The sequence below is a fragment of the Streptomyces sp. NPDC046831 genome, from assembly GCF_040645305.1.
Classification (GTDB): Bacteria; Actinomycetota; Actinomycetes; order Streptomycetales; family Streptomycetaceae; genus Streptomyces.
Genome location: NZ_JBEYXZ010000028.1, coordinates 1 through 96,114 on the forward strand (window position 1 = coordinate 1; position 96,114 = coordinate 96,114).

Below are 96,114 nucleotides of genomic sequence, written 5' to 3' on the forward strand. Positions count from 1 at the left end.
TGGTGAGCCTCCAGAGCGACGCCGCCTTGGCCGTCCAGCCACAGGACGGGCAGCACCACCGCTTCGAGGTAGCGACGGAACCACTCGGCGGCCACGGTGGCCAGGGGCTGGGCGGCGCGGGTGGCGAGGCCACGCAGCGCCTTGGCCAGGGCGGAGTCGAGGCGGTTCTCGAGCGGCTGCTCGGCGACCAGCCCGGCGACGCAGTGCACACGGTCGTCCGGGCCGAACGGCTGGCGGCGCACCACCGTATCCAGGCCGGTGGGGTCGGACAGGCCGGGGGCGTCCAGGCCGATCCACGCCGGGTCGCGGACGATGTCGAAGCAGGGGTGCGCGGCCCGCCAGTCGGCGGCGAGGCCCGCCTCCAGCAGCCGGTGCACCTCCAGGCCGCGGTGCAGCTCCTTGCGGAGGTTCTCCCGACGGGAGTTGGTGATGCGCAGGCCGAGGGAGAGCTTGAGCATCCAGGGGCTGCCGGGGCGGAGCACGGTGCGGACCGAGGAGGTCGGGTGCCACAGCTCGCCGCGCACGCCGAGGTCGTGCAGCAGGCCCTCCTCCAGCAGCGCCATGACGACCGGGCGCACGGCGAGGTCGCCGGCCTGCCAGGGGTGCACGGGCAGGGCGGCGGTCCCCGGTGGCAGAGCGGCCGGATCACCGAGCAGGTCCGCGGTGATCTCCTCCGCGGTGAAGGGCTCGGCGGAGTCGGAGGCGAGCAGACTCCGGTCGACGGCGTACCAGTGCAGGCGGAAAGCCCCGTGCGTCTCAGGGGAGTACGCCATGCTCTGAGCAGGCGCGAGACCGTCGCGGCCCTTCGGCGCTGGATGCTGCGGGTGACCGAGCAGCAGGGACTGCTCGGCGCGCAGGAACGGCACGAGGTGCTCCGGGCCAGCCGTGGTGCGGCGGTACGACAGGATCTCCGCCGTGCGGGCGACGGAGTCGGCTACCTGGGCGACCAGGGTGGCGAGGTGCCCGCCCTCGCCGCGGCCGGTGCTCGCGCCGATCAGGGCCGCCACGGTGACTGCGTCCACGGAGGTGAGCGGCCCGTCGGCCTCGGGTGTGCCGCCGGTACCGAGGCCGACCGGCCCGAAGCGGTGCCAGCCGCACGGTGACCAGTACCGCACGGGTGCCGTCACCTGGGCGGCCCCGCCCAGCACCGGCACGCGCAGGACTCCGTCAGGGCCGGGTGCTGCGCCGGTCTCGCGTGCCCAGCAGCGCAGCAGGTTCTCGGTGGCGGCGTGCTCGGCGGCGATGGCGGCGTCCGGATGGAGCAGCGGATCGGTGCCGGACCGGTAGGGCGCGCCGAGCCGGATTCCGGTGAGGGCGGTGCTCATGGCTGTTGGCTGCTCCTTCGGACGCTGGGGCGGCGGCCCTGACAGGCACATGGCTACCGGCGTCCGACCGGTGACACAAGATCTGTTACTCCTGACGGCCGACCACCTCACTCGCAGGGGTGGCCAGGCGAGAGGAGCCGGTTTGCTGCTGGACAAGCTCCGCCGTGCTCTGGCCAGCCGGTTCCGCCTGCCGCGAGAGGTGACCGATCCGCGGCTGCCTAGTGGGCCCCGCCATGAAGAAGATCATCACCATCTCGCTCACGACCACGGCCGCCCTCGCCCTGGCTGCTCCCGCTCACGTCGATGGCAGCGGCGGCGTGAACCCGTCCAGCAACTGGAACTTCAGCGCTTCCGCTGTCTGCGAGCAGGAGTTGGCCATGGTGCCGGTGGCCGGGCCCCTCCTCGCAGGCGTTGCCTGCGAGGTCGGAAACGTGCTGTCACAGGGGCTGTAGTCGTAGCGATCCCCACTGCTGCCGCTCAGCCCAGGTCGTCGAGTCCAGACCCTGGCCCACGCCATGCTGTGGACGAACTCCTAGGGAGAGGCTCGGGTTCCCGGACCAGGTCCAGCGCCCCCGGCGGCCCTGCCCGCACTGCCGATTTCACCTCGGCATCGGGCACTCCACAGCGGCTCGTTGTGGAGACCCAGTCGGCAGCAGCGCCGGAGTGATGGACCATGTCACCCGACTGGCCGGTGTCAGCGGTCACGACCGTCACTGTCATGTGCAGACTCGCAATGACACCCCCGCATGCTGCCCTCACCCCCGTTCTCCGTCCTGAGCCGGGTCAACGCCTCCGCATCCACGTCAGACAGGGACGTACATGAGCGTCTTCGCCACCATGGAATCCGCGGTTCGCAGCTACAGCCGGGCCTGGCCCACCGTCTTCACCACCGCCCGCGGTGCCGAACTGCGTGACGTGAACGGCCGGACTTACCTCGACTTCTTCGCGGGCGCCGGCGCCCTCAACTACGGTCATAGTCCGCCCGAGCTGAAGTCGGCTCTGCTGGAGTATCTGAGCGGCGACGGAGTCATCCATGGTCTCGACATGCACACCGCCGCCAAGGGTGCCTTTCTGGAGCGTCTGCGTGACCTCGTACTTGCCCCGCGTGGTCTGGAGCACCGCGTCCAGTTCCCCGGACCGGGCGGCACCAACGCCGTCGAGGCGGCGCTCAAGCTGGCCCGCAAGGTCACCGGGCGGCAGACCGTCGGCTACTTCGAGCGCGGCTTTCACGGTATGACCCTCGGTGCGCTCGCCGTGACCTCCAACCCGGCCAAGCGCGCCGGAGCCGGCGTCCCGCTGTCGCACACCGTGCCGATGCCCTTCGATGATCCCGCCGACGACACCGAGCGGGCCGTCACACGGCTGGTCCGGGCCCTGGAGACCGCGGCTGCCGACAGTCCGCTCGCCGCCGTGGTGGTGGAAACAGTGCAGGGCGAGGGCGGGGTCAACCCCGCCCGTCCGGCCTGGCTCCAGATCCTCGCCTCGTGGGCCCGGGCGCACGGCACTTTGGTGGTGGCCGACGAGATCCAGATGGGTTGCGGGCGCACCGGCCCCTTCTTCTCCTTCGAGGCGTCGGGAATCGTCCCCGACATCATCTGCCTGTCCAAGTCGGTCAGCGGTTACGGGATGCCCATGGCCCTCACCCTCATGCGCCCCGAACACGACGTGTGGAGTCCCGGCGAGCACAACGGCACCTTCAGGGGCTACAACCCGGCGTTCGTCACCGCCACCCGGGCACTGGAGGTCTTCTGGGCCGACGGCGCGCTCCAGGCCCGGACCGCTGTGCTGGGCGAACAGGTGCGCCGCTCCCTCACTGAGACGGCTCGCCGCCATGGGCTCGCCGCCCCACGCGGACGGGGCCTGGCCTGGGGGCTTCCCCTCGATCGCCCAGGGGCGGCCCGAGAGGTCTGCGACGCGGCGTACCGGGCGGGACTGCTCCTGGAGACCGCGGGCCTCGAGGAGGAGGTGGTCAAGCTGCTGCCGCCGCTCACGGTTACGGACGGGCAGTTGGAGCGGGGACTCGCGATACTCAACGAGGCCGTCGCCGAGGTCCGGGTTTCGACGGCCTGACCAGAGTCCGCTCGGCGCCCCTGCACCTTTGGGGGCCGGGACTCGGACCGGGCCGACCGCCCCGGATGCACGCGGTCCGCTGGGGCGCGCGAGGCCACGACACGCGCCGGGCGCCGCCCCCCGACAACAGGGAAACCCCAGTTGGGACGTCGGCTGGTCCCGATCCGTCGAGTCTGTTCGGCTCCTCATCACCGTGCTACGCAGCAATCACCCGCAAGTGATCTTGCCAACCCCTACACCCTTGTGACTTATTGAATTCGAGCGATAACCGTCCGTAGCGGGCGGTTCGGTTCGGGTGAAGGGATGACGATGAGCACTACCCAAGGGGTAGACGCGGGTCGTGATGGTTCAGCCCCTCCGATCAAGTTGGTCGCGGGAACAGGCGCAGCGGGATTCGCGGGGGACAACGAGAGTGCGGTCTCGGCTCAGTTGAACCGCCCGTACGGGATCGCGGTGGACAGAACTGGCACCATCTACTTTGCCGACCACGGCAATCACCGGGTTCGGAAGATCACGACGGATGGGAAGATCAGCACGGTCGCGGGGACCGGGAGCGCGGGTTTTAAGGGGGACGGCGGCCCAGCCGTCGCGGCGCAGCTGAACGGCCCGCGTGAGGTGGCGGTGGACGGGGCCGGCGCCGTCTACATCGCTGATTCCAACAACCACCGGATCCGCAAGGTCACGGCCGACGGGAAGATCAGCACGGTCGCCGGCACGGGAGCCGCGGGTTTCAGGGGGGATGGTGGTCCCGCCACCGCCGCCCAGCTGAACCTCCCCTTGGGGGTCGCCGTGGACAGCACAGGCGCCCTCCACATCGCCGAGTACTACAACCACCGGGTCCGGAAGGTCGCGCCGGACGGGGTGATCAGCACGGTCGCGGGGACCGGGGCCGCGGGCTTCCGGGGTGACGGCGGTCCGGCGGTGTCGGCCCAGTTGAATGGCCTGCACGGGGTGGTGGTCGACGGTGCGGGCAATCTCTACATCGCCGACCTGGGCAACCACCGGATCCGGAAGGTCACGGCCGACGGGAACATCAGCACGGTCGCCGGCACGGGCGTCGCGGGTTTCAGCGGCGATGACGGCCCAGCCGTCTCGGCCAAGTTGAACAACCCGGTAGGGGTGGCGGTGGACAGCGCCGGCACGCTCTATGTCTGCGACTACGGCAACCATCGGGTACGGAAGGTCGCGGCGGACGGCGTGATCAGCACGGTCGCCGGCACGGGTGCCGCGGGCTACGGCGGTGAGGGCGGCCCAGCCGCAGCGGCCCAGATGAACGGCCCGCGCAAGGTGGCGGTGGACTGCGTCGACACCCTGTACATCACCGACCACCTCAACAACCGTATCCGGAAGGTCACGTCGCCGAAAATGGCCGGGCTGCCCGAGTCGGGCACGGTGGTCTCCTGGGCCAACGTCCGCAGCAGGCTGCGGATGGGAGTCCACCAGGAGTCGGCCAAGGACGGGGCCGAGATCCACCAGCTGCTCGCCTCGTCCAGGGACCACCAGCGGTGGCGGCTCATCGCCTCGGCCCAGGATGACGGTGAGGTCCTGTACCGGATCGAGAACGTGCGCAGCGGCAAGGTGCTGGAGGTCGCCGAAGCGCAGGAGAGGGCAGGGGCGGTGGTCGCGCAGCGTGCCTACGAGGGCGGCGACGCGCACCACCAGCACTGGAGGCTGATCCCGGTCAGCTCGGGAAACGGCTCCCCGCGGGTGTACGAGATCGCCAACCGGCACAGTGGTCTGCTGCTGCGGGTCGACACCAACGCCCGCACGGTCATCAGGCAGTACGGGTCGGACGGTGACCACCAGGGCCGTCAGTGGCAGTTGCTCCCCGTGTAGCGCACGAGAGGGGGCAGGGGCGCTGCCGCCCCTGCCCCCTCTCGCAGCCCGGCCCTACTCGGAACGGGACGGCTTCTCCGCGGAAGCCTTGGGCGCCTTCGGAGCGTCCGGGGCCTTCGGGGCGTCCGGGGTCTTGGGCGGCTTGGTGAAGTCGCTCTTCTTCGGCCTGCTCTCCAGGTCCTCGTCCTTCTGGAGGTCCCCGTGCTCCTTCACCGTCGCACTCGCCTCCTGCATGCCCGCGGAGGCCGCCTTGGTGACCGATCCCGGGTCCTGGGCGTACTGCGACTGCGCGCCGGCGGACGCCTGGGTCGTCTGGATGAAGGAGCCGAGGAAGCCCAGGACGGCCCGCGCTTCGGGCGACGTCTCCTGCACGACCTTCGAGCGCGAGGAGGCGCCGTGGATCGCGTTGTTGAACAGGCTCGTACTCGTGTCGTCATACGTGTCGTCGTCGGAGTCCTCGAAGTCGACACCCTCACCCGGCTGGGGCTTCGTGCTGTCGGTGGTCACGGAGAAGAGCCCGGCGCCCTTGCCCGCGGAGTTGAAGATGTTGTCGAACACCATGATCGTCACCTCTGGTCGTCGTCGTGGCGGCGGTGCCGCGCGGTCAGGGCTGCTTGTAGAGCGTCTGCTGGCCGACGGCCAGGCTCTCGACGTCGAGCATGGTGTGGTGGACGTCCAGGGCGGAGACGACCTCGGCCAGTCCCTTCATGCGGAAGCCACCCGGCGTCAGGTCGATGTCGTTGATGTCGCGGGCGACCACCCCGCTGAGGCCGGGATAGGTGCCGGGCTGCGGGGGAGACAGCACCGCCACCGGCACGGCGTACTGCACCGCGATCAGACCGGAGAAGGTCACCGGAATCTCGTAGGTGTACTGCTTGCGGGTACGCCGCTGCGTGACGATCGTCTGCACGCGGGAGTTCGCCGGCACCTTGCCGGAGATCTGCGACTTCGACGCCCAGCTGGTGTTCAGGGAACCCCCGACGGTGGCCGCGATTCCCAGGGCCAACTGGGCGTTGAGCGACGCATTGCCGGTGGCGCTGCCCGAGGTCGTGAACCCCACCGAGTTGGTCATCCCGTTCGACGAGGAGTTCGTCGCCGAGCTGCTCGCGGACGTCTCGCTGGTATTGGCGTTGTCGACCCCGACGCTGTCCTTGCTGTTCTTGTTGGTCACCGTGTTCGAGTTCCTGTTCGCCGTACCGTTCTGGCACGACGCCTGCAGCTGCGACTGAAGATCCAGGCGGAGCTGGTTCTGCAACTGCAACTGGAGCGAGGCGCCGATACTGCCGCCGAAAGTGAGCTTGGCATCCCCGTGGAGCGACCACGTCACCCCGTTCGAGACGGTGAAGTCGACCGAGTCCGTGAAGCTCATCTCCGACTGGCTGCGGTTGACATAGGAGCGCGTGGAGAACGTGTCGGCCGGAGGCTGACCGATGTCACCCCGCACCTCGATCAGCGGCTCGCCGAGGTTCATATAGGCGAGCCAGCCGAGCTGGAACGCGGTCCCAGTGAAGCTGCCGAAACTCGACTTGTTCACGGAGAACCCGACCGGCTTGTGCTTCACGCCTGAGGGGTCGACGTAGACCAGGTTGGGGTGGTTCATGATCGACTGCCAGGACTGCTCGATGTTGAGTTCCCGCAGGTTCTTCTTCGTCAGCGGCTGACGCTTGGCCTCTACCAGGCTGTATGCGGTGGAAGGCATCTACCCGTCCTCGACTAATTCCGGCCGAATCGCGATGGCTGAAAAGGTAGGTGAATAATGGACAGAATTGTGCCCATGTCTTCGGTAGTCGAAATTAGCATGCCGCATAATGGGCCGGAAAGGTGTGTCTGTGCATAGCACTCATTCGAGTGATCAAGTTTCTCTACTTTCCCTCTATTGTGGGGAAATCGATCTCGGATTCGCTCTCCTTCACTCGATCGATGACTTTCCAGAGGCCCCTTCGTGCCCGTAGCGTGAACTCGACCGTTGTCGCATTCGAGATTGCCGTCGCGGTCGTCCATTTGTTACCCCATCCGCATTCTGGTCGAGTGTGATCGGGCATGCGGTAATGCGGCGTGATGGGTCGCTGTATCAAGCGTCCGAGGCGTTGTCCTCCACATAGAAGCAGGTGAGGTTTCCGCGATGTACACCCAAGAACGCGCGACGATGTCCAATCTGGTGGTCGGCGGCCCGGTGGCGGTGAACAGCTACGACAACGCGATCGTGGCGGCACTGGTCGAGAACCGGCCGGTCATGCTCGTCCATGCCTTCAATGGCGGCTACCTGCGGCCTGTCGAGCTGAAGGAGGAGAGCCATGACAAGGGGGTCAAGCTGTCCACCGCGCTCGACCCGGCCACCAAGGAGGCCAAGGGTCACCTCTGGTACGTCACCCCGGCTGGCTTCTTCGGGCAGCGGCCGCTCTACGTCATCGAGAGCGCCGCGGGACAGGTGTCACCGAAACCCGCCGCCGCGGGGGCGGTCGACGCCGGCCGTGGTGACGACGGGGTGCCCAAGCCGCAGCGCAGGCGCATCACCGTCCACCAGGAGGCACCCAAGAGCACGGCCGACGGCGTCCAGGTCGGCCTGCCCGACAAGGTCGGCGACAAGTGGCGCGGGAAGAACGGCGCACCCGAGGACACGCAACTGTGGATCGTCACGGTGACGCCCTGGGGCGGGATCACCTTCGTGCCGATCACCCACCCCGACACCATCCTGGGGTTCAAGGACCACGCGGTGGCGGCCGACAGCGAGGTACGCGTCACCTACAACTGGGGTGGGGACTTCACCGGGACGGTGATCAACACCTTCTATCCGCGGCTGCCCAGCGAGTGGGACGTCCCTTACCACCACGTCTTCACGTGATCGTCTACCGCCGCACCCCACCGTTCCGAGCCGAAGCCCGTACCGCCTGGAAGAGGCACCAGCATGCCCCTGCCCATGGAAGAACTGAAGTTTCAGATCGTCAACGCTGCTACCGGGAAGACCCTTGGCGCCGAGGCCGGCTCCGGCGCGGGCGGAGCCCTCGTCGTCCGCGACCTCTCCGACGGCGACCGGCTCGCCGAGCAGTGGCAATTCAAGCCCGTGCCGACCGGACCAGGCGGGCAACCTGAAGACGACCCCGTGTATGTCATCCGCAACGTGGTCAGCAGCAAGGTGCTCGACAACCCCGCCGCCGCAGACCGCGGGGTGCGCCAGGCGAATGCCGCCGGGGGCAAGAAGGGGCAGCAGTGGCGTGTCGTCCCCGTCGACGGCGGAGCGGGCCTCTACTTCATCGAGACCGTGACCGACGACACCGTGCTCGACCTGGCCGACCCTGGCGCGGACGGCACCCGGGTGGTCCTGCGCGCGTACGACGAGAACGCGGCGAGCCAGCGCTGGCGGTTCGTGACCACCGAACCCGAGCGCACCAGCGACCTCGTGCTGGGCTGGGCACACCTGAGTCACTGGAACGGCCGTCGGTCCTGGCGCCTGGCTCGCTCGACCGCGATGCGCCCGGCACCCGGCGCGGCGCCCTCCTTCAGCGACCTGCTGCTGGTCCTCGAACGCTTCGGCAGCGACCAGAACGCCGGCGGCTGGGGGAGCGCCGGGGCCGGCCCTGCGCCCAACGGGCAACCGGGCGGCTGGGCCGGGCTCGGCGCGCGCTTCCTCGCCGACACCACCGGGGCGGGCCGGGCGGACATCGTGGGCATCAAACCCGCAAAGGGCGCTATTACGGCGTCCAGCAGGGGCGACGGTACGTTCGACGACGACGAACGCGTCCTGCACCAGCCCCCGCCCTCCCCGAACCCGGCCGACCTGTGGACCCTCGCCGACATGACGGGCGACGGCACCCCTGATGCCGTCACGCTGTGCGCCGACGGTGTCCGTGTGTCCACTCGGGACAGCGGCGGGACGTTCAGGCCGGCGGGCGGCACCCCGGCCGTCAAGGGGTTCGGCCACGACCAGCAGGCCGGCGGATGGCTCGCCGACAAGCACCCCCGGTTCCTCGTCGACACCACCGGCGACGGCAGGCGCGACATCGTCGGCTGTCACGACGACGGCGTGTGGATCTCCCTCCAGGACGAGGAAGGGAAGTTCGCGCCACTCCCCGACGAACCGGTCCTCCGCGCGTTCGGCCACGGCGAGAAGGCGGGCGGGTGGCTCGTCGACAAGCATCCCCGCTTCCTCGTCGACACCACGGGCGACGGGCGCACCGACATGGTCGGCTGCCACGAGGACGGCGTCTGGATCTCCCTCCAGGACGAGGACGGCACCTTCGCCGAACCGCTCTACGTACTGGACGACTTCGGGACCGACCAGGGCTGGACCTCGGTCGAGGAACACCCCCGGTTCCTCATCCGCACCATCGGTGACGGGAAGACGGACATCATCGGGTTCGGCCCCCAAGGCGTCGTCGTCGCACGGGGACGCGGCGACGGCACGTTCGAACCCTCGCAACTCGTCCTGAACGACTTCGGGCAAGCCCAGGGATGGACGGGCCGCAAGCACCTCCGCTTCCTCGCCGACGTCACCGGCGACGGCAACCCGGACATCGTCGGCTTCGGCGACGAAGGAGTCTGGGTGTCGCACAACCGCGGTGACGGCCGGTTCGACCAGGCCCAACTCGTCTGCCGCGGCTTCGGATACAACGACGACGCAGGCGCCTGGCGAGTCGACCGCCACCCCCGCTTCCTCGCCGACATCACCGGCGACGGACGCGTCGACATCGTCGGCTTCGGCGGCCCGGGCGTCTACGTGGCCCGCAACCTCTTCCGCCGATTCAGGACCCGATAGCCGTCCAAGGGTCTGCACAGCTGTACGGTGCCGCGCGAGTGGACCGTCGCACGGCGCCGTACGGCTCATCGCCCAACGGGTGGGCACCCGAGGGCCGGCGGCCGGCGCTCAAAACCGTGGTGGCCACGGCTCTCATCAAGGACTAGGGCCTTCAGGGGCCCTCCTCCTGGCCGACATCTTTCCATGAGCATCCTGCGGAGTGCCGCGAACTTAAAGCAAAGGCAGCCGGGTTCCGCCCGAGCCGCTGAAGGCGGCGGCTGTCGCGCTGCCCCCGTACTTCGGCGGGCCGGACGCTTTCGTGGAGCGGGCGTTCAGTAGGTGGGGCCGTAGGGGCTCCAGTGCCCGAGGAAGGGTTTCAGGTCCTCGCCCCGTAGGTTGGGAATGTCGGGCAGCCGGGGTGATGTGTTCAATGGATCGAGGCGCTCCACGGTGGCCGCTGCCCAGCTGATCCACGCTTCGGCTTCGGTTCGGGTCTGCCCCGGCGGCATGGCCTCGACTCGTGCGCGCACCGCGCTCACGTACTCGGTCAGTCGCGTGGCGCGGCGCCATGCCGCTTCCTGGGCTTCGAGGTGCCGGACGCGGTACGCCTCCGCGTACCGGATGCGGGCTTGTTCGATGGCGGCTTCCCAGCGAATCCGCTTCAAGCGTGCCGCTTCGGCCTCGTCCTGGCGTCTGCGTTCGGCGGCTTCGCCGCGCAGCGTGACCTCCTGTGCGATCTCGGCGAGCTGCTCCTCAAGGGGACGGCCGGGGGTGTCGGCCCATTCGCTCGCCCGGTGTGGCTGGCCGCCGCTGAGGATGAAGCGGAGGCGTTCGGACGGGGTGTAGTCGAAGCGGGGGATCCTGACCCAGGAGTGCTTCTTGGCTTCGGCGAGTTCCTTATCGGTTGCGACGTGCTCGGCCCGGTCTTGCTCCTGGAGGACGAGAAACCCCACGGTCTGGCCCTGTGCGGTGACGGTGAAGTGGGGATGTGCCCTGCGGCGGCGATGAGGTGGGGGTGCAACGCCGGTTTGCCCGGCCGAGCAGGCATGTCCTTCGGCCTCGGCGGCGGTGATCAGTGCCTGGATGAGGCGGAGAGCGCGTCCTTGGACGGGCTTGGTCGGGAGGTGATCGGCACCGCGGAGTTCCCGGCCACCGCGGCCGGCTACCGAGACCTGCTGGGGTGGGCCAGGGCGTCGGGTACGGTGCGGCGGACCGGAGTGGAAGGGACCGGTTCCTTCAGGGCGGCCCTGTCCCGCTACCTGCTGGCCCAGGGCGTGGACGTTTTCGATGTGAACCGGTTCGACCGGGCCGACCGCCGTCGGCGCGGCAAGTCGGATCCGCTCGACGCCGGGAACGCGGCCCGGTCGGTGCTGAGCGGGCGGGCGCGTGCCCAGGCCAAGACGGGCGACGGGCCGGTGGAGATCGCCCGCATGTACAAGCTGGCCAAGGACTCGGCGGTCAAGGCCCGCACCCAGGCGATCAACCAGCTCAAAGCCGTCCTCATCCGTGCCGATCCGCAGCTGAGGGAGGAACTGGCCGGCCTGGGCAACGCAGAGCTCATCCGCACCTGCGCAGAGCTCGTCGACGACAGCCTGAACCATGAGACCGGCGAGGGGGGCGGTGCTCCACGCCACCCACGTGACCCTGGGACTCCTGGCCCGGCGCATCAGGCAGCTCAGCGAAGAGATCCAGGAACTGCACGGCCGCCTGACCCGGCTGGTGGAACGCCACGCTCCGCAACTGCTCGAGGTAGTGGGCATCGGTCCGGACACCGCCGTCACTTTGCTGATCACGATCGGGGACAACCCGGAACGCCTGGGCAGTGAGGCGTCCTTCGCTGCGCTGTGCGGGGTCAGCCCGGTCGAGCGTTCCTCGGGCAGTCGGCAGTACCGTCGCCTCAACCGGGGCGGCGACCGGCAGGCGAACGCGGCTCTGCACCGGATCGTGCAGCCCCGCCTGCGCGTCGACCCGCGTACCCAGGAGTACTACGAACGCCGCAGCAAAGAGGGCAAGACCCGGCGCGAGATAGTCCGCAGCCTCAAGCGCTATGCGGCCCGGGAGGTCTTCAACCTGGTCAGACCTGTGCAGCCGCAACCCTCGTTATAGGGGCAGTCGTGAGACGTGAGAGGGTCTGGGGCGTGAGTGAGACACCGTCGCACACCCTGCAATACCGCTTTGACGGGCCAGAGGAGGCCCCGGTCCTGATCCTGGGGCCCTCACTGGGTACCACCTGGCACATGTGGGACCGGCAGGTGCCGGAGCTGGCCCAGCAGTGGCGGGTCTTCCGGTTCGACCTGCCGGGGCACGGCGGTTCGCCCGCCCATCCGGCCGCCTCGGTGTCCGACCTCGCGGCCCGGCTGCTGGCCACCCTCGACGCGCTCGGCGTGCAGCGCTTCGGCTACGCGGGATGCGCCCTCGGCGGCGCGGTCGGCGTCGAGCTGGCGCTGCGCAGGCCCGAGCGTCTCGCCTCCCTGGCGCTCATCGCCGCCTCGCCCCGGTTCGGCACGGCCGACGAGTTCCGCCAGCGCGGGGTGATCGTCCGCACCAACGGACTCGACCCCATCGCCCGCACGTCGCCGGACCGCTGGTTCACCTCCGGCTTCGCCGCCGCCCAGCCCGCCATCACCGAGTGGGCCGTGCAGATGGTGCGCACCACCGACCCCGGCTGCTACATCGCCGCCTGCGAGGCGCTCGCCTCCTTCGACGTCCGCGCCGAACTCGGCCGGGTGGGCGTGCCCACCTTGGTCCTCGTCGGCTCGGAGGACCAGGTCACCGGCCCCGCCGAGGCCCGCACCCTGGTCGCCGGCATCCCGGACGCCCGCCTCGCCGTCGTCCCCGGCGCCTCCCACCTGGTGCCGGTGGAGCAGCCCGCCGCCGTCACCGACCTGCTGCTGCGGCACTTCTCCACCGCCTGGCAGCCCGCGTTCGACACCACCAGCGGGCAGCTGACGGTCGTCGCGCCCCCGGCCAGGCCGGTCCCGGCCGTGCCCGTGCAGGCCGCGCCCATCGCCGAGATCGCCCCCGCCGTGACGGAGCCCCCGGCGGGACGGCCGGACGCGTACGACACGGGCATCAAGGTGCGCCGCGAGGTGCTCGGCGACGCGCACGTCGACCGGGCGCTGGACGAGGCCGACGAGTTCTCCGGCGACTTCCAGGACTTCGTCACCCGCTACACCTGGGGCGAGATCTGGGACCGACCCGGCCTCGACCGGCGCACCCGCAGCTGCGTCACCCTCACCGCGCTGGTCGCGGGCGGGCACCTGGAGGAACTGGCCGCCCACACCCGCGCCGCGCTGCGCAACGGCCTCACCCCGGCCGAGATCAAAGAGGTGCTGCTGCAGGCCGCGGTGTACTGCGGGGTGCCCGCGGCGAACCGCGCCTTCAAGGTGGCGCAGCAGGTCGTCCGCGAGGAGACGACCCCGGCCGGCTGACGGTCGGCCGGGTGGCCGGAGCACCACCGTCGTGCGGTGACGCCGTCCCGCGCCGAGGGGCAGGATGGGACCATGAGGTTCACGAAGAAGTCGCACTCCTGCGTCCGCCTGGAGAAGGACGGCCGGACGCTCGTCGTCGATCCCGGAGGCTTCAGCGAGGAGGACGCCGCGGCCGGCGCCGACGCGATCCTCCTCACGCACGAGCATCCCGACCACTTCGACGAGGGGCGGGTGCGCGCCGCGCTGGAGGCCGACCCGGGCGCGGAGGTCTGGACGCTGAGGTCCGTCGCCGACCAGATCTCCGCCGCCTTCCCGGGCCGCGTGCACACCGTCGGCCACGGTGACACCTTCACCGCGGCCGGCTTCGACGTCGAGGTCCACGGCGAGCTGCACGCGGTGATCCACCCGGACATCCCGCGCATCACCAACGTCGGCTACCTGATCGACGGCGGCAGGGTCTTCCACCCCGGGGACGCCCTCACCGTGCCCGGCCGGCCGGTCGAGACGCTGATGCTCCCGGTGCACGCACCGTGGAACAAGATCGCCGAGGTCATCGACTACGTGCGCGAGGTGAAGCCGCAGCGCGCCTACGACATCCACGACGCCCTGCTCACCGAGCCGGCCCGCCCGATCTACGACCGCCAGATCGGCGCCCTGGGCGGTGCGGAACACCTGCGGCTGGCGCCGGGCGCGTCGGCGGAGGTCTGAGCCGCCCGCAGGCCCGCGTACCGGGCGGGCGGCACCGTTGTCGGACCCGCCCGGTAGGTTGTGGGACATGCGCATCGCCACCTGGAACGTGAACTCGATCACCGCCCGTCTGCCGAGGCTGCTGGCCTGGCTGGAGAGCACCGGTACGGACGTGCTGTGCCTCCAGGAGGCCAAGGTCGCCGAGGACCAGTTCCCGTTCGATCCGCTGCGCGAGCTGGGCTACGAGGCCGCGGTGCACGCCACCGGCCGGTGGAACGGCGTGGCGGTGCTCTCCCGCGTGGGCCTGGAGGACGTGGTCAAGGGCCTGCCGGGCGATCCGGGCTACGACGGCGTGCAGGAGCCGCGCGCCCTCTCCGCGACCTGCGGCCCGGTCCGCGTGTGGTCGGTGTACGTGCCCAACGGGCGCGAGGTGGGCCACCCCCACTACGCCTACAAGCTCCAGTGGTTCGAGGCGCTGAAGGCGGCCGTGGCGGGCGACGCGGCGGGCGGCCGCCCGTTCGCGATCCTCGGCGACTACAACGTGGCGCCGACGGACGACGATGTCTACGACGTGGCCGCCTTCCAGGGCAGCACGCACGTCACCCCCGCCGAGCGCGCCGCCCTGGCCGACCTGCGCGAGGCCGGCCTCACGGACGTGGTGCCGCGGCCCCTGAAGTACGACCACCCGTACACGTACTGGGACTACCGCCAGCTCTGCTTCCCCAAGAACCGCGGCATGCGCATCGACCTGGTCTACGGCAACGAGCCGTTCGCGAAGGCCGTCACCGACGCCTACGTGGACCGCGAGGAGCGCAAGGGGAAGGGCGCCTCGGACCACGCCCCGGTCGTGGTCGACCTGGACGTCTAGGAGCTGCCCGGCGGATCGAGCCAAAGGAGTCCGGTGGCACCCCGGACAGCCCTTGGGGGCGCGCGGCGCGCGACGGACCCGCACGGCGGTCACGGCGCCGCCGTGCGCACCGGTGCGCGACGGCCGTCCGAGTGACACCCTGGGGGCATGAACATCCCCTTCCTGGGCAACAGGCGCAAGAAGCGCCGAGGCGGTTCCGGTGTCGCGGTGTTCCCCGGGGGCGCGGACGGCGGCGAGGGCATCGCCGCCCTGCTCGCCGAATGCGAACTCCTGCGCTCCCAGGCGGCCCAGGAGGACGTCCGGCTCGACGACTCCGCGGCCTCGCTGGAGGAGCTGGACCAGCTCGTGCCTCGCTGGCGCGACGACGAGGAGACCCTGCCCTGGCTCGGCAACGACGCCGGTCTCTACCTCGGCACGGTCATCGTCCGTACGGTTCCCGGCGCGTCCTGGGAGATCCTGCCCGACGGCCGGCCCGTCGTCCGGCTGACGTCCGGCCGCGAGGTCGACGTCGTGGCCGCCGGACAGGACTGGGCCGCCAGCGGTGCTCCCGAACTCTCCCAGCTGTACGCGGAGGTGGCGGAGTCCTGACGCGGCGCCAGGCGCTCCGTACTGACGCCGGGCTCCGCGGCAGGCCGCGGCCCCGGCCGCTTCGACGCGTCGGCCGCCTGGCCTGATACCACGTCAACGGCCTTCGCCGCGCGATGCCCCGGGCCCGTGGATGCCGGCGGCGGGCCTGGACTACGATGTGCCGTTCATCCTCGTGGTGACACCTCCGCCCGGCCGCCCGGCCGCGGAGGAACCGGGAACGCTGCTGCGGGAAGGAGGGGATCCTCCGACGGTCCCCGGACCGTAGGGGCAGCGGTTCACCAGGGCCAGGCCCGCCCGGCGGCAGCCGGAGATCACTGCTCGCGCAGGGGGGCGGACACGCACTGATTGTCCGCAGGCGAGGGGAAGGTCAGCTGCGCGCCGGTCGGGTTGCGCCCGGCGCGGGGAGCGGCCGGCCAGGGGCCGGCTCATTGACTCGGCTCCGCGCCGTCGTGCCGGGCCACCGGCGCGCACCGGCACCCCGCCTCAGCTGTTCGTGGCCCGGTGCGAGGTAGGTGTCCGCTCCGGCACCGGCAGGGGCGCCCGCGCCGCCCGGGTCACGTCCCCGACGAGCTCGACCACGTCCGGGCCGTACGCCTGGGAGTTGACCACCCGCAGCAGCAGCACGAACGAGTCGGTGCCGTACTTGCGGGCCAGCCGCTCGTGATGGCGGGCGAGATAGCGGGTCGCGGCCTGGTTGGTGATGGCGCGCTGGCCGCAGAAGAGGAACACCGGTCGCGCCGCGCGGCTCTCCCCGGCGACGAGCCGGGCCAGGACGACGTACTCGCTGCGGCCCTGCTCCATCCGGTAGTGCTCGCCGCCGATCTGGTAGGCGCCGCGGTCCGGCCCCGGCTCGGCCTCGACGTTCACCCGGACGCCGGGCAGCAGGGAGTGAAGGTGCGCGGCCATTCGGCGGTTCGAGGCGGGCCCGCCCAGGCAGAACTCGGTGCGCTCCCCGAACCCCTGCTGCGCCGCGTCGTGCGCGACGACCTGGGCGTGGGCGTTGCAGTCCTTGATGAGCGCCGACAGCTCCAGCAGGGCGAACACGTCGTGGCGCGTGACCGTCAACTCCGGGCCGCCCGCGTCCCGGTTGACCACCAGCAGCGACTCGGAGTTGTCCGGCAGCCCGAAGAAGGCCTGCTTGCGGCGGAGCCTGCGCCGCCACAGCGTGGTGCGGGCGAGCCAGCCCAGCGCGGCGCTCACGCCGGCCGCTATCACACCCAGGACGATGTTGCGCACGTCGTCAGTCATGGCCGCGCATGCTAGCGGGTCCCACGCTGCGCCGTTCGATACGCTCCTGACGGGGCCATGGCAATCGATTAGGCTGCCGGGACGGTCCTGGCCAGTGAGCCCGCGGGGGCGCCGAAGCCGAGGGACCGAGCGCGCGCAGGCCCGACGGGCCGGGCACGGGCGTTCGGCACCGGCTGCGCGGCCCCGCCGGCGAACCGAGCCACGCAAGCAGCCTGGAGGTGCGGATGCGTCGCCCTGTCCCACGGAGTCTGGCGGTCCTGGCGGTCTCGGCCGCCGTGGTGTCGGTCGGAGCGGCGGCTCCACCCACCCCGCAGTCCGCACCGCCCGCCAAGGTCCCGGTCGCCGTCGGCTGGGGCGGCGCGGTCGCCAGCGTCGACCCGGACGCCTCGGCCGCCGGCATCGAGGTACTGCGCCAGGGCGGCAACGCCGTCGACGCGGCCGTCGCCACCGCGGCGGCGCTCGGCGTCACCGAGCCCTACTCCGCCGGCATCGGCGGAGGCGGCTACTTCGTCTACTACGACGCCCGTACGCGCACGGTGCACACCATCGACGGCCGCGAGACGGCACCGCTGACCGCCGACGCGCGGCTGTTCACGGAGAACGGCAAGCCGCTCGCGTTCGCCGACGCCGTCAGCAGCGGTCTGAGCGTCGGCACCCCCGGCACGCCCGCCACCTGGCAGACGGCACTGGACGAGTGGGGCTCCAAGCGGCTCGGCACGGTCCTGAAGCCGGCCGAACGCCTCGCCCGGAACGGCTTCACGGTCGACGAGACGTTCCGCTCGCAGACCGCCTCCAACGAGACGCGGTTCCGGTACTTCCCCGACACGGCCGGGCTGTTCCTGCCCGGCGGGCGGCTCCCCGTGGTCGGCTCCACGTTCAAGAACCCCGACCTCGCCCGCACCTACGCCGAGCTGGCCCGAAAGGGCGTCGGCGCGATCTACCACGGCGACCTCGGCCGGGACATCGTCAACACGGTCAACCACCCGCCGGTCGACCCGGCTTCGGGGTGGAAGGCCCGGCCGGGCGAGCTGTCCGTCCGCGACCTCGCCGCCTACCGCGCCAAGTACCGGGCGCCCACGCGGACCTCCTACCGCGGCCTGAACGTCTACTCCATCGCGCCCTCCTCCTCCGGCGGCACGACCGTCGGCGAGGCGCTCAACATCCTGGAGCGGACGAACCTGTCGAAGGCCGGCGAGGCCCAGTACCTGCACCGCTTCATCGAGGCCAGCCGCATCGCCTTCGCGGACCGCGGACGCTGGGTCGGCGACCCCGCCTTCGAGAACGTGCCGACGAAGGAGCTGCTGTCCCAGCGGTTCGCCGACTCGCGCGCCTGCCTCATCAAGGACGACGCGGTCCTCACCAGCCCCGTCGCCCCCGGTGACCCGCGCCACCCGGCCGCCTGCGCCGCCGGCGGCACGGCCGCCCCGACCACGTACGAGGGCGAGAACACCACGCACCTCACGGTCGCCGACCGGTGGGGCAACGTCGTCTCCTACACCCTCACCATCGAGCAGACCGGCGGCAGCGGCATCACCGTGCCCGGCCGCGGATTCCTGCTGAACAACGAGCTGACGGACTTCTCCTTCGCCCCGGCCAGCCCGGCCGTGCACGACCCGAACCTGCCGGGCCCGGGCAAGCGGCCGCGCTCGTCGATTTCGCCGACGATCGTGCTCGACGCGCACAACCGTCCGGTGGTGGCGCTCGGTTCACCCGGCGGCGCGACCATCATCACCACCGTCCTGCAGGCCTTGACCGGCTTCCTCGACCGGGGCCTGCCGCTGGTCGACGCGATCGCCGCGCCCCGCGCCAGCCAGCGCAACGCGGCCCAGACGGAACTCGAACCGGCGCTGTACGACAGCGGCCTGAGGAAGCAGCTGGAGGCGATCGGGCACTCCTTCAAGCTCAACCCGGAGATCGGCGCCGCCACCGGCGTGCAGCGCCTGCCCGACGGCAGGTGGCTGGCCGCCGCCGAGAAGGCACGGCGCGGCGGCGGTTCGGCGATGGTGGTACGCGCGACGCGGTAGCGGTCACCCGCGGATCACCCAGCGGGTGACCCCAGCGGATCGGCGGCGGCCGTTTGCGGCCGCCGCCGGCTTCTGCCGCGGGACCGGCGCAAGGGTTCATCGCCTTTGACGCCGAGGCGGTCATCATCGCGGAGCGCGACGGCCGGATGGTTGGCACGGGGCTCAGTCCGGCGTGAGGGGTGGGCTCGCATGTTGGGGTCGAGTGCGTGCCAACGGCATCGGCCGGCCCTTGCCGCGGCCCGCGGGACCTTGATCTGCCGGCCGGTGGGCTTCGATCGCTGATCCGCTGGTCCGTCGAAAGATGGGCCGGTCCGCTGGTTCGGTGAGCCGTCTGCCGTCTGCCGTCTGCCGTCTGCCGTCTGCCGTCTGCCGGCCGTCGTCAGTGGCTCGACGCCGAGGACACCGCTGCCCGGGCCGTGCGCTCCACGAGGGCTTTGCCGTCCTCCATGGACGCGTTGCCGTCCGAGAGGACCGCGACCAGGTAGCGGTGTCCGCCCGCCGTGACCTGGCCCACGCTGTTGACGTCCCACAGGTCGGTCGTGCTGCGCTGCAGCCATCCGTTCTTCAGCGCCCAACCGGAGTCCGCGGCAGCCGAGACGCCCCAGGACTGGTCGCTCGCGATGCGGGTCATCAGCGTCCGGACATAGGCCCGGGACGTCTCGTTCAGCGCGGTGGAGCCGGTGGTCGCCGCCGGACCGGTCCCGAAGACCGCGCGGAGCAGCCGGATCTGGTCGCTCGCCGTCGTCTGCGTGAGCCCCCACTTCGGACCCGGGCCGCCGTTCGTCGAGGTCAGCCCCAGCCGCTCGTTCGCCTTCTTCAGCCCCGGCGCCTGCCCGATCTGCCGCCACAGCGCGTTCGCCGACGCGTTGTCGCTGCGCTCGATCATGGCCTCGGCACGGGTGCGCTCCTGCGCGGTGAGGTCCCGTCCGGCGTCCTGTGCCTGCAGCAGCACGGCCGCCAGGATGTCGACCTTGACGATGCTCGCGGTGTCGTACGGGGTGTCCTCACCGCGCACCGTGGGCTGCCGGTCCGACCCGTCGAGGTCGAACACCGCGGCCGTCACCCGTGCCTCGTGCTGCGGCTGTGCCGCCGTCGGGGAGGCGGCCGGAGTCCCGGCCTTCGCAGGCGGAACGGCCGCGGCGTCGGCGGGACCGGCGCCGAGCGCGCTGCCGGAGAGGACGGCCGCCACCGACGCCAGGAGCACACCGGCGCGAGCGGCGGTGCGCTGTTCCCGGCGCCGTCCCGCGGTCTTCGGGCGCGGCAGGAGGAGTGATCGGTACGGCATGGTCGAGCAGGCCTCAGCAGTTCCTGGGGGAGGGGTGCACAGACCTGCAAAAGTAAGCAAACCGGCCGATGTGTGAAGTGACCGGCGCCACTGCGGCGGGCTTTCCGGCCCGATTGTGGGCAGGGCCACAGGGCGGCAGGTGACCGCGGCCACATGGACGCGGCGGGCTGACGCCCGGTCCGGTCGGACGCGCGCTGTCGTTCAGGGGGCGGGGGACCCGGCCGCGGGGACCGTCCGGGGCCGTTCGCGGCGCGTGCCGGGACCCGGGCGCTCGCGCACCCGCCGCCTGATCCGCGGCCTGCGGCTGCAATGTGCCGGTGCCGGTGCCGGTGCCGATGCCGATGCTGATAGCGGTGCCAGTGCCGGAGCCGGTGCCCCCCGGGGGCTCGCGCCCCCGGCCAGGTGGCCGTGGGTGGCTCGCGCCCCCCGGCGAGGTGTTCGCGCGGCCGGGTAAGCCTGAGGGGTCCGGCCACAGCGGCCGAACCCCTCGGCCGTACTCGCTCAGGTCCCGGATCGTCCGCCCCCGGCGGAGGCGGTTCCCCACCCCCGGCGGACGCGGCAGCCCGAGGAACGCGGCAGACCGGGCCGGCTCCCGCAGAGCGCGACGGCGGCCGTCGGGCGCCGCGCCGACGACCCCTGCCGCGCGGCAGCGTCCGCCAGCGGGCCGTCAGGAGAGGCCGGCGGGCGCCGGCTCCTCGGTGCGGAACGTGAGCCGGTCGTCGTCGACATCGACGGTGACCCGGCTGCCCTCGGTGACGCTGCCGTCGAGGAGCAGCCGCGACAGGCTGTTGTCGACCTCCCGCTGAATGGTGCGGCGCAGCGGGCGGGCGCCGTACTCGGGCTGGTAGCCGCGCTGGGCGAGCCAGTCGACGGCCGCGTCGGTGAACTCGACGGTGACGCCCTGCGCGTGCAGCAGGCGGCGGGTCTTCTCCAGCAGCAGGTCGGTGATCTCCCGGAGCTGTTCGGCGGTCAGCTGGCGGAAGACGACGATCTCGTCGATGCGGTTGAGGAACTCCGGCCGGAAGTGCTCGCGCAGCGGCCGCAGGATCTGCTCGCGCCGCGCCTCCTCGTCCGACTCCGCGCCGCCCGGGCCGAAGCCGATGCCGGCGCCGCGCCGCGTGATGGCCTCGGAGCCCAGGTTGCTGGTCATGACGATCACCGTGTTGGTGAAGTCCACCGTGCGGCCCTGGGAGTCGGTGAGCCGTCCGTCGTCGAGGACCTGGAGCAGGATGTTGAACACGTCCGGGTGCGCCTTCTCCACCTCGTCGAGGAGCAGCAGCGAGTACGGGTGCCTGCGCACCACCTCGGTGAGCTGCCCGGCCTCCTCGTGGCCGACGTACCCGGGCGGGGCGCCGACCAGGCGGCTGACGGTGTGCCGCTCCTGGTACTCGCTCATGTCGAGGCGCACCATGCGGTCCTCGCTGCCGAACAGCGCGTCGGCGAGCGTCCGGGCCAGCTCGGTCTTGCCGACGCCGGTCGGGCCGAGGAACAGGAAGCTGCCGATGGGCCGGTCCGGGCTGGCGAGTCCGGCGCGGGAGCGCAGCACCGCCTCGGCGACGGCGGTGACCGCCTCCTCCTGCCCGATGACCCGCCGGTGCAGATGCTCCGCCAGGCCGAGCAGGCGCTCCTTCTCCTCCTGGGTGAGGCTGCTGACGGGGATGCCGGTCAGGCGCGAGACCACCTCGGCGATGGCCTCGGCGGTGACCTCCAGGTTCTGCCCCTCGTCGGCCTCCCCGCCGTGGCTGGAGGCGGCGATCTGCTGCTTCAGCTCGGTGATGCGGTCCCGCAGCTGCGTGGCCGTCTCGTACTGCTCGTCCGTGACCGCCTGGTCCTTGTCGAGGGTGAGCCGTTCGACCTCGCGCTCCATGGCCCGTACGTCCGTGCCCTTGGTCCGCGCCCGCAGACGCACCCGGGCGCCGGCCTGGTCGATCAGGTCGATCGCCTTGTCCGGCAGGCGGCGGTCGGTCAGGTACCGGTCGGACAGCTCCACGGCGGCGATCAGCGCCTCGTCGGTGTAGCGCACCTGGTGGTGGGCCTCGTAGCGGTCGCGCAGCCCGCGCAGGATCTCCAGCGCGTCCGCGACGGACGGCTCGGGCACCAGGATCGGCTGGAACCGGCGGGCCAGCGCCGCGTCCTTCTCGATCCTGCGGTACTCCTCCAGGGTGGTCGCGCCGACGATGTGCAGCTCGCCGCGCGCCAGGGCGGGCTTGAGGATGTTGCCCGCGTCCATGGCGCCGCCCTCGGCGCCCGAGCCGGCGCCGACGACGGTGTGCAGCTCGTCGATGAAGACGATCAGACGGTCGGAGTTGGTCCGGATCTCGGTGACGATGTTGTTCAGCCGCTCCTCGAAGTCGCCCCGGTAGCGGGTGCCCGCGACCACGCCCGGCAGGTCCAGGGCCACCACGCGGCGGTCGCTGAGGATGTCGGGCACGTCGCCGTCGGCGATCCGCTGCGCGAGCCCCTCCACGATGGCGGTCTTGCCGACGCCCGCGTCACCGATCAGGACCGGGTTGTTCTTCCCGCGGCGGGAGAGCACCTCGATGGTCTGCTCGATCTCCTCGTCGCGACCGATCACCGGGTCGATGCGGCCCTCGCGGGCCAGGTCGGTGAGGTCGCGGCCGTACTTGTCGAGGGTGGGCGTGGTGGTGGTCCGCTTGCGTTCGGGGGCGGGGAGTTGCCGCGCCGCCTCCGGCGCCTCGGGCGGCAGGCCGCCGCCGGCGGCGGACCGTGCCGCGTTCAGAATGTGCCCGGCGGCGGAGTCGGGGTTGGCGGCCAGCGCGCTCAGCACGTGCTCGGGCCCGATGTACCCGGCGCCGCTGGCGCGGGCCATGTCGTGCGCGTCGAGCAGCGCGCGCTTGACGGCCGGGGTGAGCGAGAGGGAGGTCGGGGGCGGGGTCTCGCCCGGCGGGTGCTGGACGGGGCCCGACCGCCGGTCGATCTCCGTCGCCAGTGAGTCCGGGTCGGCGCCGGACCGGCTGAGCAGGCTCCGGGTGGGTTCGGCGGTGAGCGCGGCCCGCAGCAGGTGCTCGGTGTCCAGGTCCCGGCTGCCGTGCTCGGCGGCGTACTGAGCCGCACCCTGGACCATCTCGCGGGCGGGCTGACTGAGCAGGCGCCCGATGTCGATCTGCCGGGGGCCGGGGCGCGGTCCGCCGAAGAAGCGGGCGAGGAATTCGCCGAAGGGGTCGCCCTCCGGACCGATGAAACCGCTGGTCATCGCTTTCCGCTCCTTCGCTGACGACGTGCCGGGGCCGGGTAACCCGGCGAAGGGCGTTCATGCCACGATGGCACGTTCTTCTGCGGCGGGCATGTCCGGGACGGACGCCGCGCGAGGTCCGTCGGCCCGCGCCGGCCGGGTCCTGCGGAGGCGGTCGTCCGCGCGGTGCCCGGCCCTCGTCCCCGGTCGCCCGTCCCGTCCCGGGGGCAGGACGGGCGGCACGCGGGGGCCTGTGCGCCCGGGCGAGTGCGTCCACCTTCCCGCCGACCCGCCGAGCAGGGTCGCCGCGCGCGTCAGCACGTCCGCCGCGTACGGCGAGTGGTTCAGTCCGTGGCGGGGACGCTCACCGCGTGGTGAGGACGCGAGGGCCCGCCGCCGTGATCGCGACCGTGTGCTCGACGTGGGCCGCTCGGGAGCCGTCGTCCGTGCGCAGGGTCCAGCCGTCCAGGTCCGCGTGGTAGCCGTCCGTACCGCCCCCGATCACCATCGGCTCGATCGCCAGGACCATGCCGTGACGCAGGGGGAGACCGGCGCGTCCGCCCGTGGGTCCCGCGCCCGGCGACGCGGGCGGTGCGGGTTCCCGGGCGGTGCGGGCTCGTGCCCGGCGACGCGGGCGGTGCCGGTTCGCGCGCGACGGCCCGGGCGGTGCCGGTCGGCGTGCGGCGACGCGGGCGGTGCGGGTTCCCGGGCGGTGCGGGCTCGTGCCCGGCGACGCGGGCGGTGCCGGTCGGCGTGCGGCGACGCGGGCGGTGCGGGTTCCCGGGCGGTGCGGGCTCGCGCCCGGCGACGCGGGCGGTGCCGGGGGCCGGTCGGCCGGTGCGAGGTCACGGTGAGGTCGTCGTGCCGGAGCGTGTGGGACCGCCCGGCCGGGGCACCGTCGGCGCGGACGGTGCCGAGCGCGGGGCGCCCCGGCCGGCCTCCGGGCGCAGGTCCGTGGGGCGGCTCGCCGCCCAGGCCGCCAGACCGGGGTTGTCCAGCCCGCCGACCCACAGGTCGGCGAGGGCGGCGGCCTCGGGTCCGGGCCGCGGACCCACCCCGACGACCCGCAGTCCCGCGCCGGCGGCGGCTCTCAGCCCGTTGACCGAGTCCTCCACGGCCAGTGCGTCGCCGGGCTTCACGCCGAGGCGCCGCACGGCCTCCGCGTAGGTGTCGGGGTGCGGCTTGGGGCGGACCGGCCCGCCGGGCACGACGAGGTGCCGGAAGTGGTGCCGCAGGCCCACGGACTCCAGGCAGAACTCCACCACGTCCGCGGGGCAGTTGCTGGCCACGGCCAGCGGCGCGACCCGGCTGAGCTCCGCCACCAGGTCCCGCGCGCCGCGCATGGCCACGGGACGGCGGGCGGCGAGGGCGCGGAAGGTCTCCAGGAGGTGCCGTGTCATCTCCTCGGCGCCGTCCGGACGACCGGCGAGCCGGGCCATCAGGGCGCCGCACTCCGTGTAGTGCAGGCCCTTCGCGTGCTCGGCGAACTCCTCGTCGGGAGCGCAGCCGGCGTCGCGCAGGACGATGAAACGGGCTTCCTGCCAGTGCTGTTCGGAGTCCACGAGCGTGCCGTCGCAGTCGAAGACGACGCCTTCCGGCGTCCAGTCGAGGTCGAACATGTGATGTGTCGTCATGAGCTGTTGCCGTTCTGGGGCAGGACGGAACTGCCGGAAGGCGGCACGATCCGCCGGTCAGGAGCGTCGGTGCGCCTGCGAAAAAAGCCTTCACTCGCCGATCGCTTGAATTCGCAGGCGGTCAAGGCCGGTTGACGAATGCGGCGGCCACGCGCAGTGGACTGCGGTGGTCCCGCCGCCATTCGGAACCGGAAACGTAATGAACGTTACGCTCCCTTTCGGGCGTCGTGAATGTTTGCCACCGCAATACGCACGTGTGGGTGACGTTTCACGGGTAGCGCAGAACCCCTTCGGCCGTCGTTCCGCCGTCCTGCCGGAATGCGAAAACGCCGGTGCGGTCCCGGACGGAACAGTGAACGACGGCGGGTGGCGTGTGTTCCGTGAATCTCAGGGCCGACAGGCGGCAGGAGACCGGCCGGACCAGACGTCCTCCGCTGCGCAGCGCGATTGCCTGCCGTGCCGCCTCCAGCAGGGCCATGCCCGGAACGTGGTCCGTGCCGTGGTCGAAGAGGAAGGGGTGGCGGGGGTCGGCGGGGGCGACCAGCAGGTCGTCGCCCGCCACGGTCACGACGAGGTCCGCCTCCGACGCGAGCCCCAGGAGCGCGGGTTCCGGCCGCGCGCCGGCAGCGGCCGGCGCGGGCCCGGCGGCGGCCGGCACGGACGCGGTGGCCGCCGACCGGACCTCCTCGTACCGTGCGGCGTCCAGGAAGCGCGCCCCGCCCGACGCTCGCGCGAAGGTCGTCCTGCCGGTGAGGAAGGCGGCCCGCAGGCGCAGCCCGGTCACCGGACCCCCGTTCCGGCCGGTGCGCAGGTCGCCGACGGACACCAGGCAGGTGATCTCGCCGGCGCCGTGCGGCGCCCGGGGCTCGGCGCCGGGGTCGAGGGTGAAGGACAGGTCGCTGATCAGGAAGCGGGCCGTGCCCGGTACGCCGAGGTGGCGCAGCGGGATGTAGATGCCGAGCTGCCGCAGGGTCTCCGCGATCATCCAGGGGCTGTGCCGTTCGTCGCGCCCGCGGGGGAACGTGGGATGCGAGCGCGTCCACGCGGCGGCGGCGCAGAACGCGAGCGGGCCGTACCGGCGGACGTCGGTCAGCAGGACCTCGGCCACCGAGACCCGGTGCACCAGTTCGCGCTCCACCGTCCTGGAGCGGCTCAGCGACGAAAGGAGGGCGTCGTCCACACCGCGGCCGAATCGGGGTAACGAGGTGTTCGAGTCCCGCGTGCGCTGCCCGGAGTCCATGGAAAAAGGCTAATAAGACTATTGCGGGTCTCGCATGCGCGGTCCTCCCGGTCGCGCGGCAAAGGCCGCTACATTCCTCCTTTGCGACCACCTAGGGACAAGGACGAACGCGTGCAGGAACGTGCGGAGGAAACCCGCAGGGCCGTTTTGCAGGCGGCAGCTCATCTGTTCTACGAACGGGGATATGGGGCCACCAGTATCGCGGACATCAGCGAACGGTCCGGCCGCACCAGTGGCGCCGTCTACTTCCACTACACCAGCAAGGAACAGCTCGCCCTCGCCGTGGTGAACGCCCATTTCGCGGCCTGGCCCGCCCTGGTCGAGCAGCACGAGGCGACGGCCGCGCCGGCCCTGGAGAAACTGGTGCGGCTGAGCTTCGCCGTCGCCCGCGCGTTCCGCGACGACGTCCTCGTCCGCGCGGGCGCGCGGCTGTGGTCCGAGCGGCGCGCCATCGACGTGGACATGCCTCCGCCGTTCGTGGACTGGATCGCCACGGTCCAACGCATGCTCGCCCAGGCGGGCACCGAAGGGGACCTCGCCGCCTCGGCGGACCCGGGTCGCGACGCCGCCACCGTGGTGGCCGCCTTCTTCGGGCTGCACACGCTCTCCGACGTCCTCGACGGCCGCCTGCTGATCGAGGACCGCCTGACCCACCTGTGGCTGCTGCTGCTCCCCGCCCTCCAGGCCGACCCGGCGCCCCAGGCCCTCCTGGCCCGGGCGGTCGCCCCGCTGCCGGCCCCGTCCTGACGGCTGGGGCGTCCGCGCACTGCCGCGGACGCGCCGGCGCGCCCCGGACGGCCCCGTCCACCGGCCCGCCGCTCACCCACCGGAGTGCGAAACGAGATCGACTCGGCGCTTCGCTGACGATGGTCTTGGCAAGGCCGTCACGGAGGCTTACGTTCGACCCTCTACGGCCTGCTCTACGGGTGTAGAGGCTCTGACGTCCCGTCGAAGGAGCAGCTCATGGCCAGCATCGTCCGCGCTGCCCTGGTCCAGGCCACCTGGACCGGCGACACCGCGTCCATGATCGCCAAGCACGAGGAGCACGCCCGTGAGGCGGCCCGGCAGGGCGCGCGGATCATCGGGTTCCAGGAGGTCTTCAACGCCCCCTACTTCTGCCAGGTCCAGGAACCGGAGCACTACCGCTGGGCCGAGCCGGTCCCCGACGGGCCGACGGTGCGCCGCATGCGGGACCTCGCCCGCGAGACCGGCATGGTGGTCGTCGCCCCGGTCTTCGAGGTCGAACAGCCGGGCTTCCACTACAACACCGCCGCCGTGATCGACGCCGACGGCTCCTACCTCGGCAAGTACCGCAAGCACCACATCCCGCAGGTGAGGGGCTTCTGGGAGAAGTACTACTTCAGGCCCGGCAACCTCGGCTGGCCCGTCTTCGACACCGCCGTCGGCCGGGTCGGCGTGTACATCTGCTACGACCGGCACTTCCCGGAGGGCTGGCGCCAGCTCGGCCTGAACGGCGCGCAGCTCGTCTACAACCCGTCCGCCACCCACCGCGGCCTGTCCGCGCACCTGTGGCGGCTGGAACAGCCCGCCGCCGCCGTCGCCAACGAGTACTTCGTCGCCGCGATCAACCGCGTCGGCCAGGAACTCTACGGCGACAACGACTTCTACGGCACGAGCTACTTCGTCGACCCGCGCGGGCAGTTCGTCGGGGACGTCGCCGGCGACACCAAGGAGGAACTCGTCGTCCGCGACCTCGACTTCGACCTGATCGACCAGGTGCGGCAGCAGTGGGCCTTCTACCGCGACCGCCGCCCCGACGCCTACGAAGGGCTGGTGCAGCCATGAGCGACCTGTACGCCCGCCACCGGGCCGTCCTGCCCGACTGGCTCGCCCTCTACTACGACGACCCGCTGGAGATCACCCACGGCGAGGGCCGGTACGTCTGGGACGCCGACGGCCGACGCTACCTGGACTTCTTCGGCGGCATCCTGACGACGATGACCGCGCACGCCCTGCCCGAGGTGACCAAGGCGGTGAGCGAGCAGGTGGGGCGGATCATCCACTCCTCCACGCTCTACCTCAACCGGCCGATGGTCGAACTCGCCGAGCGCGTCGCCCAGCTCAGCGGCATCCCGGACGCCCGCGTCTTCTTCACCACCTCGGGCACCGAGGCCAACGACACCGCGCTGCTGCTCGCCACGACGTACCGGCGCAGCAACACGGTCCTGGCCATGCGCAACAGCTACCACGGCCGTTCCTTCAGCGCCGTCGGCGTCACCGGCAACCGCGGCTGGTCCCCGACCTCGCTGTCCCCGCTGCAGACGCTGTACGTCCACGGCGGCGTGCGCACCCGCGGCCCGTTCGCGCACCTCGGCGACGACGAGTTCATCGCGGCCTGCGTCGACGACCTCAAGGACCTGCTCGGCCACACCCGGGCGCCCGCCGCGCTGATCGCCGAGCCCGTCCAGGGCGTCGGCGGCTTCACCTCACCGCCCGACGGCCTGTACGCGGCCTTCCGGGAGGTGCTGCGGGAGCACGGCGTCCTGTGGATCGCCGACGAGGTCCAGACCGGCTGGGGCCGTACCGGCGACCACTTCTGGGGCTGGCAGGCGCACGGCCGCAGCGGCCCGCCCGACATGCTCACCTTCGCCAAGGGCATCGGCAACGGCATGTCCATCGGCGGCGTCGTCGCCCGGGCCGACATCATGAACTGCCTGGACGCCAACAGCATCTCCACGTTCGGCGGCACCCAGATCACCATGGCGGCCGGCCTCGCCAACCTCACCTACCTCCTGGAGCACGACCTCCAGGGCAACGCCCGCCGCGTCGGCGGCCTGCTCATCGAGCGGCTGCGGTCCGTCGCCGCACAGCTGCCCGGCGTGCGGGAGGTCCGCGGACGCGGACTGATGATCGGCGTCGAACTGGTCGAACCGGGCACCGACGAGGCCGATCCGCGGGCGGCCGCGACGGTGCTGGAGGCCGCCCGCGACGGCGGGCTGCTCATCGGCAAGGGCGGCGGCCACCACACCAGCGCCCTGCGCGTCGCACCGCCGCTCAGCCTCACCGTCGCGGAGGCCGAGGAAGGCGCCGCGATCCTCGAACGCGCGCTGCGCAGCGCCTGGTAGCAGCACCGGCCCGAGCAAGGGAACACCGCCATGGCCACCGCCTCGGAGCCACGGAAACCGCTGTCCCCCGCCCGGCCCGCCGAGCGGCCCGGGCCCGGCCCGCCGCAGCCGCCCCGGGGGCCCGCCCGGCCACCGGAGCCCGCCTCCGGCCGGGCGGCCCAGACCCCCGCGGAACCGCCGGGGCCGGTGCTGTCCGTGCGGCAGGTCCTCACCCTGGAGCGGGTGCGCGCCGGCGAACCCGAGGTGGTCGCCGGCGCGAGCCGGCTCGACCGGCCCGTGCGCTGGGTGCACGTCGCCGAGGCCGCCGACGTCGGCGTGATGCTCAGCGGCGGCGAGATGGTGCTCACCACCGGCGTGCTCCTCGCCGGCGACGAGGACAAGCAGACCGAGTACATCCGCTCCCTGCACCGCGCGGAGGCCGCCGCCGTCGTCCTCGGACTCGGCCGCGCCTTCCCCGCCGCGCCCGACGCGATGCGCCGCGCCGCCGAGCGCTGTGGGCTGCCCCTGGTCGTCCTGCACCGCCCCTTCCCCTTCGCCCAGCTGACCGAGGAGGTCCAGTCCCGCCTGGTGCGGCGCAACTTCGCCGCCGTCAGCCTGTCCGAGGAGGTCCGCACGGCGCTCACCGGACTCATCACCGCGGGCGCTCCCCTGCAGCGCCTGCTCGACGAGGTGGCCCGGCGCAGCGCCTGCCCCGTCGTCCTCACCAACCTCGCCCACCGCGTCCTCGCCACGGCGGGGGAGCGGTCCGCGGTGGACGACGTGCTGCGCGACTGGGAGCGCATCGCCCGGCAGGCATGGGGGCACCACCCAGGCCTTTCAGGCACTGGGGGAGGCAGCGAGGGCGCCGGCTGGATCCGCGCCGAGCTGGGCGGGCGCGGGGAGCGGTGGGGCCGGATCGTGCTGTGCGGGCACCGCGGCGACACCGCCACCGGGCGGCTGCTCGTGGACCGCGCCGCCGAGGCCGTCGTCCTGCACCGGATGCTCGGCGGACCCGCCGCGACCTGGGAGGAGCAGTCCGCGCGCGGCCTGCTGACCGACCTGGAGAGCGGCGTCGTCCCGGCCCGGCAGCTGCTGCCCCGGGCCCGCGCCGCCGGACTCCCCGTCAACCGGCGGACGTTCGTGCCGCTGGCCGTCCGCGACGGCGGCCCCGCCGAACTCGACCGGCTGCTGCGGCTCGTCGGACTGCCCGGACTGGTCGCCGGGTTCGCCGACGGCACCACCGCCGTCCTGCTCAGCCTCGCCCGGGACCAGGACGCCGACGCGCTCACCGCGCACCTCGCCCAGCGGCTGCGCACCGAGTCCGGCGACGCCCGCACGGTCGTCGCCGCCGCGGCACCCCGCACCGCCTGGGACGACGTGCCCGCCGGACTGCGCGAGGCACGGCACGTCGCGCACGCCGTCGGCGACTCCACGGCCGCCCGCGACCTCCCCGCCGTCGTCCGCCTCGGCGACGTCCACCTGCGCGGCCTGATCCGCCTGCTGCGGGACGACCCGCACGTGCAGTCCTTCGCCGAGCGGGAACTGGACGGCCTGCTGGGCCCGGCCGGCGACGACCTGCTGGCCGTGCTGCGGACGTACCTCGCCACCGGCCGCAACAAGTCCCGCACCGCACGGCTCCACCACGTCTCCCGGCCCGCGCTGTACCGCCGGCTGGAGGCCATACAGGCACGGCTCGGGGTGGACCTCGACGACTTCGAGCAGGCCGCGTCCGTGCACATCGCCCTGCTCGCGCACGATGCGCAACAGGAGTGAAACCTGCGACGACCTGGGACGACGGCGGTGAAACATGGGACAGGACCAGGGTGACACGGTGGCACGCCGCACCCCCGCAGACGTGACACGGTGCACCTCACGGCGCGCTCGCCCAGTTCCTACGCTCGCCGCACACCGAGCCAGTGGAGGTCCCGATGAGCAGAGTGATCCGTGCCGCCCTCTTCCAGACCGCCTGGACCGGCGACAAGGAGTCGATGACCGAGGTCCACGAGCGGGCGGCCCGCGACGCCGCCGCGCAGGGCGCCCAGGTGCTCTGCTTCCAGGAGCTGTTCTACGGGCCGTACTTCTGCCAGGTCCAGGACCCGGCGTTCTACGCGTACGCGGAGCAGATCCCCGAAGGACCCGTCGTACGCCGCTTCCAGGCCCTGGCCAGGGAACTGGGCCTCGTCCTCGTCCTGCCGATGTACGAGGAGGAGCAGCCCGGCGTCCTCTACAACACCGCCGCCGTGATCGACGCCGACGGCTCCTACCTCGGCAAGTACCGCAAGACCCACATCCCCCAGGTGAGGGGCTTCTGGGAGAAGTTCTACTTCCGCCCCGGCAACAGCGGCTGGCCCGTCTTCGACACCGCCGCCGGCCGGATCGGCGTGTACATCTGCTACGACCGCCACTTCCCGGAGGGCTGGCGCGCCCTCGGCCTGGCCGGCGCGGAGATCGTGTTCAACCCGTCGGCCACCTCGCGCGGCCTGTCCGGCTACCTGTGGCAGCTGGAGCAGCCGGCGGCCGCCGTCGCCAACGAGTACTTCGTCGGGGCGATCAACCGGGTCGGCGTCGAGGAACTGGGCGACAACGACTTCTACGGCACGTCGTACTTCGTCGACCCCGAGGCGCAGTTCGTCGGCGAGGTGGCGAGCGACAAGGAGACCGAACTCGTCGTGCGCGACCTGGACACGGCGAAGCTGCGCGAGGTCCGCGACCGCTGGCAGTTCTACCGCGACCGCGCGCCGGGCGCCTACTCCCCGCTGACCGCGCCCTGACCGCCGCGCCCCGCCGCGGGCCCGGCCGGCCGGGCCCGCGGCACCGGGCCCCCGGAACCGGCACACCGCCGGCGCCCGCCCGCGGCAGCCGCGGGCTTCCCCCAGAGCACCCACGACCGGAAGGAGAGGGAGCATGAGCCGTACCGTCATCCGTGGCGGCCTCGTCGTCACCGCCTCCGAGGAGATCCACGCCGACGTCCTGATCGAGGACGGCCGCATCGCCGCCCTCGCCGCCTCCGGCACCCCGGCCGCCGACGCGTTCACGGCCGAGCGCACCCTCGACGCGACCGGGAAGTACGTGATCCCGGGCGGCGTCGACGGGCACACCCACATGGAGATGCCCTTCGGCGGCACCTACGCCTCCGACACCTTCGAGACCGGCACCCGGGCCGCGGCCTGGGGCGGGACGACGACGATCGTCGACTTCGCCGTCCAGAGCGTCGGCGGCGCCCTGCGCGAGGGCCTGGACGCCTGGCACGCCAAGGCCGAGGGCAACTGCGCCGTCGACTACGGCTTCCACATGATCGTCTCCGATGTGAACCAGGAGACGCTGAAGGAGATGGACCTGCTGGTGGAGGAGGGGGTGACCTCCTTCAAGCAGTTCATGGCCTACCCCGGCGTCTTCTACAGCGACGACGGCCAGATCCTGCGCGCCATGCAGCGCGCCGCCGGAAACGGCGGCCTGATCATGATGCACGCGGAGAACGGCATCGCGATCGACGTGCTGGTCGAGCAGGCCCTGGCCCGCGGCGAGACCGACCCGCGCCACCACGGCGAGGTGCGCAAGGCCCTGCTGGAGGCCGAGGCCACCCACCGCGCCATCAGGCTGGCGCAGGTCGCGGGCGCGCCCCTGTACGTCGTCCACGTCTCGGCGCGGGAGGCGGTCGCCGAACTGGCCCGGGCCCGCGCCGACGGGGTCAGCGTCTTCGGCGAGACCTGCCCCCAGTACCTCTTCCTGTCCACCGACAACCTCGCCGAGCCGGACTTCGAGGGCGCCAAGTACGTGTGCTCGACGCCGCTGCGGCCCAGGGAGCACCAGGCCGCCCTGTGGCAGGGCCTGCGCCGCAACGACCTGCAGGTGGTCTCCACCGACCACTGCCCGTTCTGCTTCGCCGGCCAGAAGGAGCTGGGCCGCGGCGACTTCTCGAAGATCCCCAACGGCATGCCCGGCGTGGAGCACCGCATGGACCTGCTCCACCAGGCCGTCGTCGACGGGCGGATCTCCCGCCGCCGCTGGATCGAGATCGCCTGCGCCACCCCGGCGCGCATGTTCGGCCTGTACCCGAAGAAGGGCACCATCGCCCCCGGCGCCGACGCCGACGTCGTCGTCTACGACCCGCACGCCGAGCAGGTCATCTCCGCCGCCGAGCACCACATGAACGTGGACTACTCGGCGTACGAGGGCACGCGCGTCACCGGCCGCGTCGAGACGGTCCTCTCGCGCGGCGAATGGGTCGTCACCGAGCGGGAGTTCACCGGACGCGCCGGTCACGGCGTCTACACCCCGCGCTCCACCTGCCAGTACCTCGACTAGGAGTGGCGCCATGGACTTTGGACTCGTCCTGCAGACCGACCCGCCGGCCTCCCGCGTCGTCGGCCTCATGCAACGGGCCGAGCGCAACGGCTTCACGCACGGCTGGACCTTCGACTCCGCCGTGCTGTGGCAGGAGCCGTTCGTGATCTACAGCCAGATCCTCGCCGCCACCGAAAAGCTGACGGTCGGCCCGATGGTCACCAACCCGGGGACCCGCACCTGGGAGGTCACCGCCTCCACCTTCGCCACCCTCAACGACATGTTCGGCAACCGCACCGTCTGCGGCATCGGCCGCGGCGACTCCGCCATGCGCGTCGCCGGCCGCAAACCCGTCACCCTCGCCCGGATCAGCGAGGCCATGCGGGTGATCCGGGCGCTGGCCCGGGGCGAGGAGGCCGACCTCGGCGGCGGCACGGTGGTCAGGTTCCCATGGATCAAGCCGGGCGCCGAACTGCCGGTGTGGATGGCCGCCTACGGGCCCAGGGCCCTGAGGACGGCGGGGGAGCAGGCGGACGGCTTCATCCTCCAGCTCGCCGACCTCTACCTCACCGAGTACATGGTCAAGACGGTGAAGGACGCGGCGGCCGCGGCCGGGCGCGACCCGTCCGACGTCACGGTCTGCGTCGCCGCCCCCGCCTACGTCACCGCCGACGACTCGCCCGGGGCGCTGGCCCACGCCCGCGAGCAGTGCCGGTGGTTCGGCGGGATGGTCGGCAACCACGTCGCCGACCTGGTCGCCCGCTACGGCGAGCATTCGGCCGCCGTCCCCGACGAGCTCACCGACTACATCAAGGCCCGCCAGGGCTACGACTACGCCCACCACGGACGCAGCGGCAACCCCGACACCGCGTTCGTGCCGGACCGGATCGTCGACCGGTTCTGCCTCATCGGTCCCGTCGAAGCGCACGTCGAGAAGCTGAAGGCGCTGCGCGAGCTGGGCGTCGACCAGTTCGCCGTGTACGACATGCACGACGCGCAGGAGGCCGTGATCGACGCCTACGGCCAGAAGGTCATCCCCGCCCTGCGCTCCTGACCCGCCGGCCCCGCCGGCTCCCGTCCCCGCACCCCCTGTCCCCCCTCCCCGCTCCCCCGGGGAGGGGCCGGGCGCCCGCACCGCCCGGCGTCGACCCACCTCATCGATTGGGCTGCCCATGACCGACACCGCACCCACCGCCATACCGCCCACCGCCCAGGTCGCCCTCCCCGACGGGCGCGTGGAACTCGCCCCCGGCAGCGAGCCGCCGAGCGGCCCCTACGCCAACGAGGACCTGCTGCCCGTCCCCGCCGCCCGGCGCACCTGGACCACGTACAACTTCTGCGCCCTGTGGGTCGGCATGGCCCACAACACCGCCTCCTGGACCCTGGCCTCCGGCCTCATCGCCGTCGGCATGGACTGGAAGCAGGCGGTGTTCACCATCGCCCTGGCCAACGTGATCGTGCTGGTGCCGATGCTGCTCACCGGGCACGCCGGACCGAAGTACGGCATCCCCTTCCCGGTCTTCGCCCGCGCCTCCTTCGGCGTCCGCGGCGCCAACCTGCCCGCCGTCGTACGGGCGCTGGTGGCCTGCGGCTGGTTCGGCATCCAGACCTGGATCGGCGGCGAGGCGATCTACTTCCTCGCCGGCAAGCTGATCGGGGACGGCTGGGCGAACGCGGCGACGGTCGGCGGTCACGCCTGGACCATGTGGCTGTCGTTCGCCATCTTCTGGGCGATCCAGGTGGCCGTCATCCACCGGGGCATGGAGACCATCCGCCGCTTCGAGAACTGGGCGGCTCCCTTCGTGCTGGTCGGCGCCTTCGTGATGCTGTGGTGGATGAGCGCCCGGGCCGGCGGCCTCGGTCCGCTCTTCGGCCAGCCGTCGAAACTGGGCTGGGGAGCGGACTTCTGGAAGCTGTTCGCGCCCTCCCTCATGGGCATGATCGGCTTCTGGTCCACGCTCTCCCTGAACATCCCCGACTTCACCCGCTACGGCAGGAGCCAGAAGGCGCAGACGTTCGGCCAGAGCCTCGGCCTGCCGACGACCATGACGCTGTTCGCGTTCCTGTCGGTGCTGGTGACCTCCGGCTCCCAGGCGGTGTACGGCGAGCCCGTCTGGGACCCGGTGCGGCTGGCGGCGAAGACCGACAGCGTGGTCGGCCTGCTCTACGCCCTGGTCACCGTGCTGGTGGCCACCCTGTCGGTCAACATCGCGGCCAACCTCGTCTCCCCGGCCTTCGACTTCTCCAACGTCGCCCCCCGGCGGGTCAGTTTCCGGGCCGGCGCGCTCGCCACCGCCGTGCTCGCCGTGCTGATCTGCCCGTGGAAGCTGTACTCCGACCCGCAGGGCTACATCTTCACCTGGCTCGGCCTGGTCGGCGGCCTGCTCGGCACCGTGGCCGGCATCCTCGTCGCCGACTACTGGATCCTGCGCCGGTCCGCCCTGGACCTGGCCGACCTGTACCGGCCGGGCGGGCGCTACTGGTACCGCGGCGGCTGGAACTGGCGGGCCGTCGTCGCCTTCGCCGTGGGCGGTGTCCTCGCCGTCGGCGGCGCGGACCTGCATCCGCTCTTCGACGGCCGGCCCGTCCCGGCCCTGTCCGCCCTCGCCGACTACGGCTGGGCGGTGGGCCTCGGCACCTCGATGCTGCTGTACCTGGCCCTCATGCTCACCCGGCGGCCGCGCGCTGCCGTCTGACGCGCCGTCGGGGCGGTCCGGGCCCCTACCGGCCGTCCCGCAGCGCCGCCACCGCTTCCTTGGCGGCCTTGATGGCGCCGGTGTTGATCTCCGCCGTGTCGGGCGCCTTCTTGGTCTCGAAGTCGCTGCCGTTGTAGGTCACGACCACCAGGGCGTTTGCGGCCCGGGCCAGCACCACGCCCTCCCGCGTCTGCTGCTTGTCCTCGGTGGTGAGGTTCACGACGGAGTACGCCGCGTCGCCGAGCCCGGGGACCGCGCCGCCGCCGCTCTTGTCCTTCGTCCGCTCCTCGTACGACGTGCGCGCCGCCGCGTCCGAGCCCATGACCTCGAACGACACGTCCAGCCAGCGGTAGTCGAAGCCGTCCAGGGCGTTCCAGGAGCAGGTGCGGCGCTTCTGCGTGTCCGTCGAGGGGATCTCCTTGCCCGCCGTCTTCGCGCCCGGCACGAGCGACTCGACCGTCTTCGCGGCCACGGCGGTGCACGGCGCGGGGGCCGACGCGTACGTCCTGGACTCCGCCGTGCTCGACGGGGCGGGGGCCGGCCGGGTGCCGCCGGCCTGCTGCGGGGCGGGGGGGCGCCCCTCGGCCCGGGGCGCCGCCGGGCCGGAGGTCAGCGCCCAGCCCGCGCAGGCGAGCACGACGACCGGGGACAGACGCGCGGTGAGCGCGAGCGGCAGGGGAAAATCACGCACGGCGCACTTCTCGTGGGGGACGGACGGTGCGGAGGAGTCCGCACTGCGGACGGGACGACAGTGTCACACGACTGCCGGTGGCGCGGAAGGCCGAACTCGCTGCGTACCCGGGCGGTCACACTGGGCGCGCCGCCCGGGCGTGGTGGGTGGCGCGCGGCCCGGGCGTGGTGGGTGGTGAGAGGACCGGGCGTGGGGCGGTGGTGAGAGGACCGGGCGCGGCGGGCGACGCATGGCCCGGGCACGGCGGGCGGTGAGAGGACCGGGCGGTGGCCGGTGTGCCGCGGGAGGCGCCCCGTCCCGCCGACGACCCGTCAGGTCCGAGCGGGCGGTGGGCCGGTCAGGGAACCCGCGCCGTCCACTCCTCGGAGGTGTACTTCGTCCGCACCAGTTCCTCCGCGCGGGCCATCTCTTCCGCCGTGACCTCGCCAGTGATCAGCCCGTAGCGGTTGCGGAAGGAGGCGACCATGTTCTCGATGACCTGCTCCCGCGTGAGGCCCGTCTGCCGGCGGAGCGGGTCGACGCGCTTCTTGGCGCTCTTGATCCCCTTGTCGGACATCTTCTCCTTGCCGATGCGGAGCACGTCGAGCATCTTGTCGGCGTCGATGTCGTAGGACATCGTCACGTGGTGGAGGACGGCTCCAGGACCGCCATCAGGGCCCACCATGCGTTTCTGGGCCGCACCGGCAATCTTGCCGGCCTCGGTGGCGATGTCGTTCAGGGGCTGGTACCACGCCTTGATGCCCATGTCGCCGAGGGCGCCGAGCACCCAGTCGTCGAGGTAGGTGTAGCTGTCTGCGAAGGAGAGGCCCGAGACCAGGGACTCCGGTACGGACAGGGAGTACGTGATCGTACTCATGGGCTCCACGAACATGGCCCCACCACCGGAGATTCGGCGAACCACGGTGATCCCGTGCTTCGCGGCCCCCTCGGGGTCCACCTCGTTCCGCAGGGACTGGAAGCTGCCGATCACCACGGAAGGGGACGCCCACTCCCATACCCGTAGGGTCGGGGCTCGCCGCCCGGCGGCCACCTCGGCGGTGATCACCTCGTCCAACGCCATGTGGAGGGCCGGTGCCTGCGGCTCCATGTGCACCAGCTGCCAGTCGTAGTCGCTCCACTCGGTCGCGTGGGCCAGAGCGCGCCGGACGGCGATGCCGACGCCCTCCGCCGTCAGCCCGAGCATCACGGTCGACTCAGGCAGCGCCGCCGTGATCCGGGCGGCCAGCCCCGCAGCGTCCGTCGATGAGGGGGACCCCTCAAGGGCTGTGTTGATCGAGAAGATCGCTTCGTCCGGCTCCAGGAAGAAGTCCCCGGCGACTCGCACGTTGCGCAGGACGCCTTCCTCGACATCCAGATCTACGACGACCAGCTTGCCGCCGGGCACCTTGTACTCGCCATGCACGGCTTCGTTTCCTTCCAGTGCGCTGTACGTGCCCTGAGCTTGTTGCTCCGAAATTCGGGCAGATGCGTACATCTGACGGATTGCACCTTAATACTCGCCTGCAGCGAGCGATGCATGGCCTCAAGAGCACTGGACGGGGAAGGGATGCCGACAGGTTGTCCCGGCTGTCTTCTTGCCAGGAACAGAACCCGGCGTACAGCCTGACCGTCTTGCCGCTCCGCATTTTTTCGCAGCTCAGATGCCTTGTTGACTGACTAAACAAACTGTCGGGGCCGAATCCGGGGGTTTCGTCGCAGGGGCCGGCGTGACTTCGGAAGGCATGACCATCGAGAGGCTCTCCGGCGGAGGGGATCGCAGGCGTGGGTGACCACCCGGTGGCACTCGCAGGGAGCGCAACGGCACAGGTGCTGCGTGCATACGGTGCGGCCGGGGCTCGGCGTCGTCACATTCGCCGCGTCCCTCAACGCGGCCGGGAAGGCTGCCGGGCAGGGCGGCTGATCCGCTGTCGACCGTATGTGCCCAGGGCATCGATGTGTCGACAGCGCCCAGGGTGGCGCCGGCCCCGGGCGGTCCGGCATCCGGGCGCTGCTTGACGAGCGCCACGATGTACTGCTCAATTAGTCGCATGAATGCCCAGCAGCGCTTGGTCTCGCGCGATCACATCGACTTCGGTCGGGTGTGGTCCGCCGCGTGTTGCGCCTGACTCGGCAGCGGGCCGTCTGACCGGCCCTCAACTCCCTCGGTGACCCCGTCGCGGCCCCCTCGACGGGCACGACTCGGACGGGCAGTGGGAGCTGGCCGCGAGCCACGCCGACGTCGTACTCCTGGACGCCGATCAGCCCTCCACGGCCTCGCTCGCCCGCGGGGCGCTGCTGCGCCGGGCGGCGGATGCCGGACGTGACCCGGAGGCGCTGCGGGCGCTGGTACGCCGCGGTCGATCTCGGGGGCGGCACCGGGCCCGGAGCCCTCCCGCCCGCCGACCTGCGCTTCACCGGCGCCGCCGCGGACCTCGCCGGTCTGCTCGCCGACTGGTACGAGGCCACCGGTGTCGACGGCTTCCACCTCCTCCCGACCTCGCCCCCGCCGATCTGTCCGCCGTGGTCCACGACCTCGTACCGGCGCTGCGCGAACGCGGCCTGTTCCGCGCCCACTACACCGGCCGCACTCTCCGCGACCACCTCGGCCTGCCCGTCTCGCCGGCCGATACGACCGAGACACGGAGCCGGACCGATGACGCACGACGAACACCACAACGACCAAGCTCCGCAGGCAGGTTCACCTCGCCGCTCACTCCCCGGCGTCAACAACACCACCGGTCATCCGCACGTCCGCGAAGGAGTACGCGTGAACCCGTTCAGAACCCGTCATCCCGTCCGTCCCGTCCTGGTGGCGCTGGGTTCGGCCATCCTGCTGGCCGCCTCCGTCACCGTCCCGTCCGCCGCGGCTGCCGTGGTGGAGGAACAGCCGCGTTCATCCGTCGCGCTCGACTGGTACGACACGACGGCGGCCACCATCGCGGCGGACGCCGCCCCTACGCAGATCACGAACAGCCGGACCTGGGCCGTCAGTTGGCTCGCGGCGGCCCGAGCCACCCGCGTGGTGCCGTCCGGCGTCGACCGGGGCGACTTCCAGGACGCGGCCCTGGCGTCCGCCGTACACGACGCTCTGGTGGCGCTGGTCCCCTCCCGCACTCAGGAACTGGACGCCGCTCTGCGCACGACGCTTCAGGGCGTTCCCGACGGACCGGCCGAGTCGAAAGGCGTGGCGGCCGGCGCCCGCCAGGCGCGGCTGGTGCTCGCCGCCCGCGAGGGTGACGGCCTCGACCCGGCCTCGGTCAACGCTCCGTTCGCCGTCCCACCGGCGGCTCCTGGAGTGTGGCAACCGACCCCGCCCGCCTACGCCCCGGCCGCTCAGTACGGCAACCGGCTCGCCCGGCCCTTCCTGCTGGACAGCCCCGACCAGTACCGGCTGCCCGCACCGCCCGCCCCGGACTCCGCGCGTTACCGCGCCGATCTGGCCGAAGTCCGTGCCTACGGGGCCGTGGACAGCACTGTACGCACTCAGAAGCAGACAGAGACCGCCACCTTCTGGCTCGGTTCCTCACTGACGCTGTACACCGAGCCACTGCGGGTGGCCCTCGCCCGGTCACCGCATTCCAGCGCCGGACGGGCCAGACTGGTGGCCCTGTTCCACGTCGCCCTGGTGGACACGCAGATCGCCACCTCCGACAGCAAGTACGCCTATCTGCGGTGGCGCCCGGTCACGGCCATCCGTACCGGTTCGATCGACCCCGACCCCGCATGGACGCCGCTGCACACCACGCCGGCCCATCCCGACTACCCCAGCGGCCACAACACGTACTCGGGCGCCGCGGAAGCGGTCCTCTCGGCGCTCGTCGGGCCCCGCACGGCGCCCTTCCAGCTGACCAGCCCCACCGCCCCCGGAGTGACCCGCACCTACGCGTCCTGGAGCCGACTGTCCCAGGAGAACGTGGACGCCCGCGTGTACTCCGGCATCCACACCCGCTCGGCCGACGAGGCCGGTCTCGTCCTCGGCGAGCGGGTCGCGACGCACGCCCTGCGCAACGCCGCGCGCCTGTTCGGCACGCTGTGAGCGGCACCGGCACCAGGTGCGGCCGCCCACGGAGTGCCCCTAGCCGTCACCGGGCTCGGCGTCGTAGCGGTCGGCTGTTGCGAGCACCCGCACTCGGCCTGAGCCCGGGCTCGGAGGGACCCACCGCCTTGCTGTCGAGCCTGCTCACGTCCACGCTCGGTGCGTCGGCGGCAGCTCTCGGCGCTCGGGCGGGCGAATCCGCTCACCGGCCATGGCGATCAGCCGCCCGCGGTGGCGGATGCTGCCGCCGGCAACGCCTCGGCGATCCGCCTGTACGAGTCCATCGGCTTCACCCTGCGACGCCGCTCGCACACCCGGTTCGGCAGCCCGGGAACATCGCGCGAAGCCAGGGCGTTGTGACTCACGACGAGATGTACGAGGCGCCGACGCACATGACCCTGAGGACGGAGGTGGCGGACGTGACGCCCACAGTCCACGCCGCCCACCTCCACTCCCGGCCCCACATAGACCTACAGCGCGTAGCCGGCGCGCTCTGTTGTGCCTGACCCGTTCCTTCACCGCCGTTGCCTCCTCCTGTCTGAGGGGGACCGGTGTTCTCGTCACGGACTTCCAGGAAGGCACCCACCCGTGTCCTCAACACCTTCTTCTTTCCTGCACCTTGCCGTCGCGCTGGACGGCACCGGCTGGCACCCCTCCTCCTGGCGCGAGCCGGTGGCCCGCCCGCGCGACCTGTTCACTGCCGGATACTGGGCCGATCTGGTCGCCGAGGCCGAGCGCGGTCTGCTCGATTTCGTGACCATCGAGGACGGCCTCGGCCCTCAGTCCTCTCACTTCCTGGACCCGGACGAGCGCACCGATCAGGTCCGCGGACGCCTCGACGCCGTCCTCATCGCCTCCCGCATCGCACCGTTGACCCGGCATATAGGTCTGGTGCCGACGGTGGTCTCCACGCACACGGAGCCGTTCCACATCTCCAAGGCGATCGCCACCCTCGACTACGTCAGCGCCGGCCGCGCCGGCCTGCGCGTGCAGATCACCGCCCGCCCGAACGAGGCCGCGCACTTCGGCCGCCGCACCGTCCCGCGCATCGAGGCCTACGACCACCCGGACACCCGGGAGCTGGTGGCCGACCTCTTCGAAGAGGCCGCCGACTACGTGGAGGTGGTGCGCCGCCTGTGGGACAGCTGGGAGGACGACGCCGAGATCCGGGACGCGGTCACCGGCCGCTTCATCGACCGCGACAAGCTGCACTACATCGACTTCGAGGGCAGGCACTTCAGCGTCAGAGGCCCTGGCATCACGCCCCGCCCGCCGCAGGGCCAGCCGATCGTCAGCGCCCTCGCCCACGACACCGTCCCGTACCGGCTGGTGGCCCGCGCCGCCGACATCGGGTACGTCACCCCGCACGACGCCGACGAGGCCCGCGCCATCGTCGCCCGGATCCGCGCCGAGCAGAACGCCGTGGGGCGAGCCACCGAACCCCTCCATGTCTTCGGCGACCTGGTCGTCTTCCTCGACGACGACCCGGCCGCCGCGACCGCCCGCCGGGAACGGCTCGACGCACTCGCGGGACAGCCGTACACGAGTGATGCCCACATCTTCACCGGCACGCCCTCCGAACTCGCCGATCTGCTCCAGGACCTGCACAGCGCCGGGCTGACCGGTTTCCGGCTGCGTCCCGCCGTCGCCGGCCACGACCTCCCGGCGATCACCCGGGGGCTGGTCCCCGAACTGCAGCGCCGGGGCGCCTTCCGCCGCGCCTATGAGGCCGGCACCCTGCGCGGCCTGCTGGGCCTGGCCCGCCCCGCCAACCGCTACGCCGCTGCCTGAGCCGGAAGGATCCCCGACCGATGACCAAGCCTTTGAAGCAGATCCATCTGGCCGCCCACTTCCCGGGCGTCAACAACACCACCGTGTGGAGCGACCCGAAGGCCGGCAGCCACATCGAGTTCAGCTCCTTCGTCCACTTCGCGCGGACCGCCGAACGAGCCAAGTTCGACTTTCTGTTCCTCGCCGAGGGACTCCGGCTGCGCGAACAGGGCGGGCAGATCTACGACCTGGACGTCGTCGGCCGCCCCGACACCTTCACCGTGCTCGCCGCGCTCGCCGCAGTCACCGAGCACCTCGGCCTGACCGGCACCATCAACTCCACCTTCAACGAGCCCTACGAGGTCGCCCGCCAGTTCGCCAGCCTCGACCACCTCTCCGGCGGCCGCTCCGCCTGGAACGTCGTCACCTCCTGGGACGCCTTCACCGGCGAGAACTTCCGCCGCGGCGGCTTCCTGCCGCAGGAGGAGCGCTACTCCCGCGCCAAGGAGTTCCTCGCCACGGCGAACGAGCTCTTCGACTCCTGGCACGGCGACGAGATCCTCGCCGACCAGGAAACCGGCACCTTCCTGCGGGACGCCAAGGCCGGAGCCTTCGTCCACGCCGGGCAGCACTTCGACATCCACGGGCAGTTCAACGTGCCGCGGTCCCCGCAGGGCCGCCCGGTGATCTTCCAGGCCGGCGACTCCGAGGAGGGCCGCGAGTTCGCCGCCTCCGAAGCCGACGCGATCTTCAGCCGACACGCCACCCTCGAAGCGGGCCAGGCCTTCTACACCGACGTCAAGAAGCGCCTCGCCAAGTACGGCCGCCACCACGACCAGCTGCTGGTCCTGCCCGCCGCCACCTTCACCCTCGCCGACACCGACGCCGAGGCGGAGGAACTGGCCAAGCTGGTGCGCCGCCAGCAGGTCAGCGGCGCCACCGCCCTCAAGCATCTGGAGTTCGTCTGGAACCGGGACCTGTCCGCCTACGACCCGGACGGGCCGCTCCCCGACATCGACCCGGACGTCAGCGACCGGCACATCTCCCAGGGCCGTGCCCAGGTCCGCATGTACCGCGACCCGCTGGCCACCGCCCGCCAGTGGCGCGAGCTCGCCGCCGCGAACAACTGGTCCATCCGCGACCTGGTCATCGAGACCGGCAACCGGCAGAACTTCATCGGCTCGGCCGAGACGATCGCCCGCACCATCAACGAGTTCGTGCAGGCCGACGCAAGTGACGGCTTCATCCTCGTCCCGCACATCACCCCGACCGGCCTCGACGAGTTCGCCGACAAGGTCGTCCCGCTCCTGCAGGAACAAGGCGTGTTCCGCACGGAGTACGAGGGCCCGACCCTGCGCCACCACCTCGGCCTGGCCCTCCCCCACTCCCGGCTTCGCACGAGCGGGGGGACCCCCATCGACGACATCCGCGACGAACGGGCGGCGTCGTGAAGTTCCTCGCCGTCACCCTGATCGTGCACCGGCCGGATCCGATCACCGGGGTGCAGAAGCCGACCCATGACCGCTTCCGCGAGGTCCTCGACAACGCCCTGCTCGCCGAGGAACTGGGCCGCCACGACCCGGCGAAGATCGCGGTCGGTGCCGGCACGGCCGGGCTCCTCGTGACCCGCACCTCCCAGGAAGCGCTCAAGGTGTACCGGCCGATCTTCGAGTCGACGCCGGCGTTCCAGAAGCAGTTCGGCCTGCCGGTGGTCTTCGAGACAGTGGAGGACTTCGTTGAGCGCAGCTCCGCCCTGATCGGCAGCCCGCAGCAGATCATCGACAAGGTGCGGGAGGAGCCCGCCCATGCCTGACAATCCCCTCGGCGTCCTCGACCTGGTGCCGATACCGTCCGGCTCGACGGCCGCCGACGCCCTGCGCAACTCCATCGACCTGGCACAGCACGCCGAGCGCTTCGGGTACGCCCGGTACTGGTTCGCCGAGCACCACCTCAACCCGGGCGTCGCGGGCACGTCCCCCGCGGTCGTCCTCGCGCTGACCGCCTCCGCCACCTCCACGATCCGGCTCGGCTCCGGCGCCGTACAGCTCGGCCACCGCACCGCGCTGAGCACGGTCGAGGAGTTCGGCCTGATCGACGCCCTGCATCCCGGCCGCTTCGACCTCGGCCTGGGCCGCTCGGGCGGTCGCCCGCCGGGACAACCGGCCGCAGCCCCTGCGACCGTCACCCCCGTCGTGGACGGCCGGGCCCCGAACGGCCTCCTGATCCCGCCCCGCTTCTCCTTCGAACGCCTCCTCGGCTCACCCCGCATCGCCTTGCAGCGCAAGCTGCTCCTGCTTCCTGGCGCCGAGTCACAGGACTACGCCGAGCAGATCGACGACATCCTCGCCCTGCTGGCCGGCACCTACCGGACCCCGGAGGGCGTCGAGGCACACGTGGTGCCGGGCGAGGGCGCCGAGGTCGAGGTGTGGATCCTGGGCAGCAGCGGCGGCCAGAGCGCCGAGGTCGCGGGCGCGCGGGGGCTGCGGTTCGCCGCGAACTACCACGTCAGCCCCGCCACCGTGCTGGAGGCCGTGGAAGGCTACCGGGCCTTCTTCCAGCCCTCCGACTTCCTCGGCAAGCCGTACGTCAGCGTCTCGGCCGACGTGGTCGTGGCGGAGGACGAGGAGACGGCCCACGAGCTCGCCACCGGCTACGCGGCCTGGGTCCGCAGCATCCGCACCGCCGAGGGCGCCCTCGAGTACCCGACGCCGGAGCAGGCCCGGGCCTTCGAGTGGAGTGAGGAGGACCGGGAGCTGGTGCGGGACCGCGTGGACACGCAGTTCGTCGGCTCACCCGGACAGGTGGCCGACCGCCTGGTGCAGCTTCAAGAGGCCACCGGTGCTGACGAGTTGCTCATCACGACCATCACCCACGACCACGCCGACCGGGTGAGGTCGTACGAACTGCTTGCGCAGGAGTGGAGCCGGAGGTGAGCGGGGGGAGGCCCGGCATGCGGGAGACCGCCGCCGGGCGCCCTGCGCGCGGCCCGGGCGGAGGCGAACCGTCTCCTGGAGGGCTTCGATCCGGATACCGTGCGGTCGGTCCAGGCCGGGCTCGCCCGCAGCGAGTCCGAGGGGCAGCAGCGGATGCGCGCCCTGCACGGCGGCGGCCGCGACCGCATGGCTTGTGAGGGCCTTGTCAGCACGACCCACGTCGCTGCCCGCGCTCCGGAGCTGTCGTCTGTGTCGCAGCGGTTCGCTCACAGTGCCCGGGCCGCGTAGGCCCTGACGTCCGCGTCCGTGTCCGTCGTCGCCGTGGCCAGAGCCGCTCGGGCGTCCTCGGTGGCACGGTGCCGGGTCAGTGCTGCCACGGCGGCTTTGCGGACGTCGGCGTTGGGGTCGGCGAGGGCCTTGGCGAGGGCGGGTACGGCGAGGCCGGGGGCCGCGAGGGAGAGGGCGGTGGCCGCGCCGGCCCGCACTTGCCAGGCCGGGTCGGACAGGGCCGCGTCCGCGCGTGCGGCCAGGGGCGCCGGGCAGCCGGTCGTGCCCAGTGCTTCGTAGGCGGCCGCACGCACCAGGGCGTCGGGATCGTCGATGAGCTCGGTGAGGGCCGAGAGGACCATGTCGGGTCCGGGGCCGCCCGACGTGGTGTCGTCGAGCTGTCCCGCGGTCACGGTGGCCAGGGCCTTGGCGATGGTGACGCGGACCTCGCGGGACGGGTCGGCGGTCGCCGCGCGGGCCAGCTCACCGGCGGCGTCGACCGACACGAGTGCTCGTACGCCCGCGATACGCACGGCGATGTCCGCGTCCGAAAGAGAGCCCGCGAACAGCCCGGTGTCACCCAGGCGCAGGGCACGCAGGACGTCGAGTGCGGCGGCACGCGCGACGGGGTCGGCTTCGGACAGGGCGGCGACGAGGCCGTCGCGCAGGGCTGGTTCAGGGGCCAGCGTCTCGACCAGTTCGCGCAGTGAGGCCGCCGCGGCAGCGCGGACGCCGGCGTCGGGGTCGGCGAGCGTGGCGGCCAGTGCCGGTCCGGTGCCCGGCGGCACCGTCTCCGTCAGCACGGTGACGGCCGTTCGGCGAACGGTGGGTTCGGGGTCGGTCAGGTAAGGGGCGAGGGCGGAGAGCCGGGGCTCGTCCTCCGCGAGGGAGAGCAGTTCGAGCAGGCGCGGTGTGGCCGGCGTGTCCGTGTCGGAACCGGGGCGGGCGGTCGTATCGGGCAGGGCGGGCTCCTGCCGTATCGCCACCGGCGCCGCTTCCCGGGCCCCAGCGGTCGCCACCTGTTCCGGGTGGACCTCGCCGAGGCGGCGGGAGGGCCCGCCGACCGCGGTGAGGCCGTCGACCGGGACCAGATAGGGAGCCACGGGACGCGCCGTGAACTCCATCGCGCCGGTAGGGGACTTGCGCAGGTCGAGGTGGTGGAACCAGGACGCGTCGTCACGGTGGGGGTGGTCGAGGCGGTCGTGGTAGAGGCCCCAGCGGGACTCCGTGCGGGCCAGGGAGGCCCGCGCGGCCATCTCCGCGCAGTCGCGGATGAAGCTCACCTCCGCGCAGCGCATCAGCTCGTGCGGGGTGCGGGCGCCCATCGTGGCGATGTCGTCGTGCATCCGCTCGAACGCCTCCAGGGCCAGCGACAGCCGGGCGCCGGACTTCGGCGGTGCCACGTAGTCGTTCACGAAGCGGCGCAGCTTGTACTCGACCTGGGGCTGCGGCGGGCCGTCGGGGTTACGCAGCGGGCGGTAGATCAGCTGATGCGCCTCCTGGAGCTGGTCGAGGGGCAACTCCCCTTCGTACGGCGTGTACTGGGACGCGTCCGCGCCCGCCAGGTCCCCGAAGACGAACGCGCCGATCATGTAGTTGTGCGGGACACAGGCCAGGTCCCCGGCGGCGTACAGGCGGGGGACGGTCGTACGGGCATGGTCGTCGACCCGTACTCCCGAGGCCGAGTGGCCGCCGCACAGGCCGATTTCCGAGATGTGCATCTCGACGTCGTGGGTGCGGTAGTCGTGGCCGCGGCCGGAGTGGAAGGTGCCTCGGGTCGGGCGCTCGGTGGAGTGAAGGATCGACTCCAGGGCCGAGATCGACTCCTCCGGGAGGTGGCTCAGCTTCAGGTAGACCGGGCCGCGGTCGCTCGCGACCTCCTCCGCGAACTCCGCCATCATCTGGCCCGACCAGTAGTCGGAGTCGACGAAGCGTTCGCCGTGCCGGTTGACCTGGTAGCCGCCGAAGGGATTGGCGACATACGCGCAGGCGGGACCGTTGTAGTCCTTGATCAGCGGGTTGATCTGGAAGCACTCGATGCCGGTCAGCTCGGCGCCCGCGTGATACGCCATCGCGTAGCCGTCACCCGCGTTCGTCGGATTCTCGTACGTGCCGTACAGGTACCCGGAGGCAGGCAGGCCGAGGCGGCCGCACGCGCCGGTCGCCAGGATCACCGCGCCCGCGCGGACGGTGACGAAGGCGCCCGTGCGGGTGTGAAAGCCCACCGCGCCCACGGCATGCCCTTCCGCTGTGAGTACGCGCACCGGCATCACCCGGTTCTCGATCCGGATCCGCTCGCGCATCTCGCGCCGCCGCAGTTGCCGGTACAGGACCTTCTTGACGTCCTTGCCCTCCGGCATCGGCAGCACGTACGAGCCGGAGCGGTGGACCTGACGGACCGCGTACTCGCCGTGCTCGTCCTTCTCGAACTTCACGCCGTACGACTCCAGCCGCTGGACCATGGCGAAGCCGCGGGTTGCGGTCTGGCGGACGGTGGTCTGGTCGACGATGCCGTCGTTGGCGCGGGTGATCTCGGCGACGTAGTCGTCAGGTTCGGCGCGGCCCGGGATGACCGCGTTGTTGACGCCGTCCATGCCCATGGCGAGCGCGCCCGAGTGGCGGACGTGGGCCTTCTCCAGGAGCAGGACGTCCGCGCCGTGCTCGGCGGCGGTCAGGGCCGCCATGGTGCCGGCGGTGCCGCCGCCGATGACGAGGACGTCGCAGGTCAGTTCCTCGGCGTCGGTGAGGGCCGGGATCTGCAGGGGGGTGTCCACCAGTGTGCCTTTCAGGAACCGAGTGACGTGAGGACTTCGCGCCGCAGGGCGATACGCGCCGGATCGTCGTGGGCGGCGCGCTCGCGCGGGCGCGGTATGTCCCGTACGGCGATGAGGCGGCCCGCGCCCAGCAGGGCCACGCGGTCGCCGAGGAAGAGGGCCTCGTCCACGTCGTGGGTGACGAAGACGACGGTGGCGCCCGTGCCGCGCAGCACCTCCACCAGCAGGTCCTGCATGCCGGCGCGGGTCTGGGCGTCGAGGGCGCCGAACGGTTCGTCCATGAGGACGGCACGGGGCGCACCCGCGAGGGCCCGGGCCAGTTGGGCGCGCTGACGCTGGCCACCGGAGACGCGGTGCGGCAGGTGCCGGGACTGTTCCGTCAGCCCGACGCGGGTGAGCCATGCCTCGGCCTGTGTACGGCGTTCGGCGCGGGCCAAGCCCTTGATGGCAAGGGGAAGTTCGACGTTCGCGTGCAGGGTGCGCCAGGGAAGCAGGGCGTCCTCCTGGAACACGAGGGCGCGTTCGGCGGACGGGGCGGTCAGGGGGCGTCCGTCCTGTGTGATCCCTCCGGAGAGCAGGGGCAGAAGTCCGGCCAGGGTGCGCAGAAGGGTCGACTTGCCACAGCCGGAGGAGCCGACGACGGTCAGGATCTCTCCGGGGGCCACATCAAGGTCGACCTTGTCCAGCACGGGCGCGCCGGGGCGTCCGAGAGCGGCGTCGTGCAGGGCGAGGCGGGTGCCGGTGCGGGACGGTGAACGGACGTCAGACGAGCTGGTCATGAGACACGTCCTCCTTGGGCCGGGGGCCGACCCGTGCGGGGGAGGGGGCTTCGCGCGTCCGCCGCGGGAGGCGCGCGCCGGGGACGTAGGAGGTGCGCGGCAGCCATCGGGTCAGGCGGCGGCCCAGGAGCTCGACGGCTGTGGAGGTGAGCCAGCCGAGGACGCCGATGGTGACCATGCCGACGAAGACGCCGGGGTAGTCGACGATCGTGTAGTCCTGCCAGGTGCGGTAGCCGACGCCGTACTGGCCGGAGATCATCTCGGCGGAGATCACGCAGATCCACGAGACGCCGATGCCGACCGACAGGCCGCCGAAGACGCCGGGCAGGGCGCCCGGCAGGACGACCGAGCCGAGGATGCGCCACCGGCCGCCGCCCATCGTCAGCACGGCCTCCTCCCACACGGGCGTCAGCGCACGGACGGCGTGCCGGGTGGAGACCAGGACCGGAAAGAAGGCGGCGGTGAAGGTGATGAAGACGATGCCCTGTTCGTTGGAGGGGAAGAGGAGGATCGCGACGGGGACCAGAGCGATCGCCGGGATCGGGCGGACCACCTCCAGCAGTGGGCCCAGCAGGTCCTCGGCCAGTCGGGAGCGTGCCACGAGCACGCCCCCTGCCACACCCAGCACCGCCGCCAGCAGGAAGCCGGTGAGGATGCGGGTCAGGCTGTCGGTGAGGTCCGTCCAGTAGTCGGCCCCGGCGAGGCGGTCGGCGAAGGCGCGGGCGACGTCGGTGACCGTGGGGAACTGCGAGAAGCGCAGCCACAGGTCGACGTCCAGGCTGGTCAGGAGCTGCCACAGGCCGAGGGCGGCGGCCAGGGCGGCTGCTCGCAGTGCGTACCGGGAGGCTCGTGGTGCGGGCCCGCTCACGAGGCACGCTCCAGGGCGTCGGCGTAAGTGATGACACGCGCCCCGTCGTGCCGGTCGACGTACGCCTGCGCGGTCGCCGGGGCGACGAACGGCAGCAGCTTCTCGCCGTCGGTCACCCACACCGCCTTGTCGGCGAACCAGAGGGTGCCGGTGTTGGCGTCGGGGACGTAGGCGGCGCGGATGCCATCGGGGTGGACGGCCACGTAAGTCAGAAGCTCCGCCGGGGACTTGAAGGTCCTGGTCTCCTGGGCGGCCTTCGGCCACACCTCGCTCGCGGCGGCGGGCGGCGTGGCCGCGAGCTGCTTCCCGTACGAGGCCCCGAGCGCCTTCTTCACGTACTGGTCGTCGACGAACGCGTCCACGTCCACGTCGCCGGTCAGCTTCGCCGCCTTCAGCACCGACACGTCCTGCTTCAGCGCGGAGACGAGCTGCGGCTTGACCGCCGGGTCGAAGGTGGAGATGCCGTGGGCGCCGTTGTAGAGGTACACGACCTCGGCGGGCAGACCGGTGGCCCTCGCGACCCTCTCGGCGGCGGCGACGGGGTGGGTGTTGAGGTAGTCGGTGGCCTGTGCCTGGGCCTTCAGGAAGGCCTCCAGGACGGCCGGTCGGTCCTTGGCGAAGTCCTCGCGGGCGGCGACCCCGTGGAAGGTGGGCAGGTTCAGCTGGGCGCCGTCGTACAGGGCCTTCGCCTTGCCCTGGTAGGTGAGCAGGCCGGGCCAGGCGACGAACTGCGACAGCGCGTCCGCGCTGCCCGCGGCCAGAGCCGAAGCGCCCACCGCGGGCTGCTGGTTGAGCTTCTCGATGCCGTCGTTCGGGTCGATGCCGGCGCGTTGCAGGGCCCGTACGAGAGTGCCGTCGGCGGCGGAGCCGACGCTCGTGGAGACCTTCTTTCCCTTCAGGTCCTTCAGGGAGGTGAGTCCCGAGCCGGGTGCGGTGACGATGGTGTTGAGGCCGCCGCGCAGGTTGTAGCCGGTGACCGAGACCAGATGGGTGGGGCGGTTCAGCTGCTTGCCGCGGGCCGCGTTGATGAGCAGCGGGAAGTCGCCCATCGAGCCGATGTCGATCTTCCCGGCGGTCATCTGGGCGGTGATGGGGGCGCCGGTGGCGTAGTCCTGCCAGACGACCTTGTAGGTGCGGCCGTCGCCGAGCGAGGTCAGCTGCTTCTCGAAGTAACCGAGGGAGCGGAGCAGGGTGCCGGCTGTGACCGTGTTGATGGTCTTGGACTGGTAGCCGACGGTGACGGTGACCGTGGAGCCGTCGCCGGCCTCGGCGTCACCGCCGCAGGCGCTGAGCGGGAGCAGAAGGACAACTGCGGATACTGCGACTGCCGTGCGTTTCATGGTGGTTCGGCCTTTCACCGGAGCAGGTCAAGGGGATCAGCGGAGCAAATAGGGCATGTTGACCGTGACGGCTCCGGTGGGACAGCGGGCCGCGCACGGACCGCAGTACCAGCACTCGTCGACGTGCATGTACGCCTTGCCGCTGTCGGTGTCGATGGCGAGGGAGTCCAACGGGCACATGTCCACGCAGAGCGTGCAGCCGTCGATGCACTTCGACTCGTCGATGGTCACGGGCACGTCGGCCCGCTGGGGCACCAAGGGCATGGCTGTCTCCAGAATGGTGCTTCAGTGAGGTGGTGTCAGAGGGAGCGGTACAGCAGGCCGCTCATGGTGATGCGGTCGCCGCGGAAGCGGATGAACTCCAGGTCTACGGGGCGCCCGTCGGCGAGGTGCGTGAGGCGTTCCAGCATCAGGACGGCCGCACCGCGCGGGGCCTGAAGCACGGCGGCGGAATGGGCGTCCGCGTTGACCGCCTCCAGCGTGATGCCGGCGTGTCCGAGGCGCTGGCCGGTGAGAGACTCCAGGAGGCGGAAGACGTCGGTGTTCTCCAGGTCGCAGCCGAGCAGGGCCGTGCCGATGTCCAGGGGGATGTAGCTGAGGTCCAGGGACAGGGGGAGGCCGTTCAGGCGGCGCAGGCGTTCGATGTAGAGGACGTCGGCGCCGGGTGGGACGCGGAGGCGCTCGGCGACCGGGGCGGGGGCCGGGACCGGGCCCATGGTGCGGACCTCGTTGGTGACGCGGCCGTGCTCGTGCAGGGTCTCCGCGAGGCCCATCAACCGGTCGAGTCCATGGGGGTACTTCTGGGCGACGACCACCGTGCCGACGCCGGGGAGGCGCTCCACCAGGCCCTCGGCGCGCAGGAGGTCGAGGGCCTGACGGACGGTGTTGCGGGAGGCTCGGTAGTCGGTGGCGAGAGTCGACTCGTGCGGGAGGGTGCCGCCCGGGAAGCCCCCGGTGAGGAGGAGGTGACGCAGGAGGTCGGCGAGCTGGCGTGCCTGGTCCGCGCGCAGCCGACGCCGTGTGCGCTGGGCGGCGACGGTGGGCGCGCCCTGGCCGGCGTGGTCTCGGATGCGGTCGGTGGGTGGCATGTTCGGGACCATACCGATCCGGTAGGGATAGTGGTGTTGCGGAAGTGTTGCGCCACCTGAAGCATCGCCGGATGCGTCGCTGACCTGGGCTTTCGGTGGACGGAAGGGAAGATCTGCCAGGGTCCGCCGGCACCGAACGGGAAGGGCCTACGCCCGTCCTGTCCACTGGGCCAGCCGGGCGCGCAGCCGGCTCAGGCGGTCGATCTCGGCGTCGATGGCCGCCAGCCTCCGCTCGACCACGCCGGAGGCGGGGGACGTCGCGTCGGCGTTCGCGCACCGCCGCCCCGGATCCTCGACCATGAGCTGGATCCGGTCGGCGATGCCGCGCAGGTCGGGGCGTGGACGCCCGGCCTCCGGCGGTGCGCGGCGCCCCACCCTGGACACCGGCGGCCACCACACACCGGCACCCTCACGGCCGCGGACCTGGCCTCCTGGTCGGCGACCTACGAGGCCCCGGCGACGTACGACTGGAACGGCTGGACCGTGCGCAAGGCCGGCCCCTGGAGCCAGGGCCCGGCGTTCCTTCAGCAGCTCGCCCTCCTCCCGCCCGGGCTGCCCGCCTACGGGTCCGCCGACACCGAGCCGCAGGCGCCGTGCCGGGAACACGCCGTGCGGGGCGGCGGTGCTGGGCGGCAGCCCTGCCGACGGGGTGGGAACGGCGCCGGGTGGCGTGCCGTGCTGGGCGGTGGGCGGGCACCACCGTGCCGGGTCGGGCCCGGCCGTGCCCGCGCCGGGCAGGGCCGACGGGCGGGCACCGGGCCGGGCCGGGCGGCGTGGCGGGGCGGGGCCCGGGAGCCGCTGCTGGGCCCGGCGCCGGACGGGCCTCGCAGAGGCTCGTGCCCGCTCCGGGTGTTCACCCCGATTCCACCTGGAGCACACCGGCCGGGCGGGCGGTGTCAGTGGCGCGTGCTCTCATGGAGGGCATGAACGAAGAGACGGAAACCATCGACGAGTTTCTCGCGCGCCACTCGGCCGACGTGGAGGAGGCGGTCCGCAAGGCCGCCGCGGCCGAGATCATGCCCCGCTTCCGCCGGCTCGCGGAGCACGAGGTCGACCGCAAGTCCGGCCCGCACGACCTGGTGACGGACGCCGACCGGCTGGCCGAGCGGTACCTCACCGACACCCTCGGCGCCCTGCTGCCCGGCTCCGTCGTCGTGGGCGAGGAGGCGGTGCACGCCAACCCGGCGACGTACGAGGCGATACGGGGCGACGCCCCCGTCTGGATCGTCGACCCCGTGGACGGCACACGGCAGTTCGTGCACGGCGACCCCGGCTTCTGCACCCTGGTCGCCCTCGCCCGGCGCGGGGTCCTGCTGGCCTCCTGGACGTACGCCCCGGCACACGACCGGCTCGCCACGGCCGTACGGGGAGCGGGCGCGTACCTGGACGGCGAACGGCTGCGCAGCGGCGCGCCGGAGCCGGGCCGCCCGCTGAAGGTGGCCACGTCCCACCCGGACTACACGACGGAGGACCAGAAGGACGCGCTGCTCGGTCTGTGGACGGACGGCGCGGCCCCCCGTGCGTGCGGCTCGGCCGGACTGGAGTACCTCGCCGTCGCCCGCGGTGAGTTGGACGCCACGGCCTTCTCCTGGGAGGCGGCCTGGGACCACGCCGCGGGACTGCTGCTCGTCGAGGAGGCGGGCGGCGCCCACCTGACCCTGGCGGGCAGCCCGTTCCGCGTCACGGGCGGCAACAGCCTGCCCTTCACGGCGGCCCGCGACGCGGCGACGGCGCAGCGGGTGCTGGACCTGCTGACGGCGTAGCCCGCGGCAGCCGAGACGGCGTCGCCCGTACGCCGGGGCTGCGAGTCCCCGTGCGCCGGGGCCGCGTATCCCCGTGGCCCGGGGGCCACGCGTCCCCGTGGACGCACGGGGGCCGCGCATCCGCGTGTGCGCGCATGGGGGCCGTGTATCCCCGTACACCGGGGCCAGGCGTCCCCGTGGGCGGACTGGGGCCGGGCATCCGCGTGAGCGTGCGCTGAGGCTGCGCATCCCGCACCGGGACCGCGTCCCGGGCCCTGCCGGCCGGCCTCCTCCGCGCCTCCTGCCGGCACCCCTCGCCACCCGGCGTCCCCGCGCCCTCGGCGACCGGCGGACCGTGCCGGCGGCCGGGTTCGGCCCGCGAGGCGATCCGTTCGTCCGCGCGGCATATCCTGATCGCGAATGGCCATCGGCTGACGAAGGGGTCCCAAGGTGCCGTCGATGCTCGATGCGGTCGTGGTGGGTGCGGGGCCGAACGGGCTGACCGCCGCCGTGGAACTCGCCCGCCGCGGGTTCTCCGTGGCCGTGTTCGAGGCGTGCGGCACCGTCGGCGGCGGCGCCCGCACCGAAGAGCTCACCCTGCCCGGCTTCCGGCACGACCCGTGCTCCGCCGCCCACCCCCTCGGCGTCAACTCACCCGCGTTCCGCGCCCTGCCGCTGGAGCGCTACGGCCTTGAGTGGCTGCACCCCGAGCTGCCCATGGCGCATCCGTTCCCCGACGGCACGGCCGCCGTCCTGGCCCGGTCGGTCGCGCGGACCGCCGCCTCGTTCGGGCCGCGCGACGCCGGGACGTACCGCCGGCTCGTCGAGCCGTTCCTGCCGCGGTGGGACACCCTCGTCCGCGACTTCATGTCCCTGCCCCTCAGCGCCCTCCCGCGCGACCCGGTCACGCTCGCCCGCTTCGGTCTGGCCGGCCTGCCCCCGTCCACCTGGCTGATGCGCCGCTTCCGCGACGACCGGGCCAGGACCCTCGTCGCCGGCCTGGTCGCCCACGTCATGGCCCCGCTGAACGGCTTCGCCACCGGCGCGATCGCCCTGGTCTTCGCCCTGGCCGCGCACGCCCGCGGCTGGCCCGTCGCCCGCGGCGGCTCGCAGTCGATCTCCGACGCCCTGGCCGCGTACCTGAAGGACCTGGGCGGCGCCGTCCACACCGACTACGAGGTCAAGCGCCTCGACGACCTGCCGCCCGCGCGGGCCTACGTGTTCGACACCTCGCCCACCGCCCTGGCCCGCATCGCCGGCCTCGGCGGCTACTACGAGGGCTACCGGTACGGCCCCGGCGTCTTCAAGATCGACTACGCCCTGGACGGCCCCGTGCCGTGGACGGCGCCGGAGGCCCGCGTCGCCGGCACCGTGCAGATCGGGGCGGACAGCGCCGAGATCGGCGCCGCGCTGCACGCCGCGTCCCGCGAGGGACGCGCGCCCGACAGGCCGTTCCTCATCACCGTCCAGCCCGGTGTCGTCGACCCCGGCCGCGCCCCGGCCGGACAGCAGGTGTTCTGGGCGTACGGCCACGTGCCCAACGGCTGGACCGGGGATCTCACCGACGCCGTCGAACGCCAACTGGAGCGCTTCGCCCCGGGCTTCCGCGACCGGGTGCTCGCCCGCGCCGTCGCCGGGCCGCCCCGGATCGCCGCCCGCAACGCCAACTACGTCGGCGGCGACATCGCCTCCGGTGCGGTCGCCGGGCTCCAGCTCCTGCTGCGCCCGAAGCCGACCCTGTTCCCCTACAGCACCCCGCACCCGGCCGTCTACATCTGCTCGTCGGCCACCCCGCCGGGGCCCGGCGTGCACGGCATGTCGGGTCACAACGCGGCGAAGGCCGTCTGGAGAAGACTGAGGCAGACATGACCACGATCACGCTCGTCCAGGGCGACATCACCCGGCAGGCCGCCGACGCCATCGTCAACGCCGCGAACTCCTCCCTGCTCGGCGGCGGGGGCGTCGACGGCGCGATCCACCGACGCGGCGGCCCCGCGATCCTGGAGGAGTGCCGCATGCTGCGGGCCTCCCGGTACGGCGGGGGTCTGCCCACCGGGCACGCGGTGGCGACGACCGCGGGCCTGCTGGAGGCCCGCTGGGTGATTCACACGGTCGGCCCGGTCCACAGCGCCACCGAGGACCGCTCCGCCCTGCTGGCCTCCTGCTACCGCGAGTCGCTGCGCGTCGCCGACGAGCTGGGCGCCCGCACCGTCGCGTTCCCGGCCATCTCCACGGGCGTCTACGGGTGGCCCATGGACGACGGCGCCCGCATCGCCGTCGAGACCGTCCGGCAGGCCGCCACCGCGGTGACGGAGGTGCGCTTCGTGCTGTTCGACGAACGGGGCTACGCCGCCTTCGCGACGCACGCCGGCCCGTTCGCCGACGGCCTCGGCTGAACCCACCGGCGACACCCGCCTCCGGGCCCGCACGGTAGGCGTCGGCTCGCTGCGGGCGTGGGGCCGTGCGACCCGCCCCGGCTCGCTGCGGGCGTGGGGCCGCGCGGCAGGCCCCGGCTCACTCCGGGCGACGCGCCACTGCGACCCGCCTCGGCTCGCTGCGGGCGTGGGGCCGTGCGGTAGGCCCCGGCTCGCTGCGGGCGACGCGCCATCGCGACCCGCCGTCGCGACGTGCCACCGCGACGTGCCACCGGACGCGGACGGAAGCGGCGCAACGGCGCCGGGGAGACCGGGCGGGCCGGCGACGCCCCGGCGCCCACCGCACCGACCGCCCCTCGGCACCGCGGACCGTTCGCCGCTCGGCGCGGCGGGCCCGCCTGGCGGGCGGAGACGTCCCCGGAGGCCGTCGGACGGCGGCGGTGATCCGCGACCCCGCAGGGCAGGCGACGTCCCTGTCGGATTCCCGCCAGCCACGGCCGCCCCGGTCGCCGATGCTGGAGTCATGCAGAACGGGATGCACACCGACCGGGAGCGCTGTGTCCGCGCGGTCCGGTCCAAGGACGCGCGGTTCGACGGCTGGTTCTTCACCGCCGTCCTCACCACCCGCATCTACTGCCGGCCCAGCTGCCCGGTGGTGCCGCCCAAGCCGGAGAACATGACCTTCTACCCCAGCGCGGCCGCCTGCCAGCAGGCCGGCTTCCGGGCCTGCAAGCGCTGCCGCCCCGACACCAGCCCCGGCTCACCCGAGTGGAACCAGCGCGCCGACGTGGTGGCCCGCGCCATGCGGCTGATCGCCGACGGCGTGGTCGACCGCGAAGGCGTCCCCGGCCTCGCCGCCCGCCTCGGCTACAGCGCCCGCCAGGTCGAACGGCAGCTGCTCGCCGAACTCGGCGCCGGCCCGCTCGCCCTGGCCCGCGCTCAGCGCGCCCAGACCGCGCGGCTGCTGATCGAGACCACCGAGCTGCCGATTGCGGAGATCGCCTTCGCCGCCGGCTTCTCCTCGATCCGCACCTTCAACGACACCGTGCGCGAGGTCTTCGCCCTGTCACCCACCGACCTGCGGGCCCGCCGCCCGGGCCGGGCCGCCGGCCGGTCCACCGCACCGCCCCCGGCCACCCCCGGCGCGCTCCGCCTGCGCCTCCCCTTCCGCGCCCCGCTCAACCCCGACAACCTCTTCGGCCACCTCGCCGCGACCGCCGTACCGGGCGTGGAGGAGTGGCGCGACGGCGCCTACCGGCGCACCCTGCGCCTGCCCTACGGCCACGGCATCGCGGCCCTGACGCCGGCGCCCGACCACATCGCCTGCCGCCTCACCCTCAGCGACCTGCGGGACCTGCCCGTGGCGATCAGCCGGTGCCGCCGCATGCTCGACCTGGACGCCGACCCGGTGGCGATCGACGACCACCTGCGCACCGACCCGGTGCTCGCGCCCCTGGTCGACAAGGCCCCCGGCCGGCGTGTCCCGCGCACCGTCGACGAGGCCGAGTTCGCCCTGCGGGCCGTCCTCGGCCAGCAGGTCTCCACGGCCGCCGCCCGCACGCACGCCGCCCGCCTGGTCACCGCGCACGGCGAGCCCGTCGACGACCCCGAGGGCGGCCTCACCCATCTCTTCCCCGCCCCCGAGGCGCTGGCCGCCCTCGACCCCGATTCCCTGGCGATGCCCCGGGCCCGCCGCACGACGTTCACCACACTGGTACGCCGACTCGCCGACGGAACAGTTCACTTGGGCGTGGAGAGCGACTGGCGGGAGACCCGCGCACGGCTGCTGGCGCTGCCCGGCTTCGGCCCCTGGACGGCCGACGTCATCGCCCTGCGCGCCCTCGGCGACCCCGACGCCTTCCTGCCCACCGACCTCGGCGTCCGGCGCGCCGCCGGTGCGCTCGGCCTGCCGTCGACGCCCGCCGCGCTCACCGCGCGGGCGGCGGCCTGGCGGCCCTGGCGCGCCTACGCCGTGCAGTACCTGTGGGCGACCGACAGCCACCCGATCAACTTCCTCCCCGTCTGAGGCCGACCCATGAGACAGCACACCGTCATCGACAGCCCCTACGGCCCGCTCACCCTCGTCGCCGACGACGGCGTCCTGTGCGGCCTGTACATGACCGACCAGCGTCACCGCCCGCCGGAGGAGACCTTCGGCGCACGCGACCAGCGCCCCTTCGCCCGGGCGGCGGAGGAGCTCGCGGCCTACTTCGACGGGCAGTTGCGCGAGTTCACCCTGGAACTGCGCCTGAACGGCACACCGTTCCAGCGCGCCGTCTGGGACCAGCTGCGCCGCATCCCCTACGGCGAGACCCGCTCCTACGGCCAACTCGCCGACGCCCTCGGCCATCCCACGGCCTCCCGCGCCGTCGGCCTCGCCAACGGCCGCAACCCCGTCGGCATCGTCGTCCCCTGCCACCGCGTCATCGGCGCGAGCGGCAGCCTGACCGGCTACGGCGGCGGCCTGGACCGCAAACGCCGCCTCCTGGACTTCGAACGCGGCACGGCCCTGTTCTGAGGGCGTGACCCCCGGAGGCGGGTCCGGTCTGTCGTACGGGTTGCCCGCGCTGCTCACGTCCCGTGGCCGGCCGGGGCACCGCCGTCGGCGGCCAGCCGGCGCAGCAGCTCGGGCAGCGATGTGCCGATGGGCTCCCGGATGACTTGGTCGGCCAGTTCGTCGTACGGGGTCGGTTCGGCGTTGACGATGATCAGGCGGGCGCCGTGGTCGGCGGCGACCCCGGCGAGCCCCGCGGCGGGCTGCACCTGCAGACTGGTGCCGACGGCGATGAAGACCTGGCAGGCCTTGGCGATGGCGAGGGCGTCGCCGAGGACGACCGGGTCGAGCCGCTCGCCGAACATGACGGTCGCCGACTTGAGGATGCCGCCGCACTCCAGGCAGGGCGGGTCGTCCTCCCCGGCCTCGACCCGGGCGAGCGCGTCCTCCATCGGCCCGCGGGCGTGGCACGCGGTGCACACGAAGCTCCGTGCGCTGCCGTGCAGTTCGAGCACCTTGCGGGCGGGCATGCCGGCGAGCTGGTGCAGCCCGTCCACGTTCTGCGTCATCACCCGTACCGGCACGCCGGACCGCTCCAGCTCGGTGACCGCCTCGTGCGCGGCGTTCGGCTTCGCCCGCAGGGTCCGGTTGGCGCGCCGCATCCGCCACGCGCGCCGCCGGATCTCCGGATCGGCCATGTAGTACCCGTACGTCACGAGCTTCTCGGCCTCCGGATCCCGCCGCCACAGCCCGTTGGGCCCGCGGTAGTCGGGGATGCCGGAGTCGGTGGAGATGCCGGCGCCGCTGAGGACGGCGACGAGGGGCTTGGTCATGGCACCGAGGGTAGGTCGGACGATTCGGGCGGGCGAACGGATTACCGGTGCGCCCCGGCCGCCGCGGTGCTACGGTCCGCGCATGGCCAGGGTCACCGTCTCGCTCGACGCCGAACTCGTCGTGGAAGTGATGGTGCTCGCCGGTGTGGGCAGCCCCCAGGACGCCGTCGAGCTCGTCGTCCGCGACTACATCGCACGCGGCCACCGCACCGAGGCCAGGACCGCCGCCCGCGACGAGGCGCTGCGCGAGGCCGACGTCAAGCCGCGTCACACCGAGGGCTGAACCCCTCCGGCGCGGGTCAGCCGACCCGGTGGCCGTTCTCCAGCTCCGCCGTGCCGGACCCGTCGGCGAGGACGTCGAGGGCGGCCAGGACGCGGCGGCCCAGGGCGCCGGGCAGGTGGTCGGTGAGCTCCTCACGGTCGACGAGGCGCCAGGACAGCAGCTCCTCCTCCTGCAGCCGGATCGCCTTCAGGTCCTCCTCCCCGAGGACGCCGCCGTCGTACAGATAGGCCACCAGGGGCGGCCGGGGCCCCGACGCGTGCACCCAGTCCACGGCGAGCAGCCGGCCCAGCTCGACGTCGAGGCCGATCTCCTCGAGCGTCTCGCGGCGGGCGCCCTGGCGCGGCGTCTCGCCGTCGTCGGACTCGATCGTGCCGCCCGGCAGCGCCCAGCCCTCGCGGTAGTTCGGCTCGACGAGCAGCACCCGCCCCTCCGCGTCGCGGAAGAGGGCGGCGGCTCCGGAGATCACGCGGGGCAGTCCCGCGACGTACGTGGCGAAATCAGGAGTGGTCATCCGTGCAGGGTAACCAGGTGGGACGGCCCCTCACCCCGCGACCGCCCGCGGCTGGCACGCCGGACGGCTCCGGAACCGCGGCTATCCGGAGCCGCGGGCCGTCCGGGGCCGCAGCCGCCCGGGGACCGGTGCCGGCGGGGGACCGGTGCCGGCGGGGGACCGGTGCCGGCGGGGTGCCGGCGCTGCCGGCTGAGGTAGACGTCGCCCGGGCCGGGGCCGCCCGGGCCGGAGCCGCCCGAAGCCGCGGCCGTCCGGGGCCGGTGCCGGCCGAGGCGGTCGCCGGCCGGTCGCCGTCCTGGCCCGGTCGCCCTCCCGGGCGCGGTCGTCAGGCCCCCGCACCGCTCAACTGTCCTCCCGGGCCAGCCGCAGCGTGCGCTCCGCCAGCTCGCTGATGCGCACGCCGTCGAAGCCGAAGACCGCGCTGCGGACCGTGTCCTCCAGCGGGTCCTTCCACTGGGCCGGGATCGCCCGCGCGCCCGTGAGGACGCCCGCGACCGAGCCGGCCGTCGCGCCGTTGGAGTCGGTGTCCAGGCCGCCGCGCACCGTCAGCGCGATGGTGCGGGTGAAGTCGCCGTCGCCGTAGAGCAGCCCGGCCGTGAGCACGGCGGCGTTCGGAACCGTGTGGATCCAGCCCAGGCCCGCGGTCTCCTCCGCGAGCGTCGTCAGCGTGTCCTCCCACGGCAGCCGCGCCTCGTGCAGGGAGGCCGCCCGGCGCACGGTGCGGGCCAGGCGGCTGCTCGCCGGGATCACCGTCAGGGCGGTGTCCACGGCGTCGCGCACGGTCGGCGCGGTGAACGCCGCCGCGATCAGCGCCGCCGCCCACATCGCGCCGTACACGCCGTTGCCGGTGTGGGACAGCACCGCGTCCCGGTGGGCGAGCGAGGCGGCGCGGCGCGGAAGCCCCGGACTGGTCCAGCCGTGGATGTCGGCGCGGATCAGGGCGCCGATCCACTCCTGGTACGGGTTGTCGTACGTCGCCGTCAGCGGCGGCTTCAGGCCGCCCGCCAGGTTGCGGTACGCGGCCCGCTCCGCCGTGAACGTCTGCAGGTACGGCAGCCGCAGCAGCCACAGGTCGCCGACCTGCTCGGTGCTGAAGCCGAAACCGTGCGTCTCCAGCAGGTCCAGGCCGAGGATCGCGTAGTCCACGTCGTCGTCGCGGCAGCTGCCGTGCACCCGGCCGCGCACGCACGAGCGCCACTCCGGGCGCAGGTCGGCGCGGTCGGCGTCGTCGGCCGGCTCGGGCAGGTAGTCCGTCAGCGGCAGCGCCGAGGCCTGCCGCAGATAGCGGTCGATGCGGTCGCGCGTCCACACCTCGCCCCGCTCGACCGGCTTGCCGAGCATGTTGCCGGCGATGCGGCCCAGCCAGCCCCCGAGGATGCGGTCGGCGAGGTCCGGTGCGGTGTCCACAGCAGCGGTCATGGTTCCGGTGTACCCAGCCCGACGGGGTCGCTGCGCGCCCCGGAGCAGGCGGGCAGGAGATCGCCGGCGTGCCTAAGGGGCGCCCGGATGGCTGGACAGCGCCGTGCCGCCGCCGGCCCGGCGGTGGACCGGCCTCCCGCCCTGCCGAGCCTCGCCGGTGCCGGTCGTCACTTAGTCGGCGGGCACCCGCAGGGAACTCGGCGCGGGGTGCGCCGCAGTCGCCGGCCGAGGCACAGTGCTGCCGCCCCCGCGGTGAGGCAGGTGGCGGCGAGGGCGCCGAGGACGGTCACCCGCTCGCCGCGCCCGCCGATGCCGGAGTCGGCCAGGCGGGGCGCGGAGCCGGTCGCGTTCGCGGGCGCGGCGGTGGCGGCCTGGAGGATCAGGTCGGCCACCGCGTCGGGGCGGGCGATGAGGGAGACGTGGCAGGAGTCCATCTCCTGCGTGTGGGAGTGGGCCCGCCCGGCCTGGAAGCGCTCCTGCTGGGGGCTGATGGTCATGTCCTGCCGCCCCACGAGCGCCCAGGACGGTATCTCCTTCCAGGCGGCCGCCTTCGCCGTCTCGGAGAACGCCGTCGTGGCGGCCGGACGCTGCGTGACGCCCGGCAGGTTCGCCCGGTCCTCCGTCAGGCAGTTGGCGAAGACCGGGTGGACCTTGTCCCGCTCCAGGTAGAGGTCGGTGCCGCTGGTGCCGGCCGTGTCCGGTACGGCACGGACCGTGTGGCGGTGCCCAGGGCGCTGGGGAAGCGGGCGGACAGCGAGGAGTGATGTCGAGCCCCGATGCCAGCCACGCGGAAGGGCGGAGGGTGGAGGGGTGAGGCGGCCCATCCGCAGGAGTCGGGAAGCAGCCCTTCGGCCGACGCCTCGTCGGACGTCCGTAGGGAGGCGATCGAGACCGCGGCCGGTGCGCCGGGGGTGTACCGGCGGCGCCTGCCGACCGCGCGGGCGGCCCGGCCGCGGCCAGGCCCGGGCCGCGGGCGGGGGCATGGCGGCGGGAGTGACCTCCGGTTAGGGTCGCAGCGGCGCGACTGGCCCCGGCCTGCGACGGGCCCGGAGAGCAAGGGGATGGCAAGGTGGCGGACGCTGCGGTGCGCGGATCGTCGACGGCACGCGGGGTGCTCGTCGCCGCGGACAAGTTCAAGGGCTCACTGACGGCCGTCGAGGTCGCCGAGCGCGTGACGACCGGGTTGCGCCGGGCCGTGCCGGACCTCGCGGTGGAGGCGCTGCCGGTCGCCGACGGCGGCGACGGGACCGTGTCCGCGGCCGTCGCCGCCGGGTTCGAGCGGCGGGAGGCGCGGGTGGCCGGCCCCCTCGGGGACGAGGTGACCGCCGCCTTCGCGCTGCGCGGCACCACGGCCGTCGTGGAGATGGCGGAGGCGAGCGGGCTGCAGCGGCTGCCGGCGGGCGTCTTCGCCCCGCTGACGGCGTCCACGTACGGCTCCGGCGAGCTGCTGCGGGCCGCACTGGACGCGGGGGCGCGCACCATCGTGTTCGGGGTCGGCGGCAGCGCGACGACCGACGGGGGTGCGGGGATGCTGAGCGCGCTCGGGGCACGGTTCCTGGACGCCCGCGGTGAGCCGGTGCCGCCCGGGGGCGGGGGCCTCGCCGGGCTCGCCCGCGCGGACCTGTCCGGGCTGGACCCCCGCCTCGCATCCGTCGAGCTGGTGCTCGCCGGCGACGTCGGCAACCCGCTGACCGGACCCACGGGCGCGCCGGCGGTGTACGGCCCGCAGAAGGGCGCCTCACCGGACGACGTCGAGGCGCTGGACGCGGCCCTAGCGCACTACGCGAAGGTGCTGGAGAGCGCGATCGGCGCGAGGGCGGCCGAGTACGCGGCCGCCCCGGGGGCGGGGGCCGCCGGCGGTGTCGGGTACGCGGCGCTCGTCCTCGGCGCGGCGTTCCGGCCCGGGATCGAGGTCATGCTGGACGTGCTGGGCTTCGCGACGGCGCTGGAACGGGCCACGCTGGTGATCACCGGCGAGGGTTCGCTGGACGAGCAGACGCTGCACGGCAAGGCACCGGCGGGCGTCGCCGCGGCCGCGCGGGCGGCCGGCAGGGAGGTCGTCGCGGTCTGCGGCCGGCTGGCGCTGGCGCCGGAGGCACTGGAGCGGGCCGGAATCCGGCGGGCGTACGCCCTGACGGACGTCGAACCCGACGTGGCGGCGTGCATCGCGCAGGCCGGCCCGCTCCTGGAACGGGTCGCGGAGCGGATCGCCCGGGACCTCCTGCCCTGACGAAAACGTTCCACACGCACCGACCGCGTCCTGCGCGAGCCGGGGCCACTCGCCGTGAAGTCCCTGTGCGGGCCGACCTCTGCGGTGTCCTGAGCCCCGGCCGGCCCGGTCAGGCGGCGCCGGTGCCGTCCAGCTCCTCCACCGCGTCCTGCGGCAGCCGCAGCCCGGCCGCTGCGATGTTCTCGCGCAGGTGGGCCGGGGAGGAGGTGCCCGGAACGACCACGACGGCGGGGGAGCGGTACGGCAGCCAGGCCAGCGCCACCGGCTGCGGCGAGGCGTCCAGGCGGGCGGCCACGTCGGTCAGCGCCCCGGACTGGAGGGGCGTGAAGCCGCCCAGCGGGAAGGACGGCGTGAGGCGGTGTTCCGGGCAGCGCACAGGTCGACCAGGGCGTCGTCCCCGCGGTTCGCCAGGTTGTACGCCGACAGCAGCCCCGCCCCCGCGCCTCCTCCACCCTGCCCGGCGTACGCCGCCCGCAGCCCCGCGCGACGCAGCCCGGCCGAGCCGCGCTGTACCCCGCCGGGAACAGCCGAAGGGCCCCGGACCATTCGGTCCGGGGCCCTTCCCGTCGTACGGCCGTCGCGGCCGTCGTCACCGCTACGGAAGCTGCGCCGCCCGCGCCTCGCGACGGTTGTCGCGGAAGTTGTTCACCCGGCGCGCCGTGGCGAACAGCGGGATCACCGCGCCCATGACCAGCTGCAGCGCGCAGCCGGTCTGCAGGAGCAGCTGGCCGCTCGGGGCCTCGAAGGCCCAGGCCGCCAGCAGGCCCATCGACAGCACGATCCACGTCAGCATCGCCACCGCGAGGCGGCCCCGCGGCTTGGGGTACTCCACGCGGCTCACCATCAGCCACGCGATGCCGAGGATCGCCAGGAGCGTCGCCACGAAGGGCAGCTCGAGAAGCACGATGGAGACCACCGTCAGCGCGCCGAACGGCGACGGCATGCCCTGGAACATGCCGTCCTTCATCGTCACGCAGCTGAACCGCGCGAGCCTGAGCACCACGGCGAGCAGCACCACGATGGCGCCCAGCGCCGCCACCCGCTGATGGGCGTCGTCGGCGACCATGCCGTACACGAGGACGAAGTACGCCGGGGCCAGACCGAAGCTGATCAGGTCGGACAGGTTGTCGAGCTCGGCGCCCATGGGGGAGGAGCGCAGCTTGCGCGCCACCAGGCCGTCGAACAGGTCGAAGACGGCCGCGCACAGCATCAGGATGACGGCCGTCGCGGCGCTGTGCCGGGCCATGCCCGACTCCTGGCTGCCGGTGAGGTGCGGGATCAGGATGCCGGTGGTGGTGAAGTACACCGCCATGAAGCCGCACGTCGCGTTGCCGAGGGTGAGGGTGTCCGCTATCGACAGACGCAGGGAGAGGGGCATCTCCTCCTCGTCGTCGGCCTCGTCGGTCCCGGGCACCCAGCCCGCCTGGGTCTGTGGATCAATCACGGTCAATGCGAGTCACCCCAGCCACGGTCTTCTGGCCGACCTCGACCGCCACCTCGACGCCCTCGGGCAGGTAGAGGTCGACGCGCGAGCCGAAGCGGATCAGACCGATCCGCTCACCCTGCTCGACCTTCGTGCCCGACGGGATGTAGGGGACGATGCGGCGGGCCACCGCGCCGGCGATCTGGATCATCTCGATGTCACCGAGCTCGGTGTCGAAGTGCCAGACGACGCGCTCGTTGTTCTCGCTCTCCTTGTTGAAAGCCGGAACGAACCCGCCGGGGATGTGCTCGACCGACGTGACGGTGCCGGCCAGCGGTGCGCGGTTGACGTGGACGTTGAGCGGGCTCATGAAGATCGCGACGCGTGTGCGGCCGTCCTTCCAGGGCATGATGCTCTGCACCACGCCGTCGGCGGGCGAGATCACCCGGCCCTGGGCGATCTCGCGCTCGGGGTCGCGGAAGAACCACAGCATCCCCGCCGCGAGCGCGGTGGCGGGGACGGCGACGGCCTTGGCGGCACCCGAGCGGCGGGCGCGGGCCAGGCTGAGGGCTGCGGTGGCGACGGTCGGAAGAAGCCACGGCGATGCTCCGCGCGCGAGGCGTGTGCCGACCAGGCTGTCGCGAGGTGCAGAGGTTTGGCTGTGGGGCATGGATGACCTTCGTAGCGGGTGACGCCGCGCTTCTGACGGGGGACGGCGGCTTTACGCGATCGTAGCGGTTAAGGGCCGCAACTGGGTAAGCCGAGCACCCGAGTCGGCGTCCGAACACCGCTGACGGGGTGTGATCTTCTTCTCGAAGAAAACACCCCGTACCCGGATGATCAGCCCTGGAATCGATACTCCTCGAGCAACCTGCGGCCGATGATCATTTTCTGGATCTCGGCGGTACCCTCGCCGATGAGCAGCATCGGGGCCTCGCGGTAGAGGCGCTCGATCTCGTACTCCTTGGAGAAGCCGTAGCCGCCGTGGATCCGGAAGGCGTCCTCCACGACCTCCTTGCAGTACTCGGAGGCGAGGTACTTCGCCATCCCCGCTTCGAGGTCGTTTCGCTCACCGGAGTCCTTTTTGCGCGCTGCGTTCACCATCATCGCATGCGCGGCCTCGACCTTGGTGGCCATCTCGGCGAGCTTGAACTGGATGGCCTGGTGCTGGGCGATCGGCTTGCCGAACGTGTGACGCTGCTGGGCGTACTGGACGCCGAGCTCGAACGCGCGCTGGGCGACGCCGCAGCCGCGGGCGGCCACGTTCACGCGGCCCACCTCCACGCCGTCCATCATGTGGTAAAAACCTCGCCCGGTGACGCCGCCGAGCACCCGATCGGCCGGAATGCGCAGACCGTCCATGATCAGCTCGGTGGTGTCGACCCCCTTGTAGCCCATCTTCTCGATCTTGCCCGGGATGGTCAGGCCGGGGCGGACCTCGCCGAAGCCGGGCTCCTTCTCCACCAGGAAGGTGGTCATGGACTTGTGGGGCGCGGTGCCGTCGGGGTGTCCTTCGTCACTGCGGACCAGGACGGCCACGAGCGAGGACGTGCCGCCGTTCGTCAGCCACATCTTCTGGCCGGTCAGGACGTACTCGTCGCCGTCCCTGACCGCCTTGGAGGAGATCGCCGACACGTCGGAGCCGAGCGCCGGCTCCGACATCGAGAAGGCGCCGCGGATGTCGCCGGCCGCCATCCTCGGCAGGAAGTGCTCCCTCTGCTCCTGCGTGCCGTGCTGCTTGAGCATGTACGCGACGATGAAGTGGGTGTTGATGATGCCGGACACCGACATCCAGCCGCGGGCGATCTCCTCCACGCACAGGGCGTAGGTGAGCAGCGACTCGCCCAGACCCCCGTACTCCTCGGGGATCATCAGTCCGAACAGGCCCAGTTCCCTCAGGCCGTCGACGATCTGCTGCGGGTACTCGTCGCGGTGCTCCAGCTCGGTCGCGACCGGGATGATCTCCTTGTCCACGAAGTCACGGACGGTGGAGACGATCTCCCGCTGAATGTCCGTGAGGCCGTGGGTCTGGGCGAGGCGGCTCATCTACTTCTCCTGCGACTTCGGCTCGGAACCGGGGGCGCCGCCCGCCGGGGGCGTCGTTCGGGGCTCGGCGAGGACCGGGCGGCCGGGCTGCTCGCCGCCGCGCTCCTTGATGTACGTCTCGGTCGGCACCATCACCTTGCGGCGGAACACGCACACGAGCGTGCCGTCCTGCTTGTAGCCCTTGGTCTCGACGTGGACGATGCCGCGGTCGTTCTTCGACTTCGACGGCCACTTGTCGAGCACCGTCGTCTCGCCGTAGATCGTGTCGCCGTGGAAGGTCGGCGCCACGTGCCTGAGCGACTCGATCTCCAGGTTGGCGATCGCCTTGCCGGAGATGTCCGGGACGGACATGCCGAGCAGCAGCGAGTAGACGTAGTTGCCGACGACGACGTTCCTGCCGAAGTCCGTCGTCTTCTCGGCGTAGTTCGTGTCCATGTGGAGCGGGTGGTGGTTCATGGTGAGGAGACAGAACAGGTGGTCGTCGTACTCCGTGACCGTCTTGCCCGGCCAGTGCTTGTACGTCGCCCCGACCTCGAACTCCTCGTACGTGCGTCCGAACTGCATGCCCCTCACGCCTCCGGGATCTCGAACGTGCTGGTGCGCTGCATGCCGGCGGCGCGGCCCTTGCCCGCGACGACGAGGGCCATCTTACGGCTGGCCTCGTCGATCATCTCGTCGCCGAGCATCGCGGACCCCTTCTTGCCGCCGGCCTCCGACGTGTAGTACTCGTACGCGTCCAGGATCAGCTCGGCGTGGTCGTAGTCCTCCTGGGAGGGCGAGAAGACCTCGTTGGCGGCGTCGACCTGGCCGGGGTGCAGCACCCACTTGCCGTCGAAGCCGAGCGCGGCGGCGCGGCCGGCGACCTCACGGAAGCCGTCGACGTTGCGGATCTGCAGGTAGGGGCCGTCGATCGCCTGGAGGTTGTTGGCGCGGGCGGCCATCAGGATCTTCATCAGGATGTAGTGGTAGGCGTCCGCCGGGTAGCCGGGCGGCTGCTCGCCCACGACCAGCGACTTCATGTTGATCGACGCCATGAAGTCGGCCGGGCCGAAGATGATCGTCTCCACACGCGGCGAGGCCTGCGCGATCGCGTTGACGTTGTTCAGGCCCTGCGCGTTCTCGATCTGCGCCTCGATGCCGATGCGGCCGACCTCGAAGCCCATCGTCTTCTCGATCTGCGTCAGCAGCAGGTCGAGGGCGACGACCTGATCGGCGCTCTGCACCTTCGGCAGCATGATGCAGTCGAGGTTGGGGCCCGCGCCCTCGACCACGGTCACGACGTCCCGGTACGTCCACTCGGTGGTCCAGTCGTTGACGCGTACGACCCTGGTCTTGCCCGTCCAGTCGCCCTCGTTGAGGAACTTGACGATCGTGTGCCGCGCCTCGGGCTTGGCCAGCGGCGCGCACGCGTCCTCCAGGTCCAGGAACACCTGGTCCGCCGGCAGGCCCTGGGCCTTCTCCAGGAAGCGCGGGTTCGAGCCCGGTACGGCCAGGCAGGAGCGCCGCGGGCGGAGACGGTTGACGGGCGCGGCGGAGCCGCTCGCCGCAAGGGCGGTGGTGGGAGACGGGTGGGCCGTCATGCGGGGACCTCCAGGGGGTCGAGCTTGTTCGCTTTCCGGATCTCGTCGACGATGCGGCCGATGATCCCGGTGATGTCGAAGTCCTTCGGGGTGAAGACCGCGGCCACTCCGGCTGCCCTGAGCTGCTCGGCGTCACCGCTGGGGATGATGCCACCGGCGATCACCGGTATGTCTGTGGCACCCGCCACACGCAGCCGTTCGAGCACGTCCGGCACCAGCTGGGCGTGCGAACCGGACAGGATCGACAGGCCGACCGCGTGCACGTCCTCGGCGAGGGCCGCGTCCACGATCTGCTCGGGCGTCAGCCGGATGCCCTGGTAGACCACCTCGAAGCCGGCGTCCCGCGCGCGCACCGCGATCTGCTCCGCGCCGTTGGAGTGGCCGTCCAGACCGGGCTTGCCCACCAGGAAGCGCAGCTTGCCGACGCCGAGGTCCCTCGCCGTGGCGTCCACCTTGCGGCGGACCAGGGCCAGCGCGCTGCCCTCCTCGGCGGGGACGGCCACCGGGGCCGAGGAGACGCCCGTGGGCGCCCTGAACTCGCCGAACACCTCGCGCAGGGCCCCGGCCCACTCGCCGGTCGTCGCCCCGGCGCGGGCGCACTCCAGGGTGGCCTCCATCAGGTTCTCGTTGCCGCGGGCGGCCTCCTTCAGCCGCTCCAGCGCCTTGCAGGGGCGCGGGTGGTTGAACGGCGGCTGGTAGCGGCTGTCGCGCCACTGCTGGAGCGAGGCGATCACCCGGGCCTCGACGGCCGGGTCCACCGTCTGGATCGCGGTGTCCAGATCGGCGGTCAGCGGGTTCGGCTCGGTGCCCTCGAAGGCGTTGACACCGATGATCTTCTCCTGCCCGGACTCGATCCGGGCCCTGCGCTCGGCGTGCGAGGCGACCAGCTGCGACTTCAGGTAGCCGGACTCCACGGCGGCCATCGCGCCGCCCATCTCCTGGATCCGGTCGATCTCGGCGAGCGCCGCCTCGACCAGCTCGTCCACCTTCGCCTCGATCACCTTCGAGCCCTCGAAGATGTCGTCGTACTCCAGCAGGTCGCTCTCGTAGGCGAGCACCTGCTGGATGCGCAGCGACCACTGCTGGTCCCAGGGCCGGGGCAGGCCCAGCGCCTCGTTCCAGGCCGGCAGCTGCACGGCACGGGCGCGGGCGTCCTTGGAGAGGGTGACGGCCAGCATCTCCAGCACGATCCGCTGGACGTTGTTCTCCGGCTGCGCCTCCGTCAGGCCCAGGGAGTTGACCTGGACGCCGTAGCGGAAGCGGCGCTGCTTGGGGTTCTCGATGCCGTACCGCTCCCGCGTGATCCTGTCCCAGATGCGGCCGAACGCCCGCATCTTGCACATCTCCTCGATGAAGCGGACGCCCGCGTTCACGAAGAAGGAGATGCGGGCCACGACATCGCCCATGCGTTCCGGCGGCACCTGGCCGCTGTCGCGGACCGCGTCGAGGACGGCGATGGCGGTGGACATCGCGTACGCGATCTCCTGGACCGGCGTGGCGCCCGCCTCCTGCAGGTGGTAGCTGCAGATGTTGATCGGGTTCCACTTCGGCATGTGGGAGACCGTGTACGCGATCATGTCCGTCGTCAGCCGGAGCGACGGCCCGGGCGGGAAGACGTGCGTGCCCCGGGACAGGTACTCCTTGACGATGTCGTTCTGGGTCGTGCCCTGGAGCTTGGTGATGTCCGCACCCTGCTCCTCGGCGACGACCTGGTAGAGCGCCAGCAGCCACATGGCGGTGGCGTTGATCGTCATCGAGGTGTTCATCTGCTCCAGGGGGATGTCCTGGAACAGCCGGCGCATGTCACCGAGGTGCGCGACGGGCACGCCGACCCGGCCGACCTCGCCGCGGGCGAGGACGTGGTCGGGGTCGTAGCCGGTCTGCGTCGGCAGGTCGAACGCCACCGACAGGCCGGTCTGGCCCTTGGCGAGGTTGCGCCGGTACAGCTCGTTGGACGCCTCGGCCGTGGAGTGGCCGGCGTACGTGCGCATGAGCCACGGCCGGTCCTTCTCCGTCCGTGCCCGCGCCCGGGGGCGCCCGGCGCCGGAGCCGGCATCGCCCGGGCCGCGGTCGCCGTGCTCCCCCGGCTTCGTCTCCTGCCGCCCCGGTGCGCCCTCGGGCGCAGCCACGGGCTCCCGCTCCGCCTCGGCGGGCTGACGCTCGGTCATCTGTGGCCTCCGCTGTCTCAGATGTTCCGGAAGCGGTTGATGGCGTCGATGTGCTTCGCGCGCTTCTCGTGGTCGCGCACGCCCAGGCCCTCCTCGGGGGCCATGCACAGCACGCCGACCTTGCCCTGGTGGAGGTTGCGGTGCACGTCGTAGGCGGCCTGGCCGGTGTCCTCCAGGGAGTACACCTTGGACAGGGTCGGGTGGATCTTGCCCTTCGCGATGAGCCGGTTGGCCTCCCAGGCCTCGCGGTAGTTGGCGAAGTGCGAGCCGATGATGCGCTTCAGGGACATCCACAGGTAGCGGTTGTCGTACTCGTGCATGTAGCCCGAGGTGGAGGCGCAGGTGGTGATGGTGCCGCCCTTGCGGGTGACGTAGACGCTCGCGCCGAAGGTCTCGCGGCCGGGGTGCTCGAAGACGATGTCGATGTCCTCGCCGCCGGTGAGTTCGCGGATGCGCTTGCCGAAGCGCTTCCACTCCTTCGGGTCCTGGGTGTTCTCGTCCTTCCAGAACTTGTAGCCCTCGGCGCTGCGGTCGATGATCGCCTCGGCGCCCATCGAGCGGCAGATGTCCGCCTTCTGCTCGCTGGAGACCACACAGATCGGGTTGGCGCCGCCGGCCAGGGCGAACTGCGTGGCGTACGAGCCGAGTCCGCCGCTCGCGCCCCAGATGAGGACGTTGTCGCCCTGCTTCATGCCGGCGCCGTTGCGGGAGACCAGCTGCCGGTAGGCGGTGGAGTTGACCAGACCGGGGGCGGCGGCCTCCTCCCAGCTGAGGTGGTCCGGCTTGGGCATCAGCTGGTTGGACTTGACCAGGGCGATCTCGGCGAGACCGCCGAAGTTGGTCTCGAAGCCCCAGATGCGCTGCTCGGGGTCGAGCATCGTGTCGTTGTGGCCGTCGCTGGACTCCAGCTCGACGGAGAGGCAGTGCGCGACGACCTCGTCACCGGGCCGCCAGGCGTTGACGCCCGGGCCGGTGCGCAGCACGACGCCCGCGAGGTCGGAGCCGATGATGTGGTACGGCAGGTCGTGGCGCTTGGCCAGCTCGCTGACCCGGCCGTAGCGCTCCAGGAAACCGAAGGTGGACAGCGGCTCGAAGATCGACGTCCACACCGAGTTGTAGTTGACCGACGAGGCCATGACGGCGACCAGCGCCTCGCCCGGGCCGAGCTCGGGCAGCGGCACCTCGTCGAGGTGGATCGACTTGCGCGGGTCCTTGTCGCGGGTGGCGAGGCCCGCGAACATCTCCGTCTCGTCCTTGTGCACGGTGATCGCACGGTACGACTCGGGGAGCGGGAGGGCGGCGAAGTCCTCCGACGTGGAGTCGGGCGACTGGATCGCGGCCAGGATGTCCTTCACGGTCACGGTGTTGCCTCCGGCGGTGAGCGCCCTGAGGGAGGGGCGCTGAGGGTTGCGTCGGGTGCTGCTGAGGGTGGATGAGGGTGTGCCGTCGGTTCGGCGGGTGGTGCTTCGGCGGCGCTTGGTGGCGCGGGAGGTTGCCTGTGACGCAGGCGTCCGGGCGCACGAGCCGGGGAGGCTTGCGGGGACAGCCGGCGTGCGTTCGGTCCTGCACGCCGGCCGCCCGGACCTCTTCAACGTATGACACCGCGTGTCAGGTGGCAAGGCACTGAGTGCCAGATCCTTGCGCTCAGACGAAATCTTTACGTTACAAATGAGCGATGATCGATCGCAGCGCGGGGACACCTCGGTCCACAAACGCCCCTGACATGGCAAAACGGCCACCCCGAGGGGGTGGCCGTCGTCACAGTGCCCGCGCCGGTTCTGTGTTCCGTACCGGCTCCGGGAGGCGCTCAGCGGTCCTTCAGGGCCTCCTCGATGGTCCGCATGACCTCGTCGAGGGGGGCGTCGGTGCGGGCGACCGTCACCAGCACCTCGCCCTGCCGGGACACCGCCGCCGGCGCCGGCGCGGGCTGGGGCGCCGTGCTCCGGCCGGCTCCGATCCCGGTGCCGAACGTCCTGCGCACGATGGCGAAGGCGTGGTCCAGCTGCGCCTCCACGTCGCCCTGGCCGCCCGCCCGCAGCCAGCGCCGCAGCACGTGGTTGTGCGCGGTCACCACGGCCGACGCGGCGACCTCGGCCAGCAGCGGGTCGTCGTTGGCGTCGTCGGCGTGCGCGCGCTCGTCGAAGTGGCCGAGCAGGTAGCGCGTGAACAGACGCTCGTAGCGGGCCACGGAGGCGATCTCCGCCTCCCGCAGCGTCGGCACCTCGCGGGTCAGCTTGTAGCGCGCGACCGAGATCTCCGGCCGGGCCGCGTACATCTTCATGACTTCCTTGATCCCGCGGCACACCGTGTCGAGCGGGTGCTCGTGCGCGGGCGCGGCCTTGAGCACCGCCTCCGCGCGGATCAGGGTGTCGTCGTGGTCGGGGAAGATCGCCTCTTCCTTGGAGCGGAAGTGGCGGAAGAAGGTGCGGCGGGCGACCCCCGCCGCCGCGGCGATCTCGTCGACGGTCGTCGCTTCGTATCCCTTGGTCGCGAACAGTTCCATCGCGGCGGCCGCCAGTTCCCGGCGCATCTTGAGCCGTTGGGCGGCGGCGCGGGAACCCGCGGCGCTCTCCGGCGCGTCGGGCGCGGCTGGTGTACGTGCGGACTTGGCGGGCTGGGACATGACCCGAACGTACTGCATGCGCGCGGCCCGGTGCGCAGGTCCCCGGCTTCCCCCGCCTCCGTCGGGCAGGGGAGCGCCGGGCCGGCCGGGCGGGGGGAACCCGCCCGGATCGAGCAGTCCGCCCCACTCGCCGGAGGGGAGCCGGTCCGCGGGGTCCTCAGCGGCGGGCATATTCGCGGAAGCCGCGGCCCGTCTTGCGGCCGAGGCAGCCCGCGGCCACCAGGTGCTCCAGAAGCGGCGCGGGCGCGAGGCCCGGGTCCCGGAACTCGCGGTGGAGGACCTTCTCGATGGCCAGGGAGACGTCCAGCCCGACGACGTCCAGCAGCTCGAACGGCCCCATCGGGTAGCCGCCGCCCAGCTTCATCGCCGCGTCGATGTCGTCGAGGGACGCGTAGTGCTCCTGCACCATCTTGATCGCGTTGTTGAGGTACGGGAACAGCAGCGCGTTGACGATGAAGCCCGCCCGGTCCCCGCAGTCCACCGCGTGCTTCCTGACCTTGCCGCAGACCTCGCGCACGGTGGCGTGGACGTCGTCGGCGGTCAGCACCGTGCGGACGACCTCGACCAGCTTCATGGCGGGCGCCGGGTTGAAGAAGTGCATGCCGATCACGTCCTGCGGACGCGAGGTGGCGCGGGCGCAGGCGACGACGGGCAGCGACGAGGTGGTGGTGGCCAGCACGGCGCCCGGCCGGCACACCTTGTCCAGCGTCGCGAACAGCTGCTGCTTGACCGCCAGGTCCTCGGCGACCGCCTCCACGGCCAGGTCCACGTCGGCGAAGTCGTCGTAGGTGCCCGTGGCCGTGATCCGGTCCAGGGTCTGCTCCGCCGCCTCCGCGGTCAGCCGGCCCTTGTTGACGGAGCGCGACAGCGACGTGCCGATCCTGGCCTTGGCGGCCTGCGCCTTCTCTGCGCTGCGGGCGGCGAGCACCACCTCGTACCCGGCCTTGGCGAAGACCTCGGCGATGCCGGAGGCCATCGTGCCCGAGCCCGCGACGCCGACGGAGCGCACCGGACGCCCCGGCACGGCGGTGCCGCCCTCGCCCGGGGTCAGGGCGTCCGCCACGACGGTGCCGCTGCCCGGTGCCTCGTAGGTGTAGAAGCCGCGCCCGGCCTTGCGGCCCGTCAGGCCCGCCTCGCTGAGCTGCTTCAGGATCGGGGCGGGGGCGTGCAGCCGGTCGCGGGACTCGGCGTACATCGCGTCCAGGACCGTGCGCGCGGTGTCGATGCCGATCAGGTCGAGCAGTGCGAGCGGTCCCATCGGCAGACCGCAGCCGAGCCGCATCGCGGCGTCGATGTCCTCGCGGGAGGCGTACTTGGCCTCGTACATCGCGGCGGCCTGGTTGAGGTAGCCGAACAGCAGGCCGTCGGCGACGAAGCCGGGCCGGTCGCCCACCGCGACGGGCTCCTTGCCCAGGTCGAGGGCGAGCTGGGTGACCGCGGTGACGGCCGCCGGCGCGGTCAGCACCGACGAGACGACCTCGACCAGTCTCATGGCCGGCGCCGGGTTGAAGAAGTGCAGGCCGAGCACGCGCTCGGGGTGGGCGGAGTCGGCGGCCAGGCGCGTGACGGACAGCGCGTTGGTGCCGGTCGCCAGGATCGTCCCGGGCCGCACGATGCCGTCCAGCTCCCGGATGATCTGCTGCTTGACCTCGTACGACTCGGGTGCCACCTCGATGACCAGGTCGGCGTCGGCCGCGGCGGCGAGGTCGGTGGAGGTGCGCACACGGGCCAGGGCGTCCGCGCGTTCCTGCTCGGTCAGGCGGCCGCGCTCGACGGCGCGGGCGGTGGAGGACTCCAGGGCGGCGACGCACGTGGCGGCCGCGGCCTCGCTGACGTCGATGCCGACGACCTCCCGGCCGGCGCGGGCGAGGACCTCGGTGATGCCGGTGCCCATGGTGCCGAGGCCGACGACGGCGACGGTCTTCAGCGGGGAGTCGGAGGTGTCGGAGAGGGGAGTGGCCATCGCGGGACTCCAGGAATGAGGGTGACGACTGGGAACGCGCCCGGCGCGCCGGAAGGGGCGCACCGGGGGCGGTGAGGGATGCGGGTGTTGCCGGGCTGCCAGCGCACACGCCCGGTGCCGGACGCCGCGGGCGCGCACACGCCCGGCGGCCGGCCGAACCGACCGGCTCTGTCCCGGAGCCGAGTCGTACTGCGGTACAGGAGTACCGAACCGACAACACTCACGGCGGCTGCGTCACCAGGCCGCTGCGAGTCTGCGCGAGTGGGTAACTCGCTCGTCTGAGCTTAACCGGCCGGTAACGAGCGCGCCACCCCCCTGAGTTTGTGACCTAGGTCCCGAAGAGGGGCCGCGCACGCCTAGGCTGGCCTTCGTGGACGAAGAGTTGCGGGCGCTCACGGAGCGCTTACGGCAGGAGTCGGGCGGCTCGGCGGCGTTCGGGCATCTGACGGCCACCGGGGACCCGGACGAACTGGCCGAGGTGCTCACGGCTCCCGGGCAGCCGCTGTGGGCGCGGGAACTGGCCGCGTTCCGGCTGGGGCTGGCCGGCGACCGGCGCGCCTTCGAGTCCCTGGTGCTGTTCCTCAACCACCGGGAACCGCGGCGCTGCGCCTCGGCCGCGTACGCCCTGGCCCGGCTCGGCGATCCCCGTACCGCCCGGGCGGCGGCCGCTCTCGCCACCAACGAACTGCGCGTCGCCTACGCGCTGCACCCGGTCCGGCTGCTGACCGAACTGCGGGCGCCCGAGTCGGTGCCCGCCCTGATCACCACGCTGGAGCGCCGGCTCCGCCCGCACGACCCCTACCAACGGGTGGCCCTTGCCTGCGTGGAGGGCCTCGGCGCCCTCGGCGACGCCCGCGCCCGCCCCGTTCTGAACGAGGCATTGGCCCACCCGGCGCTCGCTCAGGCGGCGGTGCGCGCACTGGCGCGGATCCCGAAGCAGAGATGAACCCGCCCGCCGCCCGGGGCGCGTCCCGGTCACCGTGCCGGCGGCCGGGCTGATCGTGACGGCCTGTCAGCCGGCGTCCGCATGCCGGTCCTTCACCCGGCCACCACCGCGAACGCCTCGACCTCCATCAGGAACTCGGGGCGCACCAGGGCGGCCACCTGGACGGCGGAGACGGCCGGGAGGCGGTCGTCGGGCAGGTGCTCGGCGCGGGCCGCGCGCAGGGCGGGCAGATGGGCCATGTCCGTGACGAAGTAGGTGAGTTTGACGACGTCGTCGAAGGTGGCCCCGGCGGAGGCCAGGCAGCGGCGGAGGTTCTCGAAGACCTGCCGGGCCTGGGCGCCGGCATCCCCCTCGCCGACGAGCGCGCCGGTCTCGTCCAGGGCGAGCTGGCCCGAGATCGCGACGAAACGGCCCGCGCCCAGGACGACATGGGTGTACTGGGCGGCGGGGGCCACGCCGTCGGGGGCGGGGATCCTGGTGAGTTCGCTCATGCGTCCCATGGTGGACCACCGGTCCTGCCGTCCCGCACGACAGGTGGCCGGGTTTCTCCGCGGTGGCCGCCGGGCCCGCCGTGCCCGGCGGGACCGCCGGACAGGACCCGGCCGGCCGCTCAGTGGCGGAAGCCCACCAGCGCGTGCAGCGTCGCACCGGGGGAGGCGGCGGACGGGAGGGCGCGCGCGCCGGCCCCGGCCGCGGGGGCCGTGGAGGCGGCCCTGGCGCCCAGCGGTTTGGGATCGGGCAGCTTCCGGCACACCGCGTCGGCCACGCCCCGGCCGCGGGGCACGGTGCCGTCGGTCAGGTACCTCGCCAGGTACCTGTCCAGGCAGGCGTTCCCGCTCAGCGTGATGCCGTGGTTCCCGCCGCCCTCCTCGACGACCAGGCCGGAGCCCGCCAGCAGCCGGTGCATCGTGACGCCGCCCCGGTAGGGGGTGGCCGCGTCGTCGGTCGCCTGGAACAGCAGCGCCGGCGGCAGCTTGGCGTTGGCGACGTCCACCGGGGCCGACGGGCCGGTGGGCCAGAACGCGCACGGTGCGTTGTACCAGGCGTTGTTCCAGGTCATGAAGGGTGCCTTGGCGAACACCGCCCAGTTGTCCTCGCGCCAGGTCCGCCAGTCCCGCGGCCAGGCGCTGTCACGGCACTGCACGGAGGTGTAGACGCTGTAGCCGTTGCCGCCCGCGGCGTCGTCGTCGCCGAAGTCCTCGTGGGCGTCGACCAGGGGCGCGGTGTCCGCGTCGTTCACGTACGCCGCGAACGCCTCCGCCAGATAGGGCCAGTAGCCGTTGTAGTAGCCGCCCGGGACGAAGGTGTCCTCCAGTTCGGAGGCCCCGACCTTGCCCTCCGCCGGCTTCTTCGCCAGCGCCGCCCGCATGGCGTACCACTCGGCCTCGACCCGGGCCGGGTCGGTGCCCAGCCGGTAGACCGAGTCGTGCCGGGCGACCCACGCGAGGAACGCCCGGTGGCGGTCGTCGAAGGCGTAGTCCTGCTGGATGTTGTCGTCGTACCAGACGCCGGCCGGGTCGACGACCGAGTCCAGGACCAGGCGGCGCACCCGCTGGGGGAAGAGCTTGGCGTACACCGCGCCGAGGTAGGTGCCGTACGAGTAGCCGAAGTAACTGATCTTTTGCGCGCCGACGGCCCTGCGGATCGCGTCCAGGTCCGTGGCGGCGCTGACGGTGTCGAGGTGCGGCAGCAGGCTCGCGTACTTCCTGCCGCAGGCGGCGGCGAAGGACCGGGCGCGCGCCAGGTTGGCCCGCTCGATCGCGGGCGTGCTCGGCACCGAGTCGGGGCGCACCGGGCCGAAGTGGTCCGGCGCGCAGTCCGGGGCCGGCCGGCTCGCGCCCACCCCGCGCGGGTCGAACCCGATGACGTCGTACCGCGCCGCGACCGCGGCGGGCAGGGACTTGGCGACGAACCCGGCGAGCGTCCGGCCGCTGCCGCCCGGACCGCCGGGGTTGACCAGCAGCGGCCCCTGGTACGTCCGGTCCGTGTGCGGGACGCGGGACAGCGCCAGCGTGATCTGCCGCCCGGAGGGGTCGCGGTGGTCGAGCGGCACCTTCAGGGACCCGCACTGCAGGGCCGGGTAGTCCTTGGTGCCGCACTTCCTCCAGGCGACCTTCGCCACCTGGGCCCGCGCGGTGACCGGGGCCGGCGAGGTGCTCGCGTCGGCGGGGACGGCCGTGAACGAGCCGGCCACCACGACGGCGGCTCCGCACAGCACCGCGGCGCGTTGTCTCATCAATGGTCCTCCCAGGACGGAGGGGCTGCGGACCGCGGGTCTCGCGCTCCACGCCGCATCGTCCCGGAAAGGGCCACGGGAGGAACGCGTCGCGGCGGTTCTTGACCCGATCGGGTCCCGGGATGCCCTCGAACGATCCCAGGGTGCGTGCCGGGTTCCGCGCGCCGGATCCCGGCTCCGTCCGAGGCTCTCAGAGGAGCGTCAGCTGGGTCGGTCCGGACGGTGTGGACGGTGCGGGCTCCGGGGGCCGGACACGCCGGCGCTCCCCGGCGCGCGTGGGGCCGATGCCGTACTCCCGCGCCAGGTCGTGGACCTGACGGGTGATCCGGCGCTGGTACCACGTCGGTGCGTACGCGCCCTCGGCGTACAGCCGCTCGTACCGGGGCACCAGGTGCGGGTGGTGCCGGCCGAGCCAGGCCATGAACCACTCGCGGGCGCCCGGCCGCAGGTGCAGCACCAGCGGTGTGACGGAGGTGGCGCCGGCCGTTGCGATCGCCCGCACGGTGGCCCGCAGCTGGGCCGGGTGGTCGCTCAGGAAGGGGACCACCGGGGCCATCAGCACGCCGCAGCCGATGCCGTGCTCGCCGAGGGTGCGCACCACGTCCAGACGGCGCTCCGGCGCCGGCGTGCCCGGCTCCACCGTGCGCCACAGCTCGGCGTCGGTGAAGCCCACGGAGACCGAGACGCCGACGTCGGTGACCTCGGACGCCTGCTTCAGCAGCTCCAGGTCGCGCAGGATCAGCGTGCCCTTGGTGAGGATGGAGAAAGGGTTCGCGTGGTCGCGCAGGGCAGCCAGGATGCCGGGCATCAGGCGGTAGCGGCCCTCGGCGCGCTGGTAGCAGTCGACGTTCGTGCCCATCGCGATGTGCTCGCCCTGCCAGCGGCGCGAGGACAGCTGGCGGCGCAGCAGGTCCGGGGCGTTCACCTTGACCACGATCTGCGTGTCGAAGCCGATCCCCGTGTCCAGGTCCAGGTAGCCGTGCGTCCTGCGGGCGAAGCAGTACACGCACGCGTGGGTGCAGCCCCGGTAGGGGTTGACCGTCCACTCGAACGGCATGCGGGAGGCGCCCGGCACCCGGTTGACGATCGAGCGCGCCCGGATCTCGTGGAAGGTGATCCCCCGGAATTCGGGCGTGTCGAAGGTACGGGTGGTCACGGAGTCCGCGCCGAACAGCGCGGCGTCGGCCCCGCTGTGGTCCGTCTCCAGCGTGAGGTTGTCCCAGCGCATGACGCCTCCTCGGTAGCGCTGCACCAAGAATAGAACACACGTTCCCATGATCGCTCGACATGTCAGACCCGGTCGCCTCCCCGACCTGGATCGATCACGGGCGGAACCCCGATGTGGGGAGCCGGTGAGCGGGGTGGTTGGCTTGTCCCAACCCTGGAATCGCAAGTCCTGGAGGAACCTGATGGCGCAGGTCGAGGCCACTACGGAGCGGGTCGTCGCGGCGGACGCGGAGAAGGTGTTCGACGCCCTCGCCGACTACAGCGGCACCCGCGGGAGGCTGCTGCCCGAACAGTTCAGCGAGTACGAGGTGCGCGAGGGCGGCGACGGGGAGGGCACCCTCGTCCACTGGAGGCTCCAGGCGACCAGCAAGCGCGTGCGCGACTGCCTGCTGGAGGTCACCGAGCCCACCGACGGCGAACTCGTCGAGAAGGACCGCAACTCCTCCATGGTCACCACCTGGCGGGTCACCCCGGCGGGCGAGGGGAGGTCCCGGGTCGTCGTGACCAGCACGTGGAAGGGCGCCGGCGGCATCGGCGGATTCTTCGAGAGGACCTTCGCGCCCAAGGGGCTCGCCCGCATCCACGACGCGGTCCTCGCCCGGCTCGCCACCGAGGTCGAGCAGTAGGGTCCGCCACCCCGGACGCCCCAACGGGACCGGTACGGGGCCGCGTTGGCCCCCTCACCGGTTCGAGTGCATCTCCCGTCGTTCGGGCGGTGCGCCGTAACCCGTCGTGCTTGCCCGCAGTTCTCGCCGTACGCGGGAACGGTGCGGCAGGCGCGACGAGGGGAGCGGTACGTGGGCGGGATCACTCTGGTGCGGGACGAACCGGCGGTGGCGCCGCCGAGGACACCCGCCGCGCCGCCGGCCCCCGGCCCCGACCTGAGCCCCCGCCGCGTGCGGCTGGTGTTCCTCGGGCTGATGCTCGCGCTGCTCCTCGCCGCGCTGGAGCAGATGATCGTCGCCACGGCCCTGCCGAAGATCGTCGGCGAGCTGCACGGCCTGGACAGGATGTCGTGGGCGATCACCGCCTACCTGCTCACGGCCACCGTCGGACTGCCGATCTACGGCAAGCTCGGCGACCTGCTCGGCCGCAAGGGCGTCTTCCAGTTCGCCATCGTCGTCTTCGTCGCCGGCTCGGCGCTCGCCGGGCGGGCGACGACCATGGACCAGCTCATCGTCTTCCGCGCCGTCCAGGGCGTCGGCGCCGGCGGACTCATGACCGGCGTCCAGGCGATCATCGCGGACATCGTGCCGCCCCGGCAGCGCGGCCGCTTCATGGGACTCATCGGCGCCGCCTTCGGACTGGCCTCCGTCGCCGGCCCGCTGCTCGGCGGGTACTTCACCGACCACCTCTCCTGGCGGTGGTGCTTCTACGTCAACGTGCCCTTCGGCCTGCTGACCCTGGCCGTCGTCACCGTCGTGCTGAAGCTGCCGAAGCCCGCGACGAGGGGACGGCTCGACCTGCCCGGCGCCCTGCTGCTCACCGCGGCCTCGACCTGCCTGGTGCTGCTGACCAGCTGGGGCGGCACCGAGTACGCCTGGGGCTCGCGCGTCGTCCTCGGCCTCGGCGCGGGCGCCGCGGCGGCCGTCGTCCTCTTCCTCGTCGCCGAGCGCTACGCCGCCGAACCCCTGATCCCGCTGCGGCTGTTCAGGGACTCCGTCTTCAACGTCAGCGGCCTGGTCGGCCTGGTCGTCGGCGTCGCGCTGTTCGGCGCCGCCAGCTACCTGCCGACGTTCCTGCAGATGGTCGACGGCGCCTCGGCCACCGAGTCGGGCCTGCTGATGCTGCCGATGATGGGCGGCATCGTCGTGGCCTCCATCGTCTCCGGGCAGCTCATCAGCCGCACCGGCCGCTACAAGGTGTACCCGGTCGCCGGCGGGGCGCTGTCCGCGGCCGGCATGTGGCTGCTCTCCCGTCTCGAGGTGGACACGCCCCGCCTGCACTACAGCGTCTGGATGGCCGTCCTCGGCGCCGGCTTCGGCCTGGTGATGCCGGTTTTGATCCTCGCCGTGCAGAACTCCGTGCGGCCCGCCGACCTCGGCACGGCCACCAGCGCCAACAACTACTTCCGGCAGATCGGCGGCAGCGTCGGCGCCGCCGTCTTCGGCACCCTCTTCGCCGGCCGGCTCACCGACGCCCTCGCCGCACGCGTCCCCGCGCAGGCCGGCGCCCGTCTTCCCGACCCCGAGTCGATCACCCCGCAGCTGGTCCACGCCCTGCCCCCGCACCTGCGCGACGCCTACATCCGGGCGTACGCCGACGCCATGCCGCGGATCTTCCTTTACCTCGTGCCGGTGCTCGTCCTCGGCCTGATCATCGCCTTCTTCCTCAAGGAGAGACCCCTGGTGTCCCACAACGCCCCCGCATCCCCGGCGGAGACCGCGCACACGACCGCCGGCATCCCGCACGCCCGTGCGCCGTTTCCCGCCGGCGTCCCCGTCTGCGGCACGGTGCAGCACGCCGACGGCACCGTGGTGCCCCGTGCGGCGCTCACCCTCATCGACGTCACCGGGCGGCAGATCGGGCGCGGCGCGAGCGGGGAGGACGGCCGGTACGCGCTGTCGACGCCGGGTTCCGGGGCGTACGTCCTGATCGCCGCGGCCGGCGGCCACCAGCCGCAGGCCGTGTCCGTCACCGTCGGGGAGCGCCCCGTCGAACTCGACGTCGTCCTCGGTGGCGCCGGCCGCCTCGCGGGCAGCGTCCTGACCGCGGACGGCAGCCCGGTGCGCGACGCCACCGTCACGCTGACCAACGTGCACGGCGAGGTCGTGGCCAGCACCCGCAGCGGACGTGAGGGCGGGTACGTCATCACCGAACTGGTCGCGGGGGAGTACACCCTCGCCGCCAGCGCACCCGCCTTCCGCCCGGCCGCGCTGCCGGTCTCCGTGCAGGCCTCCCGGGAGACCCGCCAGGACGTCGAGCTCGCCGGCGGCGCCGTGCTGCGCGGCACCGTCCGGGCCACCGGCGGGCGGCCCGTGGAGGACGCCCGCGTGACCCTCCTCGACGCCGCCGGCAACGTCGTCGACACGCTGACCACGGGAGCCGACGGCATGTTCCGCTTCGTCGACCTGTCCTCCGGCGAGTACACCGTGATCGCCGCCGGCTACCCGCCGGTGGCCACGGTGCTGCAGGTGGCGGGCGGGGGACGCACGGAACGCGACCTCCAGCTCGGCCACGAGGACTGAGCCCGGCGCCCCCCGGCGCGCTTCCGCGCGCCGGGAGCGCGCGGCCCGGACCAGTTCCGGCGTTGTCACACATCGCCACCGGCCGCCCCCGTACCGTGGTGGAAGGGGCAACAGATCTTGCGGAGCCGTGGGAGAGAGGCCTGCGCCATGGACCGTGGCACCGACAGGGACGCATCTCTCGGCCGGGGGACCGGGGACGGCGCGGCGGCGGGGGCCGCCGAGGCCGGCCGCGTCCCGCTGGCGGTGGTCGTCGTCGACCGGGACGGCCTGGTGTCCCACTGGAGCAGGGGCGCGTGGCGGCTGTTCGGCATCGCCAAGGACGAGGCCATCGGCCGCCCGGCCGCCGATCTGCTCCCCGTCTCGGGCGCGCTGCCCGAGGAGGACGGAGATCTCCCGGACGAGGCACCCTCAGCCTGGGACGGGCCGGTTCCCGCCCTGGAGTCCTCCCTGGACGGCCCGCTGCCGTACCCGGCCGCGGGCCGCGCCCGCCTCAGCGTGCCGGGGCGCGAGCCCGACGGCGGGGCGGAGGACGTGGGGCGGGCACGGGCCGACGTCCTGTGGTGGGCGTACCCGCTGGCGGGCCCGGGGCGGGAGCGGCTGCTGGTGCTCGCCGCCGACGCGGCCGCGGTGGGCGACGAGGGCGAGGATCCCGGCGCCGGGGCGCCCTGCGAGCGCGTCGTGCCCGCCTTCGCCCTGCACACCGACTTCCCCGGTGCCGAGGAACTCGCCCGGCGGCTGCCCGAGATCCTGCCCGGCACGAGCGTCCGCGAGAGCGCCCGCATCGTCGCGCAGGTCCTCGAACTCGGCTATCCGGTGCTGGAGTTCAGCCGCAACGAGCGGGTGCCCGTCACGCCCGACTGGGGCGTGTCCCGGCGGGCCGGACGGCTGGCGCGCCGGCAGCGGGCCGCGCGCGCCCTGGCGGCCGGTGAGCCGGTGCCGCGGGACCTCCTCGACGACGGCGAGGACCTCGAGTACGCCGCCGTGCGCGAGCGGCTGGAGTTCCTCAACGAGGTCAGCGGCCGCATCGGCACCTCCCTGGACCTCTCCCGCACGATCGACGAGGTCAGCACCGCCGTCGTGCCCCGCTTCACCGACGTGGCGTGCACGTACCTGCGCGAACAGGTCGTCGCCGGCGAGGGGTTCCCCGAGGGGGCGCCCGACGCCACCACCCTGTGGCACCGCGTCGCCCTGGAGCACACCGACGAACCCGGCCGCTGGGACGACACCGTCCCGGTCGGCGAGTCCCTGCAGATCCCGGCGCACACACCCTTCTTCCAGTGCATGACCACCGGCGAGCCCATCCTGGTGCCGCACATCGGCGAGGAGATGGGGCAGGCGATCGCGGAGCAGTTCGAAAAGCGCGACATGCGGCCCTTCCTGACCCACCGCTCCATGCTGATCGTGCCCCTGAAGGCGCGCAACGTGGTGCTGGGCTTCATGGTCCTGCTGCGCCACCCCGAGCGGCCCGAGTTCAACGACATGGACCGGGTCACCGGCGCTGAACTCGCCGCCCGCGCGGCCCTGGTGCTCGACAACGCGCGCATGTACACCCACCAGGAGAGCGTCGCCGAGACCCTCCAGGACAGCATGCTGCCGCACATCCCGCCGCACCGGGCGGGCTGCGACATCGCCACCCGCTACCTGCCCGGGACGCTGCTGGGCCGGGTCGGCGGCGACTGGTTCGACTCGGTCAAGCTGCCGGGCGCACGCACCGCGCTCGTCGTCGGCGACGTGATGGGCCACGGCCTGAACTCGGCCGCCATGATGGGCCAGTTGCGCACCGCCGTGCAGACCATGGCCGCCCTCGACCTGCCGCCGGCCCGGCTGCTGCGCAACCTCGACGACCTCGCCCAGCGGCTCGGCGACAGCTACCTCGCCACCTGCCTGTACGCCGTCTACGACCCGATCGCCGGCGAACTGCACCTCGCCAACGCGGGCCACATCCCACCGGTCCTGGTCCGCGCCGGCGACGGCCGCAGCGAGCTGCTCGGCCTGCCCACGGGCGCGCCCGTCGGCGTGGGCGGGGTGCCCTTCGAGGCGGTGCGCGTGCGGGTGCGGCCCGGCGACCGGCTGGTGATGTGCACCGACGGGCTGGTCGAGATGCGCGGCGAGGACATCGGCGTCCGCCTCGCCGCCCTGTGCGAGTCCGCCGCCCACCCGGCGGCGTCCATGGACGACGCCTGCGACACGATCATCCGCGCGCTGAACACCCGCGGCGGCCGCAAGGACGACGTGGCCCTGCTCATGGCCCGGCTGAACGGCATCGCGCCGGACGACGTCGCCGAGTGGCGCCTGGCCCGTGACCCGGCTGAGGTGCGGCGCGCCCGTGCCGTGGTCCGCGAGCGGCTGCACGCGTGGCAGCTCGCCGGGCTCGCCGACCAGGCAGAGCTGCTGGCCGGTGAACTCGTCACCAACGCCGTGCGGCACTCCCGCGGCGGGCCCGTCGCGCTGCGGCTCGTCCGCGGGGACACGCTGCTGTGCGAGGTGGACGACGACGACCACGACCTGCCCACGCTGCTCAGCGCCGGCCCCGGTGACGAGTCCGGGCGCGGGCTGCGCGTGGTGAGCACCCTGGCGCGTGAGTGGGGCGCCAGCCGGACGGCCACCGGCAAGTCCGTCTGGTTCGAACTCACCCTGCCCCGGCGCTGAACAGGGCGCGCGGCCCTCGCCGCACGGCCGGTGCGGTGACCGGCCCGCACGGCCGTGGCGGCACGCCCGGTCGACGTCCCCGCCGGAGGTCGTGCCGGTGACTACGGCCGGGCGGTCGCCGCGCGAACTGGCGTTGCGCGGCAGGCCGTTGACGCCTGACGGCAGCCCGCTCACGACACCGCCCCCGTGGCTCCCGCGGGTTCGGCGGGCGGGGCCCGTCGCGGTGCCGCCTGCGTGTCAGGGTGACGGCGTATTGTCGCATTGACGTAGTTTGAAGGGGGTGGGGCGGGTCGTGAACCCTACGGCCTGTAGGGTTGCGTCCACCCATCGCACACGGAACGCAACAGAGACGAGAGGTGGCCGTGTCGACCGTCGCGCCCGAGCCGGACGTCAGTGTTGTCGTCATCGTCTACAACGACGAAGAGCGACTCCCGGCGGCCGTTGGTTCCGTCCTCGAGCAAACACTGCGCAACGTCGAGGTGATCGTCGCCGACGACTGCTCGACGGACGGCTCGTACGACGTGGCCAGGGCGCTCGCCGCGGCCCACCCCGGCCGGGTCCGCGCCGTCCGCCTCCCCGAGAACAGCGGCGGCTGCGGGGAACCCCGCAACCAGGGCGTCCAGGTGGCCCGCGGGCGGTACGTCATGTTCCTGGACAGCGACGACACCCTGGAGCGCAACGCGTGCCGCAACCTGGTCGAGGCCGCCGACCGTACCGGCGCCGACCTGGTGTCCGGCCTGTGCGTGCGCGTGCACACCGACAACCGGCACGGCAAGAAGTCCGCCTGGTACCCCTGGCTCTACCGCGGCACCCGCACGCTCGAGTCCGTCACCGAGCTGCCGGACCTGTTCGTCTTCGACACCCTGTCCACCAACAAGTGCTACCGGCGCGACTTCCTCCTCGGCAACGGCCTCGCCTTCCCCCGCGGCATCCACTACGAGGACCTGCTGTTCTCCGCGCAGGCCTACCTGGCCGCGCGGCGCATCACCCTGATCCCCAACACGGTCTACCACTGGAACGTCGTGGAGAAGACCGAGGTCAAGTCGATCAGCAACCGGCGCCGGGAGATCAGCAACTTCGCGGACCGGGTGGAGATCCACCGCCGTATCGACGCCCTCCTCGCCGAGCGGGGCACGGCCGGCCTGAAGCTGTGGAAGGACATCAAGTTCCTCAAGCACGACCTCGTGCTGTACCTGCGGGAACTGCCGTTCCTCGACGACGAGTACCGGCACCGCTTCGCCGAACTCGCCCGCGGCTACGTCCAGGACTTCCCCGAGGCGGCCTACGACGCGCTCGACCGCGTCCACGCCCTCTGCGCCCAGCTGCTGCTGCGCGAGGACTGGACCGACCTGATGCCGGCCATCGACACCCTGATCAACCGGCACAAGATCTCCGCGCCGCTGGTCGAGCGGGACGGCCGCGTCTACTGGACCGGCCGCCACCTCGACGACCCCGAGATGCGCGCCGTCCTGGACGTCACCGACTTCGGCTACCACGCCAAGCAGCTGAACCAGATGGCCCTGCGCAACCGGCTCACCCGGTACGAGGCGCACGGCGGCGACGTGGTGCTCGCCGGTGAGATCGTCAACCCGCTGCACATCATCGCCCCCGACGCGCGGCTCACCGCGCGGCTGGAGTTCCGCGCCCGCCGCCGCAGCCTGCAGACCTTCCACTTCCCGGTGCCCGTGCTGCGGCACGAGGGCGACGCGATCACCTGGCGGGCCGAGGTGCCGCTGGCCCGCCGGCTGCGGCCGCTCGGCGTCGTCGACGACGTCTGGGACGTCCGCCTGCACCTCACCGCGGACGGCAGACGGACCACCAGCCGGCTCACCGTCGGCACCGTCGACCTGGAGCACGCCGAAGCCGTGCCCGTCCGCCCCCGGCTCACCCGCCTCATGGCGGACCGGCTCGAGGCGCAGGTGTCGGCCAAGGGCCACCTGGCCTTCCGGCTCACCCAGCACGGCCGGGCGGCCCGCGCCGGACGCGCCGCCTTCGAACGCAACCTGCACGGACGCCCCGCGCGGGCCGCCAAGGGCGCCTACCGCAAGCTCCGCGCCGTGCGCAGGGACCTCAACTCCGGCACGCGCAAGCTCCAGGTCTACGACCGCATGCTGCGCCGGCTTCCCGTCCGCAAGGGCACGATCGTCTTCGAGAGCCACCTCGGCAAGCAGTACAGCGACAGCCCGCGCGCGATCCACGAGGAGCTGCGGCGCCGGAACCTGCCCGTCACGCCCATCTGGTCGTACGCCGGTGAGCGACCCCAGGGCTTCCCCGAGGACGTCCAGCTGGTGCGCCGGTGGTCCTGGCGCTACCTCAGGGCGCTGGCCCAGGCCGAGTTCTGGATCGACAACCAGGGGTACCCGCTGCGGCTCACCAAACGCCCGGAGACCACCTACATCCAGACCTGGCACGGCTCGGCGCTGAAGCGGATGGGCTTCGACGAGCCCTCCCACCGGATGATGTCCGAGCAGGAACAGGCGACCTACCAGCGGGCCATCGACCGCTTCGACCACTTCGTCGTCCGCAGCGAGCACGACGTGCGCACCCTCGCCCGCGCCTACCGCGTCCCCGAGGAGAAACTGCTGCGCACCGGCTACCCGCGCAACGACGCCCTGGTGCGGGCCCGTGAGGCCACCGGCCCCGACCCCCGGGCGCGACAGCTCGCCGAACGCCTCGGTATCGACGCGAGCCGCCGGGTGCTGCTGTACGCGCCGACGTTCCGCGCGCACGCCGACGGCCGGGTACGCAGCTTCGAGTTCCCGTTCGACGTCGAGCGCTTCGCCGCCCGGTTCGGGGAGCGCTACACGCTGCTCGTGCGCCCGCACTACCTGAACCGGCTCACCCTGCCGCCGTCGGTGGCCGGACGCGTCCTCGACGTGAGCGCCGAACCGGACATCACCCCGCTGCTCCTGCTCGCCGACGCCCTGATCACGGACTACTCGTCGGTGATGTTCGACTACGCCCTGCTGCAGCGGCCCATCGTCTTCTTCGTCCACGACTGGGACGAGTACGCCGAGGACAGCCGCGGCACCTACTTCGACCTGCTGACCCAGGCGCCGGGCCCCGTCCCGCGCACCGAGGACGAGCTGTTCGCCGCGCTCGAGGACCTGCCCGCCGTGGGCGCCACCTACGAGGCGCGGCTGAAGGAGTTCGTGGACAACTACGGCGAGTACGACCGCGGCGACGCCGCGGCGCGGATCGTGGACCGATTCTTCGGCCCCGCGGGAGAGGCCCGATGACCCAGCGCGACATCTTCTTCGTGGCCAACGAGGTCGACGAACTCGGGGGAGTGGGCCGCTGGCAGGCCCAGCTGGCCGGGCTGCTGGCCCGGCGCGGCCACCGGGTGCGCGTCGTCGGCATCGCCCCGGCCACGCATCCGATGGACCTCGGCGACCCGCCCTTCGAGACGGTGACGCTGTACGCGCGGCGGCCCCCCGGCCGCCCCCGGCCCCGCCGGCTGCTGGGCGCCGCCGATCCGGCCGTCCGCCGCCACGAGGCCCATATGCGGGCGGCCGCCGGCCGGCTGTCCACCATGTTCCGCGCCGCCCGGCCCGGCGCGGTGATCATCGTGCCCCAGGTCTGGGCGATGGAGTGGGTGGCGCTCGCGGACACCGCGGGCCACCCCGTCGTCGGCATGACCCACGAGTCCTTCCAGACGGCCCGCAAGTCCTCCCGCTTCGGCCGGGTGAAGCGGTACTACAAGGACGTCGACCGCCTGCTGGCCCTCACCCAGGAGGACGCCGACCGCTGGGTGTGCGAGGGCATGAACAACGTCGGCTTCATGCCGAACCCGCTGCCGATCGTGCCCGCCACGCCGTCGCCGCGCACCGCGAAGGTGGTGGCGAGCATCGGCCGCCTCTCCCACGAGAAGGGCGTCGACCTGCTCCTGGAGGCGTGGGCCGAGGCGGCGCCCCAGCAGCCGGGCTGGACGCTGCGGATCCACGGCACCGGAGACGCCGAGGAGGCCCTGCGGCGGCAGTGCGCCGAACTCGGCCTCGAGGACTCGGTGGACTTCGCGGGACCCACCGGCGACGTGCCGGGGGCGCTGCGCGCCAGCTCCCTCTTCGTCCAGTGCTCCCGCGGTGAGGGTTTCCCGCTCGTGCTGCTGGAGGCGATGGCCTGCGGCGTGCCGTGCGTCGCGTTCGACTGCGCGCCGGGCGTCCGGGAGATCGTCACGCACGACGAGGACGGACTGCTGGCCCGTCCCGGCAACACCACCGAACTCGCCCGCCACCTCGTCCGGCTGATGGCCGACGGGGAGCTGCGCGACGCCATGGGGCAGCAGGCCCTGCGCAGCGTGCGGCGCTTCGACCCGGACCTGATCACCTCCCGCTGGGAGGAGCTGTTCGACTTCCTGGAGCGGTGAACTTCGCGCCTCACCAGACTTCCTGTGCGGGTGGTGCGCCACCCCGGCCGGCGTCGGCCCCGGCGAGCCCGGCCTGATCGGGTTCCTGGGCGGGCGCTCCCGCCTCGACCGACTTACTGCGCGCGGGCTGTGCGCCCGTCCCGGACCGGGGCGGCAGGCCGCGCCGGACCGCTGCCGCTGGGGCGGCAGGCCGCGCCGGACCGGTCGGGACGGGTCGGCGGGCGGGGCCTGCCGTCGTGGCGGACTTGCCGTGCGGGCCGGAAACCGAAGTGGTTCCGGCGGCTTCCTGGCCGGTTCCCCGCTCGGCGCGTAACGTGGCGCGTCATGAAGATCCCCGTCACCGCGCGTCACCGCCGGGAGCCGTCGTCGGATGCCGGGTGCCGGGCCGCCGCCCCGCCCCGGAGCCGCGTGTCATGAAGATCCTCATCAGCGCCGACATGGAGGGCGCCACCGGTGTGACCTGGCCCGCCGACGTGCTGCCGGGGACACCGCAGTGGGAGCGGTGCCGGGCGATGTTCACCTCGGACGTCAACGCCGCCGTCCTCGGCTTCCTCGACGGCGGCGCCGACGAGGTCGTGATCAACGAGGCCCACTGGACCATGCGCAACCTGCTCCTCGAACGGCTGGACGAGCGGGCCCAGCTGCTCACCGGGCGGCACAAGGCGCTGTCCATGGTCGAGGGCGTCCAGCACGGCGACGTGGACGGCGTCGCCTTCGTCGGCTACCACGCGGGCGCCGGGATGGAGGGCGTCCTCGCCCACACGTACCTGGCGAACTCCATCACCGGGGTGTGGCTGAACGACGTGCGGGCCAGCGAAGGACTGCTCAACGCGCACGTGGCCGCCGAGTACGGCGTGCCGGTCGTCCTCGTCACCGGGGACGACGTCGCCTGCGAGGACGCGCTCGGGTACGCGCCCGAGGCGCTGAAGGTCGCCGTGAAGGACCACGTGTCGCGGTACGCGGCGGTGTGCCGCACGCCCGCCCGCACCGCGGCCGACATCCGCGCGGCGGCCGAGGAGGCCGCGTCCCTGGCGGTCCGTCAGGAACCGGTGCGGGGCGGTCCGTTCACCGTCGCGCTCGAGTTCGACGCCGAGCACCTCGCGATGTCCGCCACCGTCGTCCCCGGCGTGGACCGGGTCGGGGAGCGCAAGGTGGCCTACACCAGCACCACCATGTACGAGGGAATCCGCACCTTCAAGGCGGTCACGACGATCGTCTCGGCCGCCATCGAGGAGCAGTATGGCTGACGCGCAGGCGCTGGACGAGGTCGTCCGGTTCACCTCCGACCTGATCCGCATCGACACCACCAACCGCGGCGGCGGGGACTGCCGGGAGCGCCCGGCCGCCGAGTACGCCGCCGAGCGGCTGGCCGGCGCCGGGCTGCAACCGGCCCTCCTGGAGCGCACCGCCGGACGCACCAACGTCGTCGCCCGCATCGAGGGCACCGACCCGTCCGCGGACGCGCTGCTCGTGCACGGCCACCTCGACGTGGTGCCCGCGCGGGCCGGGGACTGGACCGTGAACCCGTTCTCCGGCGAGATCCGCGACGGGGTGGTGTGGGGCCGGGGCGCGGTCGACATGAAGAACACCGACGCGATGATCCTCGCCGTCGTCCGGGCCTGGGCCCGGCAGGGGATCCGGCCGCGGCGCGACATCGTGGTGGCCTTCACCGCCGACGAGGAGGACAGCGCCCGGGACGGCGCCGGGTTCCTCGCCGCCGAGCACCCCGAGCTGTTCGAGGGCTGCACCGAGGGCATCGGGGAGTCGGGGGCGTTCACCTTCCACGACGGCGCCGGCCGGCAGATCTACCCGATCGGCGCGGGCGAGCGCGGCACCGCGTGGCTGAGGCTCACCGCCCGCGGGCGGGCCGGACACGGCTCCCGGGTCAACCGGGAGAACGCGGTCACGCGGCTCGCCGCCGCCCTCGCCCGGATCGGGGCCCACGACTGGCCCCTGCGGCTCACCCCGACCGTGCGCGCCGCCCTGACGGAACTCGCCGCCGTGTACGGCGTCGAGGCCGACCTGGGCAACGTCGACAGCCTGCTGGACAAGCTCGGGCCGGCCGCCCGGCTCGTCGAGGCCACCCTGCGCAACAGCGCCAACCCCACGATGTTCGAGGCGGGTTACAAGGTCAACGTCATCCCCGGGGAGGCCGTCGCCCACGTGGACGGGCGGTTCCTGCCCGGGGGCGAGGACGAGTTCCGCGCCACCCTGGACCGGCTGACCGGACCGGACGTGGACTGGGAGTACCAGCACCGCGAGGTGGCGCTCCAGGCGCCCGTCGACTCGCCGACGTTCGCGTCGATGCGGGCCGCGGTGGAGGCGTTCGCGCCCGAGGGGCACGTGGTGCCGTACTGCATGGCGGGCGGCACCGACGCCAAGCAGTTCGGCCGGCTCGGCATCACCGGGTACGGCTTCGGGCCGCTGAAACTGCCGGAGGGCTTCGACTACCACGCCCTGTTCCACGGAGTGGACGAGCGCGTGCCCGTGGAGGCGCTGCACTTCGGCGTCCGTGTCCTGGACCGCTTCCTGCGGACGGCCTAGAGGTTGTTGGAGGAGAACGTGCACACCCTGCCGTACGGTTCCTGGCCCTCACCGATCGACGCGGCGCTCGCCGCCGGGCACGACGGGAGGCCGGAGTTCGTCGGTTTCGTCGGCGACGAGGTGTGGTGGACCGAGCCGCGCCCGGCCGAGGGCGGACGCCGCACGCTGGTGCGCCGGCGCGACCAGGACACGCGGCCCGGGGCGGGCGGCACGGAGGAGTCCGTCCTGCCCCCGCCGTGGAACGTGCGCAGCCGCGTCATCGAGTACGGCGGCCGCCCGTGGGCCGGGTTCGTCGAGGACGGCGTCCCGGTGGTCGTGTTCGCCGACTTCGCCGACCAGCGGCTGTACCGGTACGAGCCGGGCGCGGAGCCGAAGCCGCTGACCCCGCTGTCCCGGGTGGGCGGCGGACTGCGCTGGGCGGACCCGCAGGTGCGGGCCGAGCGCGGCGAGGTGTGGTGCGTGCTGGAGGAGTTCACCGGCGACCGGCCCACGGACGTGCGGCGCGTGCTCGCCACCGTGCCGCTGGACGGGTCGGCGGCGGAGGACCGCGGCGCGGTGCGCGAACTCACCGACGACCGGCGCCGGTTCCTGACCGGCCCGCGCCTGTCGCCCGACGGGCGGCGGGCGGTGTGGCTGGCCTGGGACCACCCGCGGATGCCGTGGGACGGCACGGAGCTGCTGTGCGCCGAGGTCGCCGGGGACGGCTCCCTCGGCGAGCCGGAGGTCGTCGCCGGCGGTCCCGACGAGGCCGTCGCCCAGGCCGAATGGGCCCCGGACGGTTCGCTGCTGTACTCCAGCGACCGCAGCGGCTGGTGGAACCTCTACCGGGCCGGCCCGGACGGCGCCGAGCCGCTCTGCCCGCGCGAGGAGGAGTTCGGCGGGGCGCTGTGGAAGGTCGGCCGGCGCTGGTTCGCCCCGCTGGACAGCGGCCTGATCGCCGTCGTGCACGGCCGCGGCGCCGCCGCCCTCGGCATCCTCGACCCGGAGACGGGCGAGGTCGTCGACGCGGCGGGCCCCTGGACGGAGTTCGACGCGACCCTCGCGGTGCACGGCGACCGTGTCGTCGCCGTCGGGGCGAGCCCCCACAGCGCCCACGAGATCGTCGAGCTGGACACGCGCACCGGCCGGGCCCGGGTGATCGGCGCCGCCCACGACGAGCCCGTCGACCCGGCGTACTGCTCCGAGCCACGGGTCCGCACCTTCACCGGGCCGGGCGGGCGGGAGATCCACGCCCATGTCCACCCGCCCCGCCACCCCGACTGCGCCGCGCCCGCCGGCGAGCTGCCGCCGTACGTGGTGTGGGCGCACGGCGGACCGACCAGCCGGACGCCGCTCGTGCGCGACCTGTCGATCGCGTACTTCACCTCGCGGGGCATCGGCGTCGCCGAGGTCAACTACGGCGGCTCGACCGGCTACGGCCGGGAGTACCGCAACCGGCTGCGGGGGCAGTGGGGCGTCGTCGACGTCGAGGACTGCGCGGCCGTCGCGCGCGCCCTCGCCGACGAGGGCACCGCCGACCGGGCCCGGCTGGCCGTCCGGGGCGGCAGCGCGGGCGGCTGGACCGCGGCCGTGTCGCTGGCGACCACCGACGTCTACGCCTGCGGCACGATCGTCTACCCCGTCCTCGACCTGACCACCTGGGGCCCCGGGTCGACGCACGACTTCGAGTCGCGGTACCTGGAGACGCTGGTGGGGCCGTACGCCGAGGTGCCCGAGCGGTACACGGAACGCTCGCCCGTGGCGCACGCCGACCGGGTGACGGCGCCGTTCCTGCTGCTCCAGGGGCTGGACGACGTGATCTGCCCGCCGAGTCAGTGCGAGCGCTTCCTGGCCCGGATGGAGGGCCGGAAGGTGCCGCACGCCTATCTCACCTTCGAGGGCGAGGGGCACGGGTTCCGGCGCGCCGAGACGATGGTCCGCGCCCTGGAGGCCGAACTGTCCCTGTACGCACAGGTCTTCGGGTTCGACGCGCCGGGGGTTCCGGTGCTGGACCTGGAGCGGGGTGGCGACGCCGGCGGTCCGGCGGGCGGTTCGGCCGGCGGTCCTGGGGCCGGGCGGGGCGGCGACCTGGTGGGCGGGGCGGCCGGGGCGGGCTGATCGGGCGGGGCGGAGGGCTCGGGAGATCGGGCGGCCGGGCGGGCCGGGCGACCCGGTGGTGAGCCGGAACCGGGTGACGCGGTGGTGAGCCGTACGGATGGCGCCGGTGGGGTGCTCGGTGCCGGGCGCGGACGGTCGTGGGTGGGGCGGGGCCGCGCCGGGGGGTGCCCGTCCTCGGACCGGCGCGGGTGCTGTTGGTCACCGGCGTACCGGGGTTGACGCGCCGGCCGCTGCGGGCGGGCACCCCCCGGCACGTCCCCTCCAGTCCGTGGACGGCCGCGGGTGTGTGGGGGTGCGCGCGCCGTCTGAGCGGATGCCGGTATCTGGCGCGGGGCGTGGGCCGTTGTGGGTGGGGCGGGGCCGCGCCGGGGGGTGCCCGTCCTCGGACCGGCGCGGGTGCTGTTGGTCACCGGCGTACCGGGGTTGACGCGCCGGCCGCT

At 72.7% G+C, this 96,114-nt stretch carries 75 protein-coding genes and 5 pseudogenes; 44 read left to right on the plus strand and 36 right to left on the minus strand.

Annotated features, from left to right (window positions below; all coding sequences use genetic code 11):
* The coding region (locus ABZ920_RS22305; protein WP_361507673.1) for an IucA/IucC family protein at window positions 1–1,325 on the minus strand (1,325 nt) is incomplete at its 3' end.
* Window positions 1,326–1,558: 233 nt separating this feature from the next.
* Between ABZ920_RS22305 and ABZ920_RS22310 the strand changes: the two genes are divergently transcribed.
* The 3 genes from ABZ920_RS22310 to ABZ920_RS22320 all read left to right on the plus strand — a co-directional run bounded on the left by ABZ920_RS22310 (window position 1,559) and on the right by ABZ920_RS22320 (window position 5,231).
* On the plus strand, window positions 1,559–1,777 hold the full coding sequence (locus ABZ920_RS22310; protein WP_361507676.1) for a hypothetical protein: 219 nt from the start codon (window positions 1,559–1,561) through the stop codon (window positions 1,775–1,777).
* 367 nt (window positions 1,778–2,144) lie between these two features.
* On the plus strand, window positions 2,145–3,395 hold the full coding sequence (locus ABZ920_RS22315; protein ID WP_361507679.1) for an aspartate aminotransferase family protein: 1,251 nt from the start codon (window positions 2,145–2,147) through the stop codon (window positions 3,393–3,395).
* A gap of 309 nt (window positions 3,396–3,704) precedes the next feature.
* The gene (locus ABZ920_RS22320) at window positions 3,705–5,231 is read left to right on the plus strand and encodes an RICIN domain-containing protein (protein WP_361507682.1); all 1,527 of its coding nucleotides are present in this window, start codon (window positions 3,705–3,707) and stop codon (window positions 5,229–5,231) included.
* Window positions 5,232–5,285: 54 nt separating this feature from the next.
* Here the strand turns inward: ABZ920_RS22320 and ABZ920_RS22325 are convergent, their stop codons facing one another.
* Entirely contained in the window at window positions 5,286–5,792 is a 507-nt protein-coding gene (locus ABZ920_RS22325) for a hypothetical protein (RefSeq protein WP_361507684.1), read from the minus strand.
* Window positions 5,793–5,835: 43 nt separating this feature from the next.
* Window positions 5,836–6,930, minus strand: a complete 1,095-nt coding sequence (locus tag ABZ920_RS22330) for a hypothetical protein (RefSeq protein ID WP_361507687.1) — start codon at window positions 6,928–6,930, stop codon at window positions 5,836–5,838.
* A gap of 423 nt (window positions 6,931–7,353) precedes the next feature.
* Here ABZ920_RS22330 and ABZ920_RS22335 point away from each other — a divergent pair, with 423 nt between their 5' ends.
* Both ABZ920_RS22335 and ABZ920_RS22340 read left to right on the plus strand, forming a co-directional pair.
* On the plus strand, window positions 7,354–8,073 hold the full coding sequence (locus ABZ920_RS22335; protein ID WP_361507690.1) for a hypothetical protein: 720 nt from the start codon (window positions 7,354–7,356) through the stop codon (window positions 8,071–8,073).
* Window positions 8,074–8,136: 63 nt separating this feature from the next.
* Window positions 8,137–9,984: an FG-GAP-like repeat-containing protein gene (locus ABZ920_RS22340; RefSeq protein WP_361507693.1), complete on the plus strand. Its 1,848-nt coding sequence runs from the start codon at window positions 8,137–8,139 to the stop codon at window positions 9,982–9,984.
* Between the two features lie 311 nt (window positions 9,985–10,295).
* On the opposite strand, the gene ABZ920_RS22345 is transcribed toward ABZ920_RS22340, so the two are convergent.
* Complete coding sequence (locus tag ABZ920_RS22345; protein WP_361507696.1) at window positions 10,296–10,916, minus strand: hypothetical protein; 621 nt, start codon at window positions 10,914–10,916, stop codon at window positions 10,296–10,298.
* A 93-nt stretch (window positions 10,917–11,009) separates the two neighbouring features.
* Between ABZ920_RS22345 and ABZ920_RS22350 the strand changes: the two are divergent.
* The 6 genes and pseudogenes from ABZ920_RS22350 to ABZ920_RS22375 form a co-directional block, all read left to right on the plus strand.
* Window positions 11,010–11,408 (plus strand): annotated as a pseudogene (locus tag ABZ920_RS22350) (transposase); the annotation flags it as partial.
* A gap of 154 nt (window positions 11,409–11,562) precedes the next feature.
* A complete protein-coding gene (locus ABZ920_RS22355) occupies window positions 11,563–12,069 on the plus strand; it encodes an IS110 family transposase (RefSeq protein ID WP_361507699.1) in 507 nt (168 codons plus the stop codon).
* 32 nt (window positions 12,070–12,101) lie between these two features.
* Complete coding sequence (gene pcaC / locus ABZ920_RS22360; protein ID WP_361507701.1) at window positions 12,102–13,394, plus strand: 4-carboxymuconolactone decarboxylase; 1,293 nt, start codon at window positions 12,102–12,104, stop codon at window positions 13,392–13,394.
* Window positions 13,395–13,466: 72 nt separating this feature from the next.
* Complete coding sequence (locus ABZ920_RS22365) at window positions 13,467–14,102, plus strand: MBL fold metallo-hydrolase (protein ID WP_361507704.1); 636 nt, start codon at window positions 13,467–13,469, stop codon at window positions 14,100–14,102.
* 67 nt (window positions 14,103–14,169) lie between these two features.
* Entirely contained in the window at window positions 14,170–14,949 is a 780-nt protein-coding gene (locus ABZ920_RS22370; protein WP_361507707.1) for an exodeoxyribonuclease III, read from the plus strand.
* A 147-nt stretch (window positions 14,950–15,096) separates the two neighbouring features.
* The gene (locus ABZ920_RS22375) at window positions 15,097–15,537 is read left to right on the plus strand and encodes a DUF6278 family protein (RefSeq protein ID WP_361507710.1); all 441 of its coding nucleotides are present in this window, start codon (window positions 15,097–15,099) and stop codon (window positions 15,535–15,537) included.
* A 483-nt stretch (window positions 15,538–16,020) separates the two neighbouring features.
* Here ABZ920_RS22375 and ABZ920_RS22380 read toward each other — a convergent pair whose 3' ends face one another.
* Window positions 16,021–16,785, minus strand: coding sequence for a hypothetical protein (locus ABZ920_RS22380; RefSeq protein ID WP_361507713.1), 765 nt, complete (start codon window positions 16,783–16,785; stop codon window positions 16,021–16,023).
* A 224-nt stretch (window positions 16,786–17,009) separates the two neighbouring features.
* Here ABZ920_RS22380 and ggt point away from each other — a divergent pair, with 224 nt between their 5' ends.
* Window positions 17,010–18,809 carry a gamma-glutamyltransferase gene (gene ggt, locus ABZ920_RS22385; RefSeq protein WP_361507716.1) on the plus strand — a complete coding sequence of 600 codons (1,800 nt, stop codon included), beginning with the start codon at window positions 17,010–17,012 and terminating at the stop codon, window positions 18,807–18,809.
* Between the two features lie 379 nt (window positions 18,810–19,188).
* Here ggt and ABZ920_RS22390 read toward each other — a convergent pair whose 3' ends face one another.
* The 5 genes and pseudogenes from ABZ920_RS22390 to ABZ920_RS22410 all read right to left on the minus strand — a co-directional run bounded on the left by ABZ920_RS22390 (window position 19,189) and on the right by ABZ920_RS22410 (window position 26,161).
* Window positions 19,189–20,094, minus strand: a complete 906-nt coding sequence (locus tag ABZ920_RS22390) for a serine hydrolase (RefSeq protein ID WP_361507719.1) — start codon at window positions 20,092–20,094, stop codon at window positions 19,189–19,191.
* A gap of 667 nt (window positions 20,095–20,761) precedes the next feature.
* Entirely contained in the window at window positions 20,762–23,308 is a 2,547-nt protein-coding gene (locus tag ABZ920_RS22395) for an ATP-dependent Clp protease ATP-binding subunit (protein WP_361507721.1), read from the minus strand.
* Window positions 23,309–23,651: 343 nt separating this feature from the next.
* A pseudogene (locus ABZ920_RS22400) lies at window positions 23,652–23,837 on the minus strand (type I methionyl aminopeptidase); the annotation flags it as partial.
* Between the two features lie 295 nt (window positions 23,838–24,132).
* Entirely contained in the window at window positions 24,133–24,921 is a 789-nt protein-coding gene (locus ABZ920_RS22405; RefSeq protein WP_361507724.1) for an HAD family phosphatase, read from the minus strand.
* Between the two features lie 268 nt (window positions 24,922–25,189).
* Window positions 25,190–26,161, minus strand: coding sequence for a ScbA/BarX family gamma-butyrolactone biosynthesis protein (locus ABZ920_RS22410; protein WP_361507727.1), 972 nt, complete (start codon window positions 26,159–26,161; stop codon window positions 25,190–25,192).
* Between the two features lie 111 nt (window positions 26,162–26,272).
* Between ABZ920_RS22410 and ABZ920_RS22415 the strand changes: the two genes are divergently transcribed.
* The 8 genes from ABZ920_RS22415 to ABZ920_RS22450 all read left to right on the plus strand — a co-directional run bounded on the left by ABZ920_RS22415 (window position 26,273) and on the right by ABZ920_RS22450 (window position 36,206).
* Window positions 26,273–26,908: a ScbR family autoregulator-binding transcription factor gene (locus ABZ920_RS22415; RefSeq protein WP_361507730.1), complete on the plus strand. Its 636-nt coding sequence runs from the start codon at window positions 26,273–26,275 to the stop codon at window positions 26,906–26,908.
* Between the two features lie 216 nt (window positions 26,909–27,124).
* Window positions 27,125–27,967 carry a nitrilase-related carbon-nitrogen hydrolase gene (locus ABZ920_RS22420; RefSeq protein WP_361507732.1) on the plus strand — a complete coding sequence of 281 codons (843 nt, stop codon included), beginning with the start codon at window positions 27,125–27,127 and terminating at the stop codon, window positions 27,965–27,967.
* Window positions 27,964–29,247: an aspartate aminotransferase family protein gene (locus ABZ920_RS22425; protein ID WP_361507734.1), complete on the plus strand. Its 1,284-nt coding sequence runs from the start codon at window positions 27,964–27,966 to the stop codon at window positions 29,245–29,247. Before ABZ920_RS22420 ends, ABZ920_RS22425 begins: the two co-directional genes overlap by 4 nt.
* Window positions 29,248–29,277: 30 nt before the next feature.
* Window positions 29,278–30,999, plus strand: a complete 1,722-nt coding sequence (locus tag ABZ920_RS22430) for a PucR family transcriptional regulator (RefSeq protein WP_361507737.1) — start codon at window positions 29,278–29,280, stop codon at window positions 30,997–30,999.
* A gap of 155 nt (window positions 31,000–31,154) precedes the next feature.
* Entirely contained in the window at window positions 31,155–31,997 is an 843-nt protein-coding gene (locus tag ABZ920_RS22435) for a nitrilase-related carbon-nitrogen hydrolase (RefSeq protein ID WP_361507740.1), read from the plus strand.
* A gap of 133 nt (window positions 31,998–32,130) precedes the next feature.
* Window positions 32,131–33,531, plus strand: coding sequence for a dihydropyrimidinase (hydA, locus tag ABZ920_RS22440; RefSeq protein ID WP_361507743.1), 1,401 nt, complete (start codon window positions 32,131–32,133; stop codon window positions 33,529–33,531).
* Between the two features lie 10 nt (window positions 33,532–33,541).
* Window positions 33,542–34,564, plus strand: a complete 1,023-nt coding sequence (locus ABZ920_RS22445) for a TIGR03842 family LLM class F420-dependent oxidoreductase (protein WP_361507746.1) — start codon at window positions 33,542–33,544, stop codon at window positions 34,562–34,564.
* Between the two features lie 118 nt (window positions 34,565–34,682).
* Window positions 34,683–36,206: an NCS1 family nucleobase:cation symporter-1 gene (locus ABZ920_RS22450; protein ID WP_361507749.1), complete on the plus strand. Its 1,524-nt coding sequence runs from the start codon at window positions 34,683–34,685 to the stop codon at window positions 36,204–36,206.
* Window positions 36,207–36,231: 25 nt separating this feature from the next.
* Here ABZ920_RS22450 and ABZ920_RS22455 read toward each other — a convergent pair whose 3' ends face one another.
* Window positions 36,232–36,897 (minus strand): hypothetical protein, encoded by a 666-nt coding sequence (locus tag ABZ920_RS22455; RefSeq protein ID WP_361507752.1) that lies wholly within the window; start codon window positions 36,895–36,897, stop codon window positions 36,232–36,234.
* 337 nt (window positions 36,898–37,234) lie between these two features.
* On the minus strand, window positions 37,235–38,299 hold the full coding sequence (locus ABZ920_RS22460; protein WP_361507755.1) for a biotin/lipoate A/B protein ligase family protein: 1,065 nt from the start codon (window positions 38,297–38,299) through the stop codon (window positions 37,235–37,237).
* Window positions 38,300–39,643: 1,344 nt separating this feature from the next.
* On the opposite strand from ABZ920_RS22460, the gene ABZ920_RS22465 reads away from it, so the two are divergent.
* From ABZ920_RS22465 to ABZ920_RS22495, 7 genes and pseudogenes are all read left to right on the plus strand, one after another.
* Complete coding sequence (locus tag ABZ920_RS22465; protein ID WP_361507758.1) at window positions 39,644–40,912, plus strand: vanadium-dependent haloperoxidase; 1,269 nt, start codon at window positions 39,644–39,646, stop codon at window positions 40,910–40,912.
* A 392-nt stretch (window positions 40,913–41,304) separates the two neighbouring features.
* On the plus strand, window positions 41,305–41,418 hold the full coding sequence (locus ABZ920_RS22470; RefSeq protein ID WP_361507875.1) for a putative leader peptide: 114 nt from the start codon (window positions 41,305–41,307) through the stop codon (window positions 41,416–41,418).
* A gap of 82 nt (window positions 41,419–41,500) precedes the next feature.
* Complete coding sequence (locus ABZ920_RS22475) at window positions 41,501–42,703, plus strand: LLM class flavin-dependent oxidoreductase (protein WP_361507761.1); 1,203 nt, start codon at window positions 41,501–41,503, stop codon at window positions 42,701–42,703.
* Window positions 42,704–42,723: 20 nt separating this feature from the next.
* Window positions 42,724–44,133 carry an NtaA/DmoA family FMN-dependent monooxygenase gene (locus tag ABZ920_RS22480; RefSeq protein ID WP_361507764.1) on the plus strand — a complete coding sequence of 470 codons (1,410 nt, stop codon included), beginning with the start codon at window positions 42,724–42,726 and terminating at the stop codon, window positions 44,131–44,133.
* 122 nt (window positions 44,134–44,255) lie between these two features.
* Window positions 44,256–44,471 (plus strand): annotated as a pseudogene (locus tag ABZ920_RS22485) (LLM class flavin-dependent oxidoreductase); the annotation flags it as partial.
* 16 nt (window positions 44,472–44,487) lie between these two features.
* Entirely contained in the window at window positions 44,488–45,615 is a 1,128-nt protein-coding gene (locus ABZ920_RS22490; protein WP_361507767.1) for an LLM class flavin-dependent oxidoreductase, read from the plus strand.
* Window positions 45,616–45,672: 57 nt separating this feature from the next.
* Window positions 45,673–45,804, plus strand: a pseudogene (locus ABZ920_RS22495) (alkanesulfonate monooxygenase); the annotation flags it as partial.
* 77 nt (window positions 45,805–45,881) lie between these two features.
* Here ABZ920_RS22495 and ABZ920_RS22500 read toward each other — a convergent pair.
* The 7 genes from ABZ920_RS22500 to ABZ920_RS22530 all read right to left on the minus strand — a co-directional run bounded on the left by ABZ920_RS22500 (window position 45,882) and on the right by ABZ920_RS22530 (window position 53,115).
* Complete coding sequence (locus ABZ920_RS22500; RefSeq protein WP_361507770.1) at window positions 45,882–48,656, minus strand: fumarate reductase/succinate dehydrogenase flavoprotein subunit; 2,775 nt, start codon at window positions 48,654–48,656, stop codon at window positions 45,882–45,884.
* Window positions 48,657–48,667: 11 nt separating this feature from the next.
* Window positions 48,668–49,435, minus strand: a complete 768-nt coding sequence (locus ABZ920_RS22505; RefSeq protein WP_361507772.1) for an ABC transporter ATP-binding protein — start codon at window positions 49,433–49,435, stop codon at window positions 48,668–48,670.
* Window positions 49,419–50,303, minus strand: a complete 885-nt coding sequence (locus ABZ920_RS22510) for an ABC transporter permease (RefSeq protein ID WP_361507775.1) — start codon at window positions 50,301–50,303, stop codon at window positions 49,419–49,421. Before ABZ920_RS22510 ends, ABZ920_RS22505 begins: the two co-directional genes overlap by 17 nt.
* The gene (locus ABZ920_RS22515; RefSeq protein ID WP_361507778.1) at window positions 50,300–51,643 is read right to left on the minus strand and encodes an ABC transporter substrate-binding protein; all 1,344 of its coding nucleotides are present in this window, start codon (window positions 51,641–51,643) and stop codon (window positions 50,300–50,302) included. Before ABZ920_RS22515 ends, ABZ920_RS22510 begins: the two co-directional genes overlap by 4 nt.
* Before the next feature lie 36 nt (window positions 51,644–51,679).
* Window positions 51,680–51,907, minus strand: a complete 228-nt coding sequence (locus tag ABZ920_RS22520) for a ferredoxin family protein (protein ID WP_067240494.1) — start codon at window positions 51,905–51,907, stop codon at window positions 51,680–51,682.
* Between the two features lie 35 nt (window positions 51,908–51,942).
* Window positions 51,943–52,731 carry a GntR family transcriptional regulator gene (locus ABZ920_RS22525; protein WP_361507781.1) on the minus strand — a complete coding sequence of 263 codons (789 nt, stop codon included), beginning with the start codon at window positions 52,729–52,731 and terminating at the stop codon, window positions 51,943–51,945.
* 147 nt (window positions 52,732–52,878) lie between these two features.
* A complete protein-coding gene (locus tag ABZ920_RS22530) occupies window positions 52,879–53,115 on the minus strand; it encodes a hypothetical protein (protein WP_361507883.1) in 237 nt (78 codons plus the stop codon).
* On the opposite strand from ABZ920_RS22530, the pseudogene ABZ920_RS22535 reads away from it, so the two are divergent.
* The 6 genes and pseudogenes from ABZ920_RS22535 to ABZ920_RS22560 form a co-directional block, all read left to right on the plus strand.
* Window positions 53,096–53,307 (plus strand): annotated as a pseudogene (locus ABZ920_RS22535) (gamma-glutamyltransferase family protein); the annotation flags it as partial. The gene ABZ920_RS22530 and the pseudogene ABZ920_RS22535 sit on opposite strands and share 20 nt — an antisense overlap.
* Window positions 53,308–53,654: 347 nt before the next feature.
* A complete protein-coding gene (locus ABZ920_RS22540; protein ID WP_361507784.1) occupies window positions 53,655–54,494 on the plus strand; it encodes an inositol monophosphatase family protein in 840 nt (279 codons plus the stop codon).
* 438 nt (window positions 54,495–54,932) lie between these two features.
* Window positions 54,933–56,342: an NAD(P)/FAD-dependent oxidoreductase gene (locus ABZ920_RS22545; protein WP_361507787.1), complete on the plus strand. Its 1,410-nt coding sequence runs from the start codon at window positions 54,933–54,935 to the stop codon at window positions 56,340–56,342.
* Window positions 56,339–56,869 carry an O-acetyl-ADP-ribose deacetylase gene (locus ABZ920_RS22550; protein ID WP_361507790.1) on the plus strand — a complete coding sequence of 177 codons (531 nt, stop codon included), beginning with the start codon at window positions 56,339–56,341 and terminating at the stop codon, window positions 56,867–56,869. Before ABZ920_RS22545 ends, ABZ920_RS22550 begins: the two co-directional genes overlap by 4 nt.
* 514 nt (window positions 56,870–57,383) lie before the next feature.
* A complete protein-coding gene (locus tag ABZ920_RS22555; RefSeq protein WP_361507878.1) occupies window positions 57,384–58,874 on the plus strand; it encodes an AlkA N-terminal domain-containing protein in 1,491 nt (496 codons plus the stop codon).
* Between the two features lie 9 nt (window positions 58,875–58,883).
* The gene (locus tag ABZ920_RS22560) at window positions 58,884–59,366 is read left to right on the plus strand and encodes a methylated-DNA--[protein]-cysteine S-methyltransferase (RefSeq protein ID WP_361507793.1); all 483 of its coding nucleotides are present in this window, start codon (window positions 58,884–58,886) and stop codon (window positions 59,364–59,366) included.
* 53 nt (window positions 59,367–59,419) lie between these two features.
* Here ABZ920_RS22560 and ABZ920_RS22565 read toward each other — a convergent pair whose 3' ends face one another.
* Window positions 59,420–60,175, minus strand: a complete 756-nt coding sequence (locus tag ABZ920_RS22565) for a Sir2 family NAD-dependent protein deacetylase (RefSeq protein WP_361507796.1) — start codon at window positions 60,173–60,175, stop codon at window positions 59,420–59,422.
* An 82-nt stretch (window positions 60,176–60,257) separates the two neighbouring features.
* Here ABZ920_RS22565 and ABZ920_RS22570 point away from each other — a divergent pair, with 82 nt between their 5' ends.
* Window positions 60,258–60,458: a type II toxin-antitoxin system VapB family antitoxin gene (locus ABZ920_RS22570; RefSeq protein ID WP_361507799.1), complete on the plus strand. Its 201-nt coding sequence runs from the start codon at window positions 60,258–60,260 to the stop codon at window positions 60,456–60,458.
* A 16-nt stretch (window positions 60,459–60,474) separates the two neighbouring features.
* Here ABZ920_RS22570 and ABZ920_RS22575 read toward each other — a convergent pair whose 3' ends face one another.
* The 3 genes from ABZ920_RS22575 to ABZ920_RS22585 all read right to left on the minus strand — a co-directional run bounded on the left by ABZ920_RS22575 (window position 60,475) and on the right by ABZ920_RS22585 (window position 63,212).
* Complete coding sequence (locus ABZ920_RS22575; protein ID WP_361507802.1) at window positions 60,475–60,969, minus strand: NUDIX hydrolase; 495 nt, start codon at window positions 60,967–60,969, stop codon at window positions 60,475–60,477.
* A 342-nt stretch (window positions 60,970–61,311) separates the two neighbouring features.
* Entirely contained in the window at window positions 61,312–62,388 is a 1,077-nt protein-coding gene (locus ABZ920_RS22580; RefSeq protein WP_361507805.1) for an ADP-ribosylglycohydrolase family protein, read from the minus strand.
* A 167-nt stretch (window positions 62,389–62,555) separates the two neighbouring features.
* Window positions 62,556–63,212, minus strand: coding sequence for an alpha/beta hydrolase (locus tag ABZ920_RS22585; RefSeq protein WP_361507808.1), 657 nt, complete (start codon window positions 63,210–63,212; stop codon window positions 62,556–62,558).
* 245 nt (window positions 63,213–63,457) lie between these two features.
* Here ABZ920_RS22585 and ABZ920_RS22590 point away from each other — a divergent pair, with 245 nt between their 5' ends.
* Window positions 63,458–64,618 carry a glycerate kinase gene (locus ABZ920_RS22590; RefSeq protein WP_361507811.1) on the plus strand — a complete coding sequence of 387 codons (1,161 nt, stop codon included), beginning with the start codon at window positions 63,458–63,460 and terminating at the stop codon, window positions 64,616–64,618.
* 109 nt (window positions 64,619–64,727) lie between these two features.
* On the opposite strand, the gene ABZ920_RS22595 is transcribed toward ABZ920_RS22590, so the two are convergent.
* From ABZ920_RS22595 to ABZ920_RS22640, 10 genes are all read right to left on the minus strand, one after another.
* Entirely contained in the window at window positions 64,728–64,994 is a 267-nt protein-coding gene (locus tag ABZ920_RS22595; RefSeq protein WP_361507814.1) for an aldo/keto reductase, read from the minus strand.
* A gap of 219 nt (window positions 64,995–65,213) precedes the next feature.
* Window positions 65,214–66,032: a CDP-diacylglycerol--serine O-phosphatidyltransferase gene (pssA, locus tag ABZ920_RS22600; RefSeq protein WP_361507881.1), complete on the minus strand. Its 819-nt coding sequence runs from the start codon at window positions 66,030–66,032 to the stop codon at window positions 65,214–65,216.
* A 22-nt stretch (window positions 66,033–66,054) separates the two neighbouring features.
* On the minus strand, window positions 66,055–66,711 hold the full coding sequence (locus tag ABZ920_RS22605; RefSeq protein WP_361507817.1) for a phosphatidylserine decarboxylase: 657 nt from the start codon (window positions 66,709–66,711) through the stop codon (window positions 66,055–66,057).
* A 170-nt stretch (window positions 66,712–66,881) separates the two neighbouring features.
* Entirely contained in the window at window positions 66,882–68,087 is a 1,206-nt protein-coding gene (locus ABZ920_RS22610) for an acyl-CoA dehydrogenase family protein (protein ID WP_361507820.1), read from the minus strand.
* Window positions 68,088–68,651, minus strand: coding sequence for a MaoC family dehydratase (locus ABZ920_RS22615; RefSeq protein ID WP_361507823.1), 564 nt, complete (start codon window positions 68,649–68,651; stop codon window positions 68,088–68,090).
* A gap of 5 nt (window positions 68,652–68,656) precedes the next feature.
* On the minus strand, window positions 68,657–69,667 hold the full coding sequence (locus tag ABZ920_RS22620) for a CoA ester lyase (protein ID WP_361507826.1): 1,011 nt from the start codon (window positions 69,665–69,667) through the stop codon (window positions 68,657–68,659).
* The gene (locus tag ABZ920_RS22625; protein ID WP_361507829.1) at window positions 69,664–71,835 is read right to left on the minus strand and encodes a protein meaA; all 2,172 of its coding nucleotides are present in this window, start codon (window positions 71,833–71,835) and stop codon (window positions 69,664–69,666) included. The genes ABZ920_RS22620 and ABZ920_RS22625 overlap by 4 nt, the downstream gene beginning before the upstream one ends.
* Before the next feature lie 17 nt (window positions 71,836–71,852).
* Window positions 71,853–73,196, minus strand: coding sequence for a crotonyl-CoA carboxylase/reductase (gene ccrA, locus ABZ920_RS22630; RefSeq protein ID WP_361507832.1), 1,344 nt, complete (start codon window positions 73,194–73,196; stop codon window positions 71,853–71,855).
* A gap of 446 nt (window positions 73,197–73,642) precedes the next feature.
* Window positions 73,643–74,458, minus strand: a complete 816-nt coding sequence (locus ABZ920_RS22635) for a TetR family transcriptional regulator (protein WP_361507835.1) — start codon at window positions 74,456–74,458, stop codon at window positions 73,643–73,645.
* 157 nt (window positions 74,459–74,615) lie between these two features.
* Window positions 74,616–76,421: a 3-hydroxybutyryl-CoA dehydrogenase gene (locus ABZ920_RS22640; protein ID WP_361507838.1), complete on the minus strand. Its 1,806-nt coding sequence runs from the start codon at window positions 76,419–76,421 to the stop codon at window positions 74,616–74,618.
* Between the two features lie 370 nt (window positions 76,422–76,791).
* Between ABZ920_RS22640 and ABZ920_RS22645 the strand changes: the two genes are divergently transcribed.
* Window positions 76,792–77,367, plus strand: coding sequence for an adenylosuccinate lyase (locus ABZ920_RS22645; protein WP_361507841.1), 576 nt, complete (start codon window positions 76,792–76,794; stop codon window positions 77,365–77,367).
* Between the two features lie 92 nt (window positions 77,368–77,459).
* On the opposite strand, the gene ABZ920_RS22650 is transcribed toward ABZ920_RS22645, so the two are convergent.
* From ABZ920_RS22650 to ABZ920_RS22660, 3 genes are all read right to left on the minus strand, one after another.
* The gene (locus tag ABZ920_RS22650; RefSeq protein WP_361507844.1) at window positions 77,460–77,858 is read right to left on the minus strand and encodes a RidA family protein; all 399 of its coding nucleotides are present in this window, start codon (window positions 77,856–77,858) and stop codon (window positions 77,460–77,462) included.
* Between the two features lie 119 nt (window positions 77,859–77,977).
* The gene (locus ABZ920_RS22655; RefSeq protein WP_361507847.1) at window positions 77,978–79,603 is read right to left on the minus strand and encodes an alpha/beta hydrolase; all 1,626 of its coding nucleotides are present in this window, start codon (window positions 79,601–79,603) and stop codon (window positions 77,978–77,980) included.
* A gap of 190 nt (window positions 79,604–79,793) precedes the next feature.
* Window positions 79,794–80,831, minus strand: a complete 1,038-nt coding sequence (locus tag ABZ920_RS22660) for an Rv2578c family radical SAM protein (protein ID WP_361507849.1) — start codon at window positions 80,829–80,831, stop codon at window positions 79,794–79,796.
* 181 nt (window positions 80,832–81,012) lie between these two features.
* On the opposite strand from ABZ920_RS22660, the gene ABZ920_RS22665 reads away from it, so the two are divergent.
* From ABZ920_RS22665 to ABZ920_RS22700, 8 genes are all read left to right on the plus strand, one after another.
* Window positions 81,013–81,456, plus strand: a complete 444-nt coding sequence (locus ABZ920_RS22665) for an SRPBCC family protein (protein WP_361507852.1) — start codon at window positions 81,013–81,015, stop codon at window positions 81,454–81,456.
* A 171-nt stretch (window positions 81,457–81,627) separates the two neighbouring features.
* A complete protein-coding gene (locus ABZ920_RS22670) occupies window positions 81,628–84,018 on the plus strand; it encodes an MFS transporter (protein WP_361507855.1) in 2,391 nt (796 codons plus the stop codon).
* Between the two features lie 147 nt (window positions 84,019–84,165).
* Complete coding sequence (locus ABZ920_RS22675; RefSeq protein ID WP_361507858.1) at window positions 84,166–86,667, plus strand: SpoIIE family protein phosphatase; 2,502 nt, start codon at window positions 84,166–84,168, stop codon at window positions 86,665–86,667.
* Between the two features lie 362 nt (window positions 86,668–87,029).
* Entirely contained in the window at window positions 87,030–89,906 is a 2,877-nt protein-coding gene (locus ABZ920_RS22680) for a bifunctional glycosyltransferase family 2 protein/CDP-glycerol:glycerophosphate glycerophosphotransferase (protein ID WP_361507861.1), read from the plus strand.
* Window positions 89,903–91,033 carry a glycosyltransferase gene (locus ABZ920_RS22685; protein ID WP_361507864.1) on the plus strand — a complete coding sequence of 377 codons (1,131 nt, stop codon included), beginning with the start codon at window positions 89,903–89,905 and terminating at the stop codon, window positions 91,031–91,033. The genes ABZ920_RS22680 and ABZ920_RS22685 overlap by 4 nt, the downstream gene beginning before the upstream one ends.
* Before the next feature lie 413 nt (window positions 91,034–91,446).
* Window positions 91,447–92,280 carry a M55 family metallopeptidase gene (locus ABZ920_RS22690; RefSeq protein WP_361507867.1) on the plus strand — a complete coding sequence of 278 codons (834 nt, stop codon included), beginning with the start codon at window positions 91,447–91,449 and terminating at the stop codon, window positions 92,278–92,280.
* Window positions 92,273–93,577 carry a M20/M25/M40 family metallo-hydrolase gene (locus ABZ920_RS22695; protein ID WP_361507869.1) on the plus strand — a complete coding sequence of 435 codons (1,305 nt, stop codon included), beginning with the start codon at window positions 92,273–92,275 and terminating at the stop codon, window positions 93,575–93,577. The genes ABZ920_RS22690 and ABZ920_RS22695 overlap by 8 nt, the downstream gene beginning before the upstream one ends.
* A gap of 18 nt (window positions 93,578–93,595) precedes the next feature.
* Window positions 93,596–95,674, plus strand: a complete 2,079-nt coding sequence (locus ABZ920_RS22700) for a prolyl oligopeptidase family serine peptidase (protein ID WP_361507872.1) — start codon at window positions 93,596–93,598, stop codon at window positions 95,672–95,674.
* Window positions 95,675–96,114: the final 440 nt, after the last annotated feature.

Excerpts from the sequence above, each read along its gene's own strand:
- ABZ920_RS22605 (WP_361507817.1), bottom strand. The coding sequence starts at position 66,711 with ATGCCCCACAGCCAAACCTCTGCACCTCGCGACAGCCTGGTCGGCACA.
- ggt (WP_361507716.1), top strand. The coding sequence starts at position 17,010 with ATGCGTCGCCCTGTCCCACGGAGTCTGGCGGTCCTGGCGGTCTCGGCC.
- ABZ920_RS22390 (WP_361507719.1), bottom strand. The coding sequence starts at position 20,094 with ATGCCGTACCGATCACTCCTCCTGCCGCGCCCGAAGACCGCGGGACGG.
- ABZ920_RS22470 (WP_361507875.1), top strand. The coding sequence starts at position 41,305 with ATGACCCTGAGGACGGAGGTGGCGGACGTGACGCCCACAGTCCACGCC.
- ABZ920_RS22365 (WP_361507704.1), top strand. The coding sequence starts at position 13,467 with ATGAGGTTCACGAAGAAGTCGCACTCCTGCGTCCGCCTGGAGAAGGAC.
- ABZ920_RS22325 (WP_361507684.1), bottom strand. The coding sequence starts at position 5,792 with ATGGTGTTCGACAACATCTTCAACTCCGCGGGCAAGGGCGCCGGGCTC.
- ABZ920_RS22660 (WP_361507849.1), bottom strand. The coding sequence starts at position 80,831 with ATGCGCTGGGACAACCTCACGCTGGAGACGGACCACAGCGGGGCCGAC.
- ABZ920_RS22640 (WP_361507838.1), bottom strand. The coding sequence starts at position 76,421 with ATGGCCACTCCCCTCTCCGACACCTCCGACTCCCCGCTGAAGACCGTC.
- ABZ920_RS22540 (WP_361507784.1), top strand. The coding sequence starts at position 53,655 with ATGAACGAAGAGACGGAAACCATCGACGAGTTTCTCGCGCGCCACTCG.
- ABZ920_RS22650 (WP_361507844.1), bottom strand. The coding sequence starts at position 77,858 with ATGAGCGAACTCACCAGGATCCCCGCCCCCGACGGCGTGGCCCCCGCC.
- ABZ920_RS22525 (WP_361507781.1), bottom strand. The coding sequence starts at position 52,731 with ATGCCACCCACCGACCGCATCCGAGACCACGCCGGCCAGGGCGCGCCC.
- ABZ920_RS22520 (WP_067240494.1), bottom strand. The coding sequence starts at position 51,907 with ATGCCCTTGGTGCCCCAGCGGGCCGACGTGCCCGTGACCATCGACGAG.
- ABZ920_RS22675 (WP_361507858.1), top strand. The coding sequence starts at position 84,166 with ATGGACCGTGGCACCGACAGGGACGCATCTCTCGGCCGGGGGACCGGG.
- ABZ920_RS22515 (WP_361507778.1), bottom strand. The coding sequence starts at position 51,643 with ATGAAACGCACGGCAGTCGCAGTATCCGCAGTTGTCCTTCTGCTCCCG.
- ABZ920_RS22480 (WP_361507764.1), top strand. The coding sequence starts at position 42,724 with ATGACCAAGCCTTTGAAGCAGATCCATCTGGCCGCCCACTTCCCGGGC.
- ABZ920_RS22685 (WP_361507864.1), top strand. The coding sequence starts at position 89,903 with ATGACCCAGCGCGACATCTTCTTCGTGGCCAACGAGGTCGACGAACTC.
- ABZ920_RS22335 (WP_361507690.1), top strand. The coding sequence starts at position 7,354 with ATGTACACCCAAGAACGCGCGACGATGTCCAATCTGGTGGTCGGCGGC.
- ABZ920_RS22625 (WP_361507829.1), bottom strand. The coding sequence starts at position 71,835 with ATGACCGAGCGTCAGCCCGCCGAGGCGGAGCGGGAGCCCGTGGCTGCG.
- ABZ920_RS22575 (WP_361507802.1), bottom strand. The coding sequence starts at position 60,969 with ATGACCACTCCTGATTTCGCCACGTACGTCGCGGGACTGCCCCGCGTG.
- ABZ920_RS22695 (WP_361507869.1), top strand. The coding sequence starts at position 92,273 with ATGGCTGACGCGCAGGCGCTGGACGAGGTCGTCCGGTTCACCTCCGAC.
- ABZ920_RS22585 (WP_361507808.1), bottom strand. The coding sequence starts at position 63,212 with ATGGGCCGCCTCACCCCTCCACCCTCCGCCCTTCCGCGTGGCTGGCAT.
- ABZ920_RS22370 (WP_361507707.1), top strand. The coding sequence starts at position 14,170 with ATGCGCATCGCCACCTGGAACGTGAACTCGATCACCGCCCGTCTGCCG.
- ABZ920_RS22425 (WP_361507734.1), top strand. The coding sequence starts at position 27,964 with ATGAGCGACCTGTACGCCCGCCACCGGGCCGTCCTGCCCGACTGGCTC.
- ABZ920_RS22330 (WP_361507687.1), bottom strand. The coding sequence starts at position 6,930 with ATGCCTTCCACCGCATACAGCCTGGTAGAGGCCAAGCGTCAGCCGCTG.
- ABZ920_RS22690 (WP_361507867.1), top strand. The coding sequence starts at position 91,447 with ATGAAGATCCTCATCAGCGCCGACATGGAGGGCGCCACCGGTGTGACC.
- ABZ920_RS22410 (WP_361507727.1), bottom strand. The coding sequence starts at position 26,161 with ATGGACTCCGGGCAGCGCACGCGGGACTCGAACACCTCGTTACCCCGA.
- ABZ920_RS22565 (WP_361507796.1), bottom strand. The coding sequence starts at position 60,175 with ATGACCAAGCCCCTCGTCGCCGTCCTCAGCGGCGCCGGCATCTCCACC.
- ABZ920_RS22435 (WP_361507740.1), top strand. The coding sequence starts at position 31,155 with ATGAGCAGAGTGATCCGTGCCGCCCTCTTCCAGACCGCCTGGACCGGC.
- ABZ920_RS22560 (WP_361507793.1), top strand. The coding sequence starts at position 58,884 with ATGAGACAGCACACCGTCATCGACAGCCCCTACGGCCCGCTCACCCTC.
- ABZ920_RS22445 (WP_361507746.1), top strand. The coding sequence starts at position 33,542 with ATGGACTTTGGACTCGTCCTGCAGACCGACCCGCCGGCCTCCCGCGTC.
- ABZ920_RS22505 (WP_361507772.1), bottom strand. The coding sequence starts at position 49,435 with ATGACCAGCTCGTCTGACGTCCGTTCACCGTCCCGCACCGGCACCCGC.
- ABZ920_RS22340 (WP_361507693.1), top strand. The coding sequence starts at position 8,137 with ATGCCCCTGCCCATGGAAGAACTGAAGTTTCAGATCGTCAACGCTGCT.
- ABZ920_RS22490 (WP_361507767.1), top strand. The coding sequence starts at position 44,488 with ATGCCTGACAATCCCCTCGGCGTCCTCGACCTGGTGCCGATACCGTCC.
- ABZ920_RS22405 (WP_361507724.1), bottom strand. The coding sequence starts at position 24,921 with ATGACGACACATCACATGTTCGACCTCGACTGGACGCCGGAAGGCGTC.
- ABZ920_RS22375 (WP_361507710.1), top strand. The coding sequence starts at position 15,097 with ATGAACATCCCCTTCCTGGGCAACAGGCGCAAGAAGCGCCGAGGCGGT.
- ABZ920_RS22380 (WP_361507713.1), bottom strand. The coding sequence starts at position 16,785 with ATGACTGACGACGTGCGCAACATCGTCCTGGGTGTGATAGCGGCCGGC.
- ABZ920_RS22655 (WP_361507847.1), bottom strand. The coding sequence starts at position 79,603 with ATGAGACAACGCGCCGCGGTGCTGTGCGGAGCCGCCGTCGTGGTGGCC.
- ABZ920_RS22395 (WP_361507721.1), bottom strand. The coding sequence starts at position 23,308 with ATGACCAGCGGTTTCATCGGTCCGGAGGGCGACCCCTTCGGCGAATTC.
- ABZ920_RS22615 (WP_361507823.1), bottom strand. The coding sequence starts at position 68,651 with ATGCAGTTCGGACGCACGTACGAGGAGTTCGAGGTCGGGGCGACGTAC.
- ABZ920_RS22420 (WP_361507732.1), top strand. The coding sequence starts at position 27,125 with ATGGCCAGCATCGTCCGCGCTGCCCTGGTCCAGGCCACCTGGACCGGC.
- ABZ920_RS22550 (WP_361507790.1), top strand. The coding sequence starts at position 56,339 with ATGACCACGATCACGCTCGTCCAGGGCGACATCACCCGGCAGGCCGCC.
- ABZ920_RS22355 (WP_361507699.1), top strand. The coding sequence starts at position 11,563 with ATGAGACCGGCGAGGGGGGCGGTGCTCCACGCCACCCACGTGACCCTG.
- ABZ920_RS22430 (WP_361507737.1), top strand. The coding sequence starts at position 29,278 with ATGGCCACCGCCTCGGAGCCACGGAAACCGCTGTCCCCCGCCCGGCCC.
- ABZ920_RS22555 (WP_361507878.1), top strand. The coding sequence starts at position 57,384 with ATGCACACCGACCGGGAGCGCTGTGTCCGCGCGGTCCGGTCCAAGGAC.
- ABZ920_RS22315 (WP_361507679.1), top strand. The coding sequence starts at position 2,145 with ATGAGCGTCTTCGCCACCATGGAATCCGCGGTTCGCAGCTACAGCCGG.
- ABZ920_RS22310 (WP_361507676.1), top strand. The coding sequence starts at position 1,559 with ATGAAGAAGATCATCACCATCTCGCTCACGACCACGGCCGCCCTCGCC.
- ABZ920_RS22580 (WP_361507805.1), bottom strand. The coding sequence starts at position 62,388 with ATGACCGCTGCTGTGGACACCGCACCGGACCTCGCCGACCGCATCCTC.
- ABZ920_RS22570 (WP_361507799.1), top strand. The coding sequence starts at position 60,258 with ATGGCCAGGGTCACCGTCTCGCTCGACGCCGAACTCGTCGTGGAAGTG.
- ABZ920_RS22610 (WP_361507820.1), bottom strand. The coding sequence starts at position 68,087 with ATGAGCCGCCTCGCCCAGACCCACGGCCTCACGGACATTCAGCGGGAG.
- ABZ920_RS22635 (WP_361507835.1), bottom strand. The coding sequence starts at position 74,458 with ATGTCCCAGCCCGCCAAGTCCGCACGTACACCAGCCGCGCCCGACGCG.
- ABZ920_RS22665 (WP_361507852.1), top strand. The coding sequence starts at position 81,013 with ATGGCGCAGGTCGAGGCCACTACGGAGCGGGTCGTCGCGGCGGACGCG.
- hydA (WP_361507743.1), top strand. The coding sequence starts at position 32,131 with ATGAGCCGTACCGTCATCCGTGGCGGCCTCGTCGTCACCGCCTCCGAG.
- ABZ920_RS22545 (WP_361507787.1), top strand. The coding sequence starts at position 54,933 with ATGCTCGATGCGGTCGTGGTGGGTGCGGGGCCGAACGGGCTGACCGCC.
- ABZ920_RS22450 (WP_361507749.1), top strand. The coding sequence starts at position 34,683 with ATGACCGACACCGCACCCACCGCCATACCGCCCACCGCCCAGGTCGCC.
- ABZ920_RS22320 (WP_361507682.1), top strand. The coding sequence starts at position 3,705 with ATGAGCACTACCCAAGGGGTAGACGCGGGTCGTGATGGTTCAGCCCCT.
- ABZ920_RS22620 (WP_361507826.1), bottom strand. The coding sequence starts at position 69,667 with ATGACGGCCCACCCGTCTCCCACCACCGCCCTTGCGGCGAGCGGCTCC.